Origin of the sequence: Qipengyuania benthica (genome assembly GCF_030717865.1) — a bacterium.
Taxonomy (GTDB): domain Bacteria; phylum Pseudomonadota; class Alphaproteobacteria; order Sphingomonadales; family Sphingomonadaceae; genus Qipengyuania; species Qipengyuania benthica.
On sequence record NZ_JAVAIL010000006.1, the window covers coordinates 1 to 113234 of the forward strand.

Sequence of the window (113234 nt, forward strand, 5' to 3'; positions counted from 1 at the left end):
AGTAAAATCATGACGAACCGACGCAATCCCGCGCCTCCGACTGCGACGCTCGACATAAACTGCGACTGCAAAGAATATGTCTAATGTTGAGCTCAGCATTAGACGTTTTCACGCGGGGAAAGGTCGATATCGAGCGCTTCGCGCTCTTCCACGGTAAGGTCGGCAAGGCGTCGGTCGAGCATGGCCTCGGCGGTCGAGACCAGCTGCACGACAACCGAATGCTCTTCGCCAAGCGCTACTTCCATCGCGGGGATCAGGCTCGGCAATTTCATCGAGAGCAGGAGCTGGGCAAAGAAGCGCTGCTTGGTGCCTTCGAAGATCGACAGCGCCGCAGCCTTGGCATTGCGATTGAGCGTATCGCCGCTGTCCTCGTCGACCACGCGGGTTGCTTCGAGCGCAGCTTCGAGGTTGCGGTGAATGATCGCCCAGGCATCAGCATAGGCATCGTAGGCTCGGACCTGCGCTTCGGTCAGGCTGTGTTCGAGGATTTCGTACTCGACCCCTGCAAAGGACAGCGCACGGGCAAGGTAGAGTCCTTGGGCCTTGAGGTCGCGGGCGACGAGCTCCATCGCCGCGACGCCGCCAGCGCGGATCTCGGTCATGAACGCCTCGTGGGTCGGGAATGCGGTCTCGGGTCCCCACAGACCAAGCCGGGAGGTGTAGCCGAGGTTGGCGATATCCGAGGCGCCGGTGGCCGAAGCATAAAGCACGCGGGCGCGCGGGAGATGGTTCTGCAGCCTGAGGCCCGCCATCCCTTGTTCGGAGCCCTTGACCTTGCCGCGGGTTGAAGAGCCCCCGAGCGCATTAGCCATCGCATGGGCTTCGTCGAAAGCGATCACGCCGTCGAAATCCTCGCCCGCCCAGGCAAGGATCTGGTCGAGCCGCGTATCCTCGGCGCGGCCCGAGCGCAGCGTCGGATAGGTGACGAAGAGAATACCTTCGGACATCGTTACGGGCTGGCCGAGTTTCCAGCGCGAGAGCGGCTGGAGATCGAGCGACAGCCCGCCAAGCGCTTCCCAGTCGCGGCGTGCATCTTCGAGCAGCGCCTCGTTCTTGGTGATCCAGACATGTCGGCGCTCGCCTGCGAGCCAGCGATCCATGATGACCGCGGCGATCTGCCGTCCTTTGCCCGCTCCGGTTCCGTCGCCGAGGAAGAAGCCTTGGCGGTAGGAGTGTCCGTCCTCGGAGAGTTCCAGCGAGGTGCCTTCCTGGCTCACCTTGAACTGACCCGGAAGATCGCGCGCAAATGCCTGGGTAGCATAGACCAGTGTCTCGCATTGCGCTTCGGACAGCAGGCCATCGGCCTGCCAACATGCGGGAATGCGCGGGCAAACATCGGCCTGCGGTGCCGCGACCGAACCCATGGCGACCGATTCCACGAGCGGGGTGGGATGGACCGGAGCATCTTCGAAGGCGATGCGGCTGGGCCGGTAAGGCAGGTAGATGCCTGCCTGTTCGGGCACAGGCGCGGGGTCGGCGAGGACCGAATAGGCAAGGTCGATCGCATTCGCCGTGGCTGCTGGTGTCGCGGCGAACGGCGCCACCGGCCGCACCGGCGCGCTTTGGGCCGAAGTCTTGCCAACGAGGCGCACTGGCTTGCCGAGCGGCAGGCGATGGATGTTGGCGGAGGTCTGTACGCGTGGCGGAAGCGCAGTGATAAGCTCGTGGAGCGAGATGAGGTCGGCAGTATCTCCGGTGATCGCAGGCGAGGACGCAATCGGCGTCTTGTCGAACACAACCAGGCGAACAGCGATCCCCGTCCCTGTCCGGCGAAACATCTGCTGCAGCCGAACATCGAGGAGCAGCGATGCTTCGTCCTGTTCCTTGGCGAAGGTGGAGGCGTCGAAGCCTTCAGGCATAATGGCGACGATCCTCGCCCGATTAGCAGCGGCCCGGATTGCACCGCGTAGGTGACGCATAGCGGTCTCACCGTCCTTGCCGCGTTCCAGGCTGTGAGCGAACGGCGGGTTCATCAGCACGGCAGACGGAACAGGGCCGCGAAGCAAGTCGGCGATCAGTTCCCCGTCATGCGCAGCGATGGTGGCCGTGGGGAAGACGTGGGCCAGACCGTCTCGTCTTGCCGGATCGATCTCGTTGAGGAGCAGCGAAGCGTTCTGGAGGCAACCCCAGAGAGCAAGGGCACCATTGCCTGCGGACGGTTCGAGGAGCGTGTCTTGCGCGCAGACAGCTGCGGCCTTCGCCATCAGCCAGGCCAGCATTGGCGGGGTCGAGAACTGCTGGAGCTCGACCTGTGCTTCGCTGCGAACGTGCCGCTGCGGCAAGGCTGCTTCGAGCCAGTCGAACCGCGCTTCGGCTTCGTGTACATTCGTCGCCAGATCGATCCGTGAGGACTCTCGAAGCCAGAGTAGTGCGCCGATCTCGACCGCGCTGTTGTAGTCGTCGATCTTCCAGGCGCTTCCCCAGTCCAGGACACCGGTCTCGTCGGCAAACAGCTCGGAAATGTCGGTACGGGTAAGATGACGTCCCGAAGCAAGAAGCGCGGCAACTCGGGTGCCAATGGCATAGGCCAATGGCATTGACGGCAACTGCTCGCCGGCGGGAAACAGGTCTGATTGAAACATGGCAATTCGTCCTCCTGATGGGGGCATCGGGACACGCCCTCTGCCGGATCAGGAATCTGAGAAGCCCTCTCTCCTCTACGGCGCCGCTTTGCGGCGCAGCCATGCTGTCAGTTCATCGTTCCAGTCGGTGCCGCGTGAGGATGGTTTGCGGACCTGGATCGTCCGCCCATCGCGGGCATAAGCGGCCAGGCCACGCGATGCGGCCAGCTCGCCGCCAGCATCGTGATCGACGAAGAGATGAAGCTCGGTCACGCTCTCGGGCACGCTGACGAGGCCGAAGCGCTCATTGCCCAGGGTCGCCCAGACGGGGATGCCGGTAAGAGCGTAGGCCGACATCGCACTCTCGATACCCTCGGCGAGGCCGAGCTTGCCGGAGGCCGGAGCGAAAAGGCGGACAGCAGCCTCACCGAGCGCGCCAAGCGCGCGCTTCGGCTTGTCGAAGCCAGCCTTGGCATTGCCCGAAAGGAACGTGCGATGGATGGCGATCGGGCCCTCGTCGAGGCTGACTGCCGCGATCATGGCGGGCAGAAAGCGGGTCCGTCCTTTCGGGCCAAGCGGCGTTCGTGGATGGAAGCGGAGCGCCGGAGATGCGGCGAGGATGCCGCGGCTTCCAAGGTAAGCCTTTGCAGGACTGGCTCGCAAAGCTTGCGCTTCGCGCCAGATCCTCAGCGCTGCCGCCGAGGGTTTGCGCATTCTGGTCGGCTCGGGACCGTCCGTAGTCGCAGAGCCTGAAAAGAGCGAGCTTGCGTCGAAACCTTCACGCGCCAAAGCAGCCAGCACGCTCTGCTGATCGCATCCCGCGAAACAGTGGAAGAGGATGGCCCTTTGGCCGAGCGTCACACCGAGGGACGGCGTGCGGTCATCATGCGCAGGGCAGCAGGCCATGCCCTTAGTACCGGACCATTTGCCCCCTCGCGATTCGCAGATACGGCGGGCGGTCTCGGCAAGCGACCGGTCGGGATGAGTTTGGACAGACAGGGACATGCGAGCTCCTCAGCATGCAAAGTGGCCCTCTCATCAGCGCTCCTCTCCTCTCCCAAACGCAGGCGTTCGCCGCTTTCCTACAGGCATATGTTCTATCTATGTTCTCTTGCGATTCGAATCAATGGAGCACCACTCGAGATGACCTTCCTCAATCGTCTGGCTGCGATAACGGTCGCCTGTCTGGGGATTATCGCGACCTCCTCACAGCAGGTCCGCGCCCAGGATTTCACCTTGTTCGAGCACGCGATCGTTCCGCCGAAGACGGACCAGCAGCCGGCAAGGGAATATCTTCCTGCAATCTACCAGGCCGAGCCAGCAAACGTATCCTACCGGGAAGGCTTGTATATGGCGGCGATAGCCGAGGCTGAACGTCGTTACGGGCTTCCGACCAACCTGCTTCGTGCTCTTATCTGGGCTGAGTCCCGCTTCAATCCGATGGCTGTGAGTCCAGCCGGTGCTGCCGGGCTGGCTCAGCTTATGCCGGCCACGGCGCGAGAACTGGGCGTCCGGAACCGTCATGACCCTCTTGCTTCGATCGACGGTGGCGCCCGGTACCTTCGCGATATGTTGGACCGGTTCGACGCAGTCCACCTGGCCTTGGCTGCTTACAATGCTGGCCCAGGTGCCGTCTCCCGATCACGCGGCATCCCCAACAATGGTGAAACGCCGCAATATGTCCGGTCTGTGTTGGGACGTTGGCAAGCAATTGGTACGTACAATTGACGAAACTACCTGATTTCCGGCTATTGTCTGAAATCATGTGCCGGAATGAAGACGGACAACGCCAGTGAATGAGACCCCCGGTGAGCCGTTCGACTTTCGCAAGGCGTTGAAGGCACAGAAGCGCCGGAAGCTGAGAAAGGAGATCGCGTTGGGTTTGGGAGCATTCGCGATCGTTTTTGCTGGAGGGATGCTGGCACTCAACTGGCCAGTCCATGATGCCAGCCTTGCTAACGACGATCAGCAGCCTCAGGCTTTATTCCAGCAAGCAAGCTCCCCACAATTCGACATCTGCGGATCCATCCGGCGCACATGCGTCGTGGATGGAGATACTTTCTGGCTTGATGGCGTGAAGATCCGGATTGCCGACATCGACACTCCCGAGATCAGCGAGCCTCGTTGCGACTATGAATACCAGCTCGGCATGCGCGCGACGCACCGCCTTGTCGAATTGCTCAATGACGGGCCCTTTGAACTGACGACTATCGGGAGCAGAGATGAGGATCAGTACGGTCGCAAATTGCGGGTTGTAACGCGCGGCGGCCGCTCGCTTGGCGATCAGCTGGTCAGCGAAGGGCTGGCGCGGACCTGGACCGGGAGACGTGAGCCATGGTGCTGAACCGCGATCAGGAATTGTGGGCCGTCGCACTCTGGGTCGAAAAGAACCATGGCGAAGAGGGAACCGCTTATATCGCGCAGCAAATCCAGCGGCTATCCAACGAAGGGGACGAGGCAGGCATAGCAACGTGGAAGACTGTTGCTGAACGCTTCGATCAACTTAGCTGCCAAAGCTCTACGAACTGAGGCTCGGCACGATGCGGAATTGGCTTCGAATCTGGGGCATCAGAATTGAGTTCGCCGTGCTGGCGTCAGTGTCCCTGATAGGGCTGATCCTGAGCCTTCAATCCTGCATTGGCTGAGAAGAAATTCGATCTCCCGATCAACCCTTCGCAAACTTCCCCATGATGACCTTTCCTCCTGTCCGCAGCTCATCGAGGTAGTCGCTCCACCATTGAGCCATTCGCACGCGCTCGTCCCAATGTTTGCCGCGATGGTAGATGCCACGCACAACATTACTGTCGCCATGTGCCAGGGCACGCTCGATCGCATCGGGATTCCAAAGGCCCGACTCGTTCAGGAATGTCGATGCTGTCGCACGGAGTCCGTGAGCGGTGACTTCTTCTTTCGAGTATCCCATGCGACGGAATGCGGCATTGAGCGTGTTTTCACTCATGGGACGCTTGGAGCTGCGCGCAGACGGGAAGACATATCCTTCGCGGCCGAGCATCTCGGCCAGATCAGTGAGATAGCCTCTAACCTGCTTGGAAAGCGGGACGGCATGCGCTCGGCGCGCTTTCATTTTACCGGCAGGGATCTTCCAGACCCCATCGACGAGGTCGATCTCATGCCATTCGGCGTGCCGGAGTTCGCCGGGGCGTACGAACACATGCGGCGCTATCTGCAAGGCTAACTTCGTCACCATGTAGCCAGTGAAGTCGTCGATTGCGCGGAGCAACCCGCCTAGCTCGGTGGGCTCGAGAATTGCTGCATAATGCTTGGCTCGCGGCGTTACGAGTGCACCCTTCAGCATACTGGTCGGATCGGATTTGCAACGGGTCGTTGCGACACCATAGCGAAACACGCGGCCTGCGAACGAGCGGCATTTCTTCGCAGTCTCGTGCTTACCAGTAGCTTCCAGTCGTTTCAGAGGAGCCAGGACTTCGAACGGCTCGATCTCGTTGATGGGTCGGTTCCCGATGGCAGGCGCAAGCTTGTCGAGGAAATAATTGGCCTTGACGATCGTGCCATCGGCACGGCCATTCTGGACCATCATCTGTTCAATATACTCACGTGCGACTGCCTCGAACGTCTGTGCAGAAAGGAACTCGGCGCGGATTTTCCGCTTGCGCTTCTCAAAGGCCGGGTCGCCCCCTGAAGCAACAGCTCGTCGTGCCTCGTAGGCTTCGTCTCGCGCTTGCTTGAGACTGATGTCGGGATAGCTGCCGATGCAGAGCTTCTTTTGCGCGCCGCCGATCCGGTATCGGAATCGCCAAAGTTTGCCGCCGGTCGGCGTGACCTCAACATATAGGCCGCGCTCATCGGTGACCTTGTACGGCTTATCCTTGGGCTTGAGTGCGCGGAGGCGAGTATCTGTCAGCGGCATGTGGGGGCCTTTTCATCTGGGCCTTTGCGAAACGGCCTCAAAAGGCCCACAAAAGTGTCTGGAACCCCCGAGAACAGGCGGGACGATCCGGAACGATCCAAGGGCCAAATCCCTAGGATTTCTGCGGGTTTTATAGATTATTTGGGAGAACGTGAGAAGAACAAATGGTGCCCAGAAGAGGACTCGAACCTCCACGACCTTTCGATCGCCAGCACCTGAAGCTGGTGCGTCTACCAATTCCGCCATCTGGGCACGTTTGCAGCAATCCGGTCGTCTTGGTCCGGTGCCGTCGGTAGGCGCGGGCCACTAGCGAAGGCGGGGGACCCTTGTCAATCGACTTCGCGCCGCCTCCCTCTGTTCCCGCCACTCGCCGACCCGCGGTGCGGAATGCTTGCGAGCGCGGCGTGCTTGCGGCTAGAGGCGAGCGGGTCAATCCAACGAAGGACGAGCATGGCGAGCAAGAGCGCGTTGAACGGTAAACTCGTGGTGCTGATGGGCGGGAGCGGCTTCATCGGCAATTACGTCGCGCAGGCGCTGCTCGCGCGCGGCGCGCGGCTGCGGATCGCCAGCCGCCATCCCGAGCGCGCGTTCAATCTCAAGCCGCTCGCCAATCTGGGCCAGATCCAGTTCGCGCGCTGCGACGTGACCGACCGCCGCAGCGTCGATGCCGTCATCGCCGGCGCCGATGCGGTGGCCAATCTGGTCGGCAGCTTCTCGGGCGATCTCAAGCAGATCATGGGCGACAGCGCGGGCTGGATGGCCGAGGCCGCCGCCCGGACCGGCGCGACCGCCTTCGTCCATGTCAGCGCGATCGCCGAGCAACCCGCCGATGGCCCCGAGAACCACTATGCCGCAGCCAAGAAGCTTGGCGAGCAACGCGTGCGCGAGTCCTTCCCGCAGGCGACGATCCTGCGGCCCTCGATCCTGTTCGGCAAGGACGATGCCTTTCTGTCGATGTTCGCCGGGATGATCCGCTTTGCGCCGGTGCTGCCGGTGTTCGGCCCCGATGCCCAGCTGCAGCTCGTCTATGTCGACGATGTCGCGGAAGCGGTCGCGGTGGCGCTGGAGGAACCCGGCAAGCAGGGCGGCCGTATCTTCGAGCTGGGCGGGCCCGAGCGACTGACGATGCTGGAGATCAACCGCCGGATCGCGGCCGCGCAGCGGCGCAAGCGCACCTTCCTTCCCATGCCCGATGCGGTTTCGGGCACCTTCGCCGCGCTGCCGGGCACGCCGATGGGCAAGGACCAGTGGCAATTGCTCAAGCAGGGCAGCGTGGTCTCGGGCGAACATCCCGGATTCGCGGAGCTGGGGATCGAGCCCAAGCCGCTCAATCTGTTTCTCGACAAATGGATGGTGCGCTACCGACGGCAGGGACGCTTTTCGGACCGCGCCCTGCCCTGAGTAAGGGCTCGGAGCAAATCCCGCACCGCGTCAGGCCTCGCCTGCGGGGTCCCCCTTGGCAATCAGCGCGACCGGTTCGACCAGCAGTTCCGAACCGTCGTTCCCGGTGATCCGCACCCGCTCGCCGATGGCGGCGTCGGGACCGCGCGCGATCCACTCGCTGTCGCCGACCTTGACCCGTCCGCTGCCCGACACCAGCGCCTGCGTGACCAGCGCGGTCTGGCCGACCATCCGCCCACCGCGATTGTTGAGCAGCGGATCCGAGCTGACGATCGGCCGGTCGCGCAGCATCCGCCGCGCGGAAAAGGCGAAGATCAGCGACAGGAAGATGAAGCTGGTGACCTGCACTGCGAGCGAGGGCAGCGCCACCAGGGCAATCACCCCGGTCGCCAGCGCCGCCATCGCCAGCCACATCAGATAGACCCCGGGCACCACCATCTCGAGCCCGGCCAGGATCAACCCGGCGGCGAACCAGAGCCAATGGGCTTCGATCCCGTCCACTTGCCCCTCAGCCCCGCGCAGGATCGTTGGAGGAAGGAACGCTCGCGCGCCGGACCGGCTGCGGGCGCTGCGTGCGCGGTTCGGGTATCGGCGTTCCGGTATCGCCCGAGCCCCGACTCTCGCCGAAACTGCCGCGCACCAGTTCGCCGATGCCGCCCAGCGAGCCGATCAGCTGGGTCGCCTCGACCGGGAACAGGATGGTCTTGGCGTTGGGGCTGTCGGCGAACTTGCCCACCGCCTTGGTGTATTCCTGCGCGACGAAATAATTGATCGCCTGACTGCCCGATTCCGCGATGGCGTTGGAGACCAGCTCGGTGGCCTTGGCTTCGGCCTCGGCGGCACGCTCGCGCGCTTCTGCGTCGCGGAAGGCGGCCTCGCGCTTGCCCTCGGCCTTGAGGATCGCCGACTGCTTGTCGCCTTCGGCGCGCAGGATGTTCGATGCACGGTCGCCCTCGGCCTCGAGGATCTCGGCGCGCTTAAGGCGTTCGGCCTTCATCTGCCGCGCCATGGCTTCTGAAATGTCGAGCGGCGGGCGGATGTCCTTGATCTCGACGCGGGTGATCTTGACCCCCCAGGGCGAGGTCGCGTGATCGACCACCGAGAGCAGCCGCGCGTTGATCTCGTCGCGCTTGGACAGCGTCTCGTCGAGATCCATGCTGCCCATCACCGTGCGCAGATTGGTCGTGGTGAGCGCCATGATCGCCTGGTAGAGGTTGGAGACTTCGTAGGCGGCCTTGCCCGCGTCGAGCACCTGGAAGAAGACCACCGCATCGACCCCGACCATGGCGTTGTCGGCGGTGATGATCTCCTGCCCGGGAATGTCGAGCACCTGTTCCATCACGTTGATCTTGCGCCCGACACGATCGATCAGCGGGATTATGAGGTGGAGGCCGGGCTCGGCCGCGATGGTGTATTTGCCGAGCCTCTCGATGGTGTAGACGTAGCCCTGTTTGACGACCGTGACCGCCATCACCAGGAAGATGAACAGCACCAGCACCGCCAGCGCCATGAAAATCAGACCACCCATCGCACTCGCTCTCCCGTTTGGGAGATCAGCCTACCCCATGGTGCGCCGCTCGCACAATTGAAAAGCTGACCGGTCTGAATGGACATCTGCCGCACGGCGCGGCAGGATGCCTGCCGAGGCGACCGGATACCGGCGCCCGGGGAGAGGGTGACATGCGAAACTGGGGATACGCCGTATTGGCGACGATCGCGCTGGCGGGCTGCAGCGAGATGGCAGCGCAGGAAAACGCCGGCGACATCGATGCGATCAGCCTCGTCAACGCCGACGCCGACTGGGCCAACTGGATCACCCACGGACGCACCTATTCCGAACAGCGCTTCTCGCCGCTCGAGCAGATAAACCGCGACAATGTGGGCGAGCTCAGCCTCGCCTGGTTCGCCGATATGGACACCGCGCGCGGACAGGAAGCCACCCCGCTGGTGATGGATGGCAAGCTCTACGTCACCACCGCCTGGAGCAAGGTGAAGGCCTACGACGCGGCAACCGGCGAGCCCTTGTGGGAATACGACCCGCAGGTCCCCGGCGAGACGGCCGTCAAGGCCTGCTGCGACGTCGTCAACCGCGGGCTCGCGGCCTGGGGCGACAGCCTGTTCCTGGGCACGCTCGACGGGCGGCTGGTGGCGCTCGACCGCGACACCGGAGCGGTCGAGTGGGAGAAACTCACGGTCGACCAGGGGCAATCCTACACCATCACCGGCGCGCCGCGGGTGATCGACGGCAAGGTGCTGATCGGCAATGGCGGCGCCGAATTCGGCGTGCGCGGCTATATCGCCGCCTATGATGCGGCCGATGGCGAGGAGCTGTGGCGCTTCTACACCGTGCCCGAAGGCAATGAGGACGAGGACGAAGCGGCGCCCGAATATCTCAAAGCCGCCGCCGAGACCTGGAGCGGCGACGTGCTAGGCGGCGAGAACGGTATCGGCGGCGGCGGGACGGTGTGGGATTCGATGGCCTACGACCCCGAACTCGACCTGCTCTATATCGGGGTCGGCAACGGCAGCCCCTGGAACCGCGCCTATCGCAGCCCCGGCGCCGACGGACGCGGCGAGGGCGACAATCTCTATCTCTCCAGCATCGTCGCGATCCGGCCCGACACCGGCGAATACGTCTGGCACTACCAGACCACGCCCGGCGAGACCTGGGACTATACCGCCACCCAGCATATCGTCCTCGCCGACATCGCGATCGACGGGCGCGAGCGGAAGGTGCTGATGCAGGCGCCCAAGAACGGGTTCTTCTACGTGCTCGACCGCGCGAGTGGCGAATTCATCTCCGCCAAGGCCTATATCCCGCAGAACTGGGCCGAGGGGATCGATGCCCAGGGGCGCCCGATCCAGAAGCGCGAGGCGCGGATCGATATTACGGGCAAGCCGGCGATGGTGATGCCCGGCCCGCTGGGCGGGCACAATTGGCACCCGATGGCCTTCCACCCTGACGAAGGGCTGGTCTATATCCCCGCTTTCGAGGCGGCGACGATCTACGCGCCCGAAGCGAATTGGAAGCCCGACCGCGCACGCGGATTCAACGTCGGCTTCGATCTTGGCGCGGGCGATCTGCCGCCCGATCTCGGCATCCGCCGCGAGGTCTATGGCACGGTCAAGGGCAAGCTGCTGGCCTGGGATCCGGTCCGGCAGGAAGCGCGCTGGGAGGTGGAATTCCCCGGCCCCTGGAACGGCGGGCTGCTGGCGACCGGCGGCGGTCTGGTGTTCCAGGGCAATTCCTCGAGCGAGTTCAGCGCCTACGACGCCGCCGATGGCAGCAAGCTATGGAGCTTCCCGGCGCAGACCGGGATCGTGGCTCCGCCGATCACCTATACGGTCGCCGGCGAGCAATATGTCGCGGTGCTGGCCGGCTGGGGCGGCGCCTATGCCATCTCCGCCGATGGCGGGCTGGTGAACGATCAGGGGCCGGTGCAGAACATCAGCCGGCTGCTGGTGTTCAAGCTGGGCGCGGATGGCGCGCTGCCGCCGATGCCCGAGCTCGCGCAACTGCCACTCGATCCGCCGCCCAGCCGCGCCAGCGCCGCCACCATCGCCGAAGGCGGCAAGCATTACGCGCGCTATTGCGCGGTATGCCACGCGCCCGCCGCGGTGGGATCGACCGTGCTGCCCGATCTGCGGCGCAGCGGCACGCTGTCGAACAAGGACGCCTTCCTCGCTGTGGTCCACGACGGGGTGCTGACGCAGAACGGGATGGCCAGCTTCGCGGCATCGCTCTCGAAAGAAGAGATCGACGCGATCCGCGCCTATATCGTCTTTCGCGCCAATCAGGACCGGCAGATGGAGGCGGAGGCGACTGAGCGCCGGACGGTAGCGGTGCGCTAGCTCGGACCCTTCGGCCACGCGCGCAATCGCCGGCGTCAGCTTAGCTCGGCAGTATAGAGCTCCATCAGCTCCATCCAGGCGCGTTCCGCCGCCGCGCGGTCGTAGGCAGGCGAGTCGGGCACGGTCCAGCCGTGGTCGGCAGGATAGACCTCGATCTCGGCGCGCACATCCGCAGCCTCGGCCGCCCGGCGCAGCACGGTCTTGACCTCGGGGTCCTTGGCGTCGTCGTTCTGCGCGATCGCGATCAGATAGGCGGTGTCGCGGGTCTGCTCGAACAGATTGTGCGGGCTCAGCGAATTCCCCTCGTCGACCAGCCCGCCGCCGTGGAAGCTCGCCGCCGCCTCGACCCGCGAAGGCACCGCCGCGGCGGTCCAGACGGTGAAGGGGCCGCCCATGCAATAGCCCTGCGTGCCCACCCCGCGCGCGGTGTCGACGCTCGCCTGCCGGTCCAGCCAACCCACCAGCGCGCGCGCATCGCGCATGATCGGTTCGGCGGTGAGCTTGCCGCGCCACGGCCCGACCTTGTCGAACCCGCCGCCGGCGCGGAAAGCGGCGAAATCCTCGAACTGCTCGCCCACGACGTCGCGGTAATAGGGATTGACCACCAGCACGGAATAGCCGCGCTCGGCCAGCCGCCGCGCCATCATCCGAAAGGCATCGCGCAGGCCCGCGATGTCGGGCCACAGCAGCACCGCTGGGTGGCGGCCGCTCGCTGGGTGAACGAAGAAGGCGTCCGCCTGGCCATCGGGGGTGGCGATCGTGACCGAGCTTTCGGCCAGGCTGGGACCGCGCACGGCCTCGCCTAGTGCAGCACCGGCGCCGCCATCCATCCCGGTGCAGGCGGCCAGTGCCGCGGAGCCGCTCAGCGCGGCGAATTGCCGCCGGTTGAAACGCGGCAAGTCCCGCCCGTCGAATTCACCGTCCCTGCACATCGTCTCTCTCCTTGCTCGCTTTTCGAGGTCTACCGCCTCCCCAGCGCACCCTCGCTCTGCTCCATCAGCTTAGCGATGATTGCGGCCACCGGCTCTTCTTCCTTGAGCATCCCGACCGACTGGCCCGCCATCAGGCTGCCGTTCTCGACATCGCCGTCGATCACCGCGCGGCGCAGCGCGCCCGCCCAGTAATGCTCGATCTGCAATTGCGCCTCGGCCATCGCGATCTCCTCGCGATCGAGCGTGCCGGCGACCTCGCGCTGCTTGTCGGTGAAGGCCTCGGTGCCCTTGTTCTTGAGCGCACGCACCGGGATCACCGGCAGGCGCGGATCGACCTGCACGCTGGCGACCGCATCTCGGGCATTGGCGCGGAAGAAAGCCTTTTTGAAATTCTCGTGGGCGATGCTCTCGGTGGCGCAGGCGAAGCGGGTGCCCAGCTGGACCCCGGCGGCACCCATTTCGAGATAGCCCGCGATCGCCTGGCCGCGCCCGATCCCGCCGGCGACGAAGACCACATGGTCTTCCGCCAGTTCGGGAAGCATTTCCTGCGCCAGCACGCTGGTCGAAACCGGGCCGATATGGCCGCCCGCCTCCATGCCCTCGATCACCAGCGCATCACCGCCGGAGCGCAGCAGCTTCTTCGCCAGCGCCAGCGTGGGCGCGAAGACCACGACCTTGGCGGGATTCCTGCCGCCCTTGATCGCCTCGACGCTGCCCTTGGGCGGGATCCCGCCCGCGAGCACGATATGGCCCACCGCGTGGCGTTCGCACACCGCGATCAGTTCGAACAGATCGGGGTGCATGGTGATGAGGTTGACGCCGAAGGGCTTGTCGGTGCGCTTCCTGGTTTCGGCGATTTCGGTGTCGAGCAATTCGGGGGTCATCGCGCCGCAGGCGATCACGCCGAAGCCGCCAGCGTTAGAGATGGCAGAAACCAGATTACGCTCGGACACCCAGCTCATCGCGCCGCACATGATGGCGTATTCGGTGCCGAGAAATTCCGCGCCGCGCTGCATCAACCGGCTGGTCTTGGGATAATCGTTCATGCTGCGCGCACTACGGGCGCACGCGGCGGGGGGCAAGTGCGTGCCGGATCAGCGCGCCGCTGCCCAGCTTGCGTGTTGCCGCCGGGTCAGCTCCACCAGGTCGCCCATCACCACCGGCATGTCGAGCAGGTGCAGTCCCCAGTCGTCGAGCCGCCTCTCGCCCGCGTAGACGTCGCCGGTGATGTCGTCGACGCGCCGGTCGGTCGCATCGCCGCGGACTGTCACCGCAAGATAATTGGCGCCGCCGCGATCCTCGCAGCGCGCCTCGATCATCCCCGGCACCGAGACGAAATTGGTCGTCGGCAGCGGTTCGCCCACGACCCACTCGGTCATCGGCTTGCTCGAGGTGCCGACCCCGCCGGTCGAGAAGATCGCGTCGGCCTGCGCGCCCTTGCCGAGCAGCGCGGCGGGGTTGACGCAGAGTGTATGCATCCCTGCATTCTGCGTGCGCCCGAACCGGCTGCCCGGGGGCGGCGGTACATCGTCGCGAAAGGTGACGTAGGTGACCACGCAGCCGTGCTGGTCGGCGCTCGTGCAGGCGGGCATCCAGGCGAAGTCTCCCGCGGCAGGATCGCTCGCCGAGCGCTCGACATTCGTGCCGATGAGCAGCGCCGAAACCACCTTGGCGCGCTCCTCGGCCGAGGTCATCGTCTCGAGCAACTGGCTGAGCATCCCGCTGCCCTGGCTGTGCCCGATCAGCACCACCCCGCGCCCGTCGTTGTCATTGGCGAGATAGCTCTTCCACGCAGCCTGCACGTCGCCGAAAGCAAGCGCGCGATCGGGAACCGGATCGGTGCCGCCCGCCATCAGGCTCCGCAAGGCGGTCAGCGTGATCTGGCGGTAAAGCGGCGCGAACACCCGGCAATGCTTGCGGAATCGCGCCGCCTGCGCATGCGCCACGCGCAGTTCCTCGGCATTGGCGCTCATGTCGCTGTTGCCGCCCGGATCGTTCGAGACGGTCGGGTAGACATAGAAACAATCGAACGGACGGTCCGCATCCGGCACCAGCGCTTCGGCGCGCATCGCGCCCTTGGCGTCCACCACCGTGATCGACTGGTCGCTGGCGCAGGCATCGATCCGCTCCGGCTTGCACAACCACGCGGCATCCTGCGAATAATCGGGGGCGCTGGTCTCATCGGCCGAGGCCGGCGCAGCCGTGAAAACCAGCAACGCGGCGGCCATCCATGCGAATCTCATCATACCTCTCCTCCTGCCGATTCGAGGATGCGGTATGCTGCGGCGACAGTAAAGCGCAATCCTCGCTTCAGGCGCCGTAGACGATCCGCACCCTGTCCGCCGCCTCGCGCGCGGCGCGGCGCGCGGCCTCGATATCCGCCCCGGTGGCCAGCGCGACGCCCATCCGGCGATAGGGCCGCGCCTCGGGCTTGCCGAAGATGCGGATATCGGCGCCCTCGGCCATCGCGTCGGCCAGCCCTTCGTAGCGCAAGCTTGCGCTGTCGCGATCGGCGAGGATCACCGCCGAGGCCGCCGGGCGGGCGCGGATCGGCGCGCGGACCGGATCGGGTACTGGCAGCCCCATCACCGCGCGGGCGTGGAGATCGAATTCGGAAAGGTTCTGGCTCAGCAGCGTGACCATGCCCGTGTCGTGCGGGCGCGGCGAGAGTTCGGAGAAGATCACCTCCTCGCCTCGAACGAAGAATTCCACGCCGTAGAGTCCGTAGCCGCCCAGATCCTCGACCACGATGCGCGCCATTGCCTGCGCGCGGGCGATCGCTGCATCCGCCATGGCGGCGGGTTGCCAGCTCTCGCGATAATCGCCGCGCTCCTGCCGGTGACCGATCGGCGGACAGAAACTCACGCCCGCCCGGTGGCGCACGGTCAGCAGGGTGATCTCGTAATCGAAATCGACGAATTGCTCGACGATCACGCGGGCCCGGTCGCCGCGCATGTTGGCGACCGCATAGTCCCACGCCGCCTCGAGCCCGTCCGCATCCTGCACGGTGGTCTGACCCTTGCCCGAGGAAGACATCACCGGCTTGATCACGCACGGGAAGCCCGTGTGCTCCGTGGCGGCGCACACCTGCTCCAGATTGATGGCGTAGCGATAAAGCGAGGTGGTAAGCCCCAGTTCCTGAGCCGCGAGATCGCGGATCGCGTCGCGGTTCATCGTCAGCTGCGTCGCCCGCGCCGAGGGGACCACGGTGAAACCCTCAGCCTCGAGTTCGGCGAGCACCTCGGTGCGGATCGCTTCGACCTCCGGGACGATGTAATCCGGGCTATGCCGCTCCACCGCTGCGCGCAGTTTCGCGCCGTCGAGCATCGAGAACACCTCGCGCGCATCGGCCATCTGCATCGCGGGCGCGTGGTCGTAGGCGTCGCAGGCGATCACATAGGCGCCCAGCCGCTTGGCCGAGATCACGAATTCGCGCCCCAGCTCGCCCGAGCCGAGCAGCAGGATTGTCGCGGTGTGGCTCATCGGGCGTGCCTCAAGCCGCCTCGTCCGCGGCATCCAGCCCGTAGGCCGTGTGCAGCACCCGCACCGCCAGTTCGGTCTCGTCCTCGTCGATCATCACGCTGACCTTGATCTCGCTGGTGGTGATCGCCTGGATGTTGATCCCGCGATCGGCGAGCGAGCGGAACATCGTCGCGGCGACGCCCGCATGGCTCTTCATACCCACGCCCACGACCGAGATCTTGGCGATCTTGCTGTCGGTGATGATGCGGTTGAAGCCGATCTCCTCGCGGCGATCCTCGAGCAGCGCCTGAGCCCGCGCGAGATCGGACTGGGGCACGGTGAAGGTGACGTCGGTCTCGCCCTTGTCGCGACCGACGTTCTGGATGATCATGTCGACATTGATGCTCGCCTTGGCGAGCGGGTCGAAGATATGCGCCACCGAGCCGGGCCTATCGGGCACGCGGGTGAGGATGATCTTGGCCTCGTTCTTGTCGTGCGCGATGCCGGTCACGTGCTGGCGTTCCATTTCGCCCTTCTCCACCAATGCGTTCATTTCCTCCTCGGAGACGATCATCGTCCCGGGGTAATCGTCGGCCGAGGCCGCATCGTCCTCGACGAAGCTGGAGAGCACCTGGACGCGGACCCCCTCCTTCATCGCCAGCCCGACCGAGCGGGTCTGGAGGACCTTGGCCCCGACGCTCGCCAGTTCGAGCATTTCCTCATAGGTCACCGCGCGCAGCTTGCGCGCCTTGGCGACGATCCGCGGATCGGTGGTGTAGACCCCGTCGACATCGGTGTAGATGTCGCAGCGATCGGCCTTGACCGCCGCCGCCACCGCCACCGCCGAAGTGTCCGAGCCGCCGCGCCCCAGCGTGGTGACGCGGTCGTCGTCGGATACCCCCTGGAAGCCCGGGATGACCGCGATCTCGCCGCGCTCCATCGCCGCGATCAGCCCCTCGCCGTCGATGCTGTCGACCCGCGCGCTGGCGTGGCCCTCGCTGGTGCGCAGCGGCAATTGCCAGCCCAGCCAGCTGCGCGCCGGGCAGCCGACGGACTGCAGCGTCAGCGCCAGCAGCCCGGCGGTCACCTGTTCGCCGCTGGCGACCACGACGTCGTATTCCGCCGCATCGTAGAGCGCGTTGGCCTCGCGGCAGAAATTGATCAGCCGGTCGGTTTCGCCCGCCATCGCCGAAACCACCACCGCGACCTGATTGCCGCCAGCCACCTGCTTGCGCACGATATTGGCGACCCGGCGGATGCGCTCGGTTCCCGCCATCGACGTGCCGCCGAATTTCATCACGATCCGTGCCAAGCGAGCACCTCTTGCTGGTAAGCCTCGATGGGCGCTGTTACGGTTCGCGCATGAGCGATGCAACAGCGCGGACGCGAAGCAATCCTATCGGCGCGGCAACCATCCGCCCGCAAGAGGCGGAGCATTTCGGCCGGTTGGCGGCCGATTGGTGGAACCCCGCGGGCAGTTCGGCGATGCTCCACCGGCTCAATCCGGTGCGGCTGCGCTTCATTCGCGAGGGGATCGACCTGCATTGGGGCGGCGATGTCCGCGACCGCCGCCCGCTGGCGGGCAAGGCTGCGCTCGATGTCGGCTGCGGCGCGGGGCTGCTGTGCGAACCGCTGGCCCGGCTTGGCGCCAGCGTGACCGGGGTCGATGCGGCGCCCGAAAACGTCCGCGCCGCTGCCCTCCACACCGAGGGTTCGGGGCTCGACATTCGCTATCTGGCGGGCGAGCTGGCAAGCCTCGATCTGGGCCGGTTCGATCTCGTCACCTGTCTCGAGGTACTCGAGCATGTCGCCGACAAGCCCGGTTTCATTGCCGAGCTCGCCGCGATGCTGGCGCCCGGCGGGCTGCTGGTCCTCTCCACCCCCAACCGCACTGCGCAATCGCGGCTGCTGCTGGTCGAGGGCGCCGAACGGCTCGGCGTGGTTCCGCGCGGGACGCATCACTGGGACGATTTCGTCACCCCCGACGAACTCGAACCGCTGCTGCGCGCCGCGGGCCTCGAAGTGGTGACGACCAGCGGGATCGGCTACCGCCCCGACAAGGGGCTGCATTTGTCGGGCGACAAGGCGCTCAACTACATCCTCACCGCGCGTCACCCGGCGTAGCGCAGCCGGGCTGTACACCGCCGCCGCGCCAGTCGAGCGCACGCGCCGGATCGTCCGCGAAGACCCCGTCCACTCCCGCCGTTTCGAGCAGTGCGAACAGGCTGGCATCGCAGCCCACCGCGCCCTCGCCGCCGCCCGAGCGCATGGGCGGTGGGAGAAAGACGTTCTCCTTGCGCAGCGTCCAGGCGTGGACCTCCAGACCCGCCGCCGTGGCATCGGCGACCACCGGGGTCGCTCGACCATCGGCTTCGAGCAGCAGCGGAATCGCCGCGCCGATGCCGTCGGCATAGGTGCGATCTCGGCCAGACCGGCGGGGGAGAGCATCTCGGCATAGCTCAGCGAGGGTACGTCCGCCGGTCCGCCTTCGGGCGCGACCAGCTGGATCAACCGGAAATCGGTCCGCTGCGCCAGCCGCCGGAGCGGCGCGACCTCGAAGCTCTGGACGAACACCGGCGCATCGGCGCCCGCATAGCCCGCCTCGCGCAGCGCGAGCACCAGCAGGTCGACCGTGTCGATGCCTTCGCTCTGGAGCAGGAAATTGGGATGTTTGAGTTCGGGATATATCCCGATGCTGCGGCCGGTCTCGGCCTCCTTGGCGCGCACCAGCCGGACGATCTCGGCGAAGGTCGGGATCTGGTAGAGCCCATCGTAAAGCGTATTGCCCGGCCGCACCGAGGGCAGCCGCTCGATAGTTCGCAGCGTGCGCAGTTCGGCCAGCGTGAAATCCTCGGCGAACCAGCCCGAGACCATCTGCCCGTCGATCTCCTTGCTGCGGCGACGCTCGTCGAATTCCTCGCGCGAGGCGACATCGGTGGTGTCGGACAATTCGTTCTCGTGCCGCGCGACCAGCACAAGGTCGCTGGTGGCGACCAGATCGGGCTCGATGTAATCGGCGCCCGCATCGATCGCACGCTCATAGGCGGCAAGCGTGTGCTCGGGCCGCTCGCCGCTCGCGCCGCGATGCGCGATGACGAGCATATCGCCCCCACCCGACAGAGCGCCCGCGGGTTGCGCAGCCAGCGGCGGCGCCACCAGCGCGGCAAGCGCGGCGCCAGCGGCGGCCACAGCGGCGATCAGAGTGCGGCGTCCCATTCATCCTCCTTGAACCCGACCAGCAGGCCGCCTGCATGTTCGACCCCATGCTCGACCACCGGACGCTTGATCATGCTCGGCTGGCTGTGCAGCAATGTGACGGCCTTGGCCGCGTCGATATCGGTCTTGTCGGCCTCGTCGAGCTTGCGGAATGTGGTCCCGCGCCGGTTGAGCACCGTATCGACCCCTTCCGCCTCGATCCAGCGCGCGAGCCGCTCGGGATCGACACCCTCCTTCCTGAAGTCGTGAAAGACATAGTCGAGCCCGCGCGCATCGAGATATTTGCGCGCCTTCTTGACCGTGTCGCAATTGGGAATCCCGTATACGGATAGCTTAGCCATTCATTTTCCTGCTCTCTTTCGGAGTCGAGCGCTCCGGCGCAGGCGGCTTTACCGTGCCCACGCTGAATGTCAGCTTTTCGCGTCAGCGCAACGAAAGCCGCCTGTCAGCAAACGACCCAGTAATAGACATCGGTATTTCTAAAGTGCTTTCATGGATTCCGAGATGCATGACCGGACCGCTCCGTAGAAAGAGACGGATTTTTCGTCTCCTTCAATCTTCCAAATTAAGTCTTCGCTAGTGAAGCAAGAAATCTTCATAACTAGGTCGTCCAAATTCTCAACCCAAGAGTCTCCATTCGGGATGTATTCTCCGGACCTGTCTCTGAAGTCTAACTTCCATCCACCCGGCATTTCCTTATAAAATGAGATAAATGTCGGTGGATCCGTCATGTTGGATTGAGCGATGAATGTTGACGTTGCCATCAGATGATGAGCTTTCCCGTTTTGTAACATCGGTTTGGCAGGAGTCAGGCTGTAGGACAACTTCCGCTATCCACCCAGTTTCGGACGTTGCGCGTTCCGGCAGCGGAGCCCGAAAGCTGCCGTTCAACCACCTGCGAATTCCTGACCTGCTTTTCCGCGCACAACTCTTTCCGGTTGGTCGCAAGTGGGAATGCCGTAGAGATGGATGGTCATGCGTGCTCCGTCAGCGCGCTCCCGTCAGATGCGCGTCGGCGATCGCCACCGCCAGCGCGTCGGCCGCATCGGTGCCCGTGATCGCCGCGCCTGGCAGCAGGATCTTGAGCATCGCCTGAACCTGCGATTTCTCCGCCGCGCCGGTGCCGACCACCGCCTTCTTAACCAGCCGCGCGGCGTGTTCGTTCACCGCCAGCCCCGCCGCTCCGCAGGCCGCCAGCACGCAGCCGCGCGCCTGCGCCAGCTTGAGCGTGGACTGCGGGTTCTTGTTGACGAACACCTCCTCGGCTGCGGCACGGTCGGGAGAATGCGCAGCGATCACTTCGGCGACCTCGCGATAGAGCTGGGCCAGCCGCTCGGCCATCAACGCTTTGGGATCGGTCTTCACCTGGCCGTTGGCGAGATGCACCAGCCGCGAGCCCTCGGTGCGGATCACGCCCCAGCCGGTGCACGAAAGCGAGGGGTCGAGGCCGAGTATGATCATGCTCGCCCCTCGATGGCTTCGTCATGCTGAACTCGTTTCAGCATCCCTCTCGCGGAATTGCACCGCAAGCGCAGGTGGTTAAATGGACCCTGGAAGCGAAGCTGTGCTTGCACAAACGAGTTCAGGGTGACCATTTTCGGGGGGCTCAGCATGGTCGGCAACGATCGCTCACCCCATGCGTCACCCCTCGAGCTTCTCCATCACCTCGTCCGAGATGTCGTAATTGCCCCACACGGTCTGGACGTCGTCGTCGTCGTCGAGCGCATCGATCAGCTTGAGCAGCGTGCCCGCGCTGTTCTCGTCCATATCGACGGTGAGATTGGGTTTCCAGGCGAGCTTGACCGTCTCGGCCTCGCCCAGCGCCTGCTCGAGATCGGTCGCGACCTGGTGCAGATCGTCCGCCGCGGTCCAGATTTCATGCCCGTCCTCGGTCGAGGCGATGTCCTCCGCGCCCGCTTCCATCGCGGCTTCGAGGACCTTTTCCTCGCTTCCGGCATCGACCGGATAGACGATGTAGCCGAGCCGTTCGAAGCCGTGCTGCACGCTGCCCTCGGTGCCCAGATTGCCGCCATGCTTGCTGAAGGCGGTCCGGACCGAGGTCGCGGTGCGGTTGCGGTTGTCGGTCAGCGCCTCGACGATGATCGCGCTGCCGCCCGGCCCGTAACCCTCGTAGCGCACTTCCTCATAGCTTTCGGCATCGCCGCCGGTGGCCTTGTCGATCGCCCGCTGGATATTGTCCTTGGGCATGGACTGCGCCTTGGCCGCGTTGACCGCCAGCCGCAGCCGCGGGTTCATGTCGGGATCGGGGGCGCCCATCTTCGCCGCCACCGTGATTTCGCGGCTGAGCTTGGAAAACAGGTTGGACCGTTTCTTGTCCTGCGCACCCTTGCGGTGCATGATGTTCTTGAATTTGGAATGGCCTGCCATGGGTATCGCTTGATAGATGTGGGAGGGATCAGAAGGTCGCAATAGCCTCATGACAAGCGAGACGACAAGCCTTGGCGAGGCGATTTCCGCCCGCGAGGAATGGCGGCGCTTCGCCGCCTTTCTCCGACGACCCGCCCTGCCCGCCCGCGCGCGACCGCCGAGCGGCGCCAGCCTGCGCGCGGTGCTGCGGATGCTGGGGCTCGACCTCGCTGTCATGGCGGTGCTGATTACGCTCGCGACGATCGTCGTCGCCGTCGGGATCGAGCTGCCCGCGACCGCGCTCGAGAACATGGATATCTCTTGGCTTGTCGTCGCGCTGGTGGTGATTGCCGCGCCGCTGCTGGAGGAAATCGCCTTCCGCGGCTGGCTCTCGGGCCGCCCGGCTCACGTCTTCGGGCTGCTGGCGATCGTATCGGCGCTCGGTTCCCTGGTAACCCTGGTCGCGCTGAGCGAGGCGACCGGTGTTGGAGTTCTCTTCCCGGCGATGGCGCTCGTCGTGTTCTTCCTCGGCCTCGCTGCCGTGATCTTCTGGCAGTGGCGGTGCCGCCCCGCGATGGGCTGGTTCGCGCGGATTTTCCCGCTGTTCTACTGGCTGAGCACCGCGGGCTTCGCCTGCGTCCACCTGCTCAATTTCGACGAGGGCAGCCTCTATGTCCTGCTCCCGCTGGTGCTGCCGCAATTCGTGACCGGTTCGATCCTGGGCTATCTGCGGGTGCATTACGGATTGTGGGCGGCGATGCTGCTGCATGCGCTCCACAATGGCACGGCGATGGTGCTGGTGCTTGCCGGGACCTTTCTGGCCGGCTGATCAGATCTTCACGGCCGTCCCGCTGGCGCTGACCATCAGCATCGAGCCGGTGTCGCCGATCACCTCGTAATCCAAATCGACCCCCACGACCGCATTGCCGCCGCGGCTGCCGCATTCGGCCTGCAATTCCTGGATCGCCTTCTCGCGCGCGTCCGCAAGGATGCGTTCGTAGCTGCCCGAGCGCCCGCCGACGATGTCGCGGATGTTGGCGAACAGATCGCGGAACAGGTTCGCGCCGACGATCACCTCGCCGGTCACGATGCCGAGATATTCCTGGATCGGACTGCCCTCGATCGTCGGAGTGGTGGTGACGGTAATCCCGCGCGCATCTTTCCAGGGGCTAGCCATTATCGGATGTCCTTCGTCTTCTAGTGCCGGATCCGCCGACCCTCGCGAGGATCGGCGGGCACTGTATGGCTATGGCAAAGCAGGTGACCGATCAAGCATCAGCCGTTGACCACGATCCCGCCATTGGGGTGCAACACCTGGCCCGACATGTAGGAGGAATCCTCGCAGGCCAGGAACAGGAACGCGGGCGCGACCTCGTTGGGCTCGCCGGGGCGGCCCATCGGCGTGCCTTCGCCGAAATGCTCCATCTTCTCCTCGCTCGATCCGCCGAAGGGATTGAGCGGCGTCCAGATCGGCCCGGGCGCGACCGCGTTGACCCTGATCCCGTCATCGGCGAGATTCGCGCTCAGCGAGCGGGTGAAGGCGGTGATCGCCCCCTTGGTCGCGGAGTAATCGAGCAATTCGCTCGAGCCCTTGTACATCGTCACGCTGGTGCAATTGACGATCGTCGCCCCCTTTTTCAGATGCGGCCGGACCGCCTGCGCCAGATAGAACATCGAGAAGATGTTGGACTGGAAGGTGCGTTGCAATTGCTCTTCGGTGATGTCGGTGACGTCCTGATCGGGATGCTGCTCGCCAGCGATCTGGATCAGCGTGTCGATCCTGCCGAACTTCTCCAGCGTCTGGGCTACCAGCTCGTCCGCGTGGCTTTTCTGCCCCAGATCGCCTGCGAGCGAGAACACCTTCGCGCCCTCGGCCTCGCACAATTCGCGGGTCTTCTTCGCATCGTCGTGTTCGCACAGATAGGACATCGCGATACTGGCGCCCTCGCGCGCGAACAGCACCGCGGTCGCGCGGCCGATGCCGCTGTCGGCGCCGGTGACGATGGCGACCTTGCCCTTCATCCGCCCCGATCCGGGATAGCGGGGCTGCCATTGCGGCTTGCGGTCGAGTTCGGATTCATGACCCGGCATCTCGGGCTCTTCCGCGATCGGCGGGATGTAACTGGCGCCTTGGGTGCGTTCGAGTTCGTCGGACATGGTCGGATTTCCTTTGCAAAGAGAGTGCTTTGCTCAATCCAACCCCGCCGCAGGCCGCCGGGTTCCGCAGCAGGACACCGCCGCGGAACCGCTTATCGCATCAAAACCGGCGTATCAGGCCATCCCGAGCGCGTTCTTGTAGGTCTCCAGGATCGTCTCCTGTTCGGAGCGATCGTCGGGTTTCATCTTTCTGAGGCGAACCACCTGGCGCATGATCTTGGGATCGTAGCCGACCGCCTTGGATTCGGCATAGACGTCGCGGATATCGTCGGCGATGCCCTTCTTTTCCTCCTCGAGGCGTTCGATACGCTCGATCAGCAGGCGCAGGCGGTCGTCGGTGGCTTCAGCCATGGGGGTATGCTCCAATGAATGAGAATCGGTTGCCGGCCTGCTAGCCGACCGCGCCGGAACGGTGAAGGCGCAGGCGGGCTATTCCACGCGATTCTTCGCCACGCTCGCTTCCATCCGCCGCAATTGCTCGTCGCTGGCGGGCGTCTGGCGGGTGGCTTTCCAATCCTCCATCGCCATGCCGTGGATCAGCGCGCGCGCTTGCGCCTTGTCGCCCTCGTAGCCGGCATCGCGGATCCAGTCGGCGAGGCAATTGCGGCAGAAGCCCGACAGCCCCATCAGATCGATGTTCTGGGCGTCGTGGCGGTGGCGCAGATGGCGCACCAACCGGCGGAACGCCGCGGCGGCGACCTCGTCGGGCAGAGTGTCGAGCGGATCGGCAATTGTGGTCATGACGCGGCTTCATCCTTGAGTTGCAACAGAGGGCTGTCATAGCGGCAATCATGAGAAAATTCGATCCGCGCGGCCGCAAGGTCAAGATCCTCGCCACGCTCGGCCCCGCCTGCACCGAGCCCGACGTCATGCGCCGGCTGTTCGAGGCCGGTGCCGACGCTTTCCGCGTCAACATGAGCCATGGCGAGCACGAGACCCACGCCCAATCCATCCGCAACATCCGCGCGCTGGAAAAGCAGTTCGGCCGCCCGATCCCGATCTTCGCGGATCTCCAAGGGCCCAAATTGCGGGTGGGCAAGTTCAAGGACGGCAAGGCAGTGATCCGCCATTCGGGCCATTTCACGCTCGATCGCGACCCGACGCCCGGGGACGAGACCCGGGTCGAACTCCCCCATCCCGAATTGTTCGGCCTGCTCGAAAAAGGCCAGCGGCTGCTGATCAACGACGGCAAGATCCGCCTGCGCGTGGTCCGCGCCGATGAAGATGCGATCCTGTGTTCGGCCGAGGTCGGCGGGGTGATTTCGGATCGCAAGGGCGTCAACGTCCCCGATGCGGAGATCCCGATCCCGGCACTGACCGAGAAAGATCGCCGCGACCTCGCCTTCGCGCTCAGCCAGGGTGTCGACTGGATCGGCCTGAGCTTCGTCCAGCGCCCCGAGGACATCGCCGAGGCGCGCAAGCTGATCGGCGGCAAGGCGTCGCTATGCGCCAAGATCGAGAAGCCGATGGCGATCCGGCGGCTCGACGAGATCGTCGAACTGGCCGACGGGATCATGGTGGCGCGCGGCGATCTCGGAGTCGAACTCGAACCGCAGGAAGTCCCGCCGCTGCAGAAGCGGATCGTCAACAAAGCGCGGCTGGTCGGCAAGCCGGTGATCGTAGCGACGCAGATGCTCGAATCGATGATCGAGAGCCCCGCCCCGACCCGCGCCGAGGTCTCCGATGTCGCCAATGCGGTCTATGACGGTGCCGATGCGGTGATGCTCTCGGCGGAAACCGCCGCGGGCGACTGGCCCGAGGAAGCGGTCACCATCATGCACCGCATCGCGGTCCAGGTCGAACGCGACGAGGGCTATATCGAGCGGGTGCGCTTCCTCGATACCCCGCCCGACCGGACCACCGCCGATGCGCTGGCGCATTCCTGCATGACCGTGGCGGACACGGTGGCGATCAAGGCGATCACGGTGTTCACGGGCTCGGGCTCCACCGCACGCCGCGTCGCCCGCGAGCGGCCCTCGGTGCCGATGATGGTGCTGACGCCCTCGTTCAACACCGCGCGCCGGATCGGGCTGCTGTGGGGCGCGCATGCCGTCGTCACCCGCGACATCGGCAGCTTCGAGGAGATGATCGCCAAGGGCAAGCGGATGGCGCTGCGCCACGGTTTCGCCACCGGCGGCGACAAGCTGATCGTGCTGGCGGGGGTTCCCTTCGGCACGCCGGGTTCGACCAATCTGCTCCACGTCGTCACGCTTACCGGGGACGAGTTGGACAAATACCAGAGCTGACCGCTGCGCCGGGCGCCGGGGCTAGGCGCTCGCCGCGCGCTCCAGCCGGGCCCGCGCTTCGGCCTCGCCGATCAACGGCAGCAATTCGCCCATGTCGGGGCCGTGACCCTTGCCGGTGAGCGCCAGCCGCAAGGGCAGGAACAATGGCTTGCCCTTGCGCCCGGTGCTCTGCTTGAGCTTCGCGGTGAGCGCATGCCAGGGATCCTGTCCCCATTCGAGCGCCGCGGCCGCTTGTCCTACGAACGCCCGGTCCTCGGGCGAAAGCTCGCAAGGCTCGATCGGCCCGGTGACCAGGTGCCACCAGTCCTGCGCCTGCGCGATCGTCTCGAGATTGGGCCGGATCGCGTGCCAGCCCGCCTCGCCCATTCCCTCGGGCAGGCGATCGGCGACCTCGGCATAGGGCAGCTGGTGGATGATCGCGGTGTTGACGCGTTCCAGATCGGCCTCGTCGAACCGCGCCGGGGCACGGCCGAACGTGGCGAGATCGAAGGTGTCGATCAGTGCCGCGCGATCGGCGATCGGCTCGACGGGAAGCGAGGTCCCCAGCCGCGCCAGCAGCGCGACGATCGCCTCCGGCTCCACCCCGCGCTCGCGCAAGGCGTCGCAGCCGAGCGAGCCCAGCCGCTTCGACAGCTTGCCCTCCGTGCCGACCAGCAGCGCCTCATGCGCGAAGGCGGGATGCGGCATATTTGCTGCAGAGGCGGGCGAGGCCATTCCCGCAGCATGAAGCGCAGCAAACATCTGGATCTGCACCGCGGTGTTGGAAACATGATCCTCGCCGCGCAGCACCTGGGTGACCCCCATCTCGATATCGTCGACCGCGCTCGGCAGCATGTAGAGCCACGAACCGTCCGCCCGTCTGACGACCGGATCGGACAGTTGCGCGGGATCGAATTTCTGCCTGCCGCGAACCCCGTCCTGCCATTCGATCGGCGCGGAATGATCGAGCCGGAAACGCCAGTGCGGCGCAACGCCTTCGGCCTCCTTGGCGGCGCGCTGCTCGTCGGTCAGCGCGAGCGCCGCCCGGTCGTAAACCGGCGGCAGCCCCCGCCCGAGCTGGATCTTGCGCTTGAGATCGAGTTCCTGCGCGGTCTCGTAGGCGGGATAGACCCGGCCCGCCGCCTTCAACCGCTCGAAAGCATCCTCGTAGATCGCCAACCGCACCGACTGCCGCTCCTCGCCATCGGGCTCCAGGCCGAGCCAGGCCAGATCCTCGCGAATCGCCTCGACATACTCCTCGCGGCTGCGCTCGGCATCGGTGTCGTCGATCCGCAGCAGGAAGCGCCCGCCGCCCTTGCGCGCCGCCATCCAATTGTGGAGCGCGGTCCTGATGTTGCCGACATGCAGGCGGCCGGTCGGCGAGGGAGCGAAGCGGGTGATCACGGTCATGGCGCTGCGATTAGCCGAGCGCGCGCGCTATTGCGAGAAGAGCGTCATGCTGTGCCCGCCGCCTTCGATATGGATGCCGTTTGCGGGCGTTCGCGTAACCTGCCGGGGATCGTCGAGCACGGCGATGATCGCTTCCTCGGCTGGATAGCGTCCGCGATCGCAGATCGGCTCGACGATCGCTTCGGTGCGGAGCCGGCCATCGACATGGCGATAGGTCCAGCGCGGCGCGACGCATTGCGAGGCGAGAGCGATCGTGTCTTCGCTGACCGACAGGCTGATCCCGTGTCCGAGGTCGATATCCGCGCCATCGGCGCCCGCCACCCGGTATTCGCCAGCCGGCAGAAGCTGCTGCCTCTCGGGCCGTTCGGCGCCGGGCGGCGCAGGTTCCGGGGTTGGTGTCGCAACCGGCCCACCGGCAGGCGGCGCGGGTTCTTCTGCGACAACTGTGGTCGGCTCATCGTCAGCGCCGGGCTGACAGGCGGCGAGCGCCAGAGCGGCAAGCGGGGCGATACTCTTTCTCATGTTGCTGCCAACGCATGAGGCAAGGAAAAGCCCCGCCGGACCGTGCGGGGTCCGGCGGGGCCATGTCTGCGCCTTCAGAAGCGGATCGCGATCAGTCTTCCGACTGTTCCTCGGCTTGCGCCGCGTCTTCCTCGGTAGGAGCGGGAGCCTCCTCGTGCTTCTCGATCGCGTCGGGCGCTTCGGCCTGGTCGGTGCGCAGGTAATCGCCCGCGTCCGCATCGGTGCCGTGCGTTTCGCCTTCCATCCGCGCCAGCGGATCGTCGCCCATGGCGGCTTCCGCCCCTTGCGCGAGTTCGGCCTTGTGCTCTTCCTCGGCGGTCTGGGCGGCGATGATCGCTTCCTGCGCCTTCTTCCACTGCGAGCGCAGCGCGGCATCGCGGCCCGAGGCGGTGACGCGCATGCGGTTCATGCCCGCACCGGTACCCGCCGGGATCAGACGACCCACGATCACGTTCTCCTTGAGACCGATCAGCGTGTCCTTCTTGCCCTCGACCGAAGCCTGGGTGAGCACGCGGGTGGTTTCCTGGAAGGACGCCGCCGAGATGAAGCTGCGGGTCTGCAGCGACGCCTTGGTGATGCCCAGCAGGATGGGAACGCCCGCAGCCTTGCGCTTGTTGCGCGTCAGCTTGGCATTGGCTTCGTTCATCTCTTCCAGATCGACCTGTTCGCCCGGCAGCAGCGTGGTGTCGCCGCCATCGGTGATCTCGACCTTCTGCAGCATCTGGCGAACGATCACCTCGATGTGCTTGTCGTTGATCTTCACGCCCTGCAGTCGATAGACCTCCTGGATCTCGTTGACCATGTATTCGGACAACGCCTCGACGCCCATGACCTCGAGGATGTCGTGGGGGTTGGGCGAGCCCGAGATGAGCGTGTCGCCCTTCTTGACGAAGTCGCCTTCCTGGACGTCGATCACCTTGGTCTTGGGGACCAGATACTCCACCGCATCCCCTTCCTCGGGGACGATCGCGATCTTGCGCTTGGCCTTGTATTCGCGAACGAATTCGATCTTGCCCGAGATTTTGGCGATCACCGAGATGTCCTTGGGCAGACGCGCCTCGAACAGTTCGGCGACGCGCGGCAGACCGCCGGTGATGTCGCGCGTCTTGGCGGCTTCGCGGCTGGCACGGGCGAGAATGTCGCCCGCTTCGACCCGCTGGCCGTCCTCGACCGACATCGTCGTGCCCGGGGCGAGCATGTAGCGCGCCGCTTCGGTCTCGTCGCCCGCCTCGTTGAGCAGCGTCAGTCGCGGACGCAGATCCTCGTTGCGCTTGCGACCGGTGGCGCGGTTCTCGGTCACCACGCGCTGGGCGATACCGGTGGCATCGTCGACGCGCTCTTCCAGGGTCGTGCCTTCGACCAGATCCTGGAAGCGGACCACGCCGCTCTGCTCGGTGATGATCGGCAGCGAGAACGGATCCCATTCCGCCAGACGATCGCCTTCCTTCACCTGCTCGCCATCCTTGTGCATCAGCACGGTACCATAGGGCACCTTGTGGATTTCGCGCTCGCGGCCCTCGGCGTCGATCACCGCCAGCTCGCCATTGCGGGCGAGGCTGAGGATGCGGCCGCGCTTGTCGACGATGGTCGGCATGTCGCGATAGACGATCTTGCCCGAGGAGATCGATTCCAGATGGCTGGTCTCGTTGAGCTGGGCGGCGCCGCCGATGTGGAAGGTCCGCATCGTCAGCTGGGTGCCCGGTTCGCCGATCGACTGCGCCGCGATCACGCCGACGGCCTCGCCGATGTTGACCGGCGTACCGCGGGCCAGATCACGTCCGTAGCACTTGCCGCAGACGCCCTGATCGGCTTCGCAGACCAGCGGCGAACGGATCTTGGCGACCTGCGTTTCGGCAGCCTCGATTTCCTTCACCATCGGCTCGTCGAGCAGCGTGCCCGCCTTGACGATCACTTCGCCGGTCGCCGCGTTGACGATGTCTTCCGCGATGGTCCGCCCCAGGATGCGCTCGCCGAGCGAGGCGATGATCGAACCGCCCTGCACGATGGCGCGCATTTCCAGCGCGTTCTGGGTCTTGCAATCCTCTTCGACGATCACGCAATCCTGCGACACATCGACCAGACGACGGGTCAGATAGCCCGAGTTGGCGGTCTTCAACGCCGTATCCGCGAGACCCTTGCGGGCGCCGTGGGTGGAGTTGAAGTATTCGAGGACGTTGAGACCTTCCTTGAAGTTCGAGATGATCGGGTTTTCGATGATCTCGCCCGACGGCTTGGCCATCAGCCCGCGCATACCGGCGAGCTGCTTCATCTGCGCGGGGCTGCCACGCGCACCGGAGTGGCTCATCATGTAGATCGAGTTGATCTGCGCCTGCTTGCCGTCGTCGCCGATCGGCTGCGAGCGGATCTCTTCCATCATCGCCTCGGCCACCACGTCGCCGCAACGGCTCCAGGCGTCGATCACCTTGTTGTACTTCTCTTGCTGGGTGATCAGGCCGTCCTGATACTGCTGCTCGTAATCGGCAACCAGATCCTTGGTGTCCTCGACCGTCTTGTCCTTGGAATCGGGGATGATCATGTCATCCTTGCCGAAGGAGATGCCGGCCTTGAACGCGTGGCGGAAGCCCAGCACCATGATGGCGTCGGCGAACAGCACCGTGTCCTTCTGGCCGGTGTGGCGATAGACCTGATCGATGACATCGCCGATTTCCTTCTTGGTCAGAAGGCGGTTGATGATGTCGTAGGGAACCTTGTGGTTCTTGGGCAGGCATTCGCCGATCAGCATGCGTCCCGGCGTGGTCTCGAACCGGGTCATCGACACATTGCCCTTTTCATCGGCCTGCGGAACGCGGGCGATGACCTTGGTGTGCAGCGTGACCGCCTTGGTCTCGAGCGCGTGGTGCACTTCGGCCATGTCCGAGAACATCGGCAGCTTCTCGACCTTGGCACCATCGCCGTTCTCGATGAACTCGGGAGTCTTCTCCTGCCGCTCCATCGAGAGATAGTAGAGACCCAGCACCATGTCCTGCGACGGAACGATGATCGGCTTGCCGTTGGCGGGCGAGAGGATGTTGTTGGTCGACATCATCAGGACGCGCGCTTCCAGCTGCGCCTCGAGGCTCAGCGGGACGTGGACGGCCATCTGATCGCCGTCGAAGTCGGCGTTGAAGGCCGAGCAGACCAGCGGGTGCAACTGGATCGCCTTGCCCTCGATCAGCACGGGTTCGAATGCCTGGATGCCGAGACGGTGGAGCGTCGGCGCGCGGTTCAGCAGCACCGGATGCTCGCGGATCACCTCGTCGAGGATGTCCCAGACTTCCTTGCGCTCCTTCTCGACCCACTTCTTGGCCTGCTTGAGGGTCATCGACAGACCCTTGGCGTCGAGCCGGGCGTAGATGAACGGCTTGAACAATTCGAGCGCCATCTTCTTGGGCAGGCCGCATTGGTGCAGCTTGAGCTCCGGACCGGTGACGATGACCGAACGACCCGAATAGTCGACGCGCTTGCCGAGCAGGTTCTGGCGGAAGCGGCCCTGCTTGCCCTTGAGCATGTCGCTGAGCGATTTGAGCGGACGCTTGTTGGCGCCGGTGATCACGCGGCCGCGGCGGCCGTTGTCGAACAGCGCATCGACGGCTTCCTGCAGCATGCGCTTCTCGTTGCGGACGATGATGTCCGGCGCGCGCAGCTCGATCAGGCGCTTCAACCGGTTGTTGCGGTTGATGACCCGGCGATACAGATCGTTGAGATCCGACGTCGCGAAGCGGCCGCCGTCGAGCGGCACCAGCGGGCGCAGCTCGGGCGGGATCACGGGGATCACCTCGAGGATCATCCACTCGGGGCGGTTGCCCGAATCGATGAAGCTCTCGACGACCTTGAGGCGCTTGATGATCTTCTTGGGCTTGAGCGTGGACTTGGTGGTCTCGAGCTCCTGCAGCAGATCGGCGCGCTCCTGCTCGAGGTCGAGATCCATCAGCATGGTCTTGACCGCGGCAGCGCCGATATCGGCGGTGAAGGCGTCCTCGCCATATTCGTCCTGCGCATCGAGGAGCTCGTCCTCGGTCATCAGCTGGAACTTCTCGAGCGGCGTCAGGCCCGGCTCGGTGACGATGTAGCTCTCGAAATAGAGCACGCGCTCGAGCTGCTTCAACTGCATGTCGAGCAGCAGGCCGATGCGGCTAGGCAGCGATTTCAGGAACCAGATGTGAGCGACCGGAGCGGCGAGCTCGATATGGCCCATCCGCTCGCGGCGGACCTTGGTCACGGTCACTTCGACGCCGCACTTCTCGCAGACGACGCCCTTGTATTTCATGCGCTTGTACTTGCCGCACAGGCACTCGTAATCCTTCACCGGACCGAAGATCCGCGCGCAGAACAACCCGTCGCGCTCGGGCTTGAACGTGCGGTAGTTGATGGTCTCGGGCTTCTTGATCTCGCCGAAGCTCCACGAACGGATCCGTTCGGGCGAAGCGATCCCGATCTGGATCTGGTCGAAGGTTTCCGGCTTGGCGAGCTGGTTGGTGAATTTGGTCAGTTCGTTCATGACAATTCCCTAGCGGGTGAATTTCGTACGGACGGAAGGGGTGGGCCGGCCCTGAGACCGGCCCCTTTCCTATTGCGCCGCGATCTGCAGGCCGTCGTCGTCCTCGTCCTCGTTGATCGAGGAGAGTTCGACGTTGAGGCCCAGGCTGCGCATTTCCTTGACGAGCACGTTGAAGCTCTCCGGGATGCCGGCCTCGAAGGTGTCGTCGCCCTTGACGATCGCCTCGTAGACCTTGGTCCGACCGATCACGTCGTCCGACTTGACGGTGAGGATTTCCTGCAGCGTGTAGGCGGCGCCGTAGGCCTGGAGCGCCCAGACCTCCATCTCGCCGAAGCGCTGGCCGCCGAACTGCGCCTTGCCGCCCAGCGGCTGCTGGGTGACGAGGCTGTAGGGGCCGATCGAACGCGCGTGGATCTTGTCGTCCACGAGGTGGTGCAGCTTGAGCATGTAGATGATGCCCACGGTGACCTTGCGGTCGAACGCCTCGCCGGTACGGCCGTCGTAAAGGACCGACTGGCCCGATCCGTCGAGCCCGGCCTGCTGGAGCTGGGTGGTGACATCGCCTTCGCGTGCGCCGTCGAACACCGGGGTGCCCATGGGCACGCCGAGATAGAGATTGCTGGCGAGTTCGACCACTTCCTCGTCCGACCGCGTGTCGATCGTGTCGTGGTAGCTTTCGCCATAGACCTCTTTCAGCTTCGCGCGGACCGCCTCGGGCGGCTGGGCCGCTTCCGGATCGGGATTGGCTTCGCGCCATTCCGCCAGCGAGCGGGTGACCTGCTGGCCGAACTCGCGCGCCGCCATCCCGAGATGCGTCTCGAAGATCTGGCCCACGTTCATGCGCGACGGCACGCCGAGCGGGTTGAGCACGACGTCGACCGGGGTCCCGTCCTCGAGGAAGGGCATGTCCTCCTGCGGCAGGATGCGCGAAATCACACCCTTATTGCCGTGGCGACCGGCCATCTTGTCGCCCGGCTGCAGCTTGCGCTTCACCGCGACGAAGACCTTGACCATCTTGAGCACGCCCGGGGCGAGCTCATCGCCGCGCTCGAGCTTTTCCTTGCGGTCCTCGAACTTGGCATCGATGATCTTGACGGCTTCGTCATATTGCGACTTCACCGCCTCGATCTGCGTCTGGCGCTGATCGTCGGCCACCGCGAACTTGAACCATTCGTGCTGGTCGATCCCTTCGAGCAGTTCCTCGTCGATCGCGACGCCCTTCTTGACGCCCTTGGGCGCGGCGGAAGCGGTCTGGCCCAGCAGCATGTCGCGCAGGCGGTTGTAGGTCGCCCGGTTGAGGATGGCGCGTTCGTCGGCGGCATCCTTGCGCAGATGCTCGATCTCCTCGTTCTGGATCGCGCGGGTACGGTCGTCGATTTCGATGCCGTGACGGTTGAACACCCGCACCTCGACCACCGTGCCGGCAACGCCGGGGGGCAGACGCAGCGAGGTGTCGCGCACGTCCGAGGCCTTTTCGCCAAAGATGGCGCGCAGGAGCTTTTCTTCCGGCGTCATCGGGCTCTCGCCCTTGGGGGTGATCTTGCCCGCCAGAATGTCGCCCGGATGCACTTCGGCGCCGATATAGACGATGCCCGCCTCGTCGAGGTTGCGCAGCGCTTCCTCGCCGACATTGGGAATATCGCGGGTGATGTCTTCCGGCCCCAATTTGGTGTCGCGCGCCATGACTTCGAATTCCTCGATATGGATCGAGGTGAAGACGTCGTCCTTCACGATACGTTCGGAGATGAGGATGGAGTCCTCGTAATTGTAGCCGTTCCAGGGCATGAAGGCGACGAGGCTGTTCTTGCCCAGCGCCAGCTCGCCCAGATCGGTCGAGGGACCGTCGGCGATGACATCGCCCGGCTCGACCGTCTCGCCCACCTTCACCAGCGGACGCTGGTTGATGCAGGTGTTCTGGTTCGAACGCTGGAACTTCTGCAGCGTATAGATATCGACCCCCGACTGGCCGGGTTCGACATCGCCGATCGCCCGGATGACGATGCGCGTGGCATCGACCTGGTCGACCACACCGCCGCGCGTGGCGGCGATCGCGGCACCCGAATCGCGCGCCACGGTCTCTTCCATGCCGGTGCCCACGAAGGGCGCCTCGGCCTTGACCAGCGGCACGGCCTGGCGCTGCATGTTCGAGCCCATCAGCGCGCGGTTGGCGTCATCGTTTTCCAGGAAGGGAATGAGCGATGCGGCGACCGAGACGAGCTGCTTGGGGCTGACGTCCATCAGCGTGACCGTTTCGCTGGGCGCCATGAGGTTGTCGCCGTTCTGGCGGGCGGAGGTCAGCTCTTCGGCGAAGCTGCCGTCGTCGTTCAGCTCGGCCGAAGCCTGCGCCACGGTGTGCTTCTGCTCTTCCATTGCCGAAAGGTAGATCACCTCGCTGGTGACCTTGCCGTCCACGACGGTGCGGTACGGCGTCTCGATGAAGCCATACTTGTTGACGCGGGCAAAGGTGCTGAGCGAGTTGATCAGACCGATGTTCGGGCCTTCGGGAGTCTCGATCGGGCAGATCCGGCCATAGTGGGTCGGGTGAACGTCGCGGACTTCGAAGCCCGCACGCTCGCGGGTGAGACCGCCCGGCCCGAGCGCCGAGACACGACGCTTGTGCGTCACTTCGGAGAGCGGGTTGGTCTGATCCATGAACTGCGACAGCTGCGACGAACCGAAGAACTCGCGCACCGCGGCGACCGCAGGCTTGGCGTTGATCAGGTCGTTGGGCATCACGGTCGAGACGTCGACCGAGCTCATCCGCTCCTTCACCGCGCGCTCCATACGCAGCAGGCCGACGCGGTACTGGTTCTCGAGCAGCTCGCCGACCGAGCGCACCCGGCGGTTGCCGAGGTTGTCGATGTCGTCGACATCGCCCTTGCCGTCCTTGAGGTTCACCAGCTCCTTGACGACCGCGAGGATGTCTTCCTTGCGCAGCGTCGTGACGGTGTCCTCGGCATCGAGCTCGAGCCGCATGTTGAGCTTGACGCGGCCGACGGCCGACAGGTCGTAACGATCCGCATCGAAGAACAGGCCTTCGAACAGCGCTTCGGCGGTTTCCTTCGTCGGCGGTTCGCCCGGACGCATGACCTTGTAGATGGCCTCGAGGCCTTCTTCGCGGTTCTCGGCCTTGTCGACCTGGAGCGTGTTGCGCATCCACGGGCCGACATTGACGTGATCGATGTCGAGCAGCTCGATGCTGTCGATCCCGGCCTTGTCGAGCGCCTCGAGGTTCTCGGCGGAGACTTCCTCGCCCGCCTCGATGTAGATGCGGCCGGTCTTCTCGTCGATCAGGTCATGCGCGGAATAGCGCGCGAAGATTTCCTCGGTCGGGAGCAGCAGCGTCTCGAGACCGTCCTTGGCGGCCTTGTTGGCGGCGCGCGGGCTGATCTTCTGGCTGGCGGGGAAGACTTCCTCGCCGGTCTTGGCGTCGATCAGCGGGAAGGCCGGCTTCTGGCCGCGCCACTGGTCGGCCTGGAAGGGAATTTCCCAGCCGTCCTTGGCGCGCTTCCAGGTGACCTTGTCGTAGAAGACATCGAGGATTTCCTCGCTGTCGAGACCCAGCCCGAACAGCAGCGAGGTGACCGGCAGCTTGCGCTTGCGGTCGATGCGGACGTTGACGACGTCCTTGGCATCGAACTCGAAATCGAGCCAGCTGCCGCGATAGGGAATGATCCGCGCCGCGAACAGCAGCTTGCCCGAAGAATGGGTCTTGCCGCGATCGTGATCGAACAGCACGCCCGGCGAACGGTGCATCTGGCTGACGATGACGCGTTCGGTGCCGTTGACGATGAAGGTGCCATTGCCGGTCATGAGCGGCATGTCGCCCATGTAGACGTCCTGCTCCTTGATATCGAGCACCGAGCGGGTCTCGGTTTCCTGATCCACCTCGAACACGATGAGGCGCAGCGTCACCTTCATCGGCGCGGCGTAGGTGATCCCGCGCTGGCGGCATTCGGTGGTGTCGTATTTGGGCGGCTCGAGCTCGTAATGGACGAAGTCCAATTCGGCGGTGCCGGCAAAATCGCGAATCGGGAAGACCGAGCGCAGCGTCTTTTCCAGACCGGAGACGTAATCGGTCTCCTTGTCGGAACGCAGGAACTGCTCGTAGCTTTCGCGCTGGACCTCGATCAAATTGGGCATCTCGACCACTTCGTGGGCATCGCCGAAGATCTTGCGGATGCGGCGCTTGGCCGTGCCCGAGGTTGCGGAACGGGCCGTGGTCTTGCCGGCGCTCTTTTGCGGGGCATTCGCCTTGGTAGCCATAAGGGGAGTGTCGCCTTTGCCTTGATGCCGGGCCTGCGCAGGATGCGCGCCGACAGGTTTCATGTCTCGTGGGCGTGGAGAACCACAGCGACGCCAAGCGGCCGCAGCGAGGATGCACCGGCTCCGGTGCTGCTGCAGCTCCTGTATGGGCATCGCGATATGGAAACGCCGCTTCCTATCCCGTGACCGATTCCCGCGCATGAATCGGCCCTGCTCGAAGCGGGCGGTTGCGGCGTATATAGGCAAGACCCCCGTTGGCGTCAACGGCCCGGCCAGGCGCACCACCCGGGCTCTGGCTGTGGCTCGGGCGCATGCGTTCGCGCAGGGTCGCTTTTCGCTTTCCTACACGCGCGCGAAGAGAGATCGTTTTCCGCCGGCCCCTACCGGCCTTTCGCAAAACCGCCCCTCAACCCGCGACACGATCGGAACAGACGCACCTGCACCCCCCTTACCCCCTGACCGTCACCCTGTGCCACACAAACCCTTGGCAACTCGGATGAATTTCTTGCCCGCCGGGTGACACCGCTGTCACCCTGTGTCACCCGGCCCGGCGAATTATTCTCGATAAGCGATGTCTGGGATATCGTATTCCGATATTATCGATTGACAATAAATTTCCCGCGCCTATCTGTGCCTTATTGATTAACGATAATGTTCGATTCGGTTCGTCCAAGGAGGCCCTCGATGCCAGATTCCCTCGTCCATCTCCTGTCCGGATTGGCCGCGCTGCTGATCGTCGGCGCGGCGATGACCGCCGTGCTCGTCCTTCCGCCCGCGGCTTCGCCGGGGCGGCCCGGCGCCACCGTGCTGGTCGTGCCGGGTCTCGCCTGAACCCCGGCCTCTGAACCCGGGCCTCTGAACCTGGGCGCGTCTTGCGAGCGCAGGCTTGCATCCTGTCGCCGGTTTCGAAAATCTCACCTGAGGAAGCTTCCATGTCCGCAACCCCGTTTCCGCCGCTCCGGCGCGACCCGCTGCTCGCCGCGGCCAAGGTCCTTCTGATCCTGCTGATGGCCATCGTGATCTTCGCGATGTCGATGGTCGTCATCGGGATCGGCGCGATCCTCACCATCGGCCGCACCGAGCTGCTCGCCGAGGTCGCGGCCGCCGGGGCCCCGCCGCTCGCCTATTGGGCGGTGCTCGCGCTGATGCTGCTGGTCGCGGGCGCGCTGTTCCTCGCGCTGCGGTTCGCGATCGAACTGCGCCGGATCGTGCTGTCGGTCGAGGACGGCGATCCGTTTGACCCCGCCAATGCCCTACGGCTGGCGCGGATGGGCTGGCTCGCGCTGGGGGTCTGGCTGGTCCACATTCCCCTTGCCCTGATCGGCGCCTGGCTGACCCCCTATGCGGTCGCCGCGGGCGAGGATTGGCAGATCGAGTGGGATGCCGGAATCGAAAGCCTGTTCCTGATTCTCGTGCTGTTCATCCTCGCGCGGGTGTTCCGCCAGGGCGCGGCGATGCGCGACGATCTGGAAGGGACGGTCTGATGGCGATCCGCGTCACGCTCGACGATCTGCTCCACGAGCGGCGAATGACACTGACCGAGCTGGGCGAGCGGGTCGGGCTGACCCTCGCCAACCTCTCGATCCTCAAGACCGGCAAGGCCAGGGCGATCCGCTTCTCCACCCTCGATGCGATCTGCCGCGAATTGCAATGCCAGCCCGGCGACCTGCTGGCCCACGAGCCGGAGGCATAGTGCGCCGTGCGGGAACCCATCGCCGGCCGGGCCATCGTGCCCCCTGACCCCGCTTGACAGGGGCACCAGATACTCTAGAGGCCCGCCACTGATCGGCGGGCCTCTTCGTATGTGCGCCGATCGTCCGTCCGAGACAGTTGGTGCCCCGGGATTGATCCGGGGCTTAATGTCCAGCCTAGACGGGGAAACGAGATTTTCGCGCTGCCACAGGCGGCGTTCCGGCATGTTTCACATGCCCTCCTTCCCCATCAACGGACTGCCCTCATGTCGATGTTCGGCATGGGGAAACGTGAGCCGGTCGCGCGGTCGCCTATGCGGCGCGCGGCCATAGTGAAGGAGTAAGGCATGGATCGTTCGCAGAAAGCCGATTCGGTCGCCCAGCTCAACGCTGTCTTCAACGAGGCGGGCGTGGTGGTCGTCACCCGCAACCTCGGCCTTACGGTGGAGCAATCCACCGCATTGCGGACGAAGATGCGTGAAGCCGGTGCGTCCTACAAGGTTGCGAAGAACCGCCTCGCCAAGCTCGCCCTGAAAGACACCGATTACGCCGGTATCGACGAATATCTGAACGGCCCCACGGCCCTCGCATATTCGGAAGATCCGGTGACGGCTGCCAAGGTCGCGGTGGAATTCGCCAAGACCAACGACAGGCTGGAAATCGTCGGTGGTTCCATGGGGGCGACGGTGCTCGACGAAGCCGGGATCAAGGCACTCGCCTCGATGCCCAGCCTCGATCAGCTGCGTGGCACGATCGTGGGTCTCGTCAATGCCCCGGCGACAAAGATCGCCCGGGTCGTCAACGAACCCGCATCCAAGCTTGCCCGCGTCTTCGGCGTCTACGGCGCCAAAGAAGCGGCATAAGCGGTTCGACGCGATTGCACGAATTCAAATGGGGCCGATCCGGAATGATCCGCGGCCCCGCCATATAATTGGAGTGAAACATCATGGCCGATATCGCCAAGCTTGTTGAAGAACTGAGCAAACTGACCGTCATGGAAGCCGCCGAGCTTGCCAAGGCGCTTGAAGAAGAGTGGGGCGTTTCCGCTGCCGCAGCCGTGGCTGTGGCCGGTCCCGCCGCCGGTGGCGGCGACGCTGCCGCTGCCGAAGAGCAGACCGAATTCGACGTGATCCTCACCGGCGACGGTGGCAAGAAGATCCAGGTCATCAAGGAAGTCCGCGCCATCACCGGTCTGGGCCTGGGCGAAGCCAAGGCGCTCGTCGAAGGCGCGCCCAAGCCGATCAAGGAAGGCGTTCCCAAGGCGGAAGCCGACGACATCAAGGGCAAGATCGAAGCCGCCGGCGGTACCGTCGAGCTCAAGTAAGCTTTTCAAGCTTTTGCGGATGTCTTGAAGCATCCGCGATCGGAAGGGCGGTGCCGCAAGGCGCCGCCCTTTTCGTTTTGAGCCCGTGCCAGTTCGAACGCACCTTGATCGAGCGAGCCTCAAACTGTCTCAGCTCGCGGTCCGCGAATCCGCGATGCGGTAGAAGGTCTCGCCGTCCTCCTCGACGCGGTGCAGGATGGCGTGGTTTAGGGGCACGCCGTCCTCGGCGAGATCGTCGGGCAGATCGGGCAGCGCCGACATCGCCGAAGATTTCGGCCCCGCTTCGGGCAACGCCCTGTAGGCGAGCCCTTCGCCCGAGAGATAGACGATCGCTCCGGCTTCCTTGCCGTCGAACCGCGCCATAAAGGTCGCGGCCGGTTCGGCCTGCATATAGCCGGCGAGCTGCAGCATGCAGGTCTTGCTGTGCGTGAAAGCAACCCCGTTCTTGGACGTGCTGTTGTGCCATTTGCACAACGGCATCAGATAGCAGCTGCCGCCTGTGGCGACCGCGCCCTTGGAGTCCGTGGTCATATGACCCCCCACTTCGAATGCAGGGTGGTTTCCTCCGACAGGCGGCGGGCCGGTGACGTAGCAGCCCGAGACGTCGATTGTGCAAAGCGACGATTTCGACTGATAGGCGATCAGCAGGCCCATCCAGCTGGTGGAGCCGGGAACTTTTGGATCGGAAGTGCTCCCCGAGACATTGTACAAGGCGCTCGCGAAATTGACCACTTGCGCCGAGGTCGAGAACAGTCGCGTGCCTTCGTAGCGGCTTACGAAATCCGCCAACTGATTGCGGTGTTCGGCCAGATCCGATTCCATCATCGAAATTCTCCTCCACGACCCGCTTCGGGTGGCCCATGCTGGACCGGTCGCTGCGGGAGTCGAGCCCGATTGCAACCGAAGCGGAGCCTTTGGCCGGTCGAGCGGAGCAGGTGCGTCGAGCGAGGCTTCCTTTTCGTTTGCCCTCCTCCGGCCTCGTGCCTATCCGGCGGTGCCCTTTGCAGGGCGCGGCGCGGGACCTGCGCTAGGCGTTCCAGACGGGGCTCGAACGATCACCTTGACCCAGGCACATCCCCCCAGGCCCCTGCCCACGGCACGCGAAGGCTGGCACGGCGAAATCGCTGCGACGCTGCGGCTGAGCTGGCCGCTGGCGGCGGCGAACCTGCTGCAGATGCTGACCTATGCGGTGGATGTGATCTTCATCGCCCGGCTGGGGGAAGCGCAGCTGGCCGCATCGGCGCTGGCGGTGGCGCTGTTCGGGCTGGTGCTGTGGGCGCTGTCGGGGCTGACCGGCGCGGTCGCTCCGGTGATCGCCGCCGAACTGGGCGAACGCGCGCCGGCGCTGCGCAGCGTGCGTCGCGCCACCCGGATGGGGCTATGGGTTTCGGTGCTCAGCGGGTTGCTGGGGATGGGAATATGCCTGCTGCTCGGCCCGCTGATGCGCGCCACCGGCCAGGATTCCCAGATCGTCGCGCTGGCGATCCAGTACAACACCGTGATCGTCTTCTCGCTGATCCCCATGCTGTTCAACAATGTGCTGCGCAATTTCGTCTCGGCGCTGGGCCGACCGATCTTCGCCACCGCGATCACCGCGCTCGGGATCGGGATCAACGCGCTGGCCAATTACGCCTTCATCTTCGGCAATCTCGGGGCTCCCGAGCTCGGCCTGCGCGGCGCGGCGATCGCCACCATTTTGACCTCGCTGTTCACCTTCGGCGCCTATGTGCTGGCGATCAGGATGGACCGGCGGCTGCACCGCTACCACGTCTTCGGTCGCTGGTGGGCGCCCGACTGGCGGCGGGCCTGGGCGATCACCAAGATCGGTACGCCGATCGCGCTGACCATCACCGCCGAGGCGGGCATCTTCGGGGCGGCGGCCTTCCTGATGGGCAATATCGGGGCGACCCAGCTCGCCGCGCACACCATCGCGCTGCAGATCGCCGCGCTCGCGTTCCAGGTCCCGTTCGGCATCGGCCAGGCTGCCACCATCCGGGTGGGCTATTTCTTCGGCGCGCGGGACCAGGTGGGGATGCAGCGCGCCGGCTGGAGCGCGATCGCCATCGGCACCGGCTTCATGGCGCTGACCGCACTGGCGATGGTGCTGATCCCCAAGCCGCTGATCGCCATCTATCTCGATCCCTGGGACCCCGCCAATGCAGCGCTGGTGGCCTTCGCGCTCAAATACATCGTCATCGCCGCGGGCTTCCAGCTGTTCGACGGGATGCAGGCGGTGGCCGCGGGCGCGTTGCGCGGATTGCAGGACACCCGCATCCCGATGTGGATCGCGGCCTTCGCCTATTGGGTGCCGGGGTTCGGGACTGCGATGGTGCTGGGTTTCGCCACTCCGCTCGAGGGCGTCGGGGTGTGGATCGGGCTCGCGATCGGGCTGACCTGTGCGGCGCTGCTGCTGACCTGGCGCTGGCACCGGCGCGAGGCGCTGGGGCTGACGCAGCGGCCCTTGCGGGACGCCTAGCCAGCCCCTGCGGAAACGCCCACCGGGCGCAAATTTTTTACCTGAACGCCCGTTGACTAAGCCTGTGCCTATACACATATGCGGCCCGCTGGCACTCCAACCCTGTGAGTGCCAACCTTTGTTTCAACCCTCTTAAAGGAAGGTCATAGACTATGGCATTTCGTCCGCTGCACGACCGCGTATTGGTGCGTCGCATCGAAGCCGATGAGAAGACCGCCGGCGGTATCATCATCCCCGACAGCGCCAAGGAAAAGCCCAGCGAAGGCGAGATCATCGCCGTCGGCGAAGGCGCCTACAACGAGGACGGCGACCGCATCAAGCCCGACGTCAAGACCGGCGATCGCATCCTGTTCGGCAAGTGGTCCGGCACCGAGGTCAAGCTCGATGGCGAAGACCTGCTGATCATGAAGGAAAGCGACATCATGGGGATCATTTCCTGATTCGCTGCCCGATCCGGTGATCGCACCGCTTCTCAAGACAACCAAGAATTCCAGGAGAAAACACAATGGCTGCCAAGGACGTGAAATTCTCGCGCGACGCACGCGAAGGCATCCTCCGGGGTGTCGATATCCTCGCCAACGCCGTCAAGGTCACGCTGGGCCCGAAGGGCCGCAACGTCGTGATCGAGAAGAGCTTCGGCTCGCCGCGCATCACCAAGGACGGCGTCACCGTCGCCAAGGAAATCGAACTTTCCGACAAGTTCGAGAACATGGGCGCGCAGATGATCAAGGAAGTCGCATCGAAGGCGAACGACGCCGCCGGTGACGGCACCACCACCGCCACCGTGCTCGCGCAGTCGATCGTGACCGAGGGCATGAAGTCGGTTTCGGCCGGCATGAACCCGATGGACTTGAAGCGCGGCATCGATCTCGCCGTGACCAAGGTCGTCGCCGATCTCAAGAGCCGCTCCAAGGACGTCTCGGGTTCGTCCGAGATCGCCCAGGTCGGGATCATCTCGGCCAATGGCGACCGCGAAGTCGGCGAGAAGATCGCCGAGGCGATGGAGAAAGTCGGCAAGGAAGGCGTGATCACCGTCGACGAGAGCAAGGGCCTCGAATTCGAGCTCGAGACCGTCGAAGGCATGCAGTTCGACCGTGGCTATCTCAGCCCCTACTTCATCACCAATCCCGAGAAGATGTCGGTCGAGCTCGACAACCCCTACATCCTGATCTTCGAGAAGAAGCTCTCGAACCTGCAGGCGATGCTGCCGATCCTCGAAGCGGCGGTCCAGTCGGGTCGTCCGCTGCTGATCATCGCGGAAGACATCGAAGGCGAGGCTCTGGCCACGCTGGTGGTCAACAAGCTGCGCGGCGGCCTCAAGGTCGCTGCGGTCAAGGCTCCCGGGTTCGGCGATCGTCGCAAGGCGATGCTGCAGGACATCGCGATCCTGACCAAGGGCGAGATGATCTCCGAAGACCTCGGCATCAAGCTCGAGAACGTCACGCTGGGCATGCTCGGCGAAGCCAAGCGCGTCACCATCGACAAGGACAACACCACCATCGTCGACGGCGCCGGTGACGAGGCCGACATCAAGGCCCGCGTCAACGAGATCCGCACCCAGATCGACAACACCTCGAGCGATTACGACAAGGAGAAGCTCCAGGAGCGTCTTGCCAAGCTCGCCGGCGGTGTTGCGGTGATCAAGGTCGGCGGCGCCACCGAGGTCGAGGTCAAGGAACGCAAGGACCGCGTCGACGACGCGCTCCACGCCACCCGCGCCGCGGTCGAAGAAGGCATCGTCCCGGGCGGCGGTACCGCGCTGCTCTACGCTGCCAAGGCCCTCGACGGCCTCGAAGGCGAGAACGACGACCAGACCCGCGGTGTCGACATCGTGCGTCGCGCGCTGCAGGCTCCGATCCGTCAGATCGCCGAGAATGCCGGTCACGACGGGGCGGTGGTCGCGGGCAAGCTCAACGACGGCAAAGACGAGTCGATGGGCTTCAACGCGCAGACCGACACCTATGAGAACCTGGTCAAGGCCGGCGTGATCGACCCGACCAAGGTCGTGCGCACCGCGCTGCAGGACGCCGCCTCGGTGGCCGGCCTGCTGATCACCACCGAAGCGGCCATTGCCGAGAAGCCCGAAGAGAAGTCTTCCGGCGGCGGCATGCCCGATATGGGTGGCATGGGCGGCGGCATGGGCTTCTAAGCCAGCCAAAGCCTTGCGCTCCCGCACCGGCGGGAATGCACGAAACACGAGGCCCGGCGGGAGCGATCCCGCCGGGCCTTCTCGTATGCCGCCCGCAGACTGGTGGGATGTCGCAGTTCGGCTCCTGGGGCTGGCGCCCTATATGTGGCGCGTCGATGACCCGAAGTTCGTGCCGGACCGCGGCGGTATCACCGCGGATAGAGGGCAAACACCACTGCAAGCTGATCGAGCGACTGATCCTTCAGCCGCGCGCCGAACTCGCCCTCGCGGGGCCCAGGTTGGGGACGACTGCCGATCCCGTGCGCGCCGACGGCGAAAACCCGCCAGCGCCCAATCGGCTGGACTCAGCTCATGAACAGCAGAATCCAGGCGAACAGAACGGCCAGCGCAACGAGGACGATTGCGACACGGATTCCCATCGACCTTTTCCGCCGACGCTTTTCTGCGGTTCGGCGGCGCATTTCCTTCGACAGGTGGAGTTCGGGTTTAGACATCGGATTTTTAGTAACAATATCAGCCGCAAGGGGTCAAGTTCGCTATGGCAGTCTCCACACAGACACTCAAAATCGCAACAAACGATTAACTTCCGTCAGCCGCCGACAACATTTCGATGCAGTGGCCAGCCCGGTGCGACAGCGTCTGAAAGGGACGGCACGACAGTGACAGGCTGTATCGAGGCGCCTTCGAAATAGTCCGGAACGGCGATTCGTCGCCCGTTCCGGACACTCGCCTCTATCCGCCCCGGCGGCTGGCCACAGCGGCTTCGACCACTTCGTCGGGCCAGGTGACCTGCGTCTGCGTCTGCGGGTTGAACAGATTGCCCTCATATCGCGCCGCTTCGGCAGCGGCGATCTCTTCCCTCGTCAGGAACTCGCTCGGCTCGAGCGCGAAGATGTCGAGCCCGCGACTGATCTCTGTGGCGTAGATCCGGCCGTTGTACCAATAGGCGGACCAGTAGCCTCCGGTGACCAGCTGGTCCGCATCCACCGGTCCGCGATCGAAATAGGCGATCTCGAACGGGTTTTCCGCGTCGGTGAAATCGATCACGCTGATGCCGCCCTGGTACCAGGCCTGGACGAAGATATCGCGCCCCGGAACCGGGATGATCGAGCCATTGTGCGCGACGCAATTCTCCATGTCGCTCTGCGGTGCGGGCAGCTTGTAAAGGCTGCGGAATTCCAGCTCGCCCTGCTCGATCTCGTAGATCGCGTTGGCGCCCCAGTTCATCGGATCGCCCGCCTGGCAGCGCGGCCGCCCGCCGCCGCCCCATTCGTCGGTGAACAGCACCTTGGTGCCGTCGTTGTTGAAGGTCGCCGAGTGCCAATAGGCAAAGCCGGTATCGGTGACATCGTCGATCCTGACCGGCTTGAGCGGGTCGGAGATATCGAGGATGATGCCATTGCCCGAACAGGCGCCCGCGGCGAGCTGCTTGGCCGGAAAGACGGTGATGTCGTGGCATTGATCGGTGCGGCTGGTGTCCTGCGTGCCGTCGCCGTGATCGCCGCCGCGCCACAGGCCTGCGATCTGGCCCTCGGCGGCGAAGATGCGCGGCCGGTCGACGATCCGCGCGGCGGCGGGGTTCGCCACCGGGATCTCGATCACGTCGATGCTGAACAGTGCGGTGCGATCGTCGCCCGGCGCATCGATGCAGCCGGCGAGCTCCTCGTCCTCGCGCACGTAGGAAGTGCCCGAATTGTAGAGCACGATCCGGTCCGCATCGGCCGAGACGATCGAATGGGTGTGGCTGCCGCGGCAGGTCTGAACCTGGCCGACCTGCATCGGCCGCGCGGGGTCGGAAATGTCGAAGATGCGAATGCCGCGGAAGCGCTCCTCGCTGACCCGGTCGGCGACGCCCTGCAGACCGCAATCGATCCGCGCGCGGCTGTCCTGCACGCTCATCACCAGCAGCTCGCCGACGATCGAGACGTCGCCCTGCCCGCCCGGGCAGACGGTCGAGCTGACCAGCTGCGGCACGCCGTCCTCGCCCAGGCGATAGGCGTTGAAGCCGTGGTAATTGCCCGCCACCAGCAGATCGCCCGAGAAGGCCATGTCGGTGTTGGCAAAGGACAGCAGCGAACCGCGCTGGCCGAAGCGGGGCTCTGCCTCCTCATCGGAGTCGCGCGGGTCTGGCCGGGTGTCCTCCTCCTCGGCATCCTCTTCATCCTCGACGATCGCGGGCTGGAGCTGCGCGGGGTTCTTCGGGTCGAAGAAGCCTGCAGGCTTCGGCATGGCGCTGACCAGCCGCAGATTGCTGATCGCCTCGCCCGCGTCGCGGAACCCCGCAGCCAGCGTCGCGCGCGGATCGGTCGAGAGCCCGGCGGCAACCTCGTTCATCCGCTCGATCTCGGCCTTCTGGTCGCTGACGATGTCGTTGGAGAATTCGAACATCACCGGATCGTAGGCGGTGCCCGGCTGGCGATGGAGCTGCTCGACCATGTCGATCGCGCCCATGTGGTGGGCGATCATCAATTGCAGGAACTGGCGGTCGAACTCGGTTCCCTTGGCCGCCGCCAGCGCTTCCATCTGGGCGCGGGTCGCCATGCCCTTCATCATCGAATGACCGGCATGCGGGTCGGCGCCGGGCGCCAAGCCGTGCTCGGCGTGGTCGCCCATCGCCATCGCCGCGGCGGCCTTGGCGGGCTGGTTGCGCGCCACCAGCCAGTCGCGCATGAACTCGATCTCGTCGGCCTGGCTGGCATCGATCCGCCCGGCGATCGCGACGATATCCTCATTGTTGGTCCGCCCCTCGACCAGCCCGGCCATCTCGACCGCCTGAGCATGGTGGACCATCATGTCCTGCATGAAGCGAACATCGCCCGGAGCGTAGCTGGTGTCGGAGAGCTGCAGCGCCTCTTCCGCCCCGATCACCCGGCTCTGCTGGCCGGGCGCGCCCGGCAGCACGATCTGTGCTTCCTGCGCGAAAGCCCCCGACGTGAACGCGACGGTGGATGTGCCGAGCAGCAGCGTAGCGCCCAAGGCGCGGGCGAAGGTCGATGTCATGGCTATCTCCGGAAAACCCCAATTCTTCTGGCGACTATCGTCGCCATCCGGGTCGCCGGGTCAAGCCAATTCGCGGCGAAGCGACGACGCTGGTCTAGTTGAAAACGACCTTGGTCGATCCGGCCTCCACCGCGCTCGCGAGATTGCGCGCATCCCAATTGGTCAGTCGGACGCAGCCGTGGCTGGCGTTCTTGGCGATCGAGGAGGGATTGCTCGTGCCATGGATGCCGTAGCCCGCCTTGCCCAGATCGATCCACACTCCGCCGATCGGATTGTTGGGGCCGGGCGGGATGATCAGCGTCTCGTCCCCGCCCCATTCCTGATCGGACGGATCGAAGGTGTAGTTCGCCTCCGGCGCGACCGCATTCACCTCCATCGCTCCCGAAGGAGAGGGAAACTGCGAACTGCCGACCGTCGCCGGGAAGGTTGCGAGCAGATTGCCGTCGCCGTCGTAGGCGCGCACCTCGCTGGCCGATTTGTCGATCTCGATCCGTGCGACCTTGCCTTCCAGGGCCGTGCTTCCAGTCTGTGCGACGAGGATTTCGGTGCCGGCGGAGAAGCTCTTGCCCGGGTTGAGCGCCTCGAGCAGCCCTTCGGTCATATGGAACTTCTCGGCGAGCTTTTCTGCCGGGCTGGAATAGCCGATCCAGTCGCGCGTCGCCATTTGCGCCATGCTGGATGGCACCGGACGGAACGACCCTGACACGTCTTCGCTGGTGACACTATAGGTCTTCACCAGCGGCTCGGAGCCGAACCGGCTGCGCAGCGCCGCGAGCAGCTCTTCATCCACCTCGCCATCGACCTTCATCCCGTTCGCCTGCTCGAAGGCGGCGAGAGCCCGGCTGGTGTTGCCGCCGCTGTAGCCGTCGATGACGCCGGGCGAATGGCCGGCACGGTCGAGCAGGACCTGCACCGCCATGATCTGCTTGCTGCGTTCATCGGAAAACACGGCGCCGGGTACGTCGGCTTCGAAAGTCTGCGCGGTCGCAGGCATGGCGACGGGCAGAAGCGGGGCGCTGGCGAGCAGGCCGGCGGCGAGGGCGGGACGGAATAGAGCGGGCATGGGAATCCTCGGGTGGAGTAGGCGCGGAGACCGGCCCGACATCGTCAGGCAGGTCGGCTGTTCCTGTAAAAACCCCTGGAGCCCTGCCGTGTTCCGGAAATCCCTTAGCCGAACATCCCCTTGCGCGGGCCGAGATAGCCGAACAGATAGGCTCCCACCTTGCGCATCTGGATTTCCTCCGCGCCTTCGGTGATGCGGTAGCGGCGGTGGTGGCGATAGATGTGTTCGAAGGGTTTCTCGCGGCTGTAGCCGATCCCGCCATGGACCTGCATCGCGCGGTCGGCCGCTTCGCACACCAGCCGGTTGGCCCAGTAATTGCACATCGAGACTTTGTCCGAGAGCGCGCTCTCGATCTCCTTGTGCGGCAGGCGGTCCATCTCCCAGGCGGTCTTGTAGATCAGCAGCCGCAGCATCTCGCACTGGGTGGCGAGCTCGACCAGCGGGAACTGGATCGCCTGATTGCGCGCCAGCTCCTGTCCGAATGGCTTGCGCTCGCGGGCGTAGCGCACGCTCTCCTCCACGCAGAACTGCGCCGCGCCGAGGCTGGAAGCGGCCTGCCGGATGCGGTTCTGGTGGACGAAGCTTTGCGCCAACGCCAGCCCGCGGCCTTCTTCGCCCAGCAAAGTCTGGTCGGGCACCCAGACCCCCTTGAGGAAGAACCGCGCGTGGTCGGTGGGCATGTTGAAGGTCCAGACGTATTCGTCGATCTCAAGCCCTTCGGCCGGGTTGGGGACGAGGAAGCAGCTGATCCCCCTGGCGTCGCCCGCGCCTCCCGAGGTCCGCGCGAACACCGCAACATGGGTGGCGTGGTGCATGCCGGTGATCCACATCTTGGCGCCGTCGATCCGCCAGCCGGGCTTTCCATCCCGCTCCTCGCGCACTGCGACGGTGTCCATATGGGTGGCGTCCGAACCGTGCTCGGGCTCGGTCAGCCCGAAGGCGACCCGCCGTTCGCGCGCGAAACCGCCAAGGATGAACTCCTCCTTCTGCGCCTCGGTGCCGAAGGTCTCGAACATGGCGACGAAGGGGAAATTGCCGACGATCGAATGCTCGTTCTGGAGATCGTTGTGCAAGCCCAGCCCGCGCTGCGCGAAGCGGTCGCGGATCACCGCCATCCACAGGTTGGAGCCGTCCTTGCCGCCGTATTTCTTCGGCGCCGAAAAGCGCCAGTGACCCGCCTCGTCGGCGCGGGTCGCGGCCTCGACCAGCAATTGCTCCCATTCGCGGTTGGGCAGGCCCTGCCGGTCCCAGTCGGTGCGCGCATCCTCGCGGCGGTGATCGAAGAAGCGAATGTTGTCGCCCTGCGCTACCAGCGGTTCGATCTCGGCTGCGATGAAGCGCTCGAGCTCGGCGTAATAGTCTTCCAGGTCCTGGGGTATCGCGAAGTCCATCAGCTCTCTCCGGTCCATTGCGCCTTCGCCGATGCGAGAGCGGGGTATTTGGGGATATCGGCCGCCAGCTTGCCAAGCGCAGCGCGGCGCAGCCTCGCCAGCAGCCCGGGTTCGGCCAGATCGCGCTCCCCCGCCAGCAGCGCCTGCGCGAGTTCACGGTCGGCGACCGCGACGCCTGCAGCTTCCTCGCGCGCAATCATGCCCAGCGCGTTGCGCGCCACCGCAAGCTGGAAGCGGTCGTGGCCTTCCATGCGGTCCTTCACCGTAGCGAGGAATTCGGCGATGGCGGTGGCGATTTCGCCGGTGGAGGCTTCGCCCTCGCATTGCGCAACGGATGTTTCGGGCGGCAGCGGCCGGTCGCGTTCTGCCTGCGGCGCCTCTTCCTCCAGCAGCAGCAGCAGGTCGAGTTCCTGCTCGCTGGTGCGGCGCGAGATCACCACGCGTTCGAGCATCCGGTCGTGCCCTTCGCGCCAGACCTTGGCCATCCGCAGACAACCCAGCGCCCACCACACGGTGCGGTAGACCAGCCAGTAGCGGAACCGATCGCGGTCGACCGTCACTCCGCTTTCGGCCTCGTAGGCCGCGAACCAGTCTTCGAGCGACCCCAGCCCCAGCGCCGGGCGGTCGATCCGGGCAAAACGCCAGACGGTCATGCAGGCGAAGGCCAGATCCTCGTGGCGATCGCCCCGATGCGCCAGCTCCCAGTCGAGCACCCCGGTGAGCGCGCCGTCCTCGGCGAGGATATTGCCCAGCCGGTAGTCGCCATGCACCAGCACAGGTTCGGCCCGCGCGGGCAAGTGATCGCCGAGCCATTTCAATCCCAGCGCGATGATGGGCCGGTCGCCGCCGGCTTCCGCGAACTGGACCCGCAGGCCTTCGAGTGCCTCGGCATAGTCCATCTCGGGAATATCCGCGGGCAGCGCCTCGGCGTCGAGCGCGTGGATCCGTGCCAGATCGCGCGCGCATTGCGAGAGCAGCTCTCCGGGGCGCTCCATCGCCAGGATCGCGCCCGGATCGGGAGTGCCGGGCAGCGCGCGCATCACGAAGCCGCTGCCGATCGCGTCTTCCGGCGCGAGCTCGACCACCACCTCGGGCGCCGTCACCCCGGCGCCATGCGCCGCGCGGATGATCGCCGCCTCGGTGTCGTGGCCGAAGGGCCGGTCGGCCATGAAGGCGAGACTGGGCGCGCGGCGCAGCACGTAAGCCCCCTCGCCCGCCTGGAAGCGCCAGCTTTCCATCGTCGCCCCGCCGGTAAGTCGGGTCAGCCCCTCCGGCGGCGGCAAGCCGGCCCGCGCCAGCGCCCGTGTCAGGCCGGCGCGCAATTCTGCACTGTCCGATGTCTCTCCCATCGCCCGCACTGTCGCACCGTCGCAAGTTTCGCTCAAGCCCCGGAGCAAAGCGCAGCCCGGCGCATTGATGTTGCGACAGCAATCAACACGCCAACAACGTAAGGAGATGCCGATGAAACTGCCGCACAAGGCCCATGTCGCCCTCGTCGATGGAAAGAGCTTCACCGTGATGCGCAATGGCGGCAACCCGTTCGAACCCAAGTTGGAAGGCGCCACCAAGCCCGATCTGTCCGCCACCAATTTCAGCGCCGGCGTCAGGCATCAGGACAATGGCGGACGCGAAAGAGGGACGAGCACCCAGCTCGACGAACTGGCCCACGCGGCGGCCGCGACCGAATGGATCAACGCCAAGGCGATCGCGGGCGAGATCGAGGATGTGCTGATAATCGCCGATCCCAAATCGCTGGGCGAGATGCGGCGGCATTATCACAGCGAGCTCAAGCAGCGGCTGGTCGGCGAGATCGACAAGACGCTGACCGGCGAGACCACCGACCGAATCGAGCAGGCGATCTCCGCCGCGTGATCGTCGCTCGTCAATGGTTTCGCGGTCCGGAACCCTGATAGTCCTTGGCCGGGGTCGCGGATCGCGACCCCGGTCGCTCAGACGCCACTTGTCGTCGCAAATCAACTTGTTATGCAAACGATGGCGCCGTTAAGTCTCTGCCAACGATAGGCATGATAGGCAGGGCGCATGGGGATCAAGACACTAGCTACGACTATCGCAACCGCGCTGCTTGGGCTGTCGTCGCCCGCTCTTGCGCAATCGACGCCGCTCGAAGCGACCTTCGATGCCACCCTGGGGACGCAGGTGCGCCCGCTCCCGACCTATCAGGCGGTCTACGAAACCGGTTTCGAGCGGCGGATCGCCGAGCTCGCCGATGGCGGAAACGGCCGAATCGGCGTCGCAGCGATCGACCTCACGACCGGGCAGCAGATCGCGGTGCTGGGCGACCAGCGCTTCCCGCTCGCCAGCACCAGCAAGATCGCCATTGCCGCCACCTTCCTCGAAGGCGTCGAGAAGGGGCGCTGGAGCCTGAACAGCGAGTTCCCGCTGCTGTGGCCGCGCAAATCGGCGCGCTTCTCCTCGACCGTCGCGCCGGTGGCCGAAGGCAAGCACATGAAGGCGATCGATCTGATCGAGATCATGATCACCCGCTCGAGCAACCCCGCCACCGATGCGCTGCTGCGGGTCGTCGGCGGTCCGGCTGCGGTCAATTCCTGGATGCGCCGCAACGGCATGAGCGAATTCAGCATCGATCGCGACATCGCCACGCTGGTGCGCGACGATGGCGAATTCGATCCCGCGTATCATATCGACCGGCGCGACAGCGCGACTCCGGGCGAGATGGTCGAACTGCTGAAGGGGATCTATCAGGGCAAGTTCCTCACCGCCGCAAGCCGCCGCGTTCTGCTGGGCGCGATGAGCCGCACCCGCACCGGCACGCGCCGCATTCCGGCGATGATGCCCGCCAGTGTGCGGGTCAGCCACAAGACCGGCTCGCTCAACAACACGTCGAGCGATATCGGCTTTCTCGAAATGCCCGACGGACGCACCGTCGCATTGGCGATCTACGTCACCGGCCAGGGCTCGCGCCCGGCGCGCGAGGCCAAGATCGCCGCGATCGCGCGGGCGATCCACGATGGCTACAATGACCGCGCGCGGGTCTGGGCCAACGCGCAATACGGCGGTCAATAGACCGGGCATCCCTCTCTCGCCTCGATCTTCCCGTCGGACACGAAAAAGGGCGGCACCTCGCGGCGCCGCCCTTCTTTTCAATCCACGAAGGGGATCGAATTAGTCGACCTGAGCTTCGGTGACGGTTTCGTCCTGCAGCTCGGCTTCGGCGCCGGCAGCAGCGGCGTCGGCTTCGGTCACGACTTCTTCAGCACCGGCTTCCATTTCGGCACCCATGGTGTCGACTTCGGCGCCCATGGCGTCCATGTTGGTCTCGGTGTCGGCGATGGCGCTTTCGGTGGTGACTTCGGCAGCGTCTTCGGTGCCTTCCGAGCAAGCGGCGAGGGTCAGAGCGGCGACCGAAGCGGCGGCGACGAGAGCGATCTTACGCATAGATGAAATCCTTGATCAGAGAGTTCGAGGCGGTCCTTAATCAGGGCACCGCGCGAGGCCTCATTGTGGCCTCGTGGTGTCCAAATAATGGCGACAATGTGACGACGCAAGCGAATTCGACTCATTTGGCCTCATATTGCCGCATTGCTGCCTTATTCGCCCTTCGCAAAGCGCTCCCCAATCCCGCGAGCCGCTGCTAGACCCCGCCGCATGTCAGCAAAGCAGCATCTCTATCTGGTCGACGGGTCGGCCTACATCTTCCGGGCCTACCATCGCCTGCCGCCGCTCACCAACCCGGAGGGCACCCCGGTGGGCGCGGTCTATGGTTACACCACCATGCTGTGGAAGCTGGCGCAGGACCTGCATACGGCCGACGGGCCCACGCACCTTGCGGTCATCCTCGACAAGTCGAGCACCTCGTTCCGCAACGAGATCTACGACCAGTACAAGGCCAACCGCCCCGCCCCGCCCGAGGATCTGGTACCGCAGTTCCCGCTGATCCGCGATGCGACCCGCGCCTTCTCGCTGCCATGCATCGAGGAAGAGGGCGTGGAGGCCGACGACGTCATCGCCTCCTATGCCCGCGCCGCCACGCGCAGGGGGTGGGACGTCACCATCGTCTCTTCCGACAAGGATCTGATGCAGCTGGTCGGCAAATGCGCCGATGACGAGTTGGAGGACGGCGTCACCGAAGGCGGCTGCATCGACATGCTCGACACGATGAAGAATGCGCGCATCGGACGCGAGGAAGTGATCGAGAAATTCGGTGTGCCGCCCGAACTGGTCGGCGACGTGCTCGCCCTCATGGGCGACTCGGTCGACAATATCCCCGGCATCTTCGGCATCGGCCCCAAGACCGCGTCCAAGCTGATCGCCGAGCATGGCTCGCTCACCGCTGCGCTGGACCATGCGCCGGACATGAAGACCTCCAAGCTCAAGGAGCGGCTGCTCGAAGGCCGCGACATGGCCGAGCTCAGCCGGGTGCTGGTGACGCTGCGGGAGGATTGTCCGCTCCCCGAGCCGCTGGAGGATTTCAAACTCGACGCCGTGCCCAAAGAGCCGCTGGCCGAATTTCTCGATAAGCACGGCTTTTCCAGCCTGCTCAAACGGCTCGACGCGGGCGCCGGCAGTCCGGCGCGCACCACCGATCTCGACCCGGCCAAACCGGTCAACAAAGGCGCCTTGGCCGAAACCGGCGGCAGCCGGCAGGATCTGCCCGATATGCCCGAGGTCGACCGTTCGACCTATGAATGCGTGCAGAGCATGGAGCGGCTCGAACACTGGATCGCCCGCGCCTTCGCCGCGCGCAAGGTGGCGTTCGACACCGAGACCAGCGGGCTCGATGCGATGCGCGCCGAGGTTGCCGGCATATCGCTGGCGCTGGGCCCCAACGACGCCTGCTACGTTCCCTTCAACCACGGCGGCAGCGACATGTTCGCAGAGCGGCCCGAACAGGTCGATCGCGAGGCCGCGCTCCGGGCTCTGAAGCCGCTGCTGGAAAGCGATGCGGTGCTCAAGATCTGCCAGAACGCCAAATACGACATCAACATCATGGCGCGCTGCGGAAAGGCGGTGGGCGGTATCGCAATGGCGCCGGTCGACGACACGATGATCGTCAGCTTCGCGATGGACGCCGGCCGTTCGCTCGACGGGATCGGCGCCGGAGGAATTGGCGGGGGCCACGGCATGGACGAACTGGCCGAGCGCCATCTCGGCCACAAGTGCCTCACTTTCAAGGAGTTATGCGGCACCGGCAAGAAGGCGATTCCCTTCACCGAGGTCCCGCTCGACAAGGCGACGCAATATGCGGGCGAGGATGCTGACATCACCTGGCGCCTGCACCACGTCCTCAAGCCGCGCCTGCCGGGCGAAGGCGCCACGCGCATCTACGAGCGGGTCGATCGGCCGCTGATCCCCGTCGTCGCGCGGATGGAGCGCGAAGGGATCAAGGTCGATCGCAGCGAGCTCGCGCGCCTGTCGGAGCAATTCGCTGCGGAAACCACCAGGATCGAGCGCGAGATCTGGGAATGCTGCGGCGAGGAATTCGCCATCGGCAGCCCCAAACAGCTCGGCGAAGTGCTGTTCGAGCGGATGGGCTACAAGGGCGGGCGCAAGGGCAAGAGCGGGCAATATTCCACCGACCAGACGGTGCTCGAAAGACTGGCCGCCGAGGGGGCGCAAGTCGCCACCATGGTGCTCGAATGGCGCCAGCTGTCCAAGCTGCGCTCCACCTATACCGAGGCGCTGCAGGCGGCGATCAATCCGGATACGGGGCGTGTGCATACCTCCTACAGCCTCGTCGGGGCGCAGACCGGGCGGCTCTCTTCCACCGATCCGAACCTGCAGAACATCCCCATCCGGACCGAGATCGGGCGGCAGATCCGCAAGGCCTTCGTGCCCGAGGAGGGCAACGTGCTGCTCGCGGCCGATTATTCGCAGATCGAGCTGCGCCTCGCGGCGCACATGGCCGACGTCCCGCAGCTAAAGGAGGCGTTCGAGAAGGGTGAAGACATCCACAACCGCACCGCGCTAGAAATGTTCGGCAGTGTCGATCGCGATACCCGCGCGCAGGCCAAGACGATCAACTTCGCCATCCTCTACGGCATCTCGCGCTGGGGCCTGGGCGGTCGGCTGGGGATCGAGGCGGACGAGGCGCAGGCGATCATCGACACCTATTTCCAGCGTTTTCCCGGCATCCAGAACTACATCCACTCGACGCTCGAGAAGGTGCGCGAGCGCGGCTATTCGCAGACGCTGTTCGGTCGCAAGACCTGGTTCCCGCGGATCAATTCCAAGAATCAGGCCGAACGGCAGGGCAGCGAGCGCGCGGCGATCAACGCGCCGATCCAGGGCACCAGCGCCGACATCATCAAGCGCGCGATGGTCCGCATGATGCCGGCACTCGATCAGGCCGGACTGGGCAAGGTCCGCATGCTGCTGCAGGTTCACGACGAACTTGTGTTCGAAGTGCCCGAGGGCGACGTCGCAGCCGCTTCCCCGGTGATCGAACGGGTGATGGCCCAAGCCGCGCTGCCTGCGGTCGAACTCTCGGTCCCGCTGGGGATCGATATCGGCAGCGGCATGAGCTGGGACGCTGCGCATTGAAGCGCTATGTCGCCTTCGCCCGAGAGGATCGCACCTTTCGCTGGGCCAATGTCGCGCTGCTCGGGATCACCGCTGCGGCGATGTTCGGCCTGATCTTCTCGGTCTATCAGACCGTCGAAAGCGAGCGCGAAGAGCGCGAGCAGGTCCGGATGACCAACGAGGTGCTGACCGATCTGCGCAGCGTCAGCCAGGCGGTGCTCAACGCCGAGACGGGCCAGCGCGGCTATCTGATCACGCTCGATCGTCGTTATCTGGAATCCTATCTGTCCGGTCGCGAACAGATCGATCCCGCTCTCAGCCGCCTGGAAACCTCGCTCGCCGACGACGCGACAGCGCGACAGAAGGAACTGTTCGACCGGATCGAGACGCTGGCGGCTGCCAAATTCGCCGAACTCGATACCTCGGTGCGCATGCTCGACAACGGCCGCTTGATCGATGCGCGCCGCGAGGTGCTCTCGGACGAGGGCCACGAGACGATGGCGCGGTTGCGCCGGTCGATCAACGAGATGGAGCGGATCGAACTGGACCTTTTGAGACGCGCGACCGCCGAGACCGCGCGCGCCGAGGCGCGGGTGCTGCCGCTGCTGGGCGGGTTGGTTCTGCTGCTGATCCTGGCGATGGTTTCCACCGCGCGGCTGGTGGCGCGCACCGCCCGCGCCGAAGCCGAAGCGGCGCAGGCAACGGCGCTGGGCGAGGCGCGCGACCGCGCCGATCTGCTGGCGCGCGAGCTCAACCACCGGGTCAAGAACCTGTTCGCGGTGGTGCTGGCGATCGTCCAGCTGAGCGCGCGCGACAAGCCCGAGGCCAAGCCGGTGACCGACGCCATCGCCGAACGTATCCGCGCGCTGCTGACCGCGCACGAGGTCTCGCAGGGCGAGCTCGACCGCCCGGTGGCCTCGCTGCGCGCGCTGGTGGAGACCAGCCTTGCGCCCTATCGGTCCGAACGGCTGCAGGCGGCGATCGAGGGCGAGGAAATCCTGCTTCCCGCCGCGCAGGTGACCCCTCTTGGGCTGGTGCTCCACGAACTGACCACCAACGCCGTCAAATACGGCGCCTGGTCGCAGGGCGGCACGATCGAGGTGCGCTGGAACCGTGAGGGCGACGAGGTGCGGATGGTCTGGCGCGAGCGTGGCGGCACCGTCGAGCAGCAGCCCGAAAGGCGCGGTTTCGGCAGCATGCTGATGATCAGCGCCGCGCGGCAATTCGGCGGCTCGCTCGAACGCGAGTTCCATTCCGACGGGCTCGAGGTGGTGATCCTGCTCCCGGTCGCCGGCTAGCGCGCTGCGGCTGCTTGTCTTCGCCCGGTCGGGCGGTTAGGCGCGCGCCCATGTTCGAACGCTACGATCCGCGCAATTGGGACCTTTCCTGGGAAGCGGTGATCACCACCGGGATCGCGCTCGGCGTGCCGATCGTGATCGCGCTGATCCTGCATGCGGTCCTGTTCAGGATGCTGCGCCGCATCGCGCGCATCTCGACCACCTGGCTGGACGATTTCATCCTCGACACGGTGCGCCGACCGATGCGCTGGGCGATGGTGGGCTGGGCGATCTCCATCGCCGTTCACAGCGAGGCGCTCGCCGGCGGGGGGTGGGACACGGTGATGAGCTACATCGCCCCCGCGTTGATGGGCTGGGTGCTCTATGCGCTGGTCAAGGGCGTGGCCGCCGGACTCGAGCGCGAGGCCGAGGATGCCGCGGATCCGGTGGCGATGCGCGCAAGGCGGACGCGCGTCTCGATCCTCAGCAGCACGGTCGGCTTCGCGATCATCCTGATCACCATTGCGCTGATCATGCTCAACATTCCCGGCGTGCGCGATATCGGGGTGACGCTGATGGCTTCGGCGGGCCTCGCCGCGCTGGCGGTGGGCGCGGCCGCGCAGCCGGCGCTCAAATCGCTGATCGCCGGATTGCAGATGGCGCTCACCCAGCCGCTACGGCTGGGCGATATGGTCAAGGTCGATGGCGAGGTCGGGCGCGTCGAGGAGATCCGCATGAGCTTCATCACGGTGCGAATCTGGGACGAACGCGTACTGGTGGTGCCGACCTCGCGCTTCCTCGACGAAAGCTTCGAGAACTGGTCGCGACTGAGCGAGCGGCTGACCGGCCCGGTCTATCTCCACCTCGATCCCGCCACCCGCATTCAGCCGATCCGCGCCGAGTTCGAACGCTTCGTCAAAGCGCATGATCTGTTCGACGGTCGCAATCTGGCACTGCTGATGACCGAAGCGCACCCCGAAAGCATGGAACTGCGGCTGTCGGTGAGCGCCGCGAGCATCGGCGATCTGTGGAACCTGCGCTGCGCCACGCGCGAGCACATGATCTGCTGGCTGCAGGAGCACATGCCCGATGCGCTGATCCGCCACCGGCTCGAGGTTCAGGCCGCGAACGAACGCACCCAGAACTAGCGGCGCGATCCGCAGGGCGCGGCCACCGCCCCGCTCCGAACGCCGTTACTCGTGCTTGGCATCGCGGGTCGAGGACACCATCCCTTCGTGAATGAAGCCGATCGGTGCGACCTCGGCGGCGCGCTTCTTGAGCTCGCCGCGCATCTTTTCGTATTCCTGCTCCATCTTCTGCGTGACGGTGGCGCGCGAATCGTCGAAGGCTTCCTCGAAATCGACCGCCGAGACTTCGCTGACGCCGCTGCCGACACGGCGCAGCGCGTTGAGCCCGGCGCGGCGCACGATGTCCTCCAGATCCGCCCCGGTGAAGCGATTGGTCTTGTTCGCGATTTTCGCGAGATCGACATCGGCTGCCATCGGCATGTCGCGCGTGTGGATCTTGAGGATATGCTCGCGGCCCGTCTGGTCGGGAGGGCCGACATAAACCAGCTCGTCGAAGCGGCCCGGTCGCAGCAGCGCCGGATCGACCAGCATCGGCCGGTTGGTCGCACCGATCACCACCACCGATTGCAATTCTTCCAGCCCATCCATCTCCGACAGGATCGTGTTGACGACGCGGCCGGTGACCTGGGGCTCGTTGCCCCCGCTGCCGCGCGCGGGCACGAGACTGTCGATCTCGTCGATGAAGACCACGCAGGGCGCCACCGCGCGAGCGCGGCGGAACATCCGTGCGATCTGCTGTTCGCTTTCACCGTACCATTTGGACAGCAGATCGCTCGATTTCATCGAGATGAAATTGGCCTCGGCCTCCTTGGCTACGGCCTTGGCGAGCAGCGTCTTGCCGGTGCCGGGAGGACCGTAGAGCAGGAACCCCTTGGCCGGGCGGATGCCGAGACGATGAAACGCCTCGGGGTTCTTCATCGGCAGCTCGATGCCCTCCTTGAGCTTGTCGACCGCCTCGGACACGCCGCCGATATCGTTCCACGCGACATTGGGGACCTGCACCATCACCTCGCGCATCGCGGATGGCTGGATTCGTTTCAGCGCCGAAATGAAATCCTCGCGGCTGACGTAGAGATCGTCGAGCACTTCGGGCGGGATGGTCCGCTCGTCGAGATCGAGCCGGGGCATGATCCGGCGCACCGCGTCGATCGCCGCCTCGCGCGCCAGCGCCGCGATATCGGCGCCGACGAAGCCGTGCGTGGTGCGCGCCAGTTCGCGAAGATCGACCTTGTCGCCCAGCGGCATGCCGCGGGTGTGAATGCCGATGATCTCGCGGCGGCCGTTCTCGTCGGGGACCCCGATCACGATCTCGCGGTCGAAACGGCCGGGGCGGCGCAGCGCCTCGTCGATCGCATCGGGGCGGTTGGTGGCGGCGATCACGACCAGATTGGCGCGCGCCTCCAGCCCGTCCATCAGCGTCAGCAATTGGGCAACGAGGCGCTTTTCAGCCTCACCCGGCACCCGGTCGCGCTTGGGAGCGATCGAATCGATCTCGTCGATGAAGATGATCGCCGGGGCGTTGCGGCTGGCCTCCTCGAAGACCTCGCGCAGCCGCTTCTCGCTCTCGCCATAGCCCGAGCCCATGATCTCGGGCCCGTTGATGATCGAGAAATAGGCATCGCTCTCATTGGCGACGGCCTGCGCTAGCCTGGTCTTGCCGGTGCCGGGCGGGCCGTGGAGCAGCACCCCCTTGGGCGGATCGACCCCAAGTCGGGTGAACAATTCGGGATAGCGCAGCGGCAGTTCGACCATCTCGCGCAATTGCTGGATCGTATCCTGCATACCGCCGACGTCGTCGTAATTGACCGTAGCGCGTCCGCCTGCGGGCTCCTCGAACTCGGCGCGCAGCTCGACCTCGGTGTTCTCGTCGATATGGACGATGCCCTTGGGCGCGGTCGAGACCACGGTGAGGCGTATCTGGGTGAGCGCATAGGCGGGCGCATTGAACATCCGCCGCACTTCGGGGGGCATGTTCTGGACCGGCTGCTGGCCGGTGGTGGCGACCAGATCGCCCGCTACCAGGGGCTTGCGGAAGAAATTGCGCTTGAGCGCCTGGGTCGGGCCCTGGAGCCGCATCTCGCGGCTGGCGGGCGCGAAGACCACCCGGGTCGCGGGGCGCGATTCGGCCGCGGCGATCTGGACATGCTCGCCCGAGCCGCACTCGGCATTGCCGCGCTGCAGCCCGTCGAGCCGGACCACGTCGAGCGACTGATCCTCGTCATAGGCGGGCATGGCGAGCGCGACGGTGTCGCGCTTTCCCGAAATCTGGACGACATCGCCCTCGGTGATGCCGAGCGCCTGGAAGGCGGTGCGCGGGAGGCGGGCGATGCCCTGGCCGCTTTCCTCCTGCCGGGCCGCCGCCACCTGAAGCCTGACGGTCTTCTCGTCGATCTGTGCTTCCGCATCTGCCATGCCCGGTCTCGCTCCTTTGCGTCTGTCGAGGAAGCGCAGATTGGGTGCGCCCTTCACAGATGCAACCGAGCGGGAGCCCGATGGTGTCCGAAAAGCGTGCGCGTTGGGTGCGAAACCCGGACCGCGGACAGAAAAAAGCCCGGCTGGATAAACCGGCCGGGCTTGGAAGTCTTGGGAGAGGATGCCTAAAAGGCAGGGAGACATATGCGGTCGCAGCAATTTTTGTGCAAGTGCGAAAAGAACATTGCGAGTTGTATGAAATGCAACAGATACTTGCATGGGGCGCCGTGATCGCCCCGCGAACCGCCGCTGGGATCGCCCCCCGTGACAGGGCGCGCGCGCCTCGCTAAGCGACGGTGCCATGAACAAGCTCTATCCCGATGCCGCCGCCGCCCTCGACGGGTTGCTCAAGGACGACATGCTGATCGCCAGCGGAGGCTTCGGCCTGTGCGGCGTGCCCGAGCGCCTGCTCGATGCCATCCGCGACAGCGGGGTGAAGAACCTCACCTTCGCCAGCAACAATGCCGGGATCGACAACGAGGGCATCGGCAAGCTGCTGCGGACCAGGCAGGTGAAGAAGATGATCGCCTCCTATGTCGGCGAAAACAAGGAGTTCGAGCGCCAGTTCCTCGCCGGCGAGCTGGAGGTCGAATTCTGCCCCCAGGGCACGCTCGCCGAGCGGATGCGCGCGGGCGGCGCGGGCATTCCGGGCTTCTACACCAGGACCGGCGTGGGCACCCAGGTCGCCGAAGGCAAGGAGGTCAAGAGCTTCGACGGTCGCAACGGCGCCGAGGACTACATCCTCGAGCACGGCATCTTCGCCGATCTCGCCATCGTCAAGGCGTGGAAGGCCGACGAGACCGGCAATGTCGTGTTCCGCAAGACCGCGCGCAATTTCAACGCCCCCGCAGCGACCTGCGGCAAGGTCTGCGTGGCGGAGGTCGAGGAGATCGTCCCCGCCGGCAGCCTCGATCCCGATTGCATCCATCTGCCCGGGGTCTTCGTGAACCGGATGATCGTGGGCGCGCCTTACGACAAGAAGATCGAGTTCGTGACCACGCGCGAGCGCAAGCCTGCGTGACCTTGCGGCGGGGCCTGCTTGCGCTGGGCGCGCTGGGCTCGGCCGTTTCGCTGACCGGCTGCGTCGCGATGGCGATTCCGCTTGCGGCGGGAACGCTGATGGCAACTTCGAGCAAAACGAATGGCGGCACCCGAGCACAGGCTGCGGCCAAGACGGCACGGATCGAAACGGTGGCCGTGCTGGACGCCGCCGAGGCTGGGCCGGGTGCGCTTTCCTCCGCTGCGGCTGGAGCGTCGGCAGAAGCGGATGTGCGGCTTGCCCCCAAGGCTGCCGCAGCAGGAACCGCCCCCGTGCGAACCGAGACCTCGACGGGACTGACCGTCATCCACGGCCCGCTCCCCGCGCCCACTCCCGACAGCGACCGGATCGTCGCGGGCTTCCTCGCCCACACGCTCGATCAGGCGCAGCGCAATCCCGTCCTCACGCCGCGCCAGAGCGCCCTGCTCGCCGAACCGGACCTGCTCACGCCCGAGCGGATGGAGTGCGGCGGCAAGCCCCCCGCGGCGATCCTCGATCTCGACCCCGGCAAGGAAAGCTTCGATCCGCTGGTCCCGGCCGCAGGCAATCCGCGCCTCGCCGCGGCGCTGGCCGAGCTGCGCGAGCGCGATGTGACGGTGTTCTGGACTTCGCATCTGGGTGCAGGCTTCGAGGATGCGCTGCGAAGCATTCTGGCGCAGACCGGACTCGATCCCCAGGGCCGGGACCGACTGCTGCTGCTGCGCTCGCTCGACGAGCGCAAACACACCAGGCGCACCGAGATCGCGCAGACCCATTGCGTCGTCGCCATCTTGGGCGACCAACGCGCCGATTTCGACGAATTGTTCCACTACCTCAGGCAGCCCGATACGGCGCTGCGGCTCGACGCGATGCTGGGCAAGGGCTGGTTCCTCGCCGACCCGATCCCTGCGCAGATTATTGGAGACGAATGATGGCAGACCAGACTGCGGGCTGGGACCGCAACCAGATGGCCGCACGCGCGGCGCAGGAGCTCGAGGACGGCTATTACGTCAATCTGGGGATCGGCATCCCGACCCTGGTGGCGAACCACATCCCCGAGGGCATGCATGTCACGCTGCAGAGCGAAAACGGGATGCTCGGCATCGGCCCCTTTCCCTATGAGGGCGAGGAGGACGCAGATCTCATCAATGCCGGCAAGCAGACGATCAGCGAACTGCCGCATTCGGCCTATTTCGACAGCGCCACCAGCTTTGGCATGATCCGCGGCGGGCATATCGACCTGACCGTGCTGGGCGCGATGGAAGTGGCCGGGAACGGCGACATCGCAAACTGGATGATCCCGGGCAAGATGATCAAGGGCATGGGCGGGGCGATGGATCTGGTCGCGGGCGTCAAGAAGATCATCGTGGTGATGGACCACACCGCCAAGGACGGCAGCCCCAAGTTCATTCCCGAATGCACCCTGCCGCTGACCGGCACCAATGTGGTCGATATGCTGGTCACCAATCTGGCGGTGTTCCGCCGCCCCGACCATTCCAGCCCGTTCAGGCTGGTCGAGCTGGCGCCCGGCGTCAGCGCCGAGGAGGTCGCCGCCAAGACCACCGCGCGCTACGAGAGTTGATCACCCGCTGCTGACACGGGGCTTGCGCCCCACCCTCCTCGCCATCACTGTGCCGGCTCTGGAGAGAGGGCGAGGGATATGGCGATGAACAGGGTGTGCGAACTGACCGGCGCGGAGTTTCCGCTGTTCGCCTTTTCGCATTGCCGCGACGTGGTCGCGGCGGTGAGCAGAGCGGGCGGCTTCGGGGTGCTGGGCGCCACCCGCTTCACCCCCGAACAGCTGGAGGAAGAGCTCGCCTGGATCGACGCCCATGTCGATGGCGCGCCTTATGGCGTCGATGTGCTGGTCCCCGAGGTGATCGACCCCAGCGTCACCGCTCTGTCCGACAATCTGATGCGCGCCGCGGCGATCGACCCCGCCTATCAGGGTTTTACCAATGATCTGCTCGCCCGCTACGGAATCGCGCCCGAGCCCGAGATGCCGATCCTCAAGGAGCGGATGGGGATCACCCCCGAAAACGGGCTGGCGCTGATGGAGGTGGCCTTCCGCCATCCGATCAAGCTGATCGCCAATGCGCTGGGGATCGCACCAGCGGCGATGATCACCCGCGGCAAGGAATTGGGCGTACCGGTGGCGGCGCTGGTCGGCGCCAAGGAACACGCCATTCGGCAAGCCGAAGCCGGGGTCGACATCATCGTCGCGCAAGGGACCGAGGCAGGCGGCCATTGCGGCGAGGTTACCACTCTTGTGCTGATCCCAGAAGTCGTCCGGGCGCTGGGTGGAGCGGGGCACGACATCCCGGTGCTGGCCGCGGGCGGGATCATGACCGGTGGGCAGATGGCGGGGATGATGGCGGCGGGCGCGCAGGGCGCCTGGACCGGGTCGATCTGGCTGGCGACACCCGAGGCGGAAACCAGCGAGGCGTTCCGCGCCAAGATGGTGGCGGCGCGCAGCCGCGACACGATCCGCTCGCGCAGCCGCACCGGCAAGCCCGCGCGCCAGCTGCGCACCCCGTGGCACGCAGCCTGGGACGATGCGGGGGGACTGGGAACGCTGCCGATGCCGCTGATGGGAATGGTCTCCGAACCCGCCTTCGCGCGGATCGAGCGCGCGGCGGCGGCGGGCAATGGCGAGGCGCGCGAACTGGTCAGCTATTTCGTCGGTCAGGGTGTCGGGCTGGTCGAGCAGGTCCGCTCGAGCCGTCAGGTGGTGCAGGACTTCCGCGAGGAATTCCTCGATGCGATCACGGAGCTGGCGGCTAGCGTCGGGATCGAGTGACCTGACCGCGCCGCGTTGACCGGGCGACCCGACCGGGCGACTTGACCGGATCGCGATGCTGCCCCAGCAGCCCCTCCATGTGGCTCGATCAACCCCGCAACCCGAATTCCCCGCTCGCCGGGCTCAAGGTTCTCGAACTTGCGCGCGTGCTCGCCGGACCCTGGACCGGGCAGATCCTCGCCGATCTGGGCGCCGACGTGATCAAGGTGGAAAGCCCCGAGGGCGATTCGACGCGCCAGTGGGGCCCGCCCTGGGTCGAGCATGAGGGCGAACGGACTGCCGCCTATTATCACGCCTGCAACCGCGGCAAGCGCGGCATCGTCGCCGATTTCCGCGGTGCCGAGGACCTCGCCCGGCTCAAGGAGCTGGCCGCCGGGGCGGATGTCGTGATCGAGAATTTCAAGCCGGGCACGCTGGCCAAGTTCGAGCTCGACTACCAAGCGCTGGCCGCGGCCAATCCGGCGCTGGTCTATTGTTCGATCACCGGCTTCGGGCAGGACGGACCGCGTCGCGACGAGCCAGGCTATGATTTCGTGGTCCAGGGGATGAGCGGCTTCATGGCGCTGACCGGCGAACCCGAGGGCGCGCCGATGAAGATGGGGATCTCGGTCAGCGACCTGTCCTGCGGGGTCTGGGCGGCCAATGCGGTGCAGGCGGCGCTGCTGATGCGCCACCGCACCGGCAAGGGTCAGTGGATCGACATGGCGCTGATGGATTGCTCGGTCGCGCTGCTCGCCAATCAGGGGCTGAGCTATTTCGCCACCGGCGCCAATCCGCCGCGGATGGGCAATGCCCATGCGCAGGTCGGGCCCTATGGCGTCTATCCGGTGGCCGATGGCCACGTGATTCTGGCGCCGGCGAACGACGGGTTGTTCCACAGATTGATGAAGCTGCTCGATCGCGCCGAACTGGCGCAGGACCCGCGCTTCGCCACCAATGGCGGACGGATCGAACACCGCACCCCGCTCGAAAGCGCGATCGCCGAATCGACCAGCGGCTGGACCCAGGCCGATCTGCTCGCCGCCTGCCGCGAGGCCGGAGTCCCGGCTGGCCCGATCAACGATCTCGATGCCGTCTTCGCCGACCCGCAGGTACAGGCGCGCGGATTGCAGATCGAGCTCGACGGGATGCCCGGCGTGCGCAGCCCGTTCACTTTTTCCGATGCCGAACTGGCGCTCGACCGCCCCAGCCCGCGCCATGGCGAGCACCAGCCCGACTGAGCGCCCGACCTAGCGGCGCTGCGACCTCAGGCCGAAACCGCCGTCTTGAGCGCGTCGACCAGATCGGTCCGCTCCCAGGGGAAGAGATCGCCATCGGGCGTGCGGCCGAAATGGCCATAGGCTGCGGTCTTGCGATAGATCGGCTTGTTGAGCCCCAGATGCGTGCGGATGCCGCGCGGGGTCAGCCCGCCCAGCGTGTCGAGCGAGCGGATCGCCGCCTCCAATGCGGGTTCCTCTACCGTCCCCGTCCCATGCGTATCGACATAGAGCGACAGCGGCTGCGACACGCCGATGGCGTAGGATAGCTGGATGGTGCAGCGCGTCGCCAGCCCGGCGGCGACGATGTTCTTCGCCAGATAGCGGGTGATATAGGCGGCCGAACGATCGACCTTAGTGGGGTCCTTGCCGCTGAAGGCGCCGCCGCCGTGGGGCGCGGCGCCGCCATAGGTGTCGACGATGATCTTGCGCCCGGTCAGCCCGGCGTCGCCATCGGGGCCGCCGATCTCGAAAGCGCCGGTGGGATTGATGTGCCACACGGTCTCGTCGCCGAGCCAGCCCTGGGGCAGGATTTCGCCCACCACGCGCTTCACGTAAGCTTTGAGCTCGGCTTCCCTTTCGCCCTCGTGATAGCCATTGGCGTGCTGGGTCGAGACCACCACCGCAGTGCAGGCGACCGGCTTGCCGTGGCGATAGCGCAGCGTCAGCTGGCTCTTGGCATCGGGTTCGAGGAAGGAAGCCGCACCGCTCTTGCGGTCGCGCGCGAGCCGCTCGAGGATTTTGTGGCTGTAATCGAGCGGTGCCGGCATCAGGTCCGGCGTCTCGTCGCAGGCGAAGCCGAACATGATCCCCTGGTCGCCCGCGCCCTCGTCCTTGTTGCCGCTGGCGTCGACGCCCTGCGCGATTTCGCTCGACTGGCCATGCAGGTGGTTTTCCAGCACCAGCGTCTCCCAGTGGAATCCCTCCTGGCGATAGCCGATGTCGCGCACGGTCTCGCGCACCACCCGCTCGATCTCTTCGCGAGCGCCGTCGACCCATTCGCCCTTCTCGAACACGCCGCGGCAGCGGATCTCGCCCGCCAGCACGACGCGCTGGGTGGTGGTCAGCGTCTCGCAGGCGATCCGCGCTTCTGCATCCTTGGACAGCAGCAGATCGACGATAGCGTCGGAAATCTGGTCGGAAACCTTGTCGGGATGGCCTTCCGAGACGCTCTCGGAGGTGAAGAGATGTTCGCTGCGCATTGCAATTCTCGATATAAGGAAAGCTTTATGTCTTGCTTCCCACCTAGCCTCGCCGCCGCCGCGCCGCAACCAGCCACAGCAGGAAAAAGACCAGTGTCCAGAAGCCGGTCAGCCAGTGCCCCGCGCGCGCGAACAGCGTCGCCGGCTTTGCTTCGGGCACCTGCGTGTCGATCCGGTCGGCGCGGTGCATGCCGATGTGGCTGCGGACCACGCCATTGGCGTCGATCACCGCGCTGATCCCGGTGGTGGTCGAGCGCAGCACCGGCAGCCCCTCCTCGAGCGCGCGCATCCGCGCCTGCGCAAGATGCTGCGGCGGGCCCCAGATGCCGAACCAGCCGTCGTTGGAGGGGTTGAAGATATAGTCGGGGCGGTTTTCGGGATCGACCGTCTCGCCCGAGAACACGATCTCGTAGCAGATCTGCATCCCCGCCTCGCCCCAGGGGCCCAGATTCACGGTCTGCGCGCCGGGACCGGGGATGAAATCGAGCGTTCCGGCCACCAGCCGGGTCAGGCCCAGCGGCTCGAGCAGACCGCGCATCGGCAGATATTCGCCACCAGGCACCAGATGCGCCTTGGCATAGCTGCCGACGATGTCGCCTTCATCGTCGATCGCGGTGATGGAATTGTACGCCCCGACTGCGCGGGGATAGCCGGCCTCCTTGCCGATCTCGAGATCGACCGCGCCGGTCAGCAGCAGCGAATCGGGCCCGATCGCGCGCGCGATCCGGCGGCGCGCGAACACGGGATCGCCGCCTGCGGTCATGCGGTCGTAATAGCGCTGCGGATAGCCGGGCTCGAGATGGTCGGGGACCGCGCTCTCGGGCCACAGCACCAGCCGCGCATCGGTATTGCGCGCGGGGCGGCTGAGCCGGGCCAGCCGCTGGAACTGTTCCTCGTATTTGCTGGCGTCGTTCAACTCCGCCTGCCGCAGATCGGGCTGGACCAGCGTCAGCGCCAGAGAACCGGGCCGCGCGGCGGGCTGGGGCAGATACATCGCCGCAGCGAGCGCCAGCGCGGTTCCGGCGAGCGGCAGATAACGCCGCGTCGTGAGAAGCCACAGCGCCAGTCCGCCGAGCAGGATGACCAGCGCCGAAAGCGCATAGGTACCGGTAAAGGGCAGCAGCAGGGCGAGGCCGGGACGCTCGAAAGGCCCCAGCAGCATCAGCGAGAGCGGGCCCCAGGCATAGCCGGAGAACACCCAGCTTCGGAGCCATTCCCCCACGATCCAACTCGCCGCCAGCAGCAGCGTGAGAGGCAGGATGCCGGGCCTGCGAACCAGCGCGCGGGCGGCGCCTGCGGCCAGCGCGGGATAGAGCGCGAGATAGAGCGACAGCAGCGGCACCGCCACCCAGCCCAGCGCCGCGGGCATCTCCGCCTGATGGGTGAAAGCGGTGGCTATCCAATTGTTGGTAAGCGAGAAATGCGCGACGCCGAACAGCCAGCCGCGCATCGCGGCCTCGCGCCAGCCCGATGCTGCGAGCATCAGCCACAGCAATCCGGCGACGCCCGCCAGGCCGATCGGCCACAGCCCCAGCGGCGGATAGCCCAGCGCCGCCACTGCGCCGCACGCCAGTGCCGTCCAGCGCGGGTTCGCGCTCATGAGACGGACGAGCCGCTCCATCGCCTGATGGCCCGCGCGGGCGACCGAATCTGCGGCTAGCCCGCCACGCTCAGCTTGGTGTCCCCATCGGCCTCGGCCTTGCGGCGGCGACGGCGCGGAGCGGGCTTGTCTTCGGATGCCTCGGCTTCGGACGAAGCGTCGTTCTCGGCCGAGAAGGACGGCGGGAGCGCCGCAGCGATCTCGCCGCCGTCTGCGCCCGCACCCGTTTCGGCCGCTTCGGGCTTGCGGCGACGCGCGACGCGCTTCTTGGAGCGCTCGGCCTGCTCGGCCTTCTCATTGTCGCTGTCGTCGCGGGTGAAGGGATTGTCGTCCGCATCGTAGGGCTCGCCCTCGCTGCGATCCTGGCGATGGTCGTCGTCCCGCTCGTTGTCGTTGCGATCGTCATCGTTGCGATCGTTCGCATTGCGCGCCTTGCGCGAACGCGGCGCGTTCTCCTGCCCGTCGCGCCCCTGGTCGTCGCGACCTTCATCCCGGCGCCCGCGCGAGCGCCGATTGCCGCCGCCCTCGCCGCTGCTCCCATTGCTGCTGGAAACGTTGCGCCGGCGATTGTCGTTGTCGGAATCGTCGCTGTCGCTGTCGTCGGCCTGGCTGCGCTCGTCGGAGCGCTTGCCGCGGGCTTCGTCCTGGCGCGCCTTGTTGTCGGCGATGACGCGGAAATAGTGATCTGCGAACTGGAGATAATACTCCGCCTGCACCCGATCGTCATTGTGCTGGGCGTCCTGAGCCAGCTTCTTGTACTTGTCGAGCATCTGCGGCGCATTGCCCCGCGCGCGGCTGTCGATCCGGTTGGACTGGTTGCCGCCGCCCCCCTGGCCGCGGTTGGGGTTGTTGTTGCGCCCGCGACGCCGGTTGTTGTTACGATTGGTGTTGTGATTGCTGTTCAAGGGTATCCGTCCTCACTTGTGGCGCGGCGCGAACCCCCGGGTTCGCCTATGGCCGCATGCCCCCTTGCGCACCTGCCCCGGGGCAAGCCGCCTCTCCCTTCTCATGCATGGTATGCGGGGCCTGAACCTCGCACCAGAACTGCAATTTAGGAGCTTGAACCACCGGGACGGACACGCCGCGCTCCGAGGGTCTGGTTAGAGAGGTAAGGGCTGCGGAGGGCTTTGCCAAGCCTTTTATGTCAACAACAGGGCACGGGGGCGGCCCGCGAGATCGCGATGGAGCGCGGCGGCGAAACCGGCGGCGGCGGCAAGGCGCTCCACCGCCTGCGCCTGGCTCGCGCCGATCTCGAGGATCGCGGCCCCCCGCTCGCTCATCAGACCGCGCAGGGCGGGGATGAGGATGCGATAATCGTCGAGGCCTTCGGGGCCCGCGAACAGCGCCGCGGCGGGTTCGTGATCGCGGACCGAAGGCGCGAGATCGGCCTTGTCCTCCACATAGGGCGGATTGCACAGCACGAGGTCGTACCGGCCCAGCGGCTGCGCCCAGCCCTCCTCGCGCCAGCTCGCATGGTGCAGGACGGCCCTCTCGCCCATCCACAGCGCCGCCGCGTTCTCCCGCGCGACCGCCAGCGCGGCTTCGCTGGCATCGATGGCGACCCCTTCGGCTTCGGGCCACAGCGACAGCGCGGCGAGCAGCAGCGCACCGGTGCCGGTGCCCAGATCGAGGATCCGCGCTGGCGATGGGCGGGTCGCGAACCAGTCGCGCGCGGCCTCCACCAGCGTCTCGCTGTCGCCGCGCGGGATCAGCGTGTCGCGGGTGACCTTGAGATCGAGCCCGTAGAATTCCTGCCGTCCGAGGATATGCGCCACCGGCTCGTGCCCCGCGCGGCGGGTGACCAGCGCCGCGAAACGCGTCGGTTCGGGATCGCGCATGTGGCGCAGCAGCAGGTCGGAGCGGGTGACGCCGAGCGCGTGGGCCATCAGCAGTTCGGCATCGAGCCGCGCGGTGTCCGAACTCGCCGCCAGTCGCTCGGCCGCCTCCCGAATTGCGCCGCCGACCGTGTTTGCAGCCAGATTCACTCGGCCATCGCCGCCAGCCGCTTGGCCTCGTCCTCGCCGATCAGCGCATCGATCAATTCGCCCAGGCCCGGCCCGGCGATGATCTCGGGCAGCTTGTGCAGCGTCAGCCCGATGCGGTGATCGGTGACCCGGCCTTGCGGGAAATTGTAGGTGCGGATCCGTTCGGAGCGGTCGCCGCTGCCCACCATGGCCTTGCGCGCCTCGGCCTCGGCCCCTTGCGTCGCCTCGCGCTGCGCCTCGTAGAGCCGGGAGCGCAGCACCTGGAGCGCCTTTTCCTTGTTCTTGTGCTGGCTGCGCCCGTCCTGGCAGGTGACCACAGTGCCGGTGGGAAGATGGGTGATCCGGATCGCCGAATCGGTGGTGTTGACGTGCTGCCCGCCCGCCCCGCTGGCGCGGTAGGTGTCGATCTTGAGGTCCTTGTCCTCGAGCTGGACATCCACTTCGTCCGCTTCGGGCAGCACCGCGACGGTGGCCGCCGAAGTGTGGATCCGGCCGCCGCTCTCGGTTTCGGGAACGCGCTGGACGCGGTGGACCCCGCTTTCGAACTTGAGCTTGGCGAACACGCCCTGTCCGGCGACATTGGCGACGATTTCCTTGAACCCGCCGACCTCGCTCGCGCTCATGCTGACCGGTTCGACCTTCCAGCCGTTCTCGGCGGCGTAGCGTTCGTACATCCGGAACAGGTCGCCCGCGAACAGCGCCGCCTCGTCGCCGCCGGTGCCCGCGCGGATCTCGAGCATGGCGGGTTTGGCATCGGCGCTGTCCCGCGGCAACATGGCGAGCGCGAGCTGGCGCTCGGCCTCGGGCAGGCGGGTGCGGATCGCGGCCAGCTCCTCTTCCGCCATCGCGCGCATTTCGGGGTCGGCGAGCATCGCCTCGAGCTCGGCCAACTCCGCGCGCATCGCCTTCGCCTCGCCCGCGATCCGGGCGACCGGCTCCAGCTCGGCATAGTCGCGGCTGGCCTGGACGAAGGCCTCGCCCTCGAGCGTACCGCTCGCCATCCGCGCCTCGAGTTCGGCGAAGCGATGGGTGATCTGGTCGAGACGTTCGAGCGGAATGGTCATGCGCGGTGCGCCCGATGCGGGTGACACAGGGTGACGGGGGTGTCACCCGCGCCCGGGCGGAGAGGGTGACACAGGGTGACAGGGGTGTCACCCACATCCGACAACGATATATTCTTATAGAACAATAACATAAGCGGGGTTTTCATGGTCGTGGGTGACAGATCGGGGGGTGACGGTTCCTCCGCCAGCGAGCGAGTTGCCCAAGCGAGGGGTCGGAATGTCTTCGCACCCGGCAATGCCAAACCTGCCGCGTGTAGGAAAGGTGTTTCGCCGTGCCCTCACAAGCGGGACCCCGGATCAAGTCCGGGGTGACGAGTGGGTCGGATGGGCGTGGCGGCGCACCCAACCTCTCCAACCCGTCATGCTGAACTCGTTTCAGTATCCAGCTTGCCCCCATAACGGTGGGCGCGCGAGGAGGAATGGACCCTGAAACAAGTTCAGGGTGACGGGTGGGCTCGGGGTGACGGGTGGGTTCGGGGTGACCGTCGAGTTCAGGGCGACGGTTTCCTCTTCGCCAGCGCCGCGACGATCCTGGCGGTATCGCCCTCACCGGAAATGCCGTGATAGCCGCGCTCGTCCACGCGCAGGATGTGCTGCGGGTCTTGTTTTACCGCCTTGTCGTAGCGCTTCTTCGGAGAGCCTGTGGCCATGATATCGGCGACGATCCCGCCTTCACGAAGGCTGGCCAACAATTCTATCGCATCCGCCACCCCTGCATCGTTCTCGACGAGAACCATCGCTTCGAGACGGTCCGGCGCCTTCTCTCCCACCAGCATCGCCAGCCGCTCGATCCCTGCGGCCCAGCCGACCGCGGGTGTGGGCGGGCCGCCCAGCGATTCCATCAGCCCGTCGTAGCGCCCACCGCCGAGCACCGTGCTCTGGCTGCCGAGCGCGGCGGCGGCGGCGCTGCCTTCGTCGGGGACGAATTCGAAGGCGGTGTGGCGGTAATAGTCGAGCCCGCGCACGAGGCTTTCGGCGCGTTGCCATTTGACGCCCGCCGCATCCAGCCCGCTGGTCACCGCCTCGAAGAACCGCCGCGCCTCGTCGGACAGGAACTGGTCGATCCGGGGCGCATCGGCGACGAAGCGCTGGTCGCGCCGGTCCTTGGAATCGAGGATGCGAAGGGGGTTCTTCTCCAGCCGCTCCTGCGAATCCTCGGACAATTCGTTCTTCACGGCGCGGAAATGCTCCACCAGCGCGGCGCGCCACGCCTCGCGGCTGTCGCCGTCGCCCAGAGTGTTGAGCTGCAGCGTCACGCCGGTGATGCCCAGCTCGCGCAGCAGCTGGTCGGCCATCGCCAGCAGTTCGACATCGGCCTGCGGCTCGCCCGCGCCGACGATCTCGGCGTCGATCTGGTGGAACTGGCGGTAGCGGCCCTTCTGCGGGCGCTCGTAGCGGAACAGCGGGCCGTGGGTGGCGAGCTTGAGCGGGGCGTGCTGCTGCCAGCCGTTGGTCAGATAGGCGCGCGCGATCCCGGCGGTGAATTCGGGCCGCAGCGTGAGGCTCTCCCCGCCCCGGTCCTCGAAGCTGTACATCTCCTTGGAGACGATATCGGTGGTCTCGCCGATCGAGCGGGCGAAGACCTCGGTCTTTTCGAACACCGGCATTTCGGCGCGGCGGAAGCGGTAGAGGCGGCGGACGCGTTCGAAGGTCTCGACCACGAAGGCGAAGGCCTCCGCATCGGGGCCGAAGATATCCTGCGTGCCGCGAATGGCCTGAGGGGTGTTTTTGGACATGGTTTTGGACATGGGATGCGCGATTAGGAGGCTTGTGGGTGGTGCGCAATGTCGGGGGCGCACAAGAGGGTTCGCGCAGAGGGCGCAGAGGAGCAGAGGGCGCGGAGATGCGGTCCCTCGCCGCAGGCCGACAATCCTCGGCTGCAGTTCCAAAGCGGTTTCGCCGCCAGCGCGCCGTCTTCGTGTCTTGGTGTGAAACACCTTCCAGCTTCTTCGCGATCTCTGCACGAAATTTCCTGTGGCAGGCGCCACCATGCCCAGCTAAGCGCTGCGCCCGTCAGCGAAAGCTCCTGAGAAAGACCCTCCTATGCGTATCGACAAGATTGCCACCGGCGAGAACGTGCCCGACAACCTCAACGTCATCATCGAGGTGCCGACCGGCGGCGAACCGGTGAAATACGAATTCGACAAGGAATCGGGCGCGCTGTTCGTCGATCGCATCCTCCACACGCCGATGCGTTACCCGGCGAACTACGGCTTCGTGCCGCACACGCTCTCGCCCGATGGCGATCCGCTCGATGCGCTGGTGATCGCGCGCAGCCCCTTCATCCCCGGCTGCGTGGTCCGCGCCCGGCCGATCGGCGTGCTCCACCTCGAGGACGAGCACGGCGGCGACGAGAAGCTGATCTGCGTGCCGGTGGACACCACCTTCCCCTATTACACCGACGTCGCCGAAACCAAGGATCTGCCCTCGATCATCTTCGAGCAGATCGAGCACTTCTTCACCCACTACAAGGATCTCGAGAAGGAGAAGTGGGTGCGGGTCGGCAAATGGGGCGATGCCGCCGAGGCCAAGCAGATCGTGCTGGAATCGGTGGAGCGCGCCAGCGACGCCGGCAAATCCGACTGAGCCGACCGGCCCTGTCCGCGGCTATTCGATCGGGCGGGAGGAATCGAGCAGATCGGTCTCGCCCGCTCCGGCTGCGCGCTCGGCATCGACCATCTGCGCGACCTCGTCGGCGGGGCGCAGATCCTCGCGGGGAAGCACGGGCGGTGCGGGCGAATTGCCGGGCGAAGCGGGGCGCGAATCCCGCTCGCCTCTCCCCTCGTTGATGTTCTCGAACGGCACCGTGGCCGAGCGCGGATCGAAGCGCAGGCGATAGATTGGCTCGGGCAGCGCGAAGCCGCCCTGCTCCAGCGCCTGCTTGACCGCGGGGATGGCCTGGCTCTGGGTCTTGAACCAGTCGCTCTCGTTCTGGTCGATCCAGCCCAGGAAGCGGATCACGACATTGGATTCGCCCACTTCGACGATCCGCGCCTCGGGCGGCGGATCCTTGAGCACGAAGGGCAGCGCGGCCAGCATGTCGCGGCCCAGCAGCCGCGCCGCGCTCGCATCGTCGTCGGCATCGACCCCGAGATCGAACTGGAAGCGCCGGTGCGGGTTGCGGGTGAAATTGGTGATCACCGCCTTGAACACCTGCGAATTGGGGATGCGCAGATGATTGCCGTCGAGCGTCATCAGCACCGTCGCGCGGCTGGTCAGGCGGATCACGCGGCCTTCCAGATCGCCGATCATCACCCATTCGTTGGCGCGGAACGGCTGGCGCAGGCTGAGCATCAGCGAGGCGACGTAATTCTCGATCGTGTCGCGCATGGCGAAACCCAGCGCGATCCCGATCACGCCCGCACCGCCCAGCACCGCCCCCATCAGCGTGCCCGCCCCCAGCATGTCGAGTGCGACCACCGTGCCGAGCACGACCGCAGCGAAGCGGATCGCGCTGGCGATCAGCTCGGCAAGGAAGGGATTGGGCGTAATCCGCCGCCACAGTGCGGTCAGGCTAGCCAGCAGATAGCCCAGCAGCACGATGGCCAGCGCCACCACCAGCGCAACCGCGAGCAGCGGCAGCAGCCTGATCACCGCGTCGAGCCGCTCGCCGATGCCCGCCAGACCGCCGAGCGACGCGTCGAGCGAGACATCGCGCTCGATCGCGTTCTCGACCGTCACCACCCCCGCCACGCGCCCGGCGATCGCCTCGGCGCGGGCGATATCCTCCTGCGCCGGAACCGTCCCGCCGAGCGTGACCACGCCTTCGTTGGCGGCGACTTCAACGCTCGAAAAGGCGGGCAATTCGCGGAAGATGCCGCGGATTCGGGCGGCGATGCGCGTATCCGAACCGCTGTCCTGCGTATCCTCGATCGTCCGCGCCGGCGTGTCCGCGGCTGGGGGCGTCGCGGGAGAATCGAGCCGGGGCACCACGGCCAGGGCCGGGCTCGCCGGAAGCAAGGCCGCGAACAGGAGCAGCAATGCGAGCAGGCGCCGCCCGGTCGCTTGGCGGATCATTCGCCCGCCACCGTCATTCCGTCCACTCGCAGGGTCGGCACGTTGACCGCGTGGATCATTGCGAGATCGTTGGCGGGCACCAGCGCGCGGAACATGGCGAGCAGATTGCCGGCGATGGTGATCTCGGCCACCGGTCCGGCGATCTGCCCGTCGATGATGCGGAAGCCGTTGGCCCCCCGGCTGTAATCCCCGGTGACCAGATTGACCCCCTGGCCGAAGACGCTGGTGACGAGCACGCCATCGGCGATATCGGCGATCAGTTCGTCGCGCGACAAAGTTCCGGGCTCCAGATGGACATTGCTCGCCGCGACCCCGGGCGCGCCGCCCCCGCCGCGCGCGGCATGGCCGGTCAGCGGGGCCTCGAGCTGGCGCGCCGCGGCGGCATTGGTCAGCCAGCCGAAGATACGGCCGTTCTCGACCAGCGCGCGTGTGTTGGTCGGCAGGCCCTCGCCGTCGAAGGGCCGCGAGCGCAGCCCGCGCGGGCGGTGCGGCTCCTCGAGGATGCGAATCGCGGAATCGAACAATTCGTCCTCCTCCTTGCCGAGCAGGAAGGAGGATTTGCGCGCCACCGCGGGGCCGCTCATCGCCCCCAGCAGATGGCCGATCAATCCGTTGCCCACCCTGGGATCGAACACCACCGGGAGCGGTCCGCTCGGCATCGATTTCGGGTCGAGCTTGGCGACCGCGCGGCGCCCCGCCTCGGCGCCGATCGCCGCCGGGCCGGGCAGATCGGCGCGGTGGCGCGCGGCGCGATAGTCGTAATCGGTCTGCATCCGGCCGCCCTCGCCCGCGACCACGCTGGCGGACAGGCTGTGCCCGGTCGCCTCGTAGCCATGGGCAAACCCGTGCGAGGTGACCAGCGCGCTGACCGATTGCGAGAAGCTCGCGCTGCCGCCGTCGGACTTGGTCACGCCGGGAATCGCCCGCGCTGCGTCCTCGGCCTCGAGCGCGGCTTCGCGCAGAGCTTCGGGGCTCGGCTCGTGGGGGTCCGCGAGGGCGAGATCGGGGATTGCGCCGGTGAACAGGCGGTCCTGCGGCGCGAGGCCGGAATAGGGATCCTCCGGCGCGAGCCGCGCCATCGCCAGCGCCCGCTCGGCCAGTTCCGCGAAGCTGTCGCGCGAGAAATCGCTGGTCTGGATCGAGGCGGAGCGCTGCCCGACCATGACCCGCAGCGATATCGACTCGCCCTCCGAGCGTTCGACCTCTTCCAACTTGCCGAGCCTTATCGAGACGCTTTCGGAAGCCTGGGCGGTGGTCACCGCATCGGCGGCATCGGCGCCCAGCCGTCGGGCGGTCTCGACCAGATCGGCGCAGCGCGCCACCGCCGTTTCGGAGTCGATCATGCGGGGGAGTTTCCGGAAGCTGTCATGCCGGTCCGGGTAGGTCGCCGCGCCGCGCTTGGCAATTGCCGCAGGATTTTGGCATCGCAGGGGTCCGGCCCCCGCGGGCGCGGTCAGAACATCATCTTGAAGGCTGCGGTCATCAGCACCGGCAGCCCGATCGCCAGCAGCCAAAGCGCGATCTGGTCGCGGCGGTAGGCATAGCCCAGCTGCGGATCATGCGCTTCGACATCGTCGAGATTGATCCAGCGGCGCTCGAACCAGCGGCAGGCGGGGATGATCGCGCCGACCAGGAACACCAGCGCGACATAGGGCATGATCGAGGAGAAGCCCTGCTTGAGCGCGTTGACCGTCATGAAAATCTGCAGACCGGTGTAGACGATCAGCGCCAGCGCCACATTGTCGCTCATCGCGCGGCGCCAGTCGCGGGCCCGGGTCGCGTGACGGTGTGTCGAATGATCGTGGACCTTGTGGTCGCGCGCCCTGCTCTCGATCGCCCTGTTCATCGGTGCGACTCCCTTTTTTTCCTGTCCCGCGAGGATTTATTCCAGAATTCCGCGAGGTAAGCAAGTTGCGGTGCGGCGGGCCGTCCGGTTTCGACACGAAATTGCGCGAACGGGCTTCTCCTGCGCTCGTCACGGCCTTTGCGCCACCAAACGCGCTCCCAGCACGACCAAGAGCACGACCAGCGGGGTTTTCACGTCCGCCCCGCATGCTAAAGCCCTCCCATGGCCGATATCGCCCCACCCGAGCTGGAAGCCGGCGCGCTGAAACCCGACCACCTCGCCGAGGAAGCCGTCGCGGAGGCCGCGCCGCCGCTACCGAATGGCGGGCTCGAGGTCGTGTCGATCGCCAAGAGCTACGACAAGAACGTGGTCTTGTCGGATATCTCGCTGACCGTGGCCAAGGGCGAGGTGCTCGGCCTGCTCGGCCCCAATGGCGCGGGCAAGACGACCTGCTTCTATTCGATCATGGGGCTGGTGCGCCCCGATGCCGGCCGCATCCTGATGGATGGCGAGGACGTCACCAAGCTGCCGATGTACCGCCGCGCGATTCTCGGGCTGGGATATCTGCCGCAGGAGACCAGCATCTTTCGCGGGATGACGGTGGAGCAGAACATCGCCTGCGTGCTCGAGATGGTCGAGCCCGACAAGGACGTGCGCGCGCAGGAGCTGGAACGGCTGCTCGACGAATTCGGCCTCACCCGGCTCAGGGCCAGCGCCGCGATGGCGCTGTCGGGCGGCGAGCGGCGGCGCTGCGAGATCGCCCGCGCGCTCGCCGCCAAGCCCTCGATCATGCTGCTCGACGAGCCCTTCGCCGGGATCGATCCGCTGTCGATCAACGATATCCGTCATCTGGTGATCGATTTGAAGCAGCGCGGCATCGGGGTCCTGATCACCGATCACAACGTGCGCGAGACGCTCGATATCGTCGATCGCGCCTGCATCATCTACGGCGGGCAGGTGCTGTTCGCGGGCACCCCCGAAGCGCTGGTAGCCGACGAAAACGTGCGCCGGCTCTATCTGGGCGAGGACTTCACCTTGTGAGCGCCGCCTCGCCTTCCGGGTCCTAGGGCGACGGCATGGCCCTGAGCCCGCGCCTCGATCTGCGCCAGACGCAATCGCTGGTGATGACGCCGCAATTGCAGCAGGCGATCAAGCTGCTGGCGCTGTCCAACCTCGAGATCGAGACCTTCGTCGGCGAGGCGCTGGAGAGCAATCCGCTGCTCGAGATGGGCGAGACCAGCCGCGAGCCCGGAAGTGGCCCACGCGATGGCTCGGGAGAGGGGCCGGGCGAGGGAGACGGTGCCGCCCCCGAACCGCGCGAGCATGAAAGCGATGGCGGGTCCGACGGTACCGAGGCGCTCGACATTTCCGCAAGCGCGCTCGATCCCGATGCCGCGCCGGGCGATCAGGGCGATTGGGGCCGCGCGGCGAATGCGGGCGGCATGTCGGAGGACGGCCCGCCCGATCTCGAAAACCGCGCCAGCGGCGAGCCGACGCTGGCCGAATATCTCACCGAACAGATCGGCTCGGTCGCGCATGACGAGCGCGAGGCCTTCGTCGCCGCGCGGCTGATCGGCGAACTGGACGAGGCGGGCTATTTCACCGGCGATCTGCTGGCGCTGGGCGAGGAACTCGGCATCCCGCTGGCCGAGGCCGAACGCGCGCTCGAACTGATCCAGACGCTCGACCCGACGGGGGTCGGCGCGCGAAGCTTGAGCGAATGTCTCGCGCTGCAGGCCCGCGAGGCGGATCGCTACGATCCGTGCATGGCGCGGCTGATCGACAATCTCGATCTGGTCGCCGCGGGCGAATTCGCGCGGCTCAAACGGATGTGCGAGGTCGACGACGAGGATTTCGCCGACATGCTCGCCGAGCTCAGAAGCTACGATCCCAAACCCGGCTGCCGCTTCGGCGGCGAGGGCCAGTCCGCGGTGGTGCCCGATGTGCTGATCGCTTCGGATGGCGCGGATGGCTGGACCATCCGCATCAACGAGGCCAGCCTGCCGCGGCTGGTGGTCAATCGCGAATATTTCCTCGAATTGAAAACCGGCGCGCGCGACAAGCGCTCGCTGTCCTGGCTCAACGAGCAATTGTCCGAGGCCGACTGGCTGATCCGCGCGCTCGACCAGCGTCAGAAGACCATCCTCAAGACCGCCGCCGAGATCGTCCGTCGCCAGGAGGGCTTCTTCCGCAGCGGGGTGTCGGCGATGAAGACGCTGACCTTGCGCGAAGTGGCCGAGGCGATCGCGATGCACGAAAGCACGGTCAGCCGGGTGACCAGCAACAAATATCTCTCCTGCCCGCGCGGCACGTTCGAACTCAAATATTTCTTCTCCAGCGGGGTCGCCGCAGCCGATGGCGAAGGCGCCTCGTCCGAAGCGATCAAGGCCCGCATCCGCGCGCTGTGCGACGGCGAAGATCCCAAAGCGGTGCTCTCGGACCAGAAGCTGGTCGATCTGCTCAAGGCCGAGGGTTTCGATCTCGCCCGCCGCACGGTGGCCAAATATCGCGAGGCGATCGGCATCGGCTCGAGCGCGCAGCGCCGCCGTGCCAAGAAACTGGCGAACTACTAACCCGGCGCCCGCCTTGGGGTCGCCGATTCGCGCAGTCCGGATCGCCATCGAACCGCCCCAATCGCCGCTTACGAAACCCCTAACCGGCGGTGAACCGGCGAGAAAAATCGACCCGCTTTACCCGTCGTTAACCTTTTCCGTTCAGTGCTTGTGTGGTTAATAGGGCGCAACACCTTACCGACCGGTTGCGGAAAAATCTTTGGGGCCAAGCGAGGGGAGCACCCATGCGAGTATTGCTGATCGAAGACGAACCGACGACCGCCAAGGCGATCGAGCTGATGCTCACCACCGAGGGGTTCAACGTCTATTCGACCGATCTGGGCGAGGAAGGCCTCGATCTGGGCAAGCTGTATGATTACGACATCATCCTGCTCGATCTCAACCTGCCCGACATGCACGGTTACGACGTGCTCAAGAAACTGCGCGTCGCCAAGGTCCAGACCCCGGTGCTGATCCTGTCGGGCGTCGCCGAAATGGATTCCAAGATCCGCAGTTTCGGCTTCGGCGCCGACGATTACGTCACCAAGCCGTTCCACCGCGAGGAACTGGTCGCCCGCATCCACGCCGTGGTGCGCCGCTCGAAAGGCCACAGCCAGTCGGTCATCCGCACCGGCAAGCTGGCGGTGAACCTGGATGCCAAGACCGTCGAGGTCGATGGCGCGCGGGTGCATCTGACCGGCAAAGAATATGCGATGCTCGAGCTGCTGAGCTTGCGCAAGGGCACCACGCTGACCAAGGAAATGTTCCTCAACCACCTCTATGGCGGGATGGACGAACCCGAATTGAAGATCATCGACGTGTTCATCTGCAAGCTGCGCAAGAAGCTGAGCCATGCCTGCGCCGGCGAGAATTACATCGAGACCGTCTGGGGCCGCGGCTATGTGCTGCGCGATCCCGACGAAGAGGCCGAAGCGGCCTGAGCCGCCGCGCAACCGAATTTACATCGTCGCCTGGACGAGAAAAGACGCCCGGAGCCGCAAGGTCCCGGGCGTTGCCCGTTGGTGAGCAGCCGGACGGCTCCATGGATGGCGTCGTCGCTGCGCTCCTCGCCATGACGAAGCTGGAGAAGAGGGCACCGCCCCCACCTCTCGTCATTGCGAGCGAAGCGAAGCAATCCATGGCGCAACCCCGCGCTCTCTGGACGGAGCGGGGGCGACCCCGCTAGGGGGCGCGGCATGACGGCATTCAAGGAAGGCGACCCGACCACGCTGAAGCGGCTTTACGGTCGTTCGATCGGCAAACCGCTGCGCACCCATCAGCAGGGGCTGGTCGACAATCTGCTGCCCCGGATCGCGGTGCCCGAGACCGGCCCGGTGACCGCCGAACGCCTGTTCGGAACGGAGCGCCCGCTGCACTTCGAGATCGGCTTCGGCGGCGGCGAGCATCTTGCCTACCGCGCCGATCTGCTCCCCGATCACGGCTTCATCGGCGCCGAGCCCTATATGAACGGCGTCGCGCAGGCGCTGGCGCAGATCGAGGAGCAGAAGCTCGCCAACATCCGGCTGGACGCGGGCAATGCATTGGAAGTGCTGGAACGGGTGCCCGATGGCGCGCTGACCATGCTCTATCTGCTCCACCCCGACCCCTGGCCCAAGAACAAGCACGCCAAGCGGCGGATGATGAACGACGGTCCGGTGCAGATGTTCGCCGATAAGCTGAAACCCGGCGGCGAATTCCGCTTCGGCACCGATCACGCGATCTATCTGCGTCACGCGCTGATGGTGATGCGGCGGTTCGCGCACGTCTTCGAATGGCTGACCGACGGCCCCGCCAGCTGGCAGCAGCGCCCCTCGGGCTGGCCCGAAACCCGCTACGAGAAAAAGGCCCGCGACGTGTTCGGCCACGAGGTGTGGTACTATCGATTTCGACGACGCTAGAGTACGATATTCTTGTATTACCAAGCACTTAGATGAATCGGCTTACGCCAGAATAGCCTCCATTTCGCTCCTTTTTCCGCTTGCGTGATTACCCGGTGATTGCCAGAAAAGGGACACGAGGTTTCGGATGGCAACAGGAAAAATCACGAAAAAATCGATAGATTCGCTTGAGGCTGGCAGCTCGAGCCAATTCCTTTGGGATACTGATCTTAAGGGGTTTGGTGCCAAGATCACTCCTTCAGGAAGTATCTCTTACGTCCTTCAATTTAGGATGGGAGGGCGTGAGACAATCGCACGGCGATATACGATCGGCGGACATGGCTCTCCATGGACACCTACAACCGCCCGCTCGGAGGCCGAACGTCTTCTCCTGCTCGTCGGGCAGGGCATCGATCCTGTGGAGGCTGACAAACAGAGGCGTCGGGAGGCAATCGATCTGGCGTTCGACAATTACGCGCGGCATTTCACCCGTTCCTGCAAAGGCGAAGGATGGCGTCGTCTGGTCGAGCGTGTGGTCAGGCTTCATCTTGAACCAGTTCTCCTTAAGAAGCCGCTACCTTCGATTACCAGGGCAGATATCGTATGCGTTCTCGACCAGATGCCAGACGAGCAGATTGCAAACCGGCGCAATGTCTTCGCCGTCATGCGCCGCCTGTTCCGGTGGTCCGTCAGCCGCGGCGATCTCGACCGCAGCCCGATGGAAGGAATGGAAACGCCACCGCCAGTAAGGCCAAGGGATCGCTGGCTAACGGACGATGAATTGCGCTTGATCTGGAATGCGACTCCTGATTGCCATCCTTGCTTCGGGCCGATCGTCCGCTTGCTGATCACTACCGGGCAACGACGCGAAGAGGTATGCGGCATGCAGTGGCAGGAACTGGACCGGCGAGAGCGGGTTTGGACGCTGCCCAGTCAGCGAACAAAGAACAAGGAACCCAACACGATTCCACTGAACCAGCTTGCAATTGCCGAACTCGATGCTTTGGTCGGCGGCGAGAAATGGCCGCGCAAGGGCCGTGCGTTTGCGACAGCGAGCGGCGCGCGCTTTACCGGCTATCACAAGGGCAAGGTGAAGCTGGACAGCGTCATCGAGGAGCGCGAAGGCGAACCGCTGCCTCCGTGGCGCCTACACGATCTGCGAAGAACCTTGGCGACGAATTTCCAGCGGCTGGGCGTACGATTCGAGGTGACCGAAGCGGTGCTTAACCACGTCAGCGGCTCGCGCGCCGGGGTGGCTGGCGTCTATCAACGCCACGACTGGAAAAACGAGAAGATCCAGGCCCTTGGCGACTGGAACGCTCATCTAACACGGATTCTTTGCGTCCAAGCTTGATGCAACCGGCGAGCGTAGGCCGAAGCCACTGCCCGGATTGGCAGCGTTGCGCCCTACAATCCGCCGTTGTCGGCGAGACACTAAGTTACTGTAAACTGCCTTCCGAAATCAAGCTTTCCGTCGCAATTGTTCACCGGTTCTGCCCATCACGGAATTTCGAGAAGAGGAACAAGGCGAGCCCGGCGAATGCTCAACCGCCGATGACGTCGGTCGGCCAGTGAACGCCGAGAACAATACGGCTCAACCCAACGACGGCTGCTAGCACCACTGCAATTAGGATCGCTAACCGCGACTTTGTCAGGAGGATCGCAAACGCAAGAATGTTACGGTCGAATTGGCCGCATGTGCGTTCGGAAAGCCGGCAGAATATTCCGCCATCCATTGCCCGAAATCTGGTCGGGCGCAATTGAATAGAATCTTTTGAAGCGCAACAAAGATACGAACCTCAGCGATCGTCGCAAGCAAGACAAACGCATCCGATTTTTGACCTTACAGAAAAAGCCAACCAGCCGCCGACAATCCGATCGGAACTAGTACCAACCAGTTACCGAGCCAAGTGATCGCCCATGCCAACTTCACCAGCGAACTCTGTTCGCCGAGATGTAAAGCTAGAAAAATGCGAAGATCCAGATCGGACTGCACGCCACCGAGATATAGTGCGAGGAGCCACAGCGCTGTCAGGAAGCTCATTAGGAGCCATGGACGCGAACTCGTTGGAAGCCCGGCTACACTCTTGGTCATGGTGCAAGCCCGAAATGCTAGATTGCCAGCGATATTCCTGACAGCAGAAACAGAGCGAACAGCATAAGCGCACCGTCTCGCGTCAATAGGCCCGCTGCAAAAAGCGCGATAACCGCCGATGCGATCGAGCCGGAGGTAGGCACGATCTCCATGAAGGGCATGAATAGGGTCAGCGCAAGTATAAGAAAGAGCGGTAGAAAATCCAAGGCCGGTGAAGCAAGATTGTGAAGCGCGGCTTCAGAAACCGTTCGACGAAATGTACTGGACGGCGCAGCCAGCGGACGCCTTGCAGAGTTTGGCGGTCGAGAGGCGTTTCCGGCCCACGAACTCGGGTAGCCATACCGTCTTTCTTCCAATGATCATCTGGATTACCAGAGTAAAGACGAGCGCCGCCACCTGCCGTGACACCCAGAATGGCGCTCGCTGGCGATTTCGATTTCAATGAAAAGACCAGCATGAGGGAAGCGAACGACTTCCGACCGAGCTGTTCCACAACATCACGAACGGAAGTAGAGTCGCCATCAACCGCATTTTCCAGTTGATCGAGAACTTCGCTGAGGGCGCGTGTCCGCGGCTGTGCCATAGGTTGCCTCTGTCAGTATTCTAAGAGTCCGGCATATCCATCACGCTTCAGCCCTTTCACTGTGTCTATGTACCGATGCGGAGTGTCGATACAGATAAGAGCTGCAGGTGTTCACCTGTGCCCTACCATCAAGATTCACGCAGCCTCTTCGCCTTGGACAGGCTGACTCACCTTAGCGATCCGCAACCGTCGAACGTGACCGGTCCTGTCCGGCCACTCGATCGAGGTGCCTTCCTGCATGCCGATCAGTCCCGCTCCGACCAAAGTCATCACGGACAAGCGATTTTCTTCCAGGTTGGCCTGGCGGGGCCAGACCAGTTCGACGGTCCGACTGGCGCCGGAGCCTTCGTCGATAAATTCGACGCGGGAGCCCATCGTCACAACATGCGCTGGAAGGTCGTCACGCCTGTGAATTATCGCGCGATCGATTTCCTCGAAAAGCTTTTTGGTCACTTCAGGGTAGCTCGCCTCAGCGGCCATCGCCAATTCCGACAAGGCATCGGCTTCACTATCGACGAGGTAAATTTCCGGCTTTTCGCCGGCGATTGATTTCGACATGGTAATTTCTCGCAATGAGGCCAGGCGAAGATCGCGCGGCCGGGGCTAATGATGGTTCGGGAGCCTCGTCCCGAACCCGCCTATTGCGATCGAGACGAGGCGCGCGCCCGTGCGGGCAGCTGGCCTGCATGATTGAAGTGACGCTTCTGGCAACGCGGAAATACCATTCGGAATATGTGCGCCAAAAATTCGGTATCGTCAAATTCTGGGTAAGGCTTCGCCTGCTCGGATAAATGCCAGCGACATTCCCGTCCGGGGGGCCTATCATCCTGAAATGTTCAATTTCCATTCTTTCGCGCGGCGACAAAAGCCGGATCTCGCTATCGATCTGGGAACCGCCAATATGCGCATGGTGATCCCGGGCGAAGGGTGCGTTTTTGACGAGCCGTCACTCTGCTATTTTCAAGATCTCGATGGGCGTTCCCGTTTCGTGGCTGCGGGTAAGGCAGTCCTGGCGATGGTGGATCGGGTTCCCAAGACGTTCAGTGTTCGTCGTCCTCTGGCAAGAGGTGTTCTGCAGGATATCGAAGCAACCAGCGCGCTGCTGGCACACGGCCTCACTTCAATCTCGGGCAGAGCTCGTCGATCCCGCCCCCGCGCTCTGATCGGTCTTCCTGCCGACGCCACCAGGGTCGTACACCCGCTCGGCGCACCGCACATCGAACCAGTCCGCGACGCGGCGGGCGTAGATGCGCTCGTCACCCGTAGGATCCAAAGTCGCAAGGGTCACGCAATCGAAGCGCTGGTCAGCATGAGACAGAGCCGCACAGATGAGAGACGAATCGACACCTCCCGATGCAGCCACGCTGGCCTTGCCCAAGCTTTCGCTCCAGCATTGGATTACCGCGGTGCTCAGACCCTTCAACTGGTCGGCATACTCTTCAAAATCCAGGATTTGCGCGCTCGGTAGAAAGTCGGCTGCGTGCCAGATCGCTTGAGGCGGTTCTTCGGGCATGCCGGGAAGATGCAGCACGCCAGGCGCGAGCTCTTCAACGCCTTCGAGGCAGGTTACGCGGCGGCGAAGTTCAGGCTTGAGCAGATGAGCGTGTAGCGCGAGGTATGACACCGGTGGACCTGGCGTACCGCTTCGCGCAAACAGGCGCGGGTCGCTCGCGTACAGATCATGATCCGGCGTGGCGAGATGGTAGACCGGCAGCAGCCCGGACGGATCGACAAGCAAACCGATGTGCCCCTTGCTGCGGTCCTCGATTATCGCAAAGTATCCACCCCAAACCTTGGTGACGAGATATCTGGCTGTAGCGCCAGCAGTGGTGCAATCCGGCACCGGCTCGACGACTGAGGAGAGCCGGCGGAACGTGCCTCGCGAAAATACAACGCCGATCACGCAGCATCGCCCGTTCGCGAAATGCCAAGGCGTCTCGCTGTCACACCATAAGGCGGGAACAGCGGTACAAACCTGTTCCGGGGTTTCCACAATCGAGGGTAGGGAATAGTTTGCCGCGCGGCGGGGAACGGCAAGGATAAACCGAAGCGGTTTCATACCACCAGGATCGGCTGATAGCGCAGCACTTCCTCGATATTGTCGTTCAGGACGGTGTCCGCGTGCTGCGCCCAGCAATGAGCAGCGAAAGGCGGCGAATGGACGCCGAGAACAACCCGGGCCCGGTCACCGCATGCCGCGAGGCAAGCTGCGAGCGCGATCGAGTGGGCGAGGCAGCGGTCGGCTGCAGTGCGCAACAACCGTGCATCCTCGAAGGCGCCAATATATCGGAGACCTTTCTCGCTGATCTCGGTCCGTTTCTCCGACCTCCTTTCTACCACGCTACGCAATTGAGAAAGAACGACCGCCAGAGGGAACTTCGAGAGCCGCGCTTCGACGCGGCGCTGGGTCCAGAACGCCTTTGCAATCGCAGGAAGACTGAAATCGTGCCGGCCGATCGCCGGACTTGACCGGCTCGGGGCACTCCAGTCCGCAGGCCGTGCAAGGCAGTCAGGCTGGTGCCAAAGCTCTTTCGAATTCCGGCCGAGTTGTTCGACGCATTCTCGATTGTCTTCCTCGGACAGTCGAAAGTAACGGTCCTTCGCCACGTCGAGAAAGATGATGTGATCATCCAGAACGCGCCAGGCGAGGCCTTCGCGGTTGAGGTCCATCGGTTGAAAGCCCGGATCGGCGGGCCAGGCGGTAAAGTTGGCCGCCACAGCCCGCCGGGGGATCAGTCGTCGAGCAGACCCGGGCTGTTGGCCAACTGTCCGCCGCTGGCATCGATATAGAAGCCGACGGCGCCCTTGGTTTCGACCGAGGCCTTGCCGAGGTCGATGACTTCATCGTGGTTTTCTTCGAACTCTTTCATCTTTCATTCCTCTTGCTGGTTTCGCGACTCAATCAGTCGCAAATGCAAGAGTGGCGAGGCGCCAGGGACACCGCCAACTTATAATCGCATTATAAGTTGGCGCGGAGCCCCGAGCACGAAACCGGGCGATGAAAGCACCTGTTGGCAGGCACATCGATACCTTTAGCGAACCGCCTGGACATACGTACCGACACCCGGTCTTCAGCAACACTCGCGCGGGTGCATTGTATATTGCGTTAATTCGCAGGGGAATAGCCAAGACTACGGGACTGTCGACGCGGCGACGGCGACCGGTCAGGTGCTGCTGTTTTCGGCCGACCTCACCTTCCGCCTTGCCTTTGAAAATTCACGGTCGCTGGCGATGAACCGTTCCAGCATGGGCGCGACAAGCGCGGCTGGTTGCGGCGCGTCCTTGGTCACTCCGCCGTTGAGAACGATGCCGTAATCAACCAGCCTGCGGTGCAGACGGGCTGGGATTTCGATCGACAGCCGGACCGGCTTTTCATCGGAAATATCGGACAGCTTCAAACGGGTCATGCTCCCATCTCCAGGACGATGTCGCGCGTCACCAGTACCCGCACGGGGTAGCCGGGGCGGATGGTGAGCGTCGGGCGAATATCGAGCTCGCGCGCGACGATCTGCTCCCCGGTACGGTTTACGCTTTCCTGGCTGCCGCGGCGCAGCGCGCGAACGAGATCGCTTTCACCGCCCGAACCAAGTTCGCTGCCAACGCCAAGCAGGGTCGAGACGAGCGCGGCCTTGGCCACCCCGGCCCAGTGATAGTCGACTTCGTCCTCGAGCCCGGCATAGCCCGAAGCATCAGCGGCGGGTTGGCGATCCAGAACGATGGAACGACCATCGGGCAGGATGAGGCGGTTCCAGGCGAGCAGGACGCGGCGCTGCCCGAAGCCGACATCGGACGCATAGTCGCCGATCAGCCGCGCGCCCTGCGGGATCAGCAGGCGGCGCCCCGAAAAACTGTCGTAAACATTCTCGGTCACTTGCGCGGTCACCAGGCCGGGCTGGTCGGAACGAATTCCCGTAATGAGCGCGGCCGGTATCATCGAACCGGCCTGCAAGACAGCAGTGGATGGTGACGGTACGAGGCTCCGCGCGGAAGCCGTGCGCTGCTCTGCCGGGCGATCGAGAAAGGCAGGCGATGTAGATGGCTTGATCGTCGATGGAGCGCTTGCCGCTACGGTTTCCGCAGCGGCTGCGGGACCAGGGGCGGCCGGACGAGCGCTACCGCCAAAGAACAGGCGGCTGCCCCTCGCCGCGTCGCGCTCCTGCTCGAGACGCTGGCGGCGAGCCTCTTCGGGGCTGATCGCCTGCGGCGGCGGAGGTGGCTGGGCGCCCACAGGCGGCAATGCGGCAACGGCTCCCCGGTCCTGCGCGTCGAGTATCGGTCGGCCGAGATCGCCGGGCAGCGGGGGCCCCAGCCTTGGCACCTGCGAGTAGTCCTGCGGTGCCGATGCGAGACCGTCGGCTACAGCGATGCCCGCGGTGTTGAAGACCTCTTCGCCCTGCTCCTGCGATGCTGGTTGCAGCGCGAAGAGCAAGGCTGCTCCCACAAGGCCCAATGCGGCGGCGCTGGCAAGGGCGACGGCCTTGCGCGAGAGCCGCACGACGCGCGGGCCTTCACCGCGCAGGCGGACGATCTTCTCGGCATCGTCCGGATGCTGATCGACGGTTTGCTCGGTCATGACCGGGACCGCGTGCGATTGCTGATCTGGACCTTCACCTGTCTGCGACCGGCGCCAAGGCGCAACTCCGCTCGTTCGAACAAGCGATCGACGATGATGTAGCGACCGGACACACGGTAATTGGCGAGCTCGGCCTCGCCGTCCTCGCCAACTATGAAGAAGGGCGGCATTTCACCCTGCGCGATGTCCGGCGGAAATTCTATGAGCGTGCGCTGCCCGTCGTCGAACACGCGAAGCGGACGCCATTCGGGCCGGTCGCCCGATATCCGGTATGAAAAGTTCAGCCTTTCGAGCGTGAAGCCGCCTGCCACGGGTGCGGCGCGCGCCGCCTCGGCTTCGGCCTGCCGCAGGGCGATCAGCTCGTCCTGGGGATATATCCAGCTGACCGAAGCCATGTAGATGCGAGGACTGGCACGCAGTTCGACATGGTAGGTGCGCCGGTCGGTGTTGATCACGAGGTTGGTCGCGATATCGGGCCGGGTCGGCTTGACGAGAATATGCACCCTGGCAGTCGCGCCGCGACCGCTGATCGTGTCGCCAATCATCCAGCGCACGGTATCGCCCGCGGCGACCGGCCCGGGGCCGACCAGCGTCTCGCCTTCCTGCAAGGCGATGTCGGTTACCTGCCCCGGCTTGGCATAGACCTGGAACAATGCGCCTTCGCTATAGGCATAGCGCTGGATCGCGTTCTGGAAACCGGCATCCTCGGGCTGGATACGGGCGGCATCGTTCGCCGCCCCCACATGCCCCTCGGGGTCAGAGGCAGGGGAGCGGCGCGCGGCAGTGGGGGAGGCCTGCCGCGATGGGGAGGAGTCTTTGGCCAGGAATGACAGGACAGCGCTTGGCGGCATCTGCACGATCGCGCGCACTGCCGCCGCAGCCGCCCGCGACTGGGGGGCAGGAGTCGCCGACGCGGGCGCGGCGACTGCTAGCGAGAGAATGCCGATGAGGTTGGAACGAATGAGTGTGCGCGGGCGGAACATCAGCCGAGCTCCTTTGACCAGTTGATGGACGTGACGAAAATGCCGAGCGGATTGCGGGTCAGCGCATCGGGATCGCGCGGTGGTTGGACGGCGATGCCGAGGATCGCCGTCCAGCGGCTCGTCTCGGCAAGCGCACCGTCGCGGTAGCGGCGCTCGACCCAGGCGACGCGGAAACTCTTCGCCGATGCACGGATCACGCTGGTAACCTCGACCGCTACCTGTTCGCGGCCGACCACTGCGAAGGGATCGTTGGCGCGCGCATACTCGTTAAGCGCGAGCGCGCCGCGATCGCTCGTAAAGTCGTACGCGCGCAGCCAGTTCTCGCGCACGACGATGGCATCGTCAGGAATGGACCGGACGTTCTCGATGAAGCTCGCGATATGGAAAGCAATCTGCGGATCGGTTGGACGAAAGGCGGCATCGGCAGGCGCGACGCTGCGCGCTTCGCCCAGCTTGTCGACCTCGACCACCCAGGGAACAATGGTCCCGCGCGCATTCTGCCAGATGAGACCGCCGGTCAGCGCCGCCGACAAGCCGAGCGCGCCGAAAAAGGCGTAGCGCCAGCTCTTCGCCTGGACCCGTGCCGAACCGATGCGGTCGTCCCAGACCTGCGCCGCGCGCTGGTATGGCGTCTCTGCCTGCGGCGTCTTGCCGTACCGGGTGGAAGGGCGTTTGAACATTTGCCGTCAGTCCTTTTCTCGTGTGTCTACCGATGATCCCGCTCCGTGGCCGTCACCGGCGCGCACGGTGTGCGCGGCGAGCGAGGCGGAGTGGCCGAGGCTCTGGCGCTGCTTCATGGATCTGGCCCAGGATGGCGGGCCCTCGCTGCCCGCTGCCAGTCCGCTATCGGAAGGCGGGGAACCCGGGGCCGGCACGATACGCCCGCCCATGTGACCGACCGCCGATCGCGCACCCTCCCGGAAATTGCCGCGGGCACTGGCGGTTGCGGCGCGCAGCGGGGACATCGCAGCGCCGCCCGCGGCGCGCCCGACACCGGCCATACCGCCCGCAACAGCTGCTCCGCCGCTCCTGCCCGCCGAACCCGTGGCATAGGCCATGGTCGCACCGCCCGCAGCGCGCGAGGTGCCGCGCGCGACCGAAGAGGTAGCGCTGGCAACCGCACCGCCGGCCAGTTTGGCCCCGGCGACGCCGCCAACCGCCGCACCACCTGCGAGAAGGGCAGTCCCGGCCGCCGCGCCGGCACCCAGTTGCGGCCCGCCCGCGACGATCCCGTTGGCAATACCGGGGCCGAAGATGCCGAGGCCGAGAAGGGTCAGGCTGGCAAGCACGATGGCGAGCGCATCCTCGATGGTCGGCTCGCCCGGAATAGCGCTGGTGAACTCGGCGAAGAGGGTCGAGCCGATGCCAATGATCACGGCGAGCACCAGCACCTTGATCCCCGAGGAGACCACATTGCCGAGCACGCGCTCGGCCATGAAGGCGGTCTTGCCGAACAGGCCGAAAGGAATGAGCACGAAACCTGCAAGCGTCGTGAGCTTGAACTCGATGAGTGTGACGAACAGCTGGATCGCCAGGATGAAAAACGCGATGATGATCACCGCCCATGCGACGAGCAGGATGACGATCTGCAGGAAGTTCTCGAAGAAACTCACATAGCCGAGCAGATCCTGCATGGACTCAAGCAGTGGCCAAGCGGCATCGATACCGACCTGCGCGACCCGGCCCGGCTGCAGGAGGTCCGCAGCACCAAGCCCGGAGCCGCTCGCCTTGAGGCCAAGACCGGCGAAACTGGTGAACACGATGTTGGCGAGCGCGCTCCAGTTGCCGATGATATAGGCGAAGATCCCGACGAAGAGCGTCTTCTTCACCAGCCGGGCGATGATGTCGTCCTGCTCGCCCCAGCTCCAGAACAGGGCGGCCAGCGTCAAGTCGATCACGATCAACGTGGTCGCGATGAATGCGACCTCGCCCGACAACAGCCCGAAGCCGCTGTCGATGTAGCGTGAAAATATCGCGAGGAAGCGATCGACGACGCCGGTCCCGCCCATCTCAGTTGTCCCTCGACATCGGTGCGTCCGGGAAGGCCGGCTCGGGATAGGGTTCGGGATGCTCGACACCGAAGAAGCGGCGGCGTTTCTCTGCCCAGGCTGCCCGGCAATCGGATGAGGACAGCGCCAGCTCGCCCATCTGGGCGCAGGCCCTGAGCTGGGCCGGCAAGGGATCGCCATCCGGGATCCAGATGGCCGCTGCCTCTTCCACGCGCGGCTCAGGCTCCTCGTGCAGCTGCACGAGGGTCATGGCGACCGCGATACCGACGAAAACGGCCGCACCGATCCGCGCAAGGAGTTTGCCGTCCATGGCGGATCACCTCGATCCGCCGGGCAGGTAGCGCGGCCGGGTCGCGAGGAAGCGCCTCAGCTGTTCGCGCGCCTGGGCCTTGGCTGTAGCGCGCTCGGCCGCATCGAGCGCCTGCGCCCGGCTCGCTGCCGCGAGCGTTGCGGTCAGATCGGCCAGTTGGCGCGCCTGCAGGGCGAGCAGCTGGTTTCCGGCCTGGGCTGCTTGCAGCGCGCCCGCGGCGGACTGGCTCGCGCCGACCAGCGTGCCGATCGCCTCGCGCGAGCCTTCGATATTGGCGACCGCGCTCGCCTGCACCTTCAGCGCGTCCTCGAAGCCGGCGATACTGTTCTTCCAGCGCGTTTCCGCACCATCGACCATGGTCTGCTGGGAAGCGCCCAGCGGGACATTCCTGTATTGGGCCTCGAACGCCGCCTCGATCTCGCCCACGTCATAGGCGATGCGCTGGGCCTGGTTGAGAAGCTGCTGGGTCTGCCGGATCTGGTCCTGCAATGGCTGGATAATGTCGGTCGGCAGCCGTTCGAGATTCCTCGCTTCGTTGATCAGCGAATTCGCCTGGTTCTGCAGCATCCGAATCTGATTGTTGATCTGCTCGAGCGTGCGCGCCGCGGTGAGCACGTTCTGGGCGTAGTTGGACGGATCGTAGACGATCCCGCCGAACTGTGCCTGTGCGGGCGTCGATGCGAACGCGGTCACGCCGGCGATGCCGAGCGCTGCCGTCATGGCAAGGGTTCTGAGTGATCGGTGCGAGGTCATGGGATTGCTCCTTCCGGGAGGCTGGGTTGAACGGTAGATGGTGTCTCAGCGCCAAGCAGCTGCGCAGCCCATTCGTGGCCGCGATGCCGCAGCCATGCGGCCGCGAAACCGGCCGCGCCCTCGCTTTCGACAAGGCGGGCAATGGCGAGCTGATCGCCTTTCGAGGATGCTCCGGCAAAGGCGAGCGCGACCTCTCCCAGTCCCAGTTCGAACAGACGATTGCCGCGCGCCGACTGGCAGTAATAGTCGCGCTTGGGCGTCGCCCGGCTGAGGATCTCGATCTGCCGGTCGTTCAGTCCGAAGCGCCGGTAGATGCTGAGGATCTGCGGCTCGATCGCGCGCTCGTTGGGCAGGAAAATGCGGGTCGGACAGCTCTCGATGATGGCGGGCGCGATCGCCGAACTCTCGACATCGGCAAGGCTCTGGGTCCCGAAGACGACGCTCGCGTTCTTCTTGCGCAGGGTCTTGAGCCACTCGCGCAGCTGACCGGCGAAGCCGGGACTGTCGAGCACCAGCCAGCCCTCGTCGATGATGATCATCGTTGGCGACCCGTCGAGCCGTCCCTCGATGCGGTGGAAGAGATAGGAGAGGACGGCAGGCGCGGCAGCCGAGCCGATCAGACCCTCGGTCTCGAAGGCCTGGAAGCGCGCGTCGCCAAGCCGCTCGCATTCGGCATCGAGCAGCCGCCCGAACGGTCCGCCGATGCAATAGGGCGCAAACGCCTGCTTGAGCGGCTGCGACTGGAGCAGTACGGAAAGGCCGGTCAGCGTGCGCTCGACCACCGGCGCGGTGCCAAGCGACGTCAGCGCCGACCAGAGGTGTTCCTTGTTGGCCGGATCGACCAGGACGCCTTCGGATGCGAGGATCGCCTGGAGCCACTTCGCGGCCCAAGCCATCTCCGCCGGCTCGTCGATGCGCGCCAGCGGCTGCAAAGAGACGCCTTCATCGACGTCTTCGGAAAGGCTTGAGCCCAGATCCTGCCAGTCGCCGCCGCAGGCAAGCGCGGCGGCGCGGATGGAACCGCCGAAATCGAACGCGAAGATCTGCGCATCCGTGTAGCGGCGGAACTGCATCGCCATGAAGGCGAGCAGCACCGATTTGCCGGCACCGGTGGGGCCGACGACGAGGCCGTGGCCGACATCGCCGATATGGAGCGCGAAGCGAAACGGGGTCGTGCCCTCGGTCCGCGCGTAGAACAGCGGCGGCGCGTCGAAGTGATCGTCGCGCTCCGGCCCCGCCCAGATGGCGGATAGCGGGATCATGTGCGCCAGATTGAGCGTCGAGAGGGGCGGCTGCCGGACGTTCGCGTAGACGTGTCCGGGAAGCGAGCCGAGCCATGCCTCGATCGCATTCATGCCTTCGGTGACGCAGGTGAAGTCGCGGCCCTGAACAACCTTCTCGACCAGGCGCAGCTTTTCGGCAGCAAGCCCAGCGTCCTCGTCCCAGACCGTGATCGTCGCGGTAACCAGCGCCATGCCGACATGATCGGCACCCAGTTCCTGCAAGGCGGTATCGGCGTCCTCGGCCTTGTTGGCCGCATCGCTGTCGACCAGCACCGAGGCCTCGTTTGTCATCACCTCCTTGAGGATGGCGGCAACCGACTTGCGCTTGGCGAACCATTGGCGGCGAATCTTGCCGAGCAGGCGTGTAGCGTCGGTCTTGTCGAGCATGATCGCACGGGTCGACCAGCGATAGGCAAACCCTTGCGCGTTCAATTCATCGAGCAGGCCGGGAAAGGTGGCGCTCGGAAAGCCGACCACGGTCAGGGTGCGCAGATGCGCCGTGCCGAGGCGCGGCTCCAGACCGCCGGCAAGCGGCTCGTCGGCGAGCAGCGCATCGAGATGCATCGGCGTTTCGGGGACGCGCACCTCTTGCCTGCGCGTCGAGATGCAGCCATGCAGATAGGTCAGCGTCTCGCAGTCATCGAGCCACGCGATCTCGGGGAAGAGCCCTTCGAACAGCCGGAGCAGCCGGTCGGTGCGATCGGCAAATCCATCGCGCAGTTCGCGCGGGTTCACGCCCTTGTGCGTCTTGCCTTCGTAGAGCCAGCTTTCAGCGCGCGCGCCGTCTTCGGCGGGCGGAAGCCACACGAACGTAAGGAAATAGCGGCTTTCGAAATGCGCGCCTTCCTCGGCAAATTGCGCCGCGCGCTCGCGCTCGACGAGGGCGGACGCCTCATCGGGAAAGTCGCACACTGGATAGCCCAGCGCCGGACGTCGCACCGCTTCGACGAAAATGGCCCAGCCCGACCCGAGCCGGCGCAGCGCGCTGTTTAGCCGCGCGGTCGTGGCAACGAGCTCGGCAGGGGTTGCGCTGTCGAGGTCCGGGCCTCGGAAGCGTGCGGTGCGCTGGAAACTGCCGTCCTTGTTGAGGACGATACCCGGCGCCACCAGCGCGGCCCAGGGCAGGAAGTCGCTGAGCCGGTCGGCGTTGTTCCGATATTCGCGAAGCGAGAACATCCGTCAGACCTCGAAATTTGCGGGAAAGCGCAGATGCCTCCGCGCGACATCGACGAATTGGGGATCGCGCCGCGCGGCCCAGACCGCGAGCACGTGTCCGGCAGCGAATATGGCAATGCCGGCCACCCACAGCTGCAAGCCGAGCCCGATCGCGCCTGCCAGGGTCGCATTGGCGATAGCGAGCCCGCGCGGCGCTCCGCCGAGCAGGATATGCTCGATCAGGGCCCGGTGGACCGGGACGGCGAAGCCGTGCGGCAGGCCGGATGCACCGTCTTCCATCAGACCAGAGCTCCGCCGCCGAACGAAAAGAACGACAGGAAGAAGGACGAGGCGGCAAAGGCGATCGACAAGCCGAAGACGATCTGGATCAGTCGCCGGAAGCCGCCCGAGGTATCGCCGAAGGCGAGCGCCAGCCCGGTCGCGATAATGATGATCACAGCGACGATCTTGGCAACCGGTCCCTGGATCGATTCCAGGATCGCCTGCAGCGGCGCCTCCCACGGCATCGATGAGCCGGCGGCGTGCGCTGGAGCGGCGACTGCCAGTGCGACAATGCCACAGACAATCAAGGCAGGCAGGCGCGGGCGCGCCCGTAACAGAGTGTGGGTCACAGGGAATCTCCTTGGATTGGGCAAAGGGGCGCGAGCACATAATTGCCCCGCGCATCGAGCGGGCGGACCTCGGCCAGTTCGGCAAGCCGCCGTACCGTACCGTCGCGCACCAGCACCGCGATCACGTCGATGGTCTCGGCGATGAGAGCGCGCGGCACGGTCACCACGCTCTCCTGGATCAGCTGCTCGAGCCGTCTCAGCGTGCCGAGCGCGGTTCCGGCGTGGATCGTGCCGATCCCGCCGGGATGACCGGTGCCCCATGCTTTGAGCAGATCGAGTGCTTCCGCGCCGCGCACCTCGCCGATGGGGATGCGATCGGGCCGCAACCGCAGCGCCGAACGAACGAGATCGGACAGCGAAGCCACGCCGTCCTTGGTCCGCAGCGACACGAGATTGGGGGCAGCGCACTGGAGCTCGCGCGTGTCCTCGATCAGGACCACGCGGTCGGTTGATGACGCGACCTCGGCTAGCAGGGCATTGGTGAGAGTCGTCTTGCCGGTCGATGTGCCGCCGGCGACGAGAATATTCCTGCGCGCGGCAACCGCGGCAGCAAGCGCCTCGGCTTGCTGTGAAGCCATCGCCCCCGCCGCGACATAATCGTCGAGCGTGAACACGGCGACGGCAGGTTTGCGAATGGCAAAGCTCGGCGCCGCGACCACCGGTGGCAGCAGGCCCTCGAAGCGCTCGCCGCCCTCGGGCAATTCGGCGGAGACGCGCGGCGCTCCGCCATGCACTTCGGCTCCCACATGGTGCGCCACCAGACGGACGATCCGCTCGCCGTCGGCAGCGCTCATCGTCCGCTCGGTGGCCGCAAGGCCTTCGCCCAGCCGATCGATCCAGAGGCGTCCGTCCGGGTTGAGCATGACCTCGATCACCGACGGGTCTTCAAGCCAGGCCGCGATCTCCCCGCCCAGAGCGGTACGCAGCATGCGCGCGCCGCGCGACAATGCTTCGGATCGGATCGGAACTACGCTCATGCCAGGCCTCGGAACACCGCGACCTACGGCCGGTCGCGTTCTGAGGCACATCAAGAAGACAGGATTTCAGGGCACCGCAACAGGAACTGGCAGGTGTCGAACGGCAGCGCGGAAAAGGTAAGCCGGGCGTAGCGAGCCGCATCCGGTGACCCCAGCGCAAGAGGGCTGACCGCTGAGCCTGCAAGGTGCAGATCCTTTGACCGTTTGGTTTCGCCTCATGAGGCAGAACAAGATTGCATTGAGAACAGAACAAGAACATATAAAGTTGGTTCTCTTTGGCGGTAAAACCGCTACCCACAGGCATAAGGAGGGTTCGTTGCGATCAAATTCAGCACTGAAACCGGGATCCGTTTCCCGTAGCGAACCGACGCACGCGCTGGCATTGAAGCGCGAAGAGCTCGCACGCGCGCGACTGGCTGCACGCGCTTGGGCGCAGTCGCTAGAGGATAGTGATCGATCGACCCATGCCGCCTGGTTCGCGCAAACAGCGATGGAAGCATTTGCCGCTGCGATTTCTCCCTCGCTCGTTCTCTCGAGTTCTCCGTCGGACAATCATACGGCACTGGACGCCACGGCATGCCGTCTCGCGGAATCAATCGGATGCGAAGCGGCTTACCTTCCGCTGCTCGAGGGATGCCATTTTCTAACCAGCCTCTACACCACCCTGCTCCCCGCTGAGGAACGGAGCGAGCTGGGCGCATTCTACACGCCTGCATCACTCAGCAAGCGTCTTGTCGATCTGGCCGATGAAGGGGGCATCGACTGGGCAACCGCTCGAGTACTCGATCCGGCGAGCGGAGGCGGTGCGTTCTTGCTCGAGGCAGCCTCCCGTATGCGCAAAGCGCTCGAAGGCAGCGAGCCTGCGTTCATCCTAGCCCAGCTCGGTGCGCGACTTTCCGGGATGGAAATCGATTCCGATGCCGCTGCTCTTTCGCAGATGGCGTTGGAAATCTTTCTGGCCGATCTAACCGCGACCAGCGGGTGCCCCGCTCCTCAATTCATCAAGGTGTGCGACACGCTGGAAATCGCGCCTTCGCCCACCTATGATCTCGTCATTGGCAATCCGCCCTATGGGCGAGTACGACTTTCGGCTGCGCAACGCAGTCTCTTCGCCCGCAGTCTGTACGGCCATGCGAACCTCTACGGGGTGTTCACGGACATAGCCCTTCGCTGGACCAAAGCCGGCGGGGTAATCGCCTACCTTACGCCGACGAGCGTCTTGGGAGGACAGTACTACAGCGCACTCCGCCGCCTGCTCGCAACCGAAGCACCGCCTGAAGCGATCGACTTCGTTCACGCCCGTCGCGGCGTATTCGAAGATGTCATGCAGGAAACGCTGCTGGCGCTTTACCGCAAAAGCGGAGAACCGCGCCCGTATCAGGTTCACTATCTTCACGTAGACAATGAGCGCGAAGCGCGCCTGACGAAGAACGGAAAGGTCGGGCTTCCGCAGGACGTCGGTGCTCCCTGGCTGGCGCCGCGACAACCTGCCCATGTCAAACTCATTGCGGCCGCTGAGCGAATGCCCGCGCGATTGTCGGACTGGGGCTATCGCGTTTCGACCGGTCCGCTTGTCTGGAACAGATTCAAATCGCAGCTTCGAGAACGGGCGGTCCGAGGGTCCTTACCCCTGATCTGGGCCGAAGCGGTGACTTCGAATGGCAAGTTCGTATTTCGCGCATTGAAGAAGAACCACGCTCCTTTTTTTAAGGTCGAGCCGGGTGACGATTGGCTCGTAGTCGATGAGGCCTCAGTGCTTGTCCAGCGGACGACAGCAAAGGAACAGGCGCGCAGGCTGATCGCTGCCGAGCTCCCCTTGGAGTTTGTCGAGCAGCACGGCGGGGTGATCGTAGAAAACCACCTGAACATGGTAAGGCCCGGACCGTCACCGAAGATCAGCCCGGCGACAGTCGCCGCAGTGCTGAACAGCGATGTGGTCGACCAGCTTTTTCGCTGTATCAGCGGCAGCGTTGCCGTTTCGGCATTCGAACTCGAGGCCATTCCGCTGCCCGCGATCACCGAAATGGCGGAATTCGAGCAGCTGGTTGGCAGTAGAGCATCACGGGCACGGTTGGAAGAATCGCTGCGGCGGAGCTATGGCCTCAAAGCATGAGTTTGCTGCCGCTTGCATCCTGGGATGAGATTCACCGCCGCCTTCCTGTCATTTTTCCGGATGGCTCGCCGAACAGGGAGCACTGCGTCTGGGAAATCGCTGCCAAGACCATTTTCGTGATGCTGTATGCGGGTGCGGTCGAAGGTGCGGAGCGATGGATCCGGCCTGATCAGGTAACCCGGATGACTGATACTCAGGCGACTCTCACTGACGATGCCGATCGCATACAGTGGTCTCAGGATTCCATGAAGCCGAGCAAGGCCGATGTCCCGGGACGCTGGTACGCGGTGAACACCCGGGAATCCATTCGCGACGATACGATCCGCTACGCGCTAATACAGAACGGCGCGGTCATCGAACGGCCGGGACTGGCGACGACGTCACCAGCGGGCCGCTATGCGCTCCAGAATGATTTTGCCGAGCTGCTCGTCCCGGGCTTGAGCGCCGAAGCACTGGAAGCCAGAATTTCTGCCTGGCAGAAAAAGCATCTGAACGCAGGCGCGCTCGCACGTATCGCCATCGTCCGGCGTGGAGCTGCAGCCGGCGGGGATCACCAGTTGGTCACGTTTCCGAACGGGGAGACGCGGCGCATGACCGCAGGACCGAGTTCGGATATCTCCAAGGCAGTGATCGAGGTCTTCGCCCCGACCTTTCTCGTCAAGCCCGGCGTGATCACCCTCAGCGAAAGTGGCAATAAGGTTGTCGCCAGAGACGACGAACTCGCCCGAGCAATTGGACTGACGATCCCGGCTGACAGGAGCTTGCCCGACATTGTTCTAGTCGATTTGGGCCCTGCCCACCCACTGCTCGTATTTGTGGAAGTTGTTCATTCCGACGGTCCGGTCAATGAAGCACGCAAGGCAGCATTGCTCCGGATCGCTGACCAAGCCGGTTTCGGTTCGAAGAATGTCGCGTTCGTGACCGCCTTCCTCGATCGCGGTTCGGCCACCTTCCGGAAGGCCGTGGGCAGGATGGCTTGGGGCAGCTACGCCTGGTTTGCTTCCGAACCAAATAATTTGATCACGTTGAGCTCCGGATCCCATGCGATAGAGGGCAGCTAAGCTGAAGTGGTAAGCGAGAGCCTTAGTCCGCCTTGCTTGTCAAACTGAGAGAGTGCGTTCCGGTAAATACTGACCCGAGGACCGGCCGCTGAATTATAAGTTGGTATAATCGCTCTCAAATTAGGCCGACTGCCGACAGACGGATATGAGTTGCTTGGATGAAAAAAGCGGACGCACGCCATCACTATCGGTCAGATGATCTGACGTGAAGAAGTCGTGGCTTATTAGGTTCGGTTCAATAGATTGAGCCAACAATCCTTAAGAAGGGGACTCTTCTTTGCACCAGACGATCAAGCCTTCGCGAAGCCAAAAATGGCTGCGGCAACCATCCTTGCGCCAGACTGAAGGATAAAGTGTAGGAAGGTTGTCGCCGATAACGCTGAGTTTCCAGTTTGGTCGGACTTCAGGTATTAGAGCGAGTTCTAATCTGTCATCGCAACCACAGGGACATAAGAAGGCAACAGCCCAATCTTCTCCATCTTCCCTTGCGACAATGAGATCCCTACCTTCGATCACGCTGGGAGGTGTATCGCCTTCGACGAAATGCACATGCCGGGGTTTCGGTTTCTTCGGAAAGAGCCATTGCCAAAACCTTTTGAATAAATTCATGCAGCTGCTCTTTCATTCGACGCGGCATGAACGAGGCCGAGAAGCGGGTAGAAAAGTCCGCGGCCCCTTAGAGCATCAGGTTCTGAACGTCCTTGGCATGCAGCGAGATCATATTCAAATTCGCGGCCAGCAAGCGAGAAAAACAAGCGGTTATGCTCTGCGTTTGCGTCGTGGCGATACGGGAAGACCCGGGCCATCCACTCTTCGACCGCTAGGGCGGCACCGATCATATTGAGCGTGAGGACCGACGGCGCTTCTTCGGCAAAGCCTTTCAAATATCCTTCCTTTTGCTGCTGGGCCAACGCGTCAGGATCAACGCGGCTAAGATATTCTGCGTATAGACCTTCGGGTGTAATGACACCTCGATCAGTCAATGATGGTCCATCGGGGTGGACATAGTCGATGCGGCCACACACATCCGCGATACGAACATCCTGGCTGGCGGATTGGCGTGTGGGAATCGTGACCCCGACGTCGATTAGAGGGGCTACAAAGGCGCGCGACATAAGCTCGCAATAGTGTCGCGCTTCCATCGTATCGACGCATGAGAATATCACGTCACCGCCACTCGCCGCGATGATCGCCTCTTCGGATTCAATCGGGGCCTCGATACTGATGATTTCAATATCCGTTCGGTATGTGGCGATGGCTTCTTTGAGCATTGCTGTTTTGTAGCGCTCGGTCTCAGCGTCAGCGATCGTGCTGTTGAGAATGCGGTTTAGGTTTTTGTGCTTCATCACATCGAAGTCGATCAAGATGATCTTGCCGATGCCGCGCCGGCACAGATTCTCGATAACGATTGAACCTGTTCCAGACGCACCAACGACGCAAGCTGTGAGCTGGCCAAGCGCGCCTGTCATCTGAGATGAGAATGGGAGAGGGTTTGTCGTTACAGGTTCGTTGATGGCCTTAATGTCATTTCCGATTGAATAAATGCGCTTCACTGGCTCGAATGATCCTTGCGCATTATAAAGGCGGGCTTTGATAGCTCCACCCGGAACCATGATGGCGGAGCCATGTTTGATCGCCTCGTCTGCGCTCCCGTGCCGGAGTGCCGGAATGGCGCTAGCATCGCTCGCATCGTCGATGTGGGAAAAGTCGAAAAGCCCGCCAGGATGAGAGTGGATCAGTATGATCGATCCGCCGATTTTGTCGGCAGCATCGATTGCCGTTTCGAGATATTCTCCTGGCCATACCAACTGAACAGGCGTGCGCGTTGGGCAATCGTTATACGGTACATCGATAACGCGGTGCACGCATAGGCGTTCATGTTTCGCACCAGCGCGGCCGCAAATCAGAATGGCAGCGGCTTCGAGCCCATCACCTGGGAAGAGATGCCGCTGCAAGTCCGCATGGTCGCTCGTCGTAATTGAAAGGGTGGGCCCAAGCGTCATTGTCCGACTTCTTTTGCAATCGCGTCAGCGATGATCGCGATATGGGTGATGATGCTGTCGCTTTCCGGCTTCCAAGTGGTCGCGCCGGTACGGTGACGGGACCAACGCTGATAGGACTTGCCTTCAATAGACTGGCTGGATTGCGTCTGGGGGATCGCCCCGCCGGAGACCCGAGCCAAGTGAGGGTGGCAGTAGAACATATCGAGCTGTGCGGTGGGATATGTAGGCGGCACCTCAATGGCGATATCGGCGGCGGAAAAGGTATACCCTGAGGGCAGAGGAAAGTCGCGCAAGATTGCCCAACGCCGCCCTCCTTCGATGACGGTTTCGAGCTTCAAGTCGCTTTTGGACAAGTAGTCTTCGTCCTCGTCCCGCAAGGCAAAGGCGCGTGGGAAAGAGGGTATGGCCTCGCCATTTTGTATATGGCTGGGCCGGAGCCACAATTTCTCGATACCTTTGCGCGTCAGATCGATGATCCCATCGAGAGTGATCGCTTCGCGCGGCGCATCTTTGTACTTGATCGCTGCGGTCCATCCGGTTGTCGGATCGATACCTGCTTTTACCAACGCGTCTTTCACGACGATTGTCGGTGTGAGGATGGTCAACACAACGTCTTGTACCTTCAGTTTCCATTCCCGGCGGCGGGTGTAAATCCGCTCCAGGTCAGGGTCGTCGAGCGACACCACATCATCATCCGCCAACACCTTGTCAGGCTTATCTTTGCGTTCAAGAACGAATTCCTGATCGTCGGGCGTGCTTGTGACGCTCTTCAGAGTCGCCATCGGGATCGCACTTTCGCCCCAAGGCATGCGACGTTCGTTCAGTGCGAACTTGAAGGAGCGATCAGACCGGAAGGCGATGAACTTTGCATCCGCTCCCTTTTCCAGCTCGAATTCGCGATCAAGCGCGATCTCTTCCAGTACGCCGCTATCGCTTGCGTGCAGGAGGATATGCTCATCTGGCGGAATGAAGCCGAACTCGTTGAGAATCTGACGCGCGGATGGTGTCTTGGTCTTGAATTGAGCGGGGTTGGTGAAGTCGGCTCCGTCCCACATTGTGATCGTGAATTTCATGTTCTTGTCCTTCATTTTCGTAGTTCCGCTGCTTTTTTCGGCCTTAGGCATTTTGCCCTCCATCAGATTTGGGTTGAATTTCTCATGTCCGAATCCAACATACTAGCCAAAATCTAGCTAGTCAATAGCCATTAGATGGGTAGAATATATTGACATTATCCACTGGATTATGCACAATGGATAAGGAATCGGAGGTATTCGCATGTCTAAAAAGACCATGACATTGAATTTGACAGAGGCGGAAATGGCCGCGCTTGAGTCTCTTTGTGAGAAAAAGCAGATGAGTAAGACGCAGCTCGTTCGGCAAGCGATCAGGCTCTATCAGAAAGTCGATGAGCGGATTGAAGACGGTGGAAAGCTATTTTTCGAGGACGAGGCATCGAAAGAGAAGTCGGAGATCATGATGCTATGAGCGTTGCTAGGGTGCCCGATATTTCGCCAATCTCGCTCTATAACCCGACAGCGAGAAGCGCTGTGCCGGCTGAGTTATGGGATGGCATTACCGACAAGAACCTCGGTGATTGGGAGGTTGAATGGCTTCCTGAATTGCTCAATCGTTTGCGGATTTTACATGGCCAAGGTGTTGCTCGAAGCAAATGGCCGCAAAGCCGTCTTTGGGATTGGCGCAGGAAGCTGCAAGCCATTGAGGGATTGCTCGCCAATCAGTGCTTTTCGATTGTGTGCAATGACATGACCCAAGCGATGATGATTACGGATTTGACGCACCGCGCGAAGCTCGACGCCAAGCAAGCCGCACATCTGGTTTACGTTGAGTATCTGGAAACAGCGCCGTGGAACCGCAAAGAGATCATCGGGCAAGAGCCTCGGCTGTCAGGCTGCGGTTCGATCATGGTCAGGGCAGCGATTGAGCTAAGCAAGGAAGAAGGCTTCCAAGGCCGGGTTGGGCTGCACTCTTTGCCGCAAGCGAACAACTTTTACGCAAACCAGGTCGGCATGGAAGACCTCAGGATTGACAAAGATTATCAAAACTTACGCTATTTCGAACTGACACCGGAGAAAGCGGAGGCGTATATAACGAAAGGACAGCAACCATGAAGATCAATGTGACAGAGGAGTGGTGCGTATCGCAAGCTCAGCTTGAAGCTGGTGCTGAAGTTGGTGCTGGCGTGATTGCACTCGATCCAACCTTCGAAAACGATGACGTGAAAAGCGAACCGATTGATGATTCACGGGTCGCTTTGCAGCGATTTGTTGAGCTCAGCCGCAGACAGAAAAACTTGTCTCGCCAGCAATTGGCGGAGCAGGCGGATATCGATTTAAGCGAATTGGAAGGTATTGAAACAGATATGCATTATATGCCGGAGACACGAACCTTATATCAGTTGGCCAATGTCTTGGGCGTATCTCAGAAAAAGCTTATGGGCTTGTCTGGTCTGACGCAGCCCAAAGACGTAAGCTATGTCGAAGAAGCGGTTCGATATGCGGCGAGATCAGAATCAATTTCCAGACTGACGCCTGAGGAACAGGCGGCTCTCGACGGTTTAATCGCAGTTTTGAGCGAGAAATAGTAAAGGTATCGAAAAGGGTGGCAAAAAACAAAATTCTGAGCAGCCGGAACGAAGCTGACATTAACCGGCGCATAGAACGCGTTTTGAAAGATCTGGGTAATCCAGAGCCACCCTTGCGGCTAGACCAAGTGCGAGAGCTGCTTAAGATCGACTTTGGCTATTACTCGGCAAGTGATCCAGGCCTGCTGCAAGAAACCGTACACCGGTTCCGCAAGGGCGGGCATGATTTCAAGCTGAAAGCTCAAAAACTGATCCAAGTGGTCAAAAAATTCGACCTGCGCGCGCTGTTCATCCCGGCGCACAACCGGATTTTGCTGGATAAGGACGAGCCGACGCCAAAGCACCGTTGGAATGAGGCGCACGAGGTCGCTCACAGCCTCTTCCCTTGGCATGAAGGTGCGATGTTGGGGGATGACAAGGACACGCTGGTGCCATCATGTCATGATGAACTGGAAGGCGAAGCTAACTTTGGTGCTGGTCGACTGTTGTTCCTGCAAGACCGCTTTACGCAAGAAGCTCTCGCGCTCGAACGCACGATCGATTCCGTAAAGTTCTTGGCGCAAAAATTTGGGAATACGAACACATCCACATTCTGGCGCTGTGTTGAGACTTGGGGTCAGGAAACCCCCATAGTCGGTCTGATTACGGGGCACCCGCATCCCGATAAACGCGCTAGCGACTTTGATCCGGCCAAGCCGTGCAAACATTTCATTCAATCACGCGCTTTCGCAGCGCATTTCTCCAAGATCCCTGAAACTGACACATTCGACCAAGTGGCCGATTATTGTACGCGCGCCCGTGGTGGACCTCTCGGCAGTGACCGTGTGCAGTTGACTGACGACAACGGCGATTATCATATTTTTGAGTTTGAGACCTTCAACTTCTTCCATAGTGTCTTGACACTTGGCATTTATGTCGAACGTAAACCAACATTTGTCGCCATTAGTGCAGGCGCATAGCGGCTGCGCCCGAGCTTTAACGCTGACGTCCTTTCTTAACGTCTTTCTCGACCCGGCTCACTTTTGCCACTTCCAGCTAGGCTTCGCTCCGCCATTCCGCTAAATCGACCGATCATGCTGAGTTGTTCGGCCCTCGCTCAGTCACTCTCGCTATCGAAGTCAGCACTTCGCGCTTTAAGGGGCCGTAAATGAGAGCGCAAAGTGGACGAAATGTGGCCCTTTCTGACTTTGATTAAAGCGCCTCGCAGCGTAGCGCTTCGAGACGCTCCGAACACACCTCGTGCACCACGCGGCCGAGTTCTTCGACCTGCGCGCCAAGCCACTCAAGCTCTTCCTTCGTGATCCGATAGTGCTTCGAGTAGCGTGCCTTGACATAGGCTTCCTTGAGCTTCTCGAAACAAGCTCGGTCGCGTCTGGTCTCTCGCGGCCAAACATACGTCAGACGTGGATCAATCCGCTCGGCCTGGGTGCGCAGGAAGCCGAGATTGTGATTATGAGGGGTGTAGAAAGTGCAGACCAACAGCAGGCAGTGATACAGGCGTTCTGCTGATTGGTGCATATTGAACGCAGCTTCCTTCAGCCCACCTTCCGCAATGAGAAATTCCGCTGCTTTTTTGAAGCGGTTAGAGCTCGGATACCAGTCATCGAAGTACTCCTGCGCCATCGCCAGTGCCTGCGCGGACGTCTTGGGTTTTGGCTGATGCAGTTCGGTGTCGTCGCACTGGTAGAGCGCGATCCCGTCCTTCGCGATATCCATGAAGAAATAGCGTCCGTGCGCCAGGCCATCGTTCACTTCCTGCAGGGTGTGGACGATGAAATTGACGGGTGTGCGCAGCGCGCCGGTGATCGCCAGCTCGCGGTCGAGCCGCTCTTCCAGCTTGAGCCAGTACTTGACGCGATCGGCGATCCGCTTGTCGTTAACGATGATGAGCAGGTCGTAGTCCGACCGGTAGCCCTTGGCGGTGTGGGGTTCGTCGACCCATCCTCCCCTCGCATAGCTGCCGTAGAGGATGATCTTGAGGATTCGCGCCTTCTTCTTCCACTCGTGTTTGGCAAGCGCCAGCGCATCGCCGAACTCGTCGAATACGATCTCGACAACGCGTTCCAGTTCGCGCTGCTTGCTGGGAGGAAGATGATCGAGATCGGTGCGCATTGGTTTACCCTTAGCAAGCTGCTGGAATGGTTGCACCCTTACAATACTGCACGGTGCGATGACCGGCTCCAACAAGCGCCCTCTGCTCTTCGAGACCCGCCGAGCGGGAACTTCAAACGGCGCGGTCGACGACAACTTCGCCAAGCCGCTTCCGATCTTTCCTGGCCCCCAAGATCGTCTTCAGCCCTGGTCCTCACCAAGCTTGTCCACTCGTGTCAGATCGTCCGCCAGATGCGTCTCGCGCTCCATGTGCCGGGCAAGCGCTTCGACAAAATTCTCGAACCGCTTCTCTACGCCGGCCCGGAGCGCAGCCGAAGGCTCGCTTGAAGGCGGCGGCGTGGCGGCTAGCCATGTCCGAAGGTACAGCGCGAAGGCTTCGTTGCCGACCTCGACGTGGTAATCGAGCTTCTGCAACTGCCGCGTGATCCGGTCGAGGCGCCGGCTGAAGGCGGCCTCCGTCCGCTCGGACCCGTCGGGCGAAAGAAACGACGCGATCGCCGCTTCGACCACCGATGCCTGCGATACCCGCTTGCGACCCGCATAGTCGGCCAGCTGCCGCGACAGATCGGGCGGGAGCCGGAAGGTGTGCTTGATCCGGTTGCCCTTGCTCACAGATCGATCCCATCGCCGGGATCGAGCGCGGCCCGCCGCGCATTGGCGCGCATTCGGTCCGTAATCTGCCTGTTTCTGACGACATCTTCGTGATCTCGCCGGTCGGTGAAGTCGAACTCGTTGGGAGGCGGTGACCGGGGCGGCAACACGTCCTCGTGTTCCGGCAAATCGGGCTCACGGCGAATGCCGCCCTCACCCGCGGAGTCTAATGCTTCCTCCTCTTCCGGGACCACCACCGCCGCAGGATCGGGCCGGACATTCGGCGAGGCGGTTACATCGCCCCAGTCGTCGCTCCGGGCGCTGTCGCCCGATTGCTCCGTGACAGGTGGCCGCTCGACCCGCGTCTTCAGTCTCGGATCGGCATAATAGCGCGCCTTCTTCGCGCGGATCGGATTAGCACCTGCGAGCATGACGATCTCGTCGGTATCGGGCAGCTGCATGATCTCGCCCTGGGTGAGCAGAGCCCGGGCGGTTTCCGTCCGCGAAACCATCAGGTGCCCGAGCCAAGGGGACAGGCGGTGCCCGGCATAGTTCTTCATCGCGCGCAGCTCGGTCGCCGTGCCGAGCGATTCCGAGATGCGCTTGGCGGTGCGTTCGTCGTTGGTGGCGAAGCAGACGCGGACATGGCAGTTGTCGAGGATTGCATTGTTCTGGCCATAAGCCTTCTCGATCTGGTTGAGCGACTGCGCGATCAGGAACGCCTTGATGCCATAGCCCGCCATGAAGGCGAGCGCGCTTTCGAAGAAGTCGAGCCGACCCAGCGCCGGAAACTCGTCGAGCATCAGGAGCAGTCGCCGGCGATCCGATCCTTCGTCGAGGTCTTCGGTGAGGCGGCGTCCCAGCTGGTTGAGGATCAGGCGAACGAGCGGTTTGGTCCGGCTGATGTCCGAGGGCGGAACGACGAGGTAAAGCGTCGCCGGGCGCTTCGGATCGACGAGGTCGGCAATGTGCCAGTCGCACTGCCGCGTAACACTGGCGATCACGGGGTCGCGGTACAGGCCAAGGAAGGACATGGCGGTCGAGAGCACGCCGGAACGCTCGTTCTCCGATTTGTTGAGCAGTTCGCGCGCGGCGCTCGCCACGACCGGATGCACGCCATCCTCGCCCAGATGCGGCGTTTGCATCATCGCGGCGAGTGTCGCCTCGATCGACCGCTTCGGATCAGAAAGGAAGGACGCAACACCTGCCAGGGTCTTGTCTTCTTCGGCATAGAGAACGTGGAGGATCGCGCCGACCAGTAGCGCATGGCTGGTCTTTTCCCAGTGGTTGCGCCGCTCGAGCGAGCCTTCGGGATCGACCAGCACGTCGGCGATGTTCTGCACGTCCCGCACTTCGCCGACGCCGCGCCGCACTTCCATCAACGGATTGAAGGCGGCCGAAGCCTCGTTGGTCGGATCGAACAGGAGGACGCGGCTGAACTTGGCGCGAAAACCAGCGGTCAGTTCCCAGTTCTCGCCCTTGATGTCATGCACAACGGCCGAGTGCGGCCAGGTCAGCAGCGTCGGCACGACGAGGCCGACGCCCTTGCCGCTGCGCGTCGGCGCGAAGCACAGCACATGTTCGGGCCCGTCGTGACGCAGATAGAGATTGGCGCACTGGCCGATCACCACGCCCTTGCCAGCGAGAAGGCCGGCATCGGCGATGTCGGAGCGCGTTGCCCAGCGCGCCGAGCCGTAGGTCGCGCTGTTGCGTTGTTCGCGGGCGCGCCACACCGACATGGCGATCGCGACCACCACCGAGATCAGCCCGCCCGACGCTGCGATCATGCCGCCGGTCTCGAATATGCGCGGGGCATAGGCCTCGTAGCTGAACCACCACCAGAAGATCGCATAGGGCGGGTAGACCGGCATGCCGAAAGCGGTGAACCAGGCCCGGCCAAGCTCGGCCTGATATCCAAGCTCGGCAGCTGTCCATTGCGTACCGGCCCAGATGCCGGCCAGCGTCAGGGTGAACACGACGAGGATCTGGCCCCACAGGATTCTGGTTGCCGACATGATGTCTCCTTTGCAGGAGGCAGCAGGCCGGACGGGAACGTCATTTCAAGCACGGTGCCGGGCAGATCGCGGTCTGGCGCAGGCAAAGAAGCGGGCGGCTAGAGCGCTTCGCAAGCGAACGCGGGTTCCCCGGACCATGTCAGGCGGTACATGCTCCCTTGCGCGACCGACTGCACGACATTGGGCCACAGGGCGGCGATGCAGGTCCTGCCCGCGTGGCGGACCGAGGGATAGATAATCCCGTTATGCCCTTCGCCGCGCGCCTGAGCCGCAAGAGCATTGCCGGCCAGATAGCCCTTCGCCGTATCGGGATCGAGGCCGGGATGGTCGGGAAGACCGCGCAGATCGACGAACACGCCTGACATGCTGGCGATCATCTCGCCATATTCCACGACGGCAGTGAAATCGCCCGCATCGGCCAGGGCCCTCGTCAGGTGATGGCCCACTTCGGCAATGCAGGTTTCCACCGCCAAGGCGGCGTACCAGGCACCGCGATTGGCGGGATTGAAACGACCGGGTTCGCGCGGTTTGGCATAGGCGAAGCTCGCATTGATGAAACGGGCATGAGGCACGCCGTGAACGAGTTCATCGGCGGTCAGCGCGCCAAGCCCGCGTTCCTCGGCGATCAGCCGTCCGCTGGTCGCGCCCTCGATCTCGGCCAGAAGGGCAAGATCGTCGTCATCGTCGGCCAGGGATGCCATGACCGCTGCGCGCAGCCGCGCGCTCGGCACAAGCCTGATGGTGCGCTCGAAAGCCTCGCGGATCGTCGGAAGGTCGGCCAGAGGCAGGTCGGCCGGCTCCTCAGAGCCCGCCACGAAGCGCGTCGATATACTGCCGGGTTTCCAGCATGCGCGGGATGCCGCCGGCAATCATCGCCTGCACCGGGGAAAGCCGGTCGAACACCGGCGCTGTGTTCGCCAGCTTCGGCCAGCGATCCGCCATGTCGTCGGCGAACAGCAGGTGCAGCCCCTTGAACAGGCCGATCAGCGCCGAGGCGCGGGTCAGCTGGTCCTGGCTGAGCGTGCCGTCCCATGTCCCGGCCTTCATCCGGTCCCAGGTGCTTTCCGAAACACCGAGCAGCGCCGCACCTTCCGCATTGCTGCCGTCCCAGGCATCGACGAGCCGAAGCACGGCAGTGACCGCTGCGCCGGTCAGGCGACGGCGGTCATCATCCCCTGCAAACGTCTGAAGTCCGCGCCGGGGTTCAATGTGCTCAAACGCTGCACTGGCCATACCGCATCTCCTGATGCTTTTATATGCATCATGTGACGCGTTTGTCAAGATTTGGTTCATTGGGACCTATCCTCAAAGGGCCGGGCCGCGCGAGCGGGCGAAACTCCAGTCGACGCCGCCGCGTTGGTTGATCCGGCCGCTCACTTCCTGATTCAGATGACGTTCGAGATCCTGCCGCCAGGGGACAAGCTGGAACCCCCTGCCGTTGTCGATCATGGCGAAACGGCCCGAAGCGAGGGACACGCGCTCGCGGAAGATGCCGGCCACATGATCACCGGCATCGGTCGGCTGCGCGACTCCGCCATGGCGTGTGGCCAGGGCCTCCCCTATTTCCGCGAGTTCGCGTTCGCGCAGGGTATCAAGGAGACCTCGCGCAAAGACGATGCGCTGCCCCTGTCGCTTGGCAAGGCCCCCATCGATCAGAACCTCCGCCCGCCGGTCAAGGGCATCGCGAACCTCCGACCCGAACCCGCCTGCCAGCGGATGCGGCTGAGGCGAAACGAGCTGGCGGTCGAGCCATGTCGCGCCGCGCGCCTCGATCTGGCTCGCGATCGAGAGGTCCGACCGCGTCAGCAGGCTGGCCTGCTGACGTCCCTTGCGATCGGTCCATGTGCCTGTCTCGACGATCGCGCCGGGTGCGGCATCGCCGGTCCGCTCGATGTCGGGAAAGCGCAGATGATGCGCGCGGCCGTCGATCCCGTCTACGATGACATAAGCCTCGCCGGTGAGCTCGTCGTGCAGTCCGCGTTCGACCAGCCTTCCTGTCAAGCGCTCGCCGCCGGATCGCGCATGCACAGAGAAGCGTCCATCATCGCCGCCATTCTCCTGCCCGGCCATCGCCCGGTGCATGGTTCTGATGATGTCTCCGCGATCGCCGAGCTCGCGAAGCGTCGGCTCCAGGTCTCGCGCCAGCGTCCAGCTGGCGACTCCGACTTTTTCGGCCAGCCCCATGCGTTCGAGCACCTGCGCACGGCCCAACAGGAATGTGCGATCCTTGCGCCTGCCCGATGCGTCCTCGGGCCGGAGATCGACGACACCGTGCGCGTCCCGTTCTTTGTGGAGGCGGCGGTCGAGACCGGTCCAGCGCTCGGCGTCGACCTCGCGGCGAAGCGCTTGTCTGATATCGCGCTCGCTGCGCGGACCCAGCTCGATAGTCGCGCGCTCTTCGGCGCGGGCGCGCAGCCCTTCGCTGATGTAGCCACGATCGATGACGAGGTCCCGCCCATCGTCGGCTATCCCGCGGACCAGGACATGGATGTGAGGGTTGTCGGTGTTCCAGTGATCCACCGCCACCCAGTCGAGACGCGTATCGAGGTCGCTGGCCATGTCCTCCATCAGCTCGCGGGCGAAAGTGCGCAGATCGGCCAGATCGTTCGCGTCCTCCGGCGAGACGATAAAGCGGAAGTGGTGCCGGTCGTCCTCGCAGCGCTGCGCGAATACGTCGCCATCGGCGCGTTCGGACCGCGCATCGAACATCTGTCCTGACGATCCATCGCGGGTGACTCCGTCGCGTTCGAGATAGGCGACATGGCGGGCGAGCCGCGCCGAACGAAATCGGGTACCCCGGTGCCGCACGACCCGCGCCTTGATGACGACGCGCCTGCGAAACGCGTCGCGGCGGGACCGGAGCGCGGCGCGCCCGCCGCGTCCGAGATGCCCGGTGCCCCGGCCGGCTCTGCCGCGTCCAAGCGGCGTAAAGCCTGCCCTGCGCGAGACCTGGAGCACGCGCCCGACAAGCGAGTTG

101 protein-coding genes, 1 tRNA gene and 3 pseudogenes (1 of these 105 running past the window's edge) are annotated in these 113234 nt (G+C 64.5%); 39 read left to right on the top strand and 66 right to left on the bottom strand.

Translation table 11 applies throughout. From position 1 onward, the window contains the following. Nucleotides 1–98: 98 nt before the first annotated feature. Nucleotides 99–2582, bottom strand: coding sequence for a strawberry notch family protein (locus tag Q9K01_RS14080; RefSeq protein WP_305930761.1), 2484 nt, complete (start codon nucleotides 2580–2582; stop codon nucleotides 99–101). 75 nt (nucleotides 2583–2657) lie between these two features. Beyond that, nucleotides 2658–3566 carry a DUF7146 domain-containing protein gene (locus Q9K01_RS14085; RefSeq protein ID WP_305930762.1) on the bottom strand — a complete coding sequence of 303 codons (909 nt, stop codon included), beginning with the start codon at nucleotides 3564–3566 and terminating at the stop codon, nucleotides 2658–2660. Between the two features lie 138 nt (nucleotides 3567–3704). Here Q9K01_RS14085 and Q9K01_RS14090 point away from each other — a divergent pair, with 138 nt between their 5' ends. The 3 genes from Q9K01_RS14090 (at nucleotide 3705) to Q9K01_RS14100 (ending at nucleotide 5090) form a co-directional block, all read left to right on the top strand. Further along, nucleotides 3705–4289 carry a lytic transglycosylase domain-containing protein gene (locus Q9K01_RS14090; RefSeq protein ID WP_067506378.1) on the top strand — a complete coding sequence of 195 codons (585 nt, stop codon included), beginning with the start codon at nucleotides 3705–3707 and terminating at the stop codon, nucleotides 4287–4289. A gap of 64 nt (nucleotides 4290–4353) precedes the next feature. Next, nucleotides 4354–4905, top strand: a complete 552-nt coding sequence (locus Q9K01_RS14095) for a thermonuclease family protein (RefSeq protein ID WP_233997481.1) — start codon at nucleotides 4354–4356, stop codon at nucleotides 4903–4905. Further along, nucleotides 4896–5090, top strand: coding sequence for a DUF6961 family protein (locus Q9K01_RS14100; protein WP_061921215.1), 195 nt, complete (start codon nucleotides 4896–4898; stop codon nucleotides 5088–5090). The genes Q9K01_RS14095 and Q9K01_RS14100 overlap by 10 nt, the downstream gene beginning before the upstream one ends. 136 nt (nucleotides 5091–5226) lie before the next feature. Here Q9K01_RS14100 and Q9K01_RS14105 read toward each other — a convergent pair whose 3' ends face one another. Further along, nucleotides 5227–6450 carry a tyrosine-type recombinase/integrase gene (locus Q9K01_RS14105; protein WP_067506381.1) on the bottom strand — a complete coding sequence of 408 codons (1224 nt, stop codon included), beginning with the start codon at nucleotides 6448–6450 and terminating at the stop codon, nucleotides 5227–5229. Between the two features lie 165 nt (nucleotides 6451–6615). Next, a tRNA-Leu gene (locus Q9K01_RS14110) sits at nucleotides 6616–6702 on the bottom strand. 198 nt (nucleotides 6703–6900) lie between these two features. Here Q9K01_RS14110 and Q9K01_RS14115 point away from each other — a divergent pair. Then, nucleotides 6901–7851 (top strand): complex I NDUFA9 subunit family protein, encoded by a 951-nt coding sequence (locus tag Q9K01_RS14115; protein WP_305930763.1) that lies wholly within the window; start codon nucleotides 6901–6903, stop codon nucleotides 7849–7851. Nucleotides 7852–7881: 30 nt separating this feature from the next. On the opposite strand, the gene Q9K01_RS14120 is transcribed toward Q9K01_RS14115, so the two are convergent. Then, a complete protein-coding gene (locus tag Q9K01_RS14120) occupies nucleotides 7882–8352 on the bottom strand; it encodes an NfeD family protein (RefSeq protein WP_305930764.1) in 471 nt (156 codons plus the stop codon). Between the two features lie 7 nt (nucleotides 8353–8359). Next, complete coding sequence (locus Q9K01_RS14125; protein ID WP_305930765.1) at nucleotides 8360–9379, bottom strand: SPFH domain-containing protein; 1020 nt, start codon at nucleotides 9377–9379, stop codon at nucleotides 8360–8362. 152 nt (nucleotides 9380–9531) lie between these two features. Here Q9K01_RS14125 and Q9K01_RS14130 point away from each other — a divergent pair, with 152 nt between their 5' ends. Beyond that, nucleotides 9532–11703 (top strand): PQQ-dependent dehydrogenase, methanol/ethanol family, encoded by a 2172-nt coding sequence (locus Q9K01_RS14130; protein WP_305930766.1) that lies wholly within the window; start codon nucleotides 9532–9534, stop codon nucleotides 11701–11703. Between the two features lie 35 nt (nucleotides 11704–11738). Here the strand turns inward: Q9K01_RS14130 and Q9K01_RS14135 are convergent, their stop codons facing one another. From Q9K01_RS14135 to Q9K01_RS14155, 5 genes are all read right to left on the bottom strand, one after another. Next, the gene (locus Q9K01_RS14135) at nucleotides 11739–12635 is read right to left on the bottom strand and encodes a dienelactone hydrolase family protein (RefSeq protein ID WP_305930767.1); all 897 of its coding nucleotides are present in this window, start codon (nucleotides 12633–12635) and stop codon (nucleotides 11739–11741) included. 29 nt (nucleotides 12636–12664) lie between these two features. Beyond that, on the bottom strand, nucleotides 12665–13681 hold the full coding sequence (locus Q9K01_RS14140) for an NAD(P)H-dependent flavin oxidoreductase (RefSeq protein ID WP_305930768.1): 1017 nt from the start codon (nucleotides 13679–13681) through the stop codon (nucleotides 12665–12667). Nucleotides 13682–13729: 48 nt separating this feature from the next. Continuing rightward, on the bottom strand, nucleotides 13730–14881 hold the full coding sequence (locus Q9K01_RS14145; protein WP_305930769.1) for a DUF3089 domain-containing protein: 1152 nt from the start codon (nucleotides 14879–14881) through the stop codon (nucleotides 13730–13732). Between the two features lie 64 nt (nucleotides 14882–14945). After that, the gene (purT, locus tag Q9K01_RS14150; protein ID WP_305930770.1) at nucleotides 14946–16118 is read right to left on the bottom strand and encodes a formate-dependent phosphoribosylglycinamide formyltransferase; all 1173 of its coding nucleotides are present in this window, start codon (nucleotides 16116–16118) and stop codon (nucleotides 14946–14948) included. Between the two features lie 10 nt (nucleotides 16119–16128). Next, nucleotides 16129–17409, bottom strand: coding sequence for an aspartate kinase (locus tag Q9K01_RS14155; protein ID WP_422785326.1), 1281 nt, complete (start codon nucleotides 17407–17409; stop codon nucleotides 16129–16131). Between the two features lie 50 nt (nucleotides 17410–17459). Between Q9K01_RS14155 and ubiG the strand changes: the two genes are divergently transcribed. Continuing rightward, a complete protein-coding gene (gene ubiG, locus Q9K01_RS14160; RefSeq protein ID WP_305930771.1) occupies nucleotides 17460–18221 on the top strand; it encodes a bifunctional 2-polyprenyl-6-hydroxyphenol methylase/3-demethylubiquinol 3-O-methyltransferase UbiG in 762 nt (253 codons plus the stop codon). Here ubiG and Q9K01_RS14165 read toward each other — a convergent pair. From Q9K01_RS14165 to Q9K01_RS14180, 4 genes and pseudogenes are all read right to left on the bottom strand, one after another. Further along, a pseudogene (locus Q9K01_RS14165) lies at nucleotides 18199–19313 on the bottom strand (glycerophosphodiester phosphodiesterase). The gene ubiG and the pseudogene Q9K01_RS14165 overlap by 23 nt on opposite strands. Continuing rightward, entirely contained in the window at nucleotides 19295–19654 is a 360-nt protein-coding gene (locus tag Q9K01_RS14170) for an arsenate reductase (RefSeq protein ID WP_305930772.1), read from the bottom strand. Before Q9K01_RS14170 ends, Q9K01_RS14165 begins: the two are co-directional and overlap by 19 nt. A 646-nt stretch (nucleotides 19655–20300) precedes the next feature. Then, nucleotides 20301–20774 (bottom strand): crossover junction endodeoxyribonuclease RuvC, encoded by a 474-nt coding sequence (ruvC, locus tag Q9K01_RS14175; protein WP_305930773.1) that lies wholly within the window; start codon nucleotides 20772–20774, stop codon nucleotides 20301–20303. 180 nt (nucleotides 20775–20954) lie between these two features. Beyond that, nucleotides 20955–21701 (bottom strand): YebC/PmpR family DNA-binding transcriptional regulator, encoded by a 747-nt coding sequence (locus Q9K01_RS14180; RefSeq protein ID WP_305930774.1) that lies wholly within the window; start codon nucleotides 21699–21701, stop codon nucleotides 20955–20957. Nucleotides 21702–21750: 49 nt separating this feature from the next. Between Q9K01_RS14180 and Q9K01_RS14185 the strand changes: the two genes are divergently transcribed. Continuing rightward, complete coding sequence (locus Q9K01_RS14185) at nucleotides 21751–22509, top strand: CPBP family glutamic-type intramembrane protease (RefSeq protein WP_305930775.1); 759 nt, start codon at nucleotides 21751–21753, stop codon at nucleotides 22507–22509. Here Q9K01_RS14185 and Q9K01_RS14190 read toward each other — a convergent pair whose 3' ends face one another. From Q9K01_RS14190 to Q9K01_RS14205, 4 genes are all read right to left on the bottom strand, one after another. After that, a complete protein-coding gene (locus Q9K01_RS14190) occupies nucleotides 22510–22827 on the bottom strand; it encodes a heavy metal-binding domain-containing protein (protein WP_305930865.1) in 318 nt (105 codons plus the stop codon). A gap of 128 nt (nucleotides 22828–22955) precedes the next feature. Then, nucleotides 22956–23837, bottom strand: a complete 882-nt coding sequence (locus tag Q9K01_RS14195) for an SDR family oxidoreductase (protein ID WP_422785327.1) — start codon at nucleotides 23835–23837, stop codon at nucleotides 22956–22958. A 114-nt stretch (nucleotides 23838–23951) separates the two neighbouring features. After that, entirely contained in the window at nucleotides 23952–24188 is a 237-nt protein-coding gene (locus Q9K01_RS14200) for a DUF2312 domain-containing protein (protein WP_305930776.1), read from the bottom strand. A 78-nt stretch (nucleotides 24189–24266) separates the two neighbouring features. Beyond that, complete coding sequence (locus tag Q9K01_RS14205; protein ID WP_305930777.1) at nucleotides 24267–24578, bottom strand: DUF1244 domain-containing protein; 312 nt, start codon at nucleotides 24576–24578, stop codon at nucleotides 24267–24269. 50 nt (nucleotides 24579–24628) lie between these two features. Here Q9K01_RS14205 and pyk point away from each other — a divergent pair, with 50 nt between their 5' ends. Then, nucleotides 24629–26083, top strand: coding sequence for a pyruvate kinase (gene pyk, locus Q9K01_RS14210; RefSeq protein WP_305930778.1), 1455 nt, complete (start codon nucleotides 24629–24631; stop codon nucleotides 26081–26083). 21 nt (nucleotides 26084–26104) lie between these two features. Here pyk and Q9K01_RS14215 read toward each other — a convergent pair whose 3' ends face one another. From Q9K01_RS14215 to rpoB, 4 genes and pseudogenes are all read right to left on the bottom strand, one after another. Further along, nucleotides 26105–27472: a glutamate--tRNA ligase gene (locus Q9K01_RS14215; RefSeq protein WP_305930779.1), complete on the bottom strand. Its 1368-nt coding sequence runs from the start codon at nucleotides 27470–27472 to the stop codon at nucleotides 26105–26107. 27 nt (nucleotides 27473–27499) lie between these two features. Next, nucleotides 27500–27994, bottom strand: coding sequence for a hypothetical protein (locus Q9K01_RS14220; RefSeq protein WP_305930780.1), 495 nt, complete (start codon nucleotides 27992–27994; stop codon nucleotides 27500–27502). A 265-nt stretch (nucleotides 27995–28259) separates the two neighbouring features. Beyond that, a pseudogene (gene rpoC, locus Q9K01_RS14225) lies at nucleotides 28260–32492 on the bottom strand (DNA-directed RNA polymerase subunit beta'); the annotation flags it as partial. A gap of 69 nt (nucleotides 32493–32561) precedes the next feature. Continuing rightward, entirely contained in the window at nucleotides 32562–36758 is a 4197-nt protein-coding gene (rpoB, locus tag Q9K01_RS14230; RefSeq protein ID WP_305930782.1) for a DNA-directed RNA polymerase subunit beta, read from the bottom strand. 684 nt (nucleotides 36759–37442) lie between these two features. On the opposite strand from rpoB, the gene Q9K01_RS14235 reads away from it, so the two are divergent. The 5 genes from Q9K01_RS14235 to rplL all read left to right on the top strand — a co-directional run bounded on the left by Q9K01_RS14235 (nucleotide 37443) and on the right by rplL (nucleotide 39773). Continuing rightward, nucleotides 37443–37589 (top strand): hypothetical protein, encoded by a 147-nt coding sequence (locus tag Q9K01_RS14235; RefSeq protein WP_305930783.1) that lies wholly within the window; start codon nucleotides 37443–37445, stop codon nucleotides 37587–37589. A gap of 101 nt (nucleotides 37590–37690) precedes the next feature. Beyond that, on the top strand, nucleotides 37691–38242 hold the full coding sequence (locus Q9K01_RS14240) for a DUF2975 domain-containing protein (RefSeq protein ID WP_305930784.1): 552 nt from the start codon (nucleotides 37691–37693) through the stop codon (nucleotides 38240–38242). Next, complete coding sequence (locus Q9K01_RS14245) at nucleotides 38242–38451, top strand: helix-turn-helix domain-containing protein (RefSeq protein ID WP_305930785.1); 210 nt, start codon at nucleotides 38242–38244, stop codon at nucleotides 38449–38451. Before Q9K01_RS14240 ends, Q9K01_RS14245 begins: the two co-directional genes overlap by 1 nt. 345 nt (nucleotides 38452–38796) lie before the next feature. Continuing rightward, on the top strand, nucleotides 38797–39312 hold the full coding sequence (rplJ, locus tag Q9K01_RS14250) for a 50S ribosomal protein L10 (protein WP_305930786.1): 516 nt from the start codon (nucleotides 38797–38799) through the stop codon (nucleotides 39310–39312). A gap of 83 nt (nucleotides 39313–39395) precedes the next feature. Then, nucleotides 39396–39773 (top strand): 50S ribosomal protein L7/L12, encoded by a 378-nt coding sequence (gene rplL / locus Q9K01_RS14255; protein ID WP_305930787.1) that lies wholly within the window; start codon nucleotides 39396–39398, stop codon nucleotides 39771–39773. Between the two features lie 129 nt (nucleotides 39774–39902). Here the strand turns inward: rplL and Q9K01_RS14260 are convergent, their stop codons facing one another. Beyond that, nucleotides 39903–40598 (bottom strand): hypothetical protein, encoded by a 696-nt coding sequence (locus Q9K01_RS14260; protein ID WP_305930788.1) that lies wholly within the window; start codon nucleotides 40596–40598, stop codon nucleotides 39903–39905. Nucleotides 40599–40833: 235 nt separating this feature from the next. On the opposite strand from Q9K01_RS14260, the gene Q9K01_RS14265 reads away from it, so the two are divergent. The 3 genes from Q9K01_RS14265 to groL all read left to right on the top strand — a co-directional run bounded on the left by Q9K01_RS14265 (nucleotide 40834) and on the right by groL (nucleotide 44398). Next, nucleotides 40834–42249: an MATE family efflux transporter gene (locus Q9K01_RS14265; protein WP_305930789.1), complete on the top strand. Its 1416-nt coding sequence runs from the start codon at nucleotides 40834–40836 to the stop codon at nucleotides 42247–42249. Nucleotides 42250–42401: 152 nt separating this feature from the next. Continuing rightward, entirely contained in the window at nucleotides 42402–42689 is a 288-nt protein-coding gene (groES, locus tag Q9K01_RS14270) for a co-chaperone GroES (protein WP_067609626.1), read from the top strand. A gap of 65 nt (nucleotides 42690–42754) precedes the next feature. Next, nucleotides 42755–44398: a chaperonin GroEL gene (groL, locus tag Q9K01_RS14275; protein ID WP_305930790.1), complete on the top strand. Its 1644-nt coding sequence runs from the start codon at nucleotides 42755–42757 to the stop codon at nucleotides 44396–44398. A gap of 732 nt (nucleotides 44399–45130) precedes the next feature. Here the strand turns inward: groL and Q9K01_RS14280 are convergent. The 4 genes from Q9K01_RS14280 to Q9K01_RS14295 all read right to left on the bottom strand — a co-directional run bounded on the left by Q9K01_RS14280 (nucleotide 45131) and on the right by Q9K01_RS14295 (nucleotide 51201). Further along, the gene (locus tag Q9K01_RS14280; RefSeq protein WP_305930791.1) at nucleotides 45131–47398 is read right to left on the bottom strand and encodes a DUF305 domain-containing protein; all 2268 of its coding nucleotides are present in this window, start codon (nucleotides 47396–47398) and stop codon (nucleotides 45131–45133) included. 94 nt (nucleotides 47399–47492) lie between these two features. After that, nucleotides 47493–48461: a L,D-transpeptidase family protein gene (locus tag Q9K01_RS14285; protein WP_305930792.1), complete on the bottom strand. Its 969-nt coding sequence runs from the start codon at nucleotides 48459–48461 to the stop codon at nucleotides 47493–47495. Nucleotides 48462–48565: 104 nt separating this feature from the next. Beyond that, the gene (locus tag Q9K01_RS14290; RefSeq protein ID WP_305930793.1) at nucleotides 48566–49852 is read right to left on the bottom strand and encodes an acyl-CoA dehydrogenase family protein; all 1287 of its coding nucleotides are present in this window, start codon (nucleotides 49850–49852) and stop codon (nucleotides 48566–48568) included. Further along, the gene (locus Q9K01_RS14295) at nucleotides 49852–51201 is read right to left on the bottom strand and encodes a phosphotransferase (RefSeq protein ID WP_305930794.1); all 1350 of its coding nucleotides are present in this window, start codon (nucleotides 51199–51201) and stop codon (nucleotides 49852–49854) included. The genes Q9K01_RS14290 and Q9K01_RS14295 overlap by 1 nt, the downstream gene beginning before the upstream one ends. A gap of 112 nt (nucleotides 51202–51313) precedes the next feature. Between Q9K01_RS14295 and Q9K01_RS14300 the strand changes: the two genes are divergently transcribed. Together Q9K01_RS14300 and Q9K01_RS14305 are read left to right on the top strand one after the other, a co-directional pair. After that, nucleotides 51314–51724: a baeRF12 domain-containing protein gene (locus Q9K01_RS14300; protein WP_305930795.1), complete on the top strand. Its 411-nt coding sequence runs from the start codon at nucleotides 51314–51316 to the stop codon at nucleotides 51722–51724. Nucleotides 51725–51892: 168 nt separating this feature from the next. Beyond that, nucleotides 51893–52897 (top strand): serine hydrolase, encoded by a 1005-nt coding sequence (locus tag Q9K01_RS14305; RefSeq protein WP_305930796.1) that lies wholly within the window; start codon nucleotides 51893–51895, stop codon nucleotides 52895–52897. Between the two features lie 99 nt (nucleotides 52898–52996). Here Q9K01_RS14305 and Q9K01_RS14310 read toward each other — a convergent pair whose 3' ends face one another. Further along, entirely contained in the window at nucleotides 52997–53269 is a 273-nt protein-coding gene (locus tag Q9K01_RS14310; RefSeq protein WP_305930797.1) for a hypothetical protein, read from the bottom strand. A gap of 210 nt (nucleotides 53270–53479) precedes the next feature. On the opposite strand from Q9K01_RS14310, the gene polA reads away from it, so the two are divergent. The 3 genes from polA to Q9K01_RS14325 are packed head-to-tail and all read left to right on the top strand — an operon-like array spanning nucleotide 53480 to nucleotide 58778. Continuing rightward, nucleotides 53480–56374, top strand: a complete 2895-nt coding sequence (gene polA, locus Q9K01_RS14315; protein ID WP_305930798.1) for a DNA polymerase I — start codon at nucleotides 53480–53482, stop codon at nucleotides 56372–56374. Then, a complete protein-coding gene (locus tag Q9K01_RS14320; protein WP_305930799.1) occupies nucleotides 56371–57651 on the top strand; it encodes a CHASE3 domain-containing protein in 1281 nt (426 codons plus the stop codon). The genes polA and Q9K01_RS14320 overlap by 4 nt, the downstream gene beginning before the upstream one ends. A gap of 50 nt (nucleotides 57652–57701) precedes the next feature. Then, nucleotides 57702–58778: a mechanosensitive ion channel family protein gene (locus tag Q9K01_RS14325; RefSeq protein ID WP_305930800.1), complete on the top strand. Its 1077-nt coding sequence runs from the start codon at nucleotides 57702–57704 to the stop codon at nucleotides 58776–58778. Between the two features lie 45 nt (nucleotides 58779–58823). On the opposite strand, the gene Q9K01_RS14330 is transcribed toward Q9K01_RS14325, so the two are convergent. Next, nucleotides 58824–61130: a CDC48 family AAA ATPase gene (locus Q9K01_RS14330; RefSeq protein ID WP_305930801.1), complete on the bottom strand. Its 2307-nt coding sequence runs from the start codon at nucleotides 61128–61130 to the stop codon at nucleotides 58824–58826. Between the two features lie 361 nt (nucleotides 61131–61491). Here Q9K01_RS14330 and Q9K01_RS14335 point away from each other — a divergent pair, with 361 nt between their 5' ends. The 5 genes from Q9K01_RS14335 (at nucleotide 61492) to Q9K01_RS14355 (ending at nucleotide 66228) form a co-directional block, all read left to right on the top strand. Then, nucleotides 61492–62211, top strand: coding sequence for a CoA transferase subunit A (locus tag Q9K01_RS14335; protein WP_305930802.1), 720 nt, complete (start codon nucleotides 61492–61494; stop codon nucleotides 62209–62211). Beyond that, nucleotides 62208–63140, top strand: coding sequence for an HAD family hydrolase (locus tag Q9K01_RS14340; RefSeq protein ID WP_305930803.1), 933 nt, complete (start codon nucleotides 62208–62210; stop codon nucleotides 63138–63140). Before Q9K01_RS14335 ends, Q9K01_RS14340 begins: the two co-directional genes overlap by 4 nt. Continuing rightward, entirely contained in the window at nucleotides 63140–63790 is a 651-nt protein-coding gene (locus tag Q9K01_RS14345) for a CoA transferase subunit B (RefSeq protein ID WP_305930867.1), read from the top strand. Before Q9K01_RS14340 ends, Q9K01_RS14345 begins: the two co-directional genes overlap by 1 nt. A 78-nt stretch (nucleotides 63791–63868) precedes the next feature. Next, nucleotides 63869–65008: an NAD(P)H-dependent flavin oxidoreductase gene (locus tag Q9K01_RS14350; RefSeq protein ID WP_305930804.1), complete on the top strand. Its 1140-nt coding sequence runs from the start codon at nucleotides 63869–63871 to the stop codon at nucleotides 65006–65008. Nucleotides 65009–65085: 77 nt separating this feature from the next. Beyond that, entirely contained in the window at nucleotides 65086–66228 is a 1143-nt protein-coding gene (locus tag Q9K01_RS14355; RefSeq protein ID WP_305930805.1) for a CaiB/BaiF CoA transferase family protein, read from the top strand. Between the two features lie 26 nt (nucleotides 66229–66254). Here the strand turns inward: Q9K01_RS14355 and metK are convergent, their stop codons facing one another. The 6 genes from metK to hisS all read right to left on the bottom strand — a co-directional run bounded on the left by metK (nucleotide 66255) and on the right by hisS (nucleotide 73851). Further along, complete coding sequence (metK, locus tag Q9K01_RS14360; RefSeq protein WP_305930806.1) at nucleotides 66255–67466, bottom strand: methionine adenosyltransferase; 1212 nt, start codon at nucleotides 67464–67466, stop codon at nucleotides 66255–66257. A 43-nt stretch (nucleotides 67467–67509) separates the two neighbouring features. Next, nucleotides 67510–69066, bottom strand: a complete 1557-nt coding sequence (gene lnt / locus Q9K01_RS14365; RefSeq protein ID WP_305930807.1) for an apolipoprotein N-acyltransferase — start codon at nucleotides 69064–69066, stop codon at nucleotides 67510–67512. A gap of 56 nt (nucleotides 69067–69122) precedes the next feature. Beyond that, complete coding sequence (locus Q9K01_RS14370; protein WP_305930808.1) at nucleotides 69123–69971, bottom strand: DUF4167 domain-containing protein; 849 nt, start codon at nucleotides 69969–69971, stop codon at nucleotides 69123–69125. A gap of 234 nt (nucleotides 69972–70205) precedes the next feature. Then, nucleotides 70206–71045, bottom strand: a complete 840-nt coding sequence (gene prmC, locus Q9K01_RS14375) for a peptide chain release factor N(5)-glutamine methyltransferase (protein WP_305930868.1) — start codon at nucleotides 71043–71045, stop codon at nucleotides 70206–70208. Nucleotides 71046–71047: 2 nt separating this feature from the next. After that, nucleotides 71048–72115 carry a peptide chain release factor 1 gene (prfA, locus tag Q9K01_RS14380; RefSeq protein ID WP_305930809.1) on the bottom strand — a complete coding sequence of 356 codons (1068 nt, stop codon included), beginning with the start codon at nucleotides 72113–72115 and terminating at the stop codon, nucleotides 71048–71050. 491 nt (nucleotides 72116–72606) lie between these two features. Next, a complete protein-coding gene (gene hisS, locus Q9K01_RS14385; protein ID WP_422785332.1) occupies nucleotides 72607–73851 on the bottom strand; it encodes a histidine--tRNA ligase in 1245 nt (414 codons plus the stop codon). 307 nt (nucleotides 73852–74158) lie between these two features. Between hisS and ppa the strand changes: the two genes are divergently transcribed. Beyond that, entirely contained in the window at nucleotides 74159–74701 is a 543-nt protein-coding gene (ppa, locus tag Q9K01_RS14390) for an inorganic diphosphatase (protein WP_305930811.1), read from the top strand. Nucleotides 74702–74722: 21 nt separating this feature from the next. Here the strand turns inward: ppa and Q9K01_RS14395 are convergent, their stop codons facing one another. The 3 genes from Q9K01_RS14395 to Q9K01_RS14405 form a co-directional block, all read right to left on the bottom strand. Beyond that, on the bottom strand, nucleotides 74723–76132 hold the full coding sequence (locus Q9K01_RS14395; protein WP_305930812.1) for a mechanosensitive ion channel family protein: 1410 nt from the start codon (nucleotides 76130–76132) through the stop codon (nucleotides 74723–74725). After that, entirely contained in the window at nucleotides 76129–77475 is a 1347-nt protein-coding gene (locus Q9K01_RS14400) for a TldD/PmbA family protein (RefSeq protein WP_305930813.1), read from the bottom strand. The genes Q9K01_RS14395 and Q9K01_RS14400 overlap by 4 nt, the downstream gene beginning before the upstream one ends. A 110-nt stretch (nucleotides 77476–77585) precedes the next feature. Continuing rightward, nucleotides 77586–77978, bottom strand: a complete 393-nt coding sequence (locus Q9K01_RS14405) for a hypothetical protein (RefSeq protein WP_305930814.1) — start codon at nucleotides 77976–77978, stop codon at nucleotides 77586–77588. 222 nt (nucleotides 77979–78200) lie between these two features. Here Q9K01_RS14405 and lptB point away from each other — a divergent pair, with 222 nt between their 5' ends. The 5 genes from lptB to Q9K01_RS14430 all read left to right on the top strand — a co-directional run bounded on the left by lptB (nucleotide 78201) and on the right by Q9K01_RS14430 (nucleotide 83761). Next, nucleotides 78201–79019, top strand: coding sequence for an LPS export ABC transporter ATP-binding protein (gene lptB, locus Q9K01_RS14410; protein ID WP_305930815.1), 819 nt, complete (start codon nucleotides 78201–78203; stop codon nucleotides 79017–79019). A gap of 35 nt (nucleotides 79020–79054) precedes the next feature. Next, nucleotides 79055–80551: an RNA polymerase factor sigma-54 gene (rpoN, locus tag Q9K01_RS14415; protein ID WP_305930816.1), complete on the top strand. Its 1497-nt coding sequence runs from the start codon at nucleotides 79055–79057 to the stop codon at nucleotides 80549–80551. Nucleotides 80552–80775: 224 nt separating this feature from the next. Next, on the top strand, nucleotides 80776–81471 hold the full coding sequence (gene ctrA / locus Q9K01_RS14420) for a response regulator transcription factor CtrA (protein WP_305930817.1): 696 nt from the start codon (nucleotides 80776–80778) through the stop codon (nucleotides 81469–81471). Nucleotides 81472–81726: 255 nt separating this feature from the next. Then, complete coding sequence (trmB, locus tag Q9K01_RS14425; protein WP_305930818.1) at nucleotides 81727–82428, top strand: tRNA (guanine(46)-N(7))-methyltransferase TrmB; 702 nt, start codon at nucleotides 81727–81729, stop codon at nucleotides 82426–82428. Between the two features lie 127 nt (nucleotides 82429–82555). Next, nucleotides 82556–83761, top strand: coding sequence for a tyrosine-type recombinase/integrase (locus Q9K01_RS14430; protein WP_305930819.1), 1206 nt, complete (start codon nucleotides 82556–82558; stop codon nucleotides 83759–83761). A gap of 190 nt (nucleotides 83762–83951) precedes the next feature. Here the strand turns inward: Q9K01_RS14430 and Q9K01_RS15495 are convergent, their stop codons facing one another. The 4 genes from Q9K01_RS15495 to rnk all read right to left on the bottom strand — a co-directional run bounded on the left by Q9K01_RS15495 (nucleotide 83952) and on the right by rnk (nucleotide 85643). Continuing rightward, nucleotides 83952–84143, bottom strand: a complete 192-nt coding sequence (locus Q9K01_RS15495) for a phosphatase PAP2 family protein (RefSeq protein ID WP_422785328.1) — start codon at nucleotides 84141–84143, stop codon at nucleotides 83952–83954. Between the two features lie 376 nt (nucleotides 84144–84519). Further along, a complete protein-coding gene (locus Q9K01_RS15500) occupies nucleotides 84520–84708 on the bottom strand; it encodes an exopolysaccharide biosynthesis protein (protein ID WP_422785329.1) in 189 nt (62 codons plus the stop codon). Further along, the gene (locus Q9K01_RS14435) at nucleotides 84672–85085 is read right to left on the bottom strand and encodes an exopolysaccharide biosynthesis protein (RefSeq protein WP_305930820.1); all 414 of its coding nucleotides are present in this window, start codon (nucleotides 85083–85085) and stop codon (nucleotides 84672–84674) included. The genes Q9K01_RS15500 and Q9K01_RS14435 overlap by 37 nt, the downstream gene beginning before the upstream one ends. A gap of 135 nt (nucleotides 85086–85220) precedes the next feature. Then, a complete protein-coding gene (gene rnk / locus Q9K01_RS14440) occupies nucleotides 85221–85643 on the bottom strand; it encodes a nucleoside diphosphate kinase regulator (RefSeq protein ID WP_305930821.1) in 423 nt (140 codons plus the stop codon). A gap of 349 nt (nucleotides 85644–85992) precedes the next feature. Between rnk and Q9K01_RS15505 the strand changes: the two are divergent. Continuing rightward, nucleotides 85993–86217: pseudogene (locus Q9K01_RS15505) on the top strand (rod shape-determining protein); the annotation flags it as partial. Here the strand turns inward: Q9K01_RS15505 and Q9K01_RS14445 are convergent. From Q9K01_RS14445 to trbB, 14 genes are all read right to left on the bottom strand, one after another. Continuing rightward, the gene (locus tag Q9K01_RS14445) at nucleotides 86206–87144 is read right to left on the bottom strand and encodes an asparagine synthase-related protein (RefSeq protein ID WP_422785330.1); all 939 of its coding nucleotides are present in this window, start codon (nucleotides 87142–87144) and stop codon (nucleotides 86206–86208) included. The pseudogene Q9K01_RS15505 and the gene Q9K01_RS14445 overlap by 12 nt on opposite strands. After that, entirely contained in the window at nucleotides 87141–87755 is a 615-nt protein-coding gene (locus Q9K01_RS14450; RefSeq protein ID WP_305930823.1) for a lasso peptide biosynthesis B2 protein, read from the bottom strand. The genes Q9K01_RS14445 and Q9K01_RS14450 overlap by 4 nt, the downstream gene beginning before the upstream one ends. 62 nt (nucleotides 87756–87817) lie before the next feature. Beyond that, a complete protein-coding gene (locus Q9K01_RS14455) occupies nucleotides 87818–87955 on the bottom strand; it encodes a benenodin family lasso peptide (RefSeq protein ID WP_305930824.1) in 138 nt (45 codons plus the stop codon). A 294-nt stretch (nucleotides 87956–88249) separates the two neighbouring features. Next, the gene (locus Q9K01_RS14460) at nucleotides 88250–88492 is read right to left on the bottom strand and encodes a DUF2274 domain-containing protein (protein ID WP_305930825.1); all 243 of its coding nucleotides are present in this window, start codon (nucleotides 88490–88492) and stop codon (nucleotides 88250–88252) included. Next, on the bottom strand, nucleotides 88489–89658 hold the full coding sequence (locus Q9K01_RS14465) for a TraB/TrbI/VirB10 family type IV secretion system protein (RefSeq protein WP_305930826.1): 1170 nt from the start codon (nucleotides 89656–89658) through the stop codon (nucleotides 88489–88491). Before Q9K01_RS14465 ends, Q9K01_RS14460 begins: the two co-directional genes overlap by 4 nt. Next, nucleotides 89655–90641: a P-type conjugative transfer protein TrbG gene (gene trbG, locus Q9K01_RS14470; RefSeq protein WP_305930827.1), complete on the bottom strand. Its 987-nt coding sequence runs from the start codon at nucleotides 90639–90641 to the stop codon at nucleotides 89655–89657. Before trbG ends, Q9K01_RS14465 begins: the two co-directional genes overlap by 4 nt. Then, nucleotides 90641–91321, bottom strand: coding sequence for a conjugal transfer protein TrbF (gene trbF / locus Q9K01_RS14475; RefSeq protein WP_305930828.1), 681 nt, complete (start codon nucleotides 91319–91321; stop codon nucleotides 90641–90643). The genes trbG and trbF overlap by 1 nt, the downstream gene beginning before the upstream one ends. Before the next feature lie 6 nt (nucleotides 91322–91327). Beyond that, nucleotides 91328–92650, bottom strand: a complete 1323-nt coding sequence (gene trbL / locus Q9K01_RS14480) for a P-type conjugative transfer protein TrbL (protein ID WP_305930829.1) — start codon at nucleotides 92648–92650, stop codon at nucleotides 91328–91330. Nucleotide 92651: 1 nt separating this feature from the next. Then, complete coding sequence (gene trbK-alt / locus Q9K01_RS14485; RefSeq protein WP_305930830.1) at nucleotides 92652–92960, bottom strand: putative entry exclusion protein TrbK-alt; 309 nt, start codon at nucleotides 92958–92960, stop codon at nucleotides 92652–92654. A gap of 6 nt (nucleotides 92961–92966) precedes the next feature. Then, nucleotides 92967–93713 (bottom strand): P-type conjugative transfer protein TrbJ, encoded by a 747-nt coding sequence (gene trbJ / locus Q9K01_RS14490; RefSeq protein WP_422785331.1) that lies wholly within the window; start codon nucleotides 93711–93713, stop codon nucleotides 92967–92969. Further along, the gene (trbE, locus tag Q9K01_RS14495; RefSeq protein WP_305930831.1) at nucleotides 93710–96172 is read right to left on the bottom strand and encodes a conjugal transfer protein TrbE; all 2463 of its coding nucleotides are present in this window, start codon (nucleotides 96170–96172) and stop codon (nucleotides 93710–93712) included. Before trbE ends, trbJ begins: the two co-directional genes overlap by 4 nt. Before the next feature lie 3 nt (nucleotides 96173–96175). Next, complete coding sequence (locus Q9K01_RS14500; RefSeq protein ID WP_305930832.1) at nucleotides 96176–96451, bottom strand: VirB3 family type IV secretion system protein; 276 nt, start codon at nucleotides 96449–96451, stop codon at nucleotides 96176–96178. Continuing rightward, nucleotides 96451–96771: a TrbC/VirB2 family type IV secretion system protein gene (locus tag Q9K01_RS14505; protein ID WP_305930870.1), complete on the bottom strand. Its 321-nt coding sequence runs from the start codon at nucleotides 96769–96771 to the stop codon at nucleotides 96451–96453. Before Q9K01_RS14505 ends, Q9K01_RS14500 begins: the two co-directional genes overlap by 1 nt. 8 nt (nucleotides 96772–96779) lie before the next feature. Further along, nucleotides 96780–97760, bottom strand: coding sequence for a P-type conjugative transfer ATPase TrbB (trbB, locus tag Q9K01_RS14510; RefSeq protein ID WP_305930833.1), 981 nt, complete (start codon nucleotides 97758–97760; stop codon nucleotides 96780–96782). 217 nt (nucleotides 97761–97977) lie between these two features. Between trbB and Q9K01_RS14515 the strand changes: the two genes are divergently transcribed. Together Q9K01_RS14515 and Q9K01_RS14520 are read left to right on the top strand one after the other, a co-directional pair. Then, the gene (locus Q9K01_RS14515; protein WP_305930834.1) at nucleotides 97978–99873 is read left to right on the top strand and encodes an HsdM family class I SAM-dependent methyltransferase; all 1896 of its coding nucleotides are present in this window, start codon (nucleotides 97978–97980) and stop codon (nucleotides 99871–99873) included. Then, nucleotides 99870–100934: a BsuBI/PstI family type II restriction endonuclease gene (locus Q9K01_RS14520; protein WP_305930835.1), complete on the top strand. Its 1065-nt coding sequence runs from the start codon at nucleotides 99870–99872 to the stop codon at nucleotides 100932–100934. The genes Q9K01_RS14515 and Q9K01_RS14520 overlap by 4 nt, the downstream gene beginning before the upstream one ends. A gap of 258 nt (nucleotides 100935–101192) precedes the next feature. Here the strand turns inward: Q9K01_RS14520 and Q9K01_RS14525 are convergent, their stop codons facing one another. From Q9K01_RS14525 to Q9K01_RS14535, 3 genes are read right to left on the bottom strand one after another with little or no spacing between them, the layout of a single operon-like run. Continuing rightward, on the bottom strand, nucleotides 101193–101543 hold the full coding sequence (locus tag Q9K01_RS14525) for a ubiquitination-like system serine protease family protein (protein WP_305930836.1): 351 nt from the start codon (nucleotides 101541–101543) through the stop codon (nucleotides 101193–101195). Next, entirely contained in the window at nucleotides 101540–102937 is a 1398-nt protein-coding gene (locus tag Q9K01_RS14530; RefSeq protein WP_305930837.1) for a ThiF family adenylyltransferase, read from the bottom strand. Before Q9K01_RS14530 ends, Q9K01_RS14525 begins: the two co-directional genes overlap by 4 nt. Further along, on the bottom strand, nucleotides 102934–104025 hold the full coding sequence (locus Q9K01_RS14535) for a multiubiquitin domain-containing protein (RefSeq protein ID WP_305930838.1): 1092 nt from the start codon (nucleotides 104023–104025) through the stop codon (nucleotides 102934–102936). Before Q9K01_RS14535 ends, Q9K01_RS14530 begins: the two co-directional genes overlap by 4 nt. Before the next feature lie 187 nt (nucleotides 104026–104212). Here Q9K01_RS14535 and Q9K01_RS14540 point away from each other — a divergent pair, with 187 nt between their 5' ends. The 4 genes from Q9K01_RS14540 to Q9K01_RS14555 are packed head-to-tail and all read left to right on the top strand — an operon-like array spanning nucleotide 104213 to nucleotide 106498. After that, nucleotides 104213–104422, top strand: coding sequence for a ribbon-helix-helix protein, CopG family (locus Q9K01_RS14540; RefSeq protein ID WP_305930839.1), 210 nt, complete (start codon nucleotides 104213–104215; stop codon nucleotides 104420–104422). Nucleotides 104423–104433: 11 nt separating this feature from the next. Beyond that, a complete protein-coding gene (locus tag Q9K01_RS14545; protein WP_305930840.1) occupies nucleotides 104434–105066 on the top strand; it encodes a GNAT family N-acetyltransferase in 633 nt (210 codons plus the stop codon). Beyond that, complete coding sequence (locus tag Q9K01_RS14550) at nucleotides 105063–105539, top strand: helix-turn-helix domain-containing protein (protein WP_305930841.1); 477 nt, start codon at nucleotides 105063–105065, stop codon at nucleotides 105537–105539. Before Q9K01_RS14545 ends, Q9K01_RS14550 begins: the two co-directional genes overlap by 4 nt. 17 nt (nucleotides 105540–105556) lie before the next feature. Continuing rightward, nucleotides 105557–106498 (top strand): hypothetical protein, encoded by a 942-nt coding sequence (locus Q9K01_RS14555; RefSeq protein WP_305930842.1) that lies wholly within the window; start codon nucleotides 105557–105559, stop codon nucleotides 106496–106498. 232 nt (nucleotides 106499–106730) lie between these two features. Here the strand turns inward: Q9K01_RS14555 and Q9K01_RS14560 are convergent, their stop codons facing one another. From Q9K01_RS14560 to Q9K01_RS14585, 6 genes are all read right to left on the bottom strand, one after another. Beyond that, nucleotides 106731–107651, bottom strand: coding sequence for a HEPN domain-containing protein (locus Q9K01_RS14560; protein WP_305930843.1), 921 nt, complete (start codon nucleotides 107649–107651; stop codon nucleotides 106731–106733). A gap of 180 nt (nucleotides 107652–107831) precedes the next feature. After that, entirely contained in the window at nucleotides 107832–108263 is a 432-nt protein-coding gene (locus tag Q9K01_RS14565; protein ID WP_305930844.1) for a CopG family transcriptional regulator, read from the bottom strand. Beyond that, entirely contained in the window at nucleotides 108260–110257 is a 1998-nt protein-coding gene (locus tag Q9K01_RS14570) for a conjugal transfer protein TraG (RefSeq protein WP_305930845.1), read from the bottom strand. The genes Q9K01_RS14565 and Q9K01_RS14570 overlap by 4 nt, the downstream gene beginning before the upstream one ends. 98 nt (nucleotides 110258–110355) lie before the next feature. After that, nucleotides 110356–111072 (bottom strand): RES family NAD+ phosphorylase, encoded by a 717-nt coding sequence (locus Q9K01_RS14575; protein WP_305930846.1) that lies wholly within the window; start codon nucleotides 111070–111072, stop codon nucleotides 110356–110358. Continuing rightward, entirely contained in the window at nucleotides 111059–111490 is a 432-nt protein-coding gene (locus Q9K01_RS14580) for an antitoxin Xre-like helix-turn-helix domain-containing protein (RefSeq protein WP_305930847.1), read from the bottom strand. Before Q9K01_RS14580 ends, Q9K01_RS14575 begins: the two co-directional genes overlap by 14 nt. A 72-nt stretch (nucleotides 111491–111562) precedes the next feature. After that, nucleotides 111563–113234, bottom strand: partial view of a relaxase/mobilization nuclease domain-containing protein gene (locus tag Q9K01_RS14585; RefSeq protein ID WP_305930848.1) — the 3' portion only. The gene runs 98 nt beyond the window's last position; only the last 1672 of its 1770 coding nucleotides appear in the window; the start codon falls outside the window, past its right edge; its stop codon occupies nucleotides 111563–111565.

Coding starts and splice junctions, on each gene's coding strand:
- Q9K01_RS14080 (WP_305930761.1), bottom strand. CDS start 2,582: ATGTTTCAATCAGACCTGTTTCCCGCCGGCGAGCAGTTGCCGTCAATG.
- Q9K01_RS14085 (WP_305930762.1), bottom strand. CDS start 3,566: ATGTCCCTGTCTGTCCAAACTCATCCCGACCGGTCGCTTGCCGAGACC.
- Q9K01_RS14090 (WP_067506378.1), top strand. CDS start 3,705: ATGACCTTCCTCAATCGTCTGGCTGCGATAACGGTCGCCTGTCTGGGG.
- Q9K01_RS14100 (WP_061921215.1), top strand. CDS start 4,896: ATGGTGCTGAACCGCGATCAGGAATTGTGGGCCGTCGCACTCTGGGTC.
- Q9K01_RS14105 (WP_067506381.1), bottom strand. CDS start 6,450: ATGCCGCTGACAGATACTCGCCTCCGCGCACTCAAGCCCAAGGATAAG.
- Q9K01_RS14115 (WP_305930763.1), top strand. CDS start 6,901: ATGGCGAGCAAGAGCGCGTTGAACGGTAAACTCGTGGTGCTGATGGGC.
- Q9K01_RS14125 (WP_305930765.1), bottom strand. CDS start 9,379: ATGGGTGGTCTGATTTTCATGGCGCTGGCGGTGCTGGTGCTGTTCATC.
- Q9K01_RS14130 (WP_305930766.1), top strand. CDS start 9,532: ATGCGAAACTGGGGATACGCCGTATTGGCGACGATCGCGCTGGCGGGC.
- Q9K01_RS14135 (WP_305930767.1), bottom strand. CDS start 12,635: ATGTGCAGGGACGGTGAATTCGACGGGCGGGACTTGCCGCGTTTCAAC.
- Q9K01_RS14140 (WP_305930768.1), bottom strand. CDS start 13,681: ATGAACGATTATCCCAAGACCAGCCGGTTGATGCAGCGCGGCGCGGAA.
- Q9K01_RS14145 (WP_305930769.1), bottom strand. CDS start 14,881: ATGATGAGATTCGCATGGATGGCCGCCGCGTTGCTGGTTTTCACGGCT.
- purT (WP_305930770.1), bottom strand. CDS start 16,118: ATGAGCCACACCGCGACAATCCTGCTGCTCGGCTCGGGCGAGCTGGGG.
- ubiG (WP_305930771.1), top strand. CDS start 17,460: ATGAGCGATGCAACAGCGCGGACGCGAAGCAATCCTATCGGCGCGGCA.
- Q9K01_RS14170 (WP_305930772.1), bottom strand. CDS start 19,654: ATGGCTAAGCTATCCGTATACGGGATTCCCAATTGCGACACGGTCAAG.
- ruvC (WP_305930773.1), bottom strand. CDS start 20,774: ATGATCATACTCGGCCTCGACCCCTCGCTTTCGTGCACCGGCTGGGGC.
- Q9K01_RS14180 (WP_305930774.1), bottom strand. CDS start 21,701: ATGGCAGGCCATTCCAAATTCAAGAACATCATGCACCGCAAGGGTGCG.
- Q9K01_RS14185 (WP_305930775.1), top strand. CDS start 21,751: ATGACAAGCGAGACGACAAGCCTTGGCGAGGCGATTTCCGCCCGCGAG.
- Q9K01_RS14195 (WP_422785327.1), bottom strand. CDS start 23,837: ATGTCCGACGAACTCGAACGCACCCAAGGCGCCAGTTACATCCCGCCG.
- Q9K01_RS14200 (WP_305930776.1), bottom strand. CDS start 24,188: ATGGCTGAAGCCACCGACGACCGCCTGCGCCTGCTGATCGAGCGTATC.
- Q9K01_RS14205 (WP_305930777.1), bottom strand. CDS start 24,578: ATGACCACAATTGCCGATCCGCTCGACACTCTGCCCGACGAGGTCGCC.
- pyk (WP_305930778.1), top strand. CDS start 24,629: ATGAGAAAATTCGATCCGCGCGGCCGCAAGGTCAAGATCCTCGCCACG.
- Q9K01_RS14215 (WP_305930779.1), bottom strand. CDS start 27,472: ATGACCGTGATCACCCGCTTCGCTCCCTCGCCGACCGGCCGCCTGCAT.
- Q9K01_RS14220 (WP_305930780.1), bottom strand. CDS start 27,994: ATGAGAAAGAGTATCGCCCCGCTTGCCGCTCTGGCGCTCGCCGCCTGT.
- rpoB (WP_305930782.1), bottom strand. CDS start 36,758: ATGGCTACCAAGGCGAATGCCCCGCAAAAGAGCGCCGGCAAGACCACG.
- Q9K01_RS14235 (WP_305930783.1), top strand. CDS start 37,443: ATGCCAGATTCCCTCGTCCATCTCCTGTCCGGATTGGCCGCGCTGCTG.
- Q9K01_RS14240 (WP_305930784.1), top strand. CDS start 37,691: ATGTCCGCAACCCCGTTTCCGCCGCTCCGGCGCGACCCGCTGCTCGCC.
- Q9K01_RS14245 (WP_305930785.1), top strand. CDS start 38,242: ATGGCGATCCGCGTCACGCTCGACGATCTGCTCCACGAGCGGCGAATG.
- rplJ (WP_305930786.1), top strand. CDS start 38,797: ATGGATCGTTCGCAGAAAGCCGATTCGGTCGCCCAGCTCAACGCTGTC.
- rplL (WP_305930787.1), top strand. CDS start 39,396: ATGGCCGATATCGCCAAGCTTGTTGAAGAACTGAGCAAACTGACCGTC.
- Q9K01_RS14260 (WP_305930788.1), bottom strand. CDS start 40,598: ATGATGGAATCGGATCTGGCCGAACACCGCAATCAGTTGGCGGATTTC.
- groES (WP_067609626.1), top strand. CDS start 42,402: ATGGCATTTCGTCCGCTGCACGACCGCGTATTGGTGCGTCGCATCGAA.
- groL (WP_305930790.1), top strand. CDS start 42,755: ATGGCTGCCAAGGACGTGAAATTCTCGCGCGACGCACGCGAAGGCATC.
- Q9K01_RS14280 (WP_305930791.1), bottom strand. CDS start 47,398: ATGACATCGACCTTCGCCCGCGCCTTGGGCGCTACGCTGCTGCTCGGC.
- Q9K01_RS14285 (WP_305930792.1), bottom strand. CDS start 48,461: ATGCCCGCTCTATTCCGTCCCGCCCTCGCCGCCGGCCTGCTCGCCAGC.
- Q9K01_RS14290 (WP_305930793.1), bottom strand. CDS start 49,852: ATGGACTTCGCGATACCCCAGGACCTGGAAGACTATTACGCCGAGCTC.
- Q9K01_RS14295 (WP_305930794.1), bottom strand. CDS start 51,201: ATGGGAGAGACATCGGACAGTGCAGAATTGCGCGCCGGCCTGACACGG.
- Q9K01_RS14300 (WP_305930795.1), top strand. CDS start 51,314: ATGAAACTGCCGCACAAGGCCCATGTCGCCCTCGTCGATGGAAAGAGC.
- Q9K01_RS14305 (WP_305930796.1), top strand. CDS start 51,893: ATGGGGATCAAGACACTAGCTACGACTATCGCAACCGCGCTGCTTGGG.
- Q9K01_RS14310 (WP_305930797.1), bottom strand. CDS start 53,269: ATGCGTAAGATCGCTCTCGTCGCCGCCGCTTCGGTCGCCGCTCTGACC.
- polA (WP_305930798.1), top strand. CDS start 53,480: ATGTCAGCAAAGCAGCATCTCTATCTGGTCGACGGGTCGGCCTACATC.
- Q9K01_RS14325 (WP_305930800.1), top strand. CDS start 57,702: ATGTTCGAACGCTACGATCCGCGCAATTGGGACCTTTCCTGGGAAGCG.
- Q9K01_RS14330 (WP_305930801.1), bottom strand. CDS start 61,130: ATGGCAGATGCGGAAGCACAGATCGACGAGAAGACCGTCAGGCTTCAG.
- Q9K01_RS14335 (WP_305930802.1), top strand. CDS start 61,492: ATGAACAAGCTCTATCCCGATGCCGCCGCCGCCCTCGACGGGTTGCTC.
- Q9K01_RS14345 (WP_305930867.1), top strand. CDS start 63,140: ATGGCAGACCAGACTGCGGGCTGGGACCGCAACCAGATGGCCGCACGC.
- Q9K01_RS14350 (WP_305930804.1), top strand. CDS start 63,869: ATGGCGATGAACAGGGTGTGCGAACTGACCGGCGCGGAGTTTCCGCTG.
- Q9K01_RS14355 (WP_305930805.1), top strand. CDS start 65,086: ATGTGGCTCGATCAACCCCGCAACCCGAATTCCCCGCTCGCCGGGCTC.
- metK (WP_305930806.1), bottom strand. CDS start 67,466: ATGCGCAGCGAACATCTCTTCACCTCCGAGAGCGTCTCGGAAGGCCAT.
- lnt (WP_305930807.1), bottom strand. CDS start 69,066: ATGAGCGCGAACCCGCGCTGGACGGCACTGGCGTGCGGCGCAGTGGCG.
- prfA (WP_305930809.1), bottom strand. CDS start 72,115: ATGACCATTCCGCTCGAACGTCTCGACCAGATCACCCATCGCTTCGCC.
- hisS (WP_422785332.1), bottom strand. CDS start 73,851: ATGTCCAAAAACACCCCTCAGGCCATTCGCGGCACGCAGGATATCTTC.
- ppa (WP_305930811.1), top strand. CDS start 74,159: ATGCGTATCGACAAGATTGCCACCGGCGAGAACGTGCCCGACAACCTC.
- Q9K01_RS14395 (WP_305930812.1), bottom strand. CDS start 76,132: ATGATCCGCCAAGCGACCGGGCGGCGCCTGCTCGCATTGCTGCTCCTG.
- Q9K01_RS14400 (WP_305930813.1), bottom strand. CDS start 77,475: ATGATCGACTCCGAAACGGCGGTGGCGCGCTGCGCCGATCTGGTCGAG.
- Q9K01_RS14405 (WP_305930814.1), bottom strand. CDS start 77,978: ATGAACAGGGCGATCGAGAGCAGGGCGCGCGACCACAAGGTCCACGAT.
- lptB (WP_305930815.1), top strand. CDS start 78,201: ATGGCCGATATCGCCCCACCCGAGCTGGAAGCCGGCGCGCTGAAACCC.
- rpoN (WP_305930816.1), top strand. CDS start 79,055: ATGGCCCTGAGCCCGCGCCTCGATCTGCGCCAGACGCAATCGCTGGTG.
- ctrA (WP_305930817.1), top strand. CDS start 80,776: ATGCGAGTATTGCTGATCGAAGACGAACCGACGACCGCCAAGGCGATC.
- trmB (WP_305930818.1), top strand. CDS start 81,727: ATGACGGCATTCAAGGAAGGCGACCCGACCACGCTGAAGCGGCTTTAC.
- Q9K01_RS14430 (WP_305930819.1), top strand. CDS start 82,556: ATGGCAACAGGAAAAATCACGAAAAAATCGATAGATTCGCTTGAGGCT.
- Q9K01_RS15495 (WP_422785328.1), bottom strand. CDS start 84,143: ATGGATGGCGGAATATTCTGCCGGCTTTCCGAACGCACATGCGGCCAA.
- Q9K01_RS14435 (WP_305930820.1), bottom strand. CDS start 85,085: ATGGCACAGCCGCGGACACGCGCCCTCAGCGAAGTTCTCGATCAACTG.
- rnk (WP_305930821.1), bottom strand. CDS start 85,643: ATGTCGAAATCAATCGCCGGCGAAAAGCCGGAAATTTACCTCGTCGAT.
- Q9K01_RS14445 (WP_422785330.1), bottom strand. CDS start 87,144: ATGAAACCGCTTCGGTTTATCCTTGCCGTTCCCCGCCGCGCGGCAAAC.
- Q9K01_RS14450 (WP_305930823.1), bottom strand. CDS start 87,755: ATGGACCTCAACCGCGAAGGCCTCGCCTGGCGCGTTCTGGATGATCAC.
- Q9K01_RS14455 (WP_305930824.1), bottom strand. CDS start 87,955: ATGAAAGAGTTCGAAGAAAACCACGATGAAGTCATCGACCTCGGCAAG.
- Q9K01_RS14460 (WP_305930825.1), bottom strand. CDS start 88,492: ATGACCCGTTTGAAGCTGTCCGATATTTCCGATGAAAAGCCGGTCCGG.
- Q9K01_RS14465 (WP_305930826.1), bottom strand. CDS start 89,658: ATGACCGAGCAAACCGTCGATCAGCATCCGGACGATGCCGAGAAGATC.
- trbG (WP_305930827.1), bottom strand. CDS start 90,641: ATGTTCCGCCCGCGCACACTCATTCGTTCCAACCTCATCGGCATTCTC.
- trbF (WP_305930828.1), bottom strand. CDS start 91,321: ATGTTCAAACGCCCTTCCACCCGGTACGGCAAGACGCCGCAGGCAGAG.
- trbL (WP_305930829.1), bottom strand. CDS start 92,650: ATGGGCGGGACCGGCGTCGTCGATCGCTTCCTCGCGATATTTTCACGC.
- trbK-alt (WP_305930830.1), bottom strand. CDS start 92,960: ATGGACGGCAAACTCCTTGCGCGGATCGGTGCGGCCGTTTTCGTCGGT.
- trbJ (WP_422785331.1), bottom strand. CDS start 93,713: ATGACCTCGCACCGATCACTCAGAACCCTTGCCATGACGGCAGCGCTC.
- trbE (WP_305930831.1), bottom strand. CDS start 96,172: ATGTTCTCGCTTCGCGAATATCGGAACAACGCCGACCGGCTCAGCGAC.
- Q9K01_RS14500 (WP_305930832.1), bottom strand. CDS start 96,451: ATGGAAGACGGTGCATCCGGCCTGCCGCACGGCTTCGCCGTCCCGGTC.
- trbB (WP_305930833.1), bottom strand. CDS start 97,760: ATGAGCGTAGTTCCGATCCGATCCGAAGCATTGTCGCGCGGCGCGCGC.
- Q9K01_RS14515 (WP_305930834.1), top strand. CDS start 97,978: ATGAGGCAGAACAAGATTGCATTGAGAACAGAACAAGAACATATAAAG.
- Q9K01_RS14520 (WP_305930835.1), top strand. CDS start 99,870: ATGAGTTTGCTGCCGCTTGCATCCTGGGATGAGATTCACCGCCGCCTT.
- Q9K01_RS14525 (WP_305930836.1), bottom strand. CDS start 101,543: ATGAATTTATTCAAAAGGTTTTGGCAATGGCTCTTTCCGAAGAAACCG.
- Q9K01_RS14530 (WP_305930837.1), bottom strand. CDS start 102,937: ATGACGCTTGGGCCCACCCTTTCAATTACGACGAGCGACCATGCGGAC.
- Q9K01_RS14535 (WP_305930838.1), bottom strand. CDS start 104,025: ATGAAGGACAAGAACATGAAATTCACGATCACAATGTGGGACGGAGCC.
- Q9K01_RS14540 (WP_305930839.1), top strand. CDS start 104,213: ATGTCTAAAAAGACCATGACATTGAATTTGACAGAGGCGGAAATGGCC.
- Q9K01_RS14550 (WP_305930841.1), top strand. CDS start 105,063: ATGAAGATCAATGTGACAGAGGAGTGGTGCGTATCGCAAGCTCAGCTT.
- Q9K01_RS14560 (WP_305930843.1), bottom strand. CDS start 107,651: ATGCGCACCGATCTCGATCATCTTCCTCCCAGCAAGCAGCGCGAACTG.
- Q9K01_RS14570 (WP_305930845.1), bottom strand. CDS start 110,257: ATGTCGGCAACCAGAATCCTGTGGGGCCAGATCCTCGTCGTGTTCACC.
- Q9K01_RS14580 (WP_305930847.1), bottom strand. CDS start 111,490: ATGGCCAGTGCAGCGTTTGAGCACATTGAACCCCGGCGCGGACTTCAG.